Below are 115,343 nucleotides of genomic sequence, written 5' to 3'. Positions count from 1 at the left end.
TGCGTCCATGGATTGATGGCCGTTTCGGTGGTGTCTATATGTGGGATACCGCAATTGCTAAGTACACAGCTAACCTAGCACCTGGTCTTCACATGGATTTAGGCCCATACCCAATGGCTCCAGGAGCTACTGACTCTGGTCTATTAGCTCGTCCATCAATGATGTTCTCGATTGGACGTAACTCTAAGCACCCTGAAGAGGCGGCTAAGCTAGTTACATTCCTCTTGAATGATCCAATTGGTGTTAAAGCTCTTGGTCTAGCTCGTGGTATTCCTATGAGCAAAGAAGGGCTACAAACTTTGCACGAAGCAGGTGAGATAGATCCAGAAAGCTTGAGCTACCAAGGCTACCTACAAGCTCAAGGTCTACCAAAACAAGTTCTTCCAACGACATTCACTGACAACGCTCAGTTGATGGAGCTATTCGGCGAGTCAATGGAGAAACTAGATTATGGTCAAACTGACGTGAAAGGTGCTGCTCAAGATTTCCTACGTCGTGGTAACCGTATTCTAAAACGCATCGCTAATTAATAGTCATGTGTTGTTCTAGTCTCCCTTAGGGGAGGCTATATACCCAAGTGACTTATGTTACTTGGGTATAGTTGTTTATACCAAAAAGAAAAATTTTGCTTCAACTAAGAGTTTTTCTTCTTGTTATCAACGCCTTCTTATTATTGGAGAAAGTATTATGTCTGATTCTCGTGTTTCTCTGCTTCCTATTGTTAAGCGCTTCTACCAGCAATCGTTAGATTTAGGCAAAGCTTCACATAGCCCACTGATGGCTGATGGCATTGATGTGAAAACCTTAAAACCAGTCAAGTGGATCTATCCTGACGGGGTTGAGGTACCAATGAGCAACTTTGCTAGCCAGCAAAATCTCATGCGTGGGTATTTAGCGCTTAGTATGCTAACAGGTAACAATTTGTACCTACATGAAGCTCAGAATATTACGGAATATTTTCTAGAGAACTATGCTGATAAAGCCAGTGGTTTATTACAGTGGGGCGGCCATCGATTTGTAAACCTAGAAACTGGTGATATTGAAGGCCCAGCAAGTAAAGAGTGTGTGCACGAACTTAAGCACCATTTTCCGTTTTATGATTTGTTGTTCCAAATGCAACCAGAGACAACAGAAAACTTCTTAAAAGGTTTTTGGGCTGCACACGTTACAGACTGGGAGAAACTCGATTTGACCCGTCATGGCGAATATGGCAAAGAATTCCCAGCAGACCTATTTAAAATACATCAACCGAAAGAAGTGGTCGATCCTGCGAAGTGGCCTGAACTGCCAGAAACTGTCGGTTTAACCTTCGTTAATGCATCTACTGATTTGATTTATGCAGCTTGTCATTACTATCGTTACACAGGTGATGCAAATGCGCTGAAATGGGCGAAACACTTATATCGTCAGTTTGTGGCTGCGCGTCACCCAGAAACACGTATGCCTGTTTATCAGTTCTCTTCCCCTAAGCAGCGTGAACCTGTTCCGGAAGATGACCGTCTGACTTATTCTTGGTTTGGTGACCGAGCAAAGCGTCAGTTTGGCCCTGAATTTGGCGATATTGCTCGCGAAGCAAATGTACTGTTCCGCGACTGTTGGGCAGTTGTTGTCGACAACCCATTAGCTATGTTGTCTTGTGTACAAAATATTAATGAAGAAGAGTGGCTTAATTGGGTAATTGAAGGGATTGTAGGGTACTTCTCTCATGCCTGGGATGAAGAAAGCAACGAAGTTCTTCCAATGTGGACGGACGGCACGGATTTAACAGGGTACACATTCAAACGTCACGGTTACTATGGTGAAAAAGGTACAACCTTAGCTCGTCGTCCAGCGGATCCCGCATACTTGCTGACTTTAGTTCGTGCTGCTCGTGCTAGTTCAAATGAACAAGTTAACGTGTTGACGGCGAAGATGTTTGAGCGTTTTAACTTAGGTTCGCTTGATGCTGAAACTTTGGTTCCAGTGGCGGTCGCTGAGAAGTCAAACCTAGCATCAACTTACTTGCTATTTGCGCTCCTAGAACTGCATCAACATAGTGAAGACAAACGCTTATTGGTTCTGGCTGATAGTGTTGCTCAAAACTTGCTTAAGAAGCATTACCACGAAAATAGTGGCCTATTTGTTGAAGATCTTACTCAGCAATACGCTCGCTTGGATGACCCAATTGCTTATGCACTATTGGCTTTGGAAGCGGCGTATGCTGGCGTGTATGATGAGATTCCACAGATGATTTCAACAGGTGGATATTTGCACGGTGATCGTAATGTAAACGGTGAAATTAAAGTGGTGTATGACCGCGATGTAATATATGGTCAGCCTCATAATGAAATGGCTATGGTTGCGCGTTAAGTAGGAGTCGCCATGTCAAACTCTTCTTCGGAACCTGGACCCATAAGGAATAAGCCTCGTGGGCCGTTGTTTCCAAAATTATCTTTAAAAGTTCGCTATCGTCATAAAGTTTTATTAAGACGCCATGTTTGGCCATTTACTTGGCCAATCATCTTAGAGCTCTCTTGCGTCGTGCTGATGGGAATCATCAGTACGGTACTTGTTGCTCGCCTTGGTGCAGACAAAACTGCAGCAGTGGGTTTTACGGATGGTATAACGTGGATCATTATTTCAGTAATGACTGCTGTCGCGCTCGGTGGTTCTGTTGTTGTCGCTCAGTCATTTGGGCGAGGGGATAGGACTTCCGCATTGTCTGCTGCAGGGCAGGTGATGGTACTGGGAATGTCCGTAGCCCTTGCATCCATGTTATCAATCTTCCTGTTTTCAGATTCCATGCTCTATATCGTTGCGTATGGTGCAGAAGATGAGGTTATTGCGCTTAGTGACAAGTATTTAAATCTGGTTGCTTTAAGTTATCCAGCCTTGGCGATAACTCTCGTGGGTAGCGGTATATTACGCGCAGTCGGTAACTCTCGATTACCCGCTATGTCGAATATTGCTATGAACGTGTTAAACATACTTTTTAGCTATCCGTTGATATATGGATCACACGGTTTGTTTGGCATCGAATGGCAAGGCTTTGGAATGCTAGGTGCCGCTTTCGGTATTACCCTAGCTCGTTGGGCGGGCGCAGTAATAATCTTAGTCTGCTTAACTCGCAACAGTACGTTTATCGTCACTCTTCGCCAGTATTTTACTGGGTTTGATAAGAAAATCCTTTTCGACATTTTGGGTGTTGGTGTTCCCGCCAGTGTTGAATCCCTCATGTTTAATTTGGGTAAGCTTATAACTCAAATCATGGTTGCAGGCCTTGGCACTGTGGCAATGGCTGGTAATGTTATTACCTTCTCATTGTTGTTACTGCTTAACATTCCGGGTAATGCGTTAGCAATGACATCAACGGTATTGGTAGGGAAAAGGCTGGGACAAAACAAACCTAAAGTTGCCTTTCAGGAAATGCAGCTTATTTTCTGGACGGCGACGATAGTACTATGTCTGTTCTCCGCTGTGTTCGTTCCGTTGTCTCCTTATATGGCAGCTTGGTATACAGATGAAGCCGAAGTTGTTGAAGTAATACTCAATCTGGTATTTATCAACGCGATAATGATGCCCGTTTGGGCTGCTTCTTGGGTATTACCTGCTGCATTTAAAGGTGCAAAAGACGCCAAGTTTACCATGTATATATCTATTGCCAGTATGTGGGGAGGACGTATTGTTCTTGGCTACATTTTTGGAATTTACTTAGAGTTTGGCATTTATGGTATCTGGGCTGGTATGTTTGCCGACTGGTGGATTCGTGGCTCAATCTTCTATTTGAGGATGATGAGGCTCGGATGGCTTAAGAGTTACCTAAAAGTGAAAGCCGCTTCTGCATCAACGAAATAAACCAAAATGGCTCCTGAAAACTAGAAACATCAGGGGCCATTTTGTTGTTAGTAATTTGATGTTTGAATATGGCTAGCACCTTAAAACATGGCCAATCCAGTTGTGAAATAGAGTTGGCCACTGGTGGGCAGGCATATCTTTTACTTTTTCAATTCCGAACCCATGCCCCCCTTCGTTGAACAAATGCATTTCTACAGGGACTTTATGTTCCCTTAAGGCTTGCCAAAGCAGTAGGCTATTTTCTACTGGCACCGAATCATCATCGTTAGCGTGTACAAGAAAACAAGCAGGCATGTCACTATGCACGCATTTTTCAATAGAGTAGCGATTGAGTTCTTCTTCGGTCTTGTGTGCACCCAACAGCTCATAAGCAGAGCCTTTATGTCCGAATTCGTCGTTCATCGTGACAACAGGGTACATCAGTCCGCAAAAGTCTGGCTTAGCGGATAGGGCATCAATTCCATCAACATTTTCTTGTAATTGGGTAGCAAAACGAGTCGCTAATTGACCTGCTAGGTGACCGCCAGCGGAAAAACCAAGAACACCAACAGAGCGAAGCTGCCACTTATCTAAATTTGCACGTACCCAACGGATAGCGCGCTGTGCATCTGCTAAAGAAGTTTCAGAACCTAAGTTATGACCTTCACCCGGCATGCGATAAGTAGATACGAAAACAGTAAAACCCAGCGCAGTTAGAGAGTTACCAACATCTCTGCCTTCGTTATCAATAGAGATTCTCTGATAACTCCCTCCTGGTAGAACAACAATACCGATACCGTTTGATTGCTGAGGCGTATAAACCATTAGCTCTGGGCATGAGACACCCGATATAAGTCGGTTAGAAGTGAGATCGTTTAGGTCACGATGCTGGACTATTGCAGTGACATTCTCACTAATTTGAGTGGACGGCCACAGGGGAAAAACTTCAGAGGTTTCGTTTAGTTGTAACAGAGATTCGAAGTGGGAGTGATATTCCATGTTAGCCTCAGCAAAATTTCAGATAAAAAAAAGCCAGTCTACTAGACTGGCAAGGAGATCCATAGGTCCCTGTATGTCGGGAATATGAAGATAGTTGTTATAAGAAATTGATAAATTAAGCGATGAAGTCTTTACGCATTGGCGTGAAGTTATCGAGTAAAACGCCTTTTTCTAAACATACACAGCCATGCATGACGTTTGGCTCTTTGTACAGTGCGTCACCAGCTTTTACGATTTTCTTCTCATCGCCGATAGTGAATTCGAATTCGCCAGAAAGAACGTAAGTTAACTGCTCGTGTGGGTGGTTGTGTAGAGTACCAACAGCACCTTTTTCGAAGTAAACTTCAACGCTCATGATGTTTTCGCTGTATGCGAGAATTTTGCGAGAAATGCCATTACCTAAATCTTCGAGTTTCACGTCTTTGTTGTATACGAACATAGCTTGCCCTTACTTAAATTGCTTCTGATGGAATCACAGTGTTCTTTTTATCGCCAGCAAAGCGATATTTCGACACACGCTCGCTCGAGTCGAAAGTTGGTCTCTATCTAGGCGAGTCATTTGGTTCACATCACTTAAACCAATAATGCCAAATTGGAATTTAATGCTAGGCCTTTCACTAGCATCAGAATGTCCTATTGGCTGTATAATACAAAAAATACACCCACACATCAATAAAATCAAAACGATATTTCATTAATGTGATATGAACATTGATCCTTTAAAAAATACTAATAAAATTAAGTGGATAGAATTTAACGCAACAGTTTTCTTTGAAAACATATTGTTGTAGGTGATTGTTAAACCAATAGCCAAGGGACACAAAGGTTGAATGAACATTGATACATTTTAGTGGCAAAGTAGAAGTGGGTTACTATACAATCATCACAATAAATAAAACGTTGTTTTAATATTGTGATTTGTGGTTGAGCAAGCTGAAATGCTTCCTGTGATAATTGTGCGGACGCGACAACAGATTTGTTTAGTTCATAGTTAATGGTAAAGATAGGTGAATATGGGTACTTCAATTACTCCGAACATTCAAAGCTTTTTGGTCAAGATAGACCCTTTTGACCGGTTACCATCCTCTGTTGTTGAGACAATCGCAAACTCCATCAAAATTAAGTACTTGGTTGAAGGAGAAGTAATTGGTTTCAGTGCTTTGTGTGAGCAACGTTATCTCTACATTATTAGAACAGGCGCAATCGAACAAAGAACACCACTAGGCGAGCTACGAGCGCGTTTGGGTGAAGAAGACCAGTTTGGTTTCACATTCCTTCAACCACTAGCGCACTCTGAAGACGGCTATCAAGCAGAAGCCATTGAAGATTCATTGCTCTATCTTATTCCGCACAAAGTTCTGAAAGATGTGTGTGAAAGCCACCCTGAATTTGAAGATTATTTTGCAGCTAAAGCTAATATTCGGTTGAGCTCAGCAATTAATCAGGTAGCTCGCAAAGAGGATAAGGGACTATTTTTCAGAACAGTTGGCGAAATTGCCAGTGAAAACATCTCTATCGTTGATGTCGATGATTCAATAAAAGATGTTGCCCGCGAGATGTGTGGTAGGCAGCGTAGCTCATGTGCTGTTGTGATGAAAAACAACGAAATAGCGGGTTTGGTGACTGACCGAGATATGACTCGTTCGGTCGTCGCGGCCGGTATTGATACTGGCATGCCTATATCAATGGTGATGACCCCTAATCCTGTGCTGGTTGAAAGCAGCTCAAAAGTGATTGAAGCCATCTCATTGATGCTGCAATACAACATACGTTGTCTACCAGTAGTGAATGATAGGAAGGTAGTGGGATTACTTACGACAACGCATCTTGTCCATAACCACCGAACGCAATCACTATTTCTGATTCAGAAGATTAAATACACGAGCTCTATTAGCGCCCTAGCGGCTTTGAAAGAAGAACGTGAAACCATTTTCCAAGCATTAGTTGAGAGTGGTGTGAGTGCTGAGATCCAAGGTCGTGTGATGTCGACGATTATGGATGCATTCACTCGTAGAATTATACAATTAAGTGAAGACCTGCTTGGTCCTCCGCCATGTGATTATGCTTGGATAGTGGCGGGCTCACATGCTCGTAATGAAGTACATATGCTTTCAGATCAAGACAGCGCTTTGGTTCTCTCTGACGATGTGAGCGATGAACAAAAAGCGTATTTTATGCATTTAGCGATGAAGGTTTGTAATGGTCTGGCTGCGTGTGGATATCCACTTTGCGATGGTAAATACATGGCAGCAACGCCTAAGTGGTGTCAACCAATCTCGGTTTGGAAAGACTACTACAGCAAGTGGGTTTCAAGTCCAGAATACAGCAAGCTACTGAGCATTAGTGTGTTTCTAGAAGTTCGTTCTATATATGGCAATCGAGATTATGTAGAACAAATTCAACGGCATCTGCACGACTGCATTCAAAAGAGCGGAAGGTTCATTCCAGCTTTAGTGCGTGATGCAATTGAAACTCAGCCACCTTTGAGTATTTTTAATAGTTTAGTTTTGGAAAAAGGTGGTGAAAACACAAACACCCTGAATATTAAAAAATATGCGCTCAACCTGATTATCGATTTAGCTCGAATTTTCAGCTTATCTGCTGGTGGTTCATTGACAGGAACAGAAGAACGTTTTCGCTATGCTGCTGAACATGGAACCTTGTCTGAAGACAGTTGCCAGAACATTATTGGAGCATATAGATTCTTAATACAGGTGCGTTTTCGCCATCAGCTAAATGCAATTTTGTCTAATCGTGTACCCAACAACAATATTTCACCGGATGAGTTTAGCAGTTTTGAAAGAAAGCATTTAAAAGATGCGTTCAAAATTATCAGTGAATTACAGGATGTGGCTAAACTGAAGTTCCTAGTGGGGTAGTAGTATGATTCGTCGTATGTTTAAAGGGACTGAATGTCATTCGGCGGCAGAACAGTTAAGAAAAACAATAGAGTTTAATGATAAATGGCCGACGGCTGTAAAAGAGTATCTCTCACAGCCTTTAACGGATTTAAACACACCATTAGACAAGCTAGAGTATTTGGCGCTCGACTTCGAAACCTCAGGATTAAATGCTCACAAGGACAAGGTTCTATCGATTGGTATGGTTGAGTTCAACTTAGAGCAAATTGACCTTTTCAGTTCTGAGGAGTTGCTGATTAATAATGGTGAGTACGTAAACGCCGAATCTGCTGAAATTAATGGACTAACACCAAAAGCTTTGGCTGATGGTGTTTCTATCCAGCAGGGTATTGAGCGATTATTAGAACGGGCCAAAGGTAAAGTCATATTGGCCCACAGTTGCAATATTGAAAGAAGCTTTATTGAAACATTTTTGGGTCATCACTATCAGCTAAATGCGTTCCCTGCGCATTTCATAGATACCATTCATGTCGAAAAGCGTTTCAGCTACGCTGGTAAAACGGGTTCTCATAAAAGCTACCAGCTTAGTGACATGCGCAGCCATTACAAACTCCCAAATTACTTAGAGCACTCTGCGGCGAGCGATGCTTTAGCGTGTGCTGAACTATTCTTAGTACAGATCAAGAAACTCAAGTTGGAACATATTAAGGGAATGAACCTTAAGAAAATTCAGTCTTAGAGACAAAGTGTGAGAGGGCTTAAGCAACCGTTTCGAATCAGAAATGAACGTGTGATATTACCCAACTGTCTTTCTGTTAGGGATAGTGGTATTTAGCTGAATAGTCACGAGACGACGATCAGTATCTTTTAACTATGCTTATGTTGTTAAATATGCGGCTGCTGGTGAGAAAAGCCGAAGCCAGTCAGCATCGATGATCTGCGAACGAGTGCTTACATTTCCCTCAATTCATAAAGTCTGAAGATAGTTTAAGCAGAGATAACCCTTTTATTTTTTTGTGTGCAATGTCACGTTTTAGGTTGGCTTGTGTTATCTACATCACGCTTTACTGTTTTTTGAAGCGAACAAATAAACCGATAAGTTTAAAAGTGTTGTGAAATTATATTTAAATTAAATATTAGAAACTATTTGAATGGTCTATTTTGTGAAAGGATAATTATGAAACTTAAGAATGTGATTTTATCGGTCTCTATATTAATGGCTCTTGGAGTTAATGCCGCAGAGTTAAATATTAAAGTATCTCCTATAAGTTATGATTTGACTGCATTAGAAAAAAATAAAAATCATCTTGTGGATGTGAATTCTTCATATAAAAATTTGATATCTAAAGCAGATAAAGCGCTATCTAATACTATTGATCCGGTTGTAAATAAAACATTATTACCCGCAAGTGGTGATAAGCATGATTATTACAGTTTTGGTCCTTACTGGTGGCCGAATCCAGACACAAAAGATGGATTGCCGTATATAAGAAAAGACGGTCAATATAATATGGATACTAAAACGTCAGCAACTGATAAGCAGAGACTTATCTCATTTGCTAACGATGTGAAAATATTAGGTCTAGCGTATTACTTTACGGAAAATGAAGAATATGCAAATAAAGCGGTCGAACAACTGAAGGCTTGGCTTATTGATCCCGATACTCGCATGAATCCGAACATGAATTATGCTCAGGCAATCCCTGGCATTGTTGATGGTCGTGGCATCGGAATCATTGATAGCCGATTACTCATTGGTGTTGTTGACAGTGTTGAACTCATTAAACCGAGCTTATCGGAGCAAGATTACGCGCAAATCGTCTCTTGGTTTAAACAATTTAATGATTGGTTAATTAGCAGTAACAACGGGTTTGAGGAAGATAACTGGCATAACAACCACGGCACATGGTTTGATGCTCAAGTGGTTGCTTTTTCTATTTTCACTAAGCAACCAGATCTCGCGAAAAAGAGATTAAGAGTGACACAGATGCGCCGGATCGGTGGACATTTCAATACCGAAGGGCAACAACATGCTGAGCTTGAACGTACACAACCTTGGCATTACTCCAACTTCAATCTAGAAGCATATAATTTGCTGGGACATTATGGTGAACTAGTTGGTGTTGATGTTTGGAATTACGAAGTAGACAAACATAGTTTAAATAATGGATATAAATATATCGCCAAATATGTTGTTACCCCTACTGAATGGCCGTATAAAGAATTGAAAGGAATGAAAAAAGATATTGCTTACGAAAATATGTTATATGCAGAAAGAGCTTATGACGATGAGATCTTCGATAAAGCACTGTCTGAATTAAAGCAATCTAAAGAGAATGAAGAAAAAATAATTAATTTGCTATTTTAATTGGCTGCCCAGTGTTTATCATTCGGTTTTATATTGTACAAAGTGTTGCTAATGTCACATAAATAAACGACCTGTGTGATGATGGTCACATTGAATGAAAACTTGCCAATTATATCTTTAAATAAAATTAGAAAATTAACGGGTGAAAGAGTTCTATTTTATTTAATTACAGAAAAATTTATAAGCACATTTTTATTTCTAAGAATAAAACAAATTTTAATGGGAGTACAAAATGAATATAGACATACTTGTAGTATTCGTCTACTTCGTTTTTATGGTAGCAATAGGCGTTATATTTAAAAGATTTGCTGGACGTTCAACGAGCGACTATTTTCGGGGCGGCGGTAAAATGTTGTGGTGGATGGTTGGCTCTACAGCGTTTATGACACAGTTCAGTGCGTGGACTTTTACGGGAGCCGCTGGTAAGGCATTTACTGATGGCTTCCCAATCATGGTTGTTTTTATGGCTAACGCGTTTGGCTTTTTACTGTCATGGTTGTTTTTCTCGTACCGTTTTCGCCAGATGCGTACGATTACTCCAATTGAGGGGGTTCGCCGCCGCTTTGGTGCCACCAATGAACAAGTATTTACTTGGGCAACAATGCCAACGAGCATTGTCTACACGGGTATCTGGTTAAACGGTCTGGCATTGTTTGTAAGTGCCGTTTTTAAAGTCGATATTGGTACAACAATTGTAATTACAGGTGCCGCTGTTCTCTTTATTTCATTGATTGGCGGTGCGTGGGGCGTGGTAGCTTCGGACTTCGTGCAAATGGTGGTTATTATGTCTGTAACTGTCGTATGTGCTGTCGCTGCAATTGTAAAAGTGGGTGGTCCGAGTAACTTGATAGAACAGTTCCCTGTTGATTCTATTATGGGACCAAACATGAACTACCCATTGCTGTTTATCAGTTGGTTTATATTCATGTTTGTCAAGCAGTTACAGAATATCAATAACATGAATGACTCATATCGCTTCTTAACTGCTAAAGACTCAGAGAATGCGCGTAAAGCAGCGTTGTTAGCTTTTGTTCTTATGCTAATAGGACCTGCTATTTGGTTCATGCCTCCATGGGCTACAGCTATTCTATATCCTGACGCGGCAATGGCTCACTCTGCTGAATTAGGTAAAAAAGCAGCAGATGCAGTTTATTTGGTGTTTGTTGAAAGAGTAATGCCAGCAGGTATGGTAGGCCTTTTAATGTCTGCTGTGTTTGCGGCGACAATGTCTTCTATGGATTCAGGCTTAAATAGAAATGCAGGTGTATTTGTACGCAACTTCTATTCTATTTTTGTAGACAAAAAAGCTTCCGACCAAAAACTATTGAAAGTTAGCCAAGTAGTAACGTTAGTATTTGGTGTGTTAATCATTATGGTTGCACTGTTTATTAACTCACTACGCGGTTTAAGTTTGTTTGATGCAATGATGTACGTGAGTACTCTTCTTCAAATGCCAATTTTGGTACCGTTGTTCTTTGGTGTTTTTATCCGTAAGACACCTGACTGGGCAGCGTGGGCGACGCTAGTTGTCGGCATGGTTGTTTCTTATGTTGTAAGCTTTGTTATTACTCCAGAAGTAATTGCAAACTGGCTTGGCTTAGAAAATGGCTTTACGGGGCGTGAAGCTGCTGACATGAGAGTAATGGCTGGCATCATCGGGCATTTATTCATTACTGGTGGTTTCTTCTGCTTAACAACGAAATTCTACAAAGAGCCTGCGAAGGAAAGAGCTGAAGAAATCAAAGCATTCTGGAATGACGTTGAGACTCCTGTCATTGAAGAAGCTGGTCAGGATGAGATGGATCGTCAACAACGTCATATGCTAGGTAAATTGATTTTAATCTTCGGTGCTGCGGTATCCGCAATGGTCTTAATTCCGAATCCGTTCTGGGGACGTATGGCATTTGTCTTCTGTGGTTTGGTCATTGTAACTGTTGGTGGCTTATTGCTTAAGAGTGCAAGGCCTACTGAAGAGATAGCACAATCGCGTCAAGTTAATAGTTAATCGTAATAAATGCAGAGCCTATTCAATTAGGCTCTGCTTAAGAATAGGTGAATTATGAACAAATCATATATTCATGATGATTTTCTATTAACTAACCCGTTAGCAGAAAAACTCTATCATCACGTCGCCAAATCTATTCCAATCGTTGATTTTCATAATCATCTAGACGCGCAGTTATTGTATGAAGACTGCAAAGTTAACAATCTTTATGAGTGTTGGTTGAAACATGACCATTATTACTGGCGTGCGATGAGGTCAAATGGAATAGAAGAAAGCTTTATTACTGGTAGTGCAAGTGACTATGAGAAGTTTATTAAGTGGTGCGAAACCATGCCCTACTTAGTCGGCAATCCATTACATCATTGGTCTCACTTAGAATTAAGTCGATTTTTTAATATTGATGAAATCGTAAGTGAAAAGACAGCACAAGACATTTGGTTTAAAAGTATTCAATACATTCAAGAAAATGACTTGCCGTATAGGAAAATCATAGAGCAACTCGACGTTAAAGTACTGTGCACAACAAATTCTCCATTTGAAGACCTAAAGTATCACGCACTTTTGGCAACGGAATACGATTCAGAAAAAATCAACGCGAAGGTTTTACCTACGTTTCGAGCTGATGAACTATTTGATTTTAATGACATTCAATCGTTTTGTCTGATGTTGTTGAATCTCAGCAAATTACAAAACAACTTAATCACAACATTGACTGAGTATATCGCTCTTGTTAAAGAACGAATGGTGTACTTCGATTCTCACGGTTGTCGTTTAGCTGATTTAGGACTAACAGAGGTTGACTTCGAGTTGCCGTTAAAACACGAAGCTGAAAATATTTTTTTGCAAGTGCTCACCGGTCATGAATTGAATAGTCAGCAAGTACGAAAATTAAAATGCTACTTTTTTGTTGAGTTTGGCAAGTTATGCCATCAACTGGATTGGACTCTTCAACTCCACATTGGTGTCACACCAAACATTAATGCTCGTAGAAAGATGGAAGTTGGGGCGGGTACGGGGTTCAGCGCAATGTCAGACCTTCCAAAAATAAAAAACTTAGGTCTGCTGCTTAATGAGTTAGACGTTAGTCATCAACTACCCAAAATGGTGCTGTTTAATCTTAACCCTAGTGAAAACTCTGCGCTAATCGCGTTGTGCGGTGCCTTTCAGGACAGTGATTCGGCTGGTGGAAAAGTCCAGTTTGGACCTGCTTGGTGGTTTAACGATCACAAACAAGGGATCGAACAGCAACTAACAACATTAAAAAATTTGGGGCTACTAGGGCGTTTTATTGGCATGACAACGGATTCAAGAAACATATTGTCTTTAAGCCGCCACGAATATTTTCGACGCATTTTTTGTAATCAGCTAAGCACTTGGGTTTTGCAAGGTGATATCCCCGACGATTGGGAGCTTCTTCAGTTTACCGTGCAAAACGTTTGTTATCGTAATGCTCAGCAGTTTTTTGAATTTTAGATTAGTAAGTTATTAATTATGTTGCAGTTTACATCCCAAGAAATAACACGAATTCGTGAGAAAGTTACCAATGAGCTGATTGAAAAGCTGATTGCAGATAATTTCGATGTTTTAAATAGTGAAACCCTCGTTCCGCCTGATGCTCGTGCGACTTGGAATCTGTATTACTTCTGCCCGGAACATGGCGTGCGGCTGAACTGGGATAGAAAAAGCCCAACGACACACGCTTGCCCGATTGATAATCAACAGTTTTGTGGTGAACCGTATGACGGAGCTTGGTGGCGATGGTTAAATACGCTGAACTCAAAAGCCTGTTATGAACTTGGGTTACTGTGGCAATTGACACAGGACCCTAAGTATTTAAGTAAAGTTAAAGATATTTTACTCCAATATGCTCAGTACTATCCTGACTATGAAGTTCATGGCGGTATTCCTTACAATGGACCAGGAAAAGCGAATGCTCAGACGCTTTGTGAAGCAAACTGTCATCTGGATTTCGCTCGCGGGTATGACTTTATCTCTGACGAGTTAAGTGATGCTGACAAACATTTCATAGAAGAACGTCTTCTTCGTGAGGGGGCTGTGTTCTTGATAGAGCACCGAACAGACCAGCTTCATAACCATGAAATGAAAATCAATGCGACCATCGGAATTATTGGGTTGTTACTCCAAGAGAAAGCGTATTTGGAATTTGCGTTGAACTCTAAGTACGGGTTGCACTACCAGCTAAACAAAGGTTGTTTAGGAGAAGGAATGTGGTTTGAAGGCTCCATTCATTATCATTACTATGCCTTACAAGCGTTATTGGCTTATGAGAAAGTCGCATGGAATACGGAGTATTCGGTTTCTAACAATCCGAACTTAAAAAGAATGCTTAAATTTCCGTTAAAACTCCTGATGACAGAAAAATATTTTCCTCGCCTGAATGATTGTATCGCCGGTCAGGAAGAATTATCCCATGTTCATATCTTCGAGTTTGCCAATAAGCTTTTTCCAAATGAGGTGTTTAATAAGGCGTTAAATACAATTTATCAGACAATGAGCCGTAATAACCTTGAAGCTCTGCTTTATGGTGACGACGCTTATGCTGCAACCGAGATGCTTTCATGCAGCTCGATACATGCGCCAGATGCTGGCTATACATTGGGATATGAGTCAGAGTCTAAGAACAGTTACTTATTGAAACACTCCCCATACGGTGGAGAGCATGACCATTATGATCGGTTGGGATTAATCATTGTTAGAAACGGGCAAGAGATACTTCCAGATCTTGGGACCACCGGATACGGTGCCTGCCTGCATAAACAGTATTACAAAACCAGCTCGACACATAATACATTGGTAGTGAATCAGTCGAATCAACCTCCGATTAACCCAATTGTGCATATGTATCTGGAACAGGATGGCTACCAGTTCGTAGATACTGAGGTTAACTGGGGAACTAAACTGGCAGAGGTGGATAGTCATACCATTGATGAGTGGGATACTGAAGCTTACACGAACGTAAGGTTTAGACGTTGTATTTTATGGCTTGGTGATGCACTTATTGAGTTAATTACGGTTCACAATCCTGACTCGCAACGGCTTGATTTAACTTATCATGCCCGCGGGCAACATCTGTTGAATCCTAGCTGGACGGCTGTTGAAAACACCTTGGATGGTCCTTTATCTATCATGAAAAACTGCCACGAGAGAAAGAGCATTTATGAACAATCTCTGGTTTACCGCATTGATGGGCAAAGTGATTATAAACAAACCGTAGTAACGGATAGTTGTTGCGATTTTCTGGTCGGTAATGCTCCGGATAACCCAGCTACCTCTGACCTCGCTTATCTGCTAGTCACGAGTCGATCGCCGGTATTAAATACGTTGGTTTTACATGATCTATCAGAGAGTGGGCACTATCAGATAAATGACACTCAATGGCAGGATAACAGTGTCACTTTTATGGTAACCAACAATGAAGAACAAGTGTTTTTTCAATATGATTTTTCTTCATGCTTGCTGATTAGAAACGTATTACATAGTTAAGTGGTTTGGCTTAGAGGTATTTATGCTGCAATTTGACGAGAAAGAAATAAATGAGATTCGCCAACGGACCACGTTGGCAATCATTAATAAGCTCGTTAAAGATAACGAAGTAATACTGACCAGTGACACTTTAGTGCCGCCGGATGCCCGTGCTACTTGGAACTTATATTATTATTGCCCAGAACATGGTGTCAGGCTCATTTGGGACAGACATAATGATAAAGATCATCGTTGTCCCGTTGATGGCAAGGTATTTCGGGGTGAACCCTATGACGGTGCTTGGTGGCGTTGGTTGAATGATCTCAATTCAAAAGCCTGTTATGAGCTTGGCCTATTGTGGCAATTGACTCAAGAGCCTAAGTACCTCAATAAAGTTAAAGATATTTTATTAAAATATGCCATTAACTACCCCCATTATGAAGTGCATGGAGATATTCCATACAACGGTCCGGGTAAAGCGAATGCTCAAACATTGTGTGAAGCAAATTGTCACTTAAATTTCGCACGAGGCTATGATTTTATTCGGGATGATATTCAATCATTTGAGCGTGAAAAAATTGAAGAAAGCCTACTACGTGAAGGTGCAGAGTTCCTTATCGCTCATCGCTCTCCTCAACTTCATAACCATGAAATTCGGATCAATGCAGCAGTCGGTGTCATCGGTCTTTTACTCGGTGATGAACGTTATATCAACTTTGCCCTGATTTCAGACTACGGACTTCACTATCAATTGAATTATGGTGCTATTGGGGAAGGGATGTGGTTTGAAGGATCAATTCACTACCATTACTATGCGCTCCAATCGTTGTTGATTTACGAGAAAATTGCCTATAAAACGCCTTATTCGGTAGGCGCGAACCCAAATCTTCTTAAGATGATTAAGCTACCGTTGGATTTGATCATGAGTAATGGTCGATTCCCGCGATTGAATGACTGTATCGCAGGTCAAGAGCAAGTGATTCAATCAGAGGTGTTTGAGTTTGGATATAGAGAATATCCATTTACGATTTTGCACCAAGCTTTGCAGTACATTTATTCCTTCGAAGATCGCCATAATCTGGAAGCGCTTTTATACGGTGTTGATATTCTTAAACCAGTGGATTCACTGAAATGTCAGTCCTCTCATAAACCGTATTCTGGATATACCAGCGAGTTCAATGAAGAACGTAATCACTTTATGTTGGTAAAACATGCTCCTTTTGGCGGTGAACACGATCATTACGATCGCTTGAATTTGGTGCTATGCAGAAATGGCAAAGAAATTATTCCGGATCTCGGAACGACCGGATATGGAGCTGAGTTGCATTACAATTACTACAAGAATAGTGCTACCCACAATACATTGACGGTTGATGAGTGTAACCAGTCTCCCAATACACCAGAAGTTCTGTATTACGATAAGAATGACAGCTATACCCTTTTAGATGTGATTGCCGATTGGAATTCTCCTCCTCCGGAAGTAGATAGCCATGTAATTAACCAATGGAGTAACGAAGCTTATAAAGGGATTGTGTACCGTAGGACATTTATATGGTTTGGTGATTGCGTATTAGATCTGACCAAAGTGCATAACCCTGAAAAGAGAAGGCTGGATATGACTTATATTGTTAGAGGAAGTCATTGCCATGATGAGTCGTTTATTCCCATCATTAATCCTTTTTCGAAAGTATTGGCTCGCTTAGAAAATTGTTCTCAGAACAGCTTTGATGAACAAGCGTTACGCTACCATATCGAAGGAGAAAGAGAGTTTAACCAACAAATATTCGTAAACCAAAAGTCGCTAATGTATCTATGTAGCGGCCTCGATAATCCAGCAACAAGCAAAGTCGCTTACACTGTGGTCCGTAGTCAATCAGAAAGGTTTAGCTCGGTCGTGCTACATGATCTGGATGGGGGAGCGATGGTGAAAAGTGTTAGCTGGATTAATGACGCTCTAGTTGAAATCGAGCTTTGCCGAAATGGTGTGAATAGCCGATACCAATATAACTACAGCACATCGAAACTCGCGTTTGTATAATCTTTAACTCATTTTCTCTTCTCTATTTATTGAGTGATTACAGACTTTATTTATCTCGGCTATTTGATTAGTTAGGGAGGCTTTGTCTTCAAAATCACTCAACGAAGGATGTTTTAGGAGAAAACAAAAAGTTGGAAAGTCTAATGGATAATTTAATTCAGCAAGATTTGGTTTCTTCTGTTCAGAAAGTATTTACTATTCTACAAGCATTAGGAGAGCGAAATGAGAGTGGATTATCAGAACTATCTAAACGTCTTAAAATGTCAAAAGCGTCAACTTATCGATTTTTGCAGACTATGAAATCTATAGGCTTCGTTGATCAAAAAGGAGACGCTGATAAATATGTATTAACCCTAAAGTTATTTGAGTTAGGCTCAAAAGCGCGAGAATATACGAATTTGTTCGACGTTGTAAAAGATGATATGCAAGAGCTAGCTGAAGCAACGAAGGAGGCAGTACATCTAGGAGTGCTCTATGAGCATTCTGCTCTATATCTACACAAAGTGGATTCATCTTACCATCTGGAAATGCATTCTAGAGCAGGTAAGCGTATTCCACTATATTGTTCGGCAATGGGAAAGGCTCTGCTGAGCAATATGTCTACAAATGAGGTTATCTCTCAGTTAGCGTCGGTAGAGTATATTAGGCATACTCAAAATACTCATGAAAATATTGAACTGTTATTGAAAGATCTCAGGCAGGTAAAAAAACAGCGATATGCTGAAGATAATGAAGAATTAGAGCCAGGGCTTATATGTATTGCCGTTCCCGTTTGTAATTCAATGGGCGCTGTTATTGCAGCACTTTCTATATCGCTTCCTGTTTTTCGGTTTAATGAAGAAAATAAATCAAAGTATATAAATTGGCTGCAAGCTACAGCCTCAAATATTTCAAATCGCCTATGATATAAAACTGTCTGCCATCTCTTATTTACCATGTGATCTTGTAATAAGTTAACTCGTTACTCGATTAGTTCGTGAGGTGAGGGGGAATACAAGTTCATATTTTGGCAAGAAAGTTTCCTACACAAGTTTTACGCTCAAATATACGGCATAACAAAAATATTAATTTATGGTTGTATCAACAAAACCGAGTTATTGAGAGCCGCTTTTTGCGGCTCTTTTTTATCCAGCGTTATATCTGTACATGGTCGGCTCAAGATCTTCAGCTTTAGGTTTCCAGTTTGCAATTAGCCTAATTTTTCCACCGTCAGTTATATATTTTCCAGCACTCATAACCGACACTTCGATACCACTAACAATGAATAAATCCGTCTCACAGTTTTCAGAAAGTGCGTCTCGTACTTCATTTCTTGTGACGTTAACAAACTGACCTGTAGACATTGTCCCTTTTACTTCAACTCGGCGAAAAGACTCGTTTTGAAAACACTCTAAATCGTAGGGACAGTTGGATGATGTATCCTTTACGTCATATCCCAATTGTTGGTAATACTCAATTGCCACTTTCATAGCATGCAGCTCGATAGCTTTCTTCTTCTTTGAATCAGTCATTCTGCCTTGAGCAGAGTTTTTGACTTTCATTAAAGCTTTGGGCAAATCGCTAAGCAGTGACTCTTTGGTATCTGTACTCCATGCGTAAATTTTCCCCAGTAAAGCATTTGGTTTATTTTGATAGTTCTCTACTTCAAATAGCACTTCTACAGGGTTAGTTTTGTCGTGTTCCAGATACTTTAGTTTTCCCGCAAAGATAAAGGGTTGAGTGACGCCTTTTATCTTGTCATGGATACGTACAAACAAAATAGCTGGATATCCGTTGATAATATTTTGAATAGCGGGGGATTTCGGCGTGTTTGAGTTTTGTGATTCCCAAAAAAACTGTTTGCCATCAAGTAGAAATGTATCGTTGTATCTGTGCGCTTTCTCTTTGTTTGATTTATCCAATGTGACGAATAGAACGATAGAATTATTGAAGCGAGTAATGCCTGTAATGTCGCGAGCTTGTTGGGGAACTGTGACTTCTCCTATCTTCATCACGCTCATACGATCATACTTTTCTCCCACAACAAATTTGTCATAAAGAAAATCTTCATTTTCTCGTGCCATAGGCCCTCACTAAATGCATGCGAACAATATACTGTAAAGATATACGGTATACCGTTTATTTCGCTCGCACAACGTTTGAACCCTGCAAAAAATGGGATCATAATGACAAATGTTTAAAGTCTTTAGTTGAGTAGGTAGTAGTTATGAAAACAAGGTCATATGGGAATAACTCTCCGGTAAAAGTGGCCTGTGGCGTTATATTTAATGATGATGGATATGTATTCGTATGCCGACGTAAGCAAGAAAAATCACTAGGAGGACATTGGGAATTTCCTGGTGGAAAAGTAGAAGAAGGCGAGTCGTTACAGGAATGTTTAAAGCGAGAATTGCTCGAAGAGTTAGACATGGAAGTTGACGTAAAGCATCACTTAAAAACTGTATTGCACGACTACGGCACGTTTCAAATAGAGTTAGTTGCTTTTTCTTGCGATTTTCGACGAAGTAGCTTCGTAATGACCGACCACGATAAGTTTGAATGGGTGAATGTTTCCGCCCTTTTGGTGAAAAATTTGGCTCCCGCTGATGTGCCTATTGCAGAATGTTTAGCGTCAATTTTTGATAAGTAGGTTCTAGTCTAATTGAGTTATTTTGATTGGAGTATATTGCTTTGTCAGACAGATATACTCCAAAACCTCACCTTATATACCTAATTACCCCCAAACTTCCTCTGCAATTTCAACAACGTGTTTGAGTTTGTTCCATTGCTCTTGTTCTGTGAGGATATTGCCTTCTTCCGTCGATGCGAAGCCGCATTGTGGGCTCAAACGTAATTGTTCAAGGGGGATGTGTTTTGTGGCTTCTTGAATACGTGATTTTATGTATTCTTTCGGTTCAAGCTCTGGGGATTTAGAGGTAATTAAACCTAGAACAATAAACAGGTCACTTCTGGTGACGTATTTGAGAGGGTCGAAACCACCAGAACGCTCGTCGTCATACTCTAGGAACAAACCATCAACTTTAAGTCGTCCAAAAATAGTTTCGGCTGCTGCTTCATAACCACCTGAACCAAAGTAGGTTGATCGAAAGTTTCCGCGACAAATGTGCATGGTGATAAGCATATCTTCTGGTTTGTTTTTAATGGATTCATTCAACAAGTATTCAAAAATAGCGAGTAGCTTTTCCGTGCTGTAACCAAGCTCTTTAAGGCCACTAACCCCTTCCTCTGAAAAGAAGGTCGCCCATGAGGTGTCATCAAGTTGCAAGTAACGACATCCTTTGTCGTAAAAGGCTTTGATGGCGTCTTGATAAGTCTGAACTAAGTCGCTGATGAATTTCCCTTCATTATCCTGATAGCATTCAGCCACATTTTTTCCGCGAAGGAAGAGCATGTTTGGGCTTGGAATGGTCTGTTTGGCAACATGCTGCGTTGGGTCGAGCAAAGAGCTGAGAAATTCGAAATCGCGAAGAAAAGGGTGGTTAGGGTTGAAGCTGATTTTATCTGTGATTCTGATGCTGTGAGTTTTCGGTTTTGTGCCTTTAAAGTTAAGTGGAACTTCAGGAGTGTAGCCGTCAACGCCGTTCAAACCTTCAAGAAAATCAAAGTGCCACCAAGCTCGTGAGTATTCACCGTCTGTAATTACGGTAAGTCCAGCCAGTTTCTGCTGCTCTACATGCAGACGCGTTTCCTGTCGTTGGATTTGAATAAGCTGCTCTGTTGTAATCTCGTTGTTCTGCTTTTGTAAGCGAGCGGCTTTGAGTTTTTCACTGCGTAATAAACTGCCAACTTGATCAGCGTAAAACGGAGTGATTAAGGATTGATATGACCTGACATGTGAATACCTCGAAATGCTGGGAGACCTGAATACGTCTAGACGTCCAAATAATTACTTATAAATGTGTATGTACTCAATGGCATTTTGGTCATGTTGCATATGAATTAATTTCACTTTGGCCTTTTAAACCCGTAGCTGTGTTTTAACGTTAAATCGTTACATATCCAAAACACATTTCGATTTGAAGATGCTAGTATGGCTCTCATTGAGCAGTATTGAGAAGGTGTCAGGAAGACGTATGGCTAAAGCAGGTATATCGCTAAAAGGGACGAAAGTAAGCACGTTAAAGAAAAGTCGCTCAACGGTAGAACCCGGAGTTCGTAGACGAAAGAAGTTTGACGATAAAAGGCAGTTTATTCTTGAAACGGCGATGGCTGTGTTTTCACAATATGGCTTTCACGGAACAACGATTGAACAGATCGCCAACAGTGCTGATATCTCTAAAACCAATCTGTTTTACTACTTCAAAAGCAAGGAAGAGCTTTACTTAACCATCTTGGAAAACATCCTTAACGACTGGCTTGCACCGATTGCTGGCTTTGATGAAGTGGATGATCCGAAAACCGCAATAGAAAACTATATCCGCCTTAAGTTGGAACTCTCTAGAGACCAGCCACAAGCTTCGCGTCTGTTCTGCTTGGAGATCATTCAAGGCGCTCCGATTCTTAAAAGCTACTTAAATGGTGATTTGAAGAACATCATTGAAGAGAAATCTAAAGTCATTGAACGTTGGATAAGCCAAGGAAAAATTAAGCCTGTCGATCCAACACAATTGATTTTTACTATTTGGTCGACCACGCAACACTACGCGGATTTTAGTGTTCAGGTAAAGGCGATTACAGGTAAAGATCTGACTAATAAGAAATTTTTTGAAGATACCTGTCAGTCTATCCAAAACATTATCTTTAATGGCATTGCTTAACGCTTAAGTAAGCGCTTTTTATACCTACTTTTTCAGCTTTGAGAGGTCACCAAAAGGGTGACCTTCTTCTTTCCTTGTTCCTTTCCTTTTATCTGTCATTTCACCCGTCATCTGTGCTTATAAATCTACTCATTTAGCTGCTTGTTCTTGTTTGCTTTTGTACGCGCGTTGAGTGTTTTTTGTGCACTTGATTAGTGCTTTTGCACCATTCCAGATGTTTCAAAACAGACCAGATGGTCTGGTTTTTGAGTATAAAGTACGTTAACTAATTGTTAATTAAAGTAAATGAATTGTTGGCACAAACTTTGATTTAGATCAATACGAGGAAGTAAATATATGCATGGTTAATTACAAGGAGTTTTATATGCAGATTGGTGTTTTCATTCCTATTGGAAATAACGGCTGGTTGATCTCGGAAAATGCACCTCAATACATGCCGACTTTTGATCTGAACAAAGAGATTGTGTTGAGAGCAGAACATTACGGATTAGATTTTGCTCTATCGATGATCAAGCTACGCGGTTTTGGTGGAAAAACAGAGTTCTGGGAACACAACCTAGAGTCATTCAGTTTAATGGCGGGCCTTGCTGCGGTAACGTCTAAAATTCAATTGTTCGCGACTTCAGCAACTTTAACCTTGCCGCCAGCGATTGTTGCTCGTATGGCTTCCACCATTGACTCTATTTCTCATGGTCGCTTTGGCGTTAACTTGGTGACAGGTTGGCAAAAGCCGGAATACACCCAAATGGGGCTGTGGCCGGGCGATGAGTTCTTCTCTTCTCGATATGATTACCTTTCTGAATATGCACAAGTTCTACGCGATTTATGGGATACCGGATCTTCGGATTTCAAAGGTGACTATTTCACTATGGAAGATTGTCGCGTAAGCCCTAAACCTCAGGAAAAAATGAAAATCATCTGCGCCGGTTCTAGTGATGCTGGCATGGCATTCTCAGCAAAATACGCTGACCACAACTTCATTTTTGGTAAAGGTGTCAACACGCCTAAAGCGTTCGCTCCGCAAGCGAGTCGTTTGATTGAGGCGACGGAAAAGACCGGCCGTGACGTTAGCTCATTTGTTCTGTTTATGATCATTGCTGACGAAACAGATGAAGCGGCTCGTGCGAAATGGGAACACTACAAAGCAGGGAAAGATGACGCAGCGTTGGAGTGGCTGGGCGTTCAAGCTGCGCAGGATACCAAATCTGGTAGCGATACTAACGTGCGCCAAATGTCGGATCCGACTTCTGCGGTCAATATCAACATGGGGACTTTAGTTGGGTCTTACGAAACTGTTGCCCGTTTGCTGGACGAAGTGGATGAAGTAGAAGGCACAGGTGGCGTATTGCTGACTTTCGATGAGTTTGTCGAAGGCGTCACAGCGTTTGGTGAACGTATTCAACCGTTAATGAAAACTCGTCAACACGTCACAGTTCAGGGAGCGTACGCAGCATGATTACTGGCTACTCACTGAATACAGGTGAATCTCCACAAGTTGTATTAAAAGCTGAACCAGAAAATCTGGCGATTAAAGCCAGTGAAACGGCTTTGATTGTGGTGGATATGCAGAACGCATATGCCAGCAAAGAAGGGTATTTGGATTTGGCGGGCTTTGATGTTTCAGGTACTGGACCTGTGATTGAAAACATCAACAAAACTATCGAAATCTCGCGCAAAGCGGGTATTCAAGTGGTTTTTCTGCAAAACGGTTGGGACAACAAGTATGTCGAAGCCGGTGGCGAAGGTTCGCCAAACTGGCATAAGTCCAACGCTCTGAAAACGATGCGTAAACAACCAGAGCTATCTGGTCGATTTCTTTCAAAAGGTGGTTGGGATTACGAGTTAGTTGAAGAGATAAAACCTCAACAGGGAGACTGGATTATTCCGAAAACCCGTTATAGCGGCTTCTTTAACACCAACCTAGACACCATGTTGCGCTCGCGTGGGATACGAAATCTTGTTTTCACTGGTATCGCAACGAATGTCTGTGTGGAATCGACATTAAGAGACGGTTTCCATCTCGAATACTTTGGTGTCGTGCTTTCTGATGCCACACATCAGGCGGGACCGCGCTCAGCGCACGATGCAGCGTTACTCAACATCCGAACTTTCTTCGGATGGGTAACAACGCTGGAAGATTATTCAAACGCTTTGGCTAAATAAGGAGATTACTATGCCTAAACAAACCGTACTTCCTGCTGGAACAGGAAAACCGCTTGCCCCTTATGTGCCAGGTTCTATGGCAGATGGAGTGTTGTATGTTTCAGGAACACTGCCTTTTGACAGTGAAAATAACGTGGTTTTTCCGGGAGATGCAGCAGCGCAAGCTCGTCACGTGCTCAGCACCATTCGCAGTGTTGTTGAAGAAGCTGGCGGCACAATGGATGACGTGACTTTCAACATGATCATGATTAAAAACTGGGCGGACTACGCTGCGATTAACGCTGTGTATGCGGATTTCTTTCCGGGTGAAAAACCGGCTCGCTACTGCATTCAATGTGGCTTAGTGAAAGAAGAAGCGTTGATCGAAATTGCGTCTATTGCACACGTTGGTAAAGCCTGAGTTGATTTGACTCAACGCTTTAAAAGGTAGAGCAGCACATGTATTACGAAATTCATGACGATGGTCAGGGAAATAAAGAGACGGTAATTCTCTCCTCTGGTTTGGGTGGTTCGCACAGCTATTGGCATCATCAGTTGCCACTGTTGAAAAGTCGCTTTCGAGTGATTGTGTATGACCACTTGGGGACAGGGCAAAGCCAAGGCGATATTCCGCAAGGTTACAGCATCGCGGACATGGCTAAGGAAGTCGTCACCTTGCTGGATCAAACAGATAGCGAACGTGTTCATTTCATCGGTCATGCGTTAGGTGGGCTTATTGGCTTACAACTTGCGGCTGATTTCCCAAAAAGAGTGTCGAGCTTATTGCTCATTAACGCTTGGGAAAAAACTGATGATCATACCAAGTTGTGTTTTGACATTAGAAAATCTCTGCTGCGAAATTCTGGTATAGAGATGTTTTTCAAGGCGCAGCCACTGTTTTTGTATCCTGCGGAATGGATGAAGAATAATGCTGCTTTGTTGAAGGAAGAAGCGGATAAGGTTCTTTCTTCGCCTTTCAATCAAGACAACTTACTGAGAAGAATCGCGGCGGTGGAAAGTTTCGATATCTCTGAAAATATTGATTTGATTCGTTGTGTTACAGGTGTTATCGCAAGCTGTGATGATTTACTGGTGCCATATTCCTGCTCAGAAACGTTACATAAAAAACTCAGCCACTCTTCGTTTTATTTATTAGAGAAAGGGGGACACGCCTGCAATGTTTCAGACTCTGTGACGTTTAATAAAACGATGCTTGATTTTTATAACGAGATTTAAGGAGAAATCCGAATGAACGAGACGATGGATTCGTCAGCGTTAAAGCAACTGTTTACAAAAGCGAGAACGCACAACGGTTGGTTGGATAAGAAAGTCAGCCAAGCGCAGATTGAACAGTTGTATCAACTGACCAGTTTAGGGCCGACGTCGGCAAACTGCTCTCCTGCGCGCTTTGTTTTTATTACCTCTGAAGAAGGAAAGCAGCGTTTAGCTCCGACACTGTCGAGCGGTAATTTAGAAAAGACCATGACCGCACCCGTGACGGTATTAGTGGCTTATGACCGCAAGTTTTACGACGCCTTACCAACACTTTTCCCTCATGGTGATGCGAAAAGCTGGTTTACCTCAAGCGAGGCGCTTGCGTCTGAAACTGCGATGAGAAACAGCTCTATGCAGGCGGCTTATATGATTATGGCGGCGAGGGCTATGGGGCTCGATACGGGGCCACTTTCGGGGTTTGATGCAGCAGCGGTCGATGAAGCGTTTTTTTCAGGTACAAGCTGGAGCGTCAACTTAATCATCAATATTGGCTATGGAGACGCTTCTAAGTTGTATGGTCGTCTACCTCGCTTAGCGTTAGAAGAGGCGTGTTTGTATGTCTAATTTGGCTATCAATATTCCATTTGCGTTAGCAAACGAAAATGAACTCAGCTTTACCCCGTTTGCTGACACTGACGACAAAGGTGTAAAGCTTTACCGCAATGGCATGTCTGGGCTTGGTGCATCAGTGAATGTTATTACCACTATGGTAGATGGCAAACCTGCGGGCTTTACTGCAACCGCAGTCACCAGTGTGACTGATGCTCCGCCAACGCTATTGGTGTGCTTAAACCGCTCGTCTTCAGTGTTCTCCATGTTTGATAAAGCAGAGTATCTGTGCGTAAACACACTGGCAGCAGGCCAAGAAACGGTATCGGGTGTGTTCGCCAGCAAACTCAATCAAGCAGAACGTTTTGATTCGGTGGAATGGCAACAGTTTGTCACACGATCGCCAGCGTTAAATGCGGCATCAACCGTATTTGACTGCCGCATTTCATCACGCACATCGGTAGGTACTCATGATGTCTTTTTCTGTGAAGTGCTCGGAGTTGGTCAAACGGAACAAGCTTCGAATCTTGTTTATTTCAATCGTAAGTATCACAGCCTTGTTTAACAGGGTTACTTAAATAAACGACTTAGGGAAGGAGCTCCGCAATGACGATGTCTATGGATACGTATTACCTATACGGATTTTGTTTTAACGATATGAACATTCAGTAACAGTGATTTTTATCTTCACGTTTCGTGTTTTCCAGAATTAAACGAGTGGTTTAGTGGTTCATTTGATTTATTTGGATAGGTAGCAACATAAAGCAGAAGGGAAATAACTAGGGTCAACAAGCCTTAACTCAATTAGGAAGAGAGGGGATTCAAATGAAAACGGAAATGAAGCAAGTGGGGGATTTCTACGAACTAGAAGTCGGTGAAGACCTCATCTCTAGCAAAAATTTCAACAGTGATTTGGCACCAACCAAAGTCAAAGAGCGTACGTGGAACAAGTTCAACATCGCGGCTTTGTGGGTCGGCATTTCGATTTGTGTGCCGACGTATACTTTGGGCGGCATATTAACCAACTACTTTGGTTTGTCTGTGGTTGAGGCACTACTCACTATTCTTATTGCGAACATTATTGTATTGGTGCCTCTAACGCTGAACGCCTTCGCTGGGACGAAATATGGCTTGCCGTTCCCTGTCGTACTTCGTTCGTCGTTCGGCATTATGGGATCCAACGTTCCCTGCGTGATTCGCGGCTTTGTCGCTTGCGGCTGGTTTGGTATTCAAACCATGTTTGGTGGTTTAGCTATTCATTTGTTCTTATCTGAAGTCTCATCAGGATGGGCATCATTAGGTGGCGTAGGTGAAGTGATAGGCTTCTTTATTTTCTGGGCGCTGAATATTGGCGTTGTACTTAAAGGTGCAAACTCGATCAAGTGGCTGGAAACATTGTCAGCACCGCTATTGCTGATTGTGTCACTTGGTCTGCTATTTTGGGCAAGTGATAAAGTCTCTTACACAGAATTGCTTTCGACACCAGCAAACCGTCCTGAAGGCGAAGGTTTCGCGAAGTACTTTATGTCTGGTTTAACAGCTATGGTGGGCTTCTGGGCAACGTTATCTTTGAACATTCCAGATTTCAGCCGTTACGCAAAATCGCAGAAAGATCAGGTAGTAGGGCAAATCATGGGGCTTCCGCTCACCATGTTCTTGTTTGCTTCACTTGGTGTGGTAATGACGGCCGCTTCTGAAACTATGTTTGGTCAAACCATCTCAGACCCAATTACGCTGATTGGTCAGATCGACAGCCCATTTCTAGTGGCAGTAGCTATGGTGATGATTGTGATTGCTACGCTATCAACCAATACCGCTGCAAACATTGTTTCTCCGACTAACGACTTCCAAAACATTTCACCGCAACATATCGACCATACCAGAGGCGTACTGCTTACAGGGGCAATCGGTATTTTGTTGATGGGGTGGGAGCTATTGAAAAAAGTTGGCTGGGTCGAATCTGATCTGAGCGTAGAAGCCTATATTTCTAACTGGTTATTAGGCTACTCAAGCCTGCTTGGCCCAATTGCTGGCATCATGATTGTGGATTATTTCCTAATCAAGAAACAGAAGTTAGATATATTGGCGTTGTACAAGGAAGATGCCTATCCGGCGTTCAACTGGGCTGGCTTCATTGCGCTACTCATCCCTGTTAGTTTCACTATGATGGCGATTTTCTTCAATGTGATGACTTGGTTCTATGACTATGGGTGGTTTACAGGTGCTTTCAGTGGTGCCATTTTGTACTACGTTATTTGTAAGTTCACGCCTCAGTTGGTGATAAAAACTGAGCTGGAGAAAGCGTAAACCATTGTTCGAAGGGTATGGGGCATTCCTTATACCCTTAATTCACTCAAGATTTAAGGGATAAAATTGATATGGGTAAAGTGGTATTTATTACTGGAGCAACGTCGGGTTTTGGACGAGCAGCCGCGCGGAAATTTGCCTCTGAGGGCTGGGCGTTAGTCATTACTGGCAGACGTGAAGAGCGTTTGAAAGAGTTGGCGGCAGAGTTGTCTGAAATCGTCCCAGTACGCTACCAAACACTCGATGTGCGCAGTAAAGAAGAAGTCGACGCTCTGGTTAAGTCGCTACCCGAATCTTTCAAACAAGTTACCTGCTTGGTGAATAATGCGGGGCTTGCTTTATCTCCGAATCCTGCTCAAACCGTCGATATTCAAGATTGGCACACCATGATTGATACCAATATCACTGGGCTAGTTAATGTCACCCATGCGCTACTTCCAACATTGATTGAAGTGGGCAAAGGCGCGTCTATTATCAACGTTGGTTCGATTGCAGGTCAGTGGCCCTATCCGGGCAGTCATGTTTACGGCGCAACCAAGGCGTTTGTGAAACAGTTCAGCTATAACTTGCGTTGTGACCTTTTAGGCACAGGTGTGCGAGTTACAGATCTCGCTCCGGGAATTGCGGAAACGGAGTTCACTTTGGTCAGAACCAAAGGGGATCAAGCGGCATCGGATGCGCTTTATGCAGGCACTCAAGCTTTAACGGCGGAAGATATTGCAGACACCATGTTTTACTTAGCGACACTTCCTGCACATATGTGCGTCAACCGCCTCGAAGTGATGCCAACGGCGCAGGCGTGGAACCCTTTCGCTATTCATCGAGAAAGCTGATTTATCATCGACAGACTCAAATAAGCGAATTTTTAAAAGGAATTAAAAATGGAACTGAGTGCAATTGAAGAGATTATCGAAGATATCCGTTTAGGAAAAATGGTGATCTTAATGGACGATGAAAACAGGGAAAATGAAGGCGATATTATTGTCGCGGCTGACAAAATAACGCCTGAAATCGTTAACTTTATGGTCACTGAAGCTCGTGGTCTGTTATGTCTGACGATGACTGAACAGATGGCACAGCAGCTAGAGTTGCCTTTGATGGTCAAAAACAATACCGAGCAGTTTGGCACCAACTTTACGGTTTCAATTGAAGCAGCCAAAGGTGTGACAACAGGAATCTCAGTGCATGACAGAGCCGTCACGATTAAGACCGCAGTCTCTGCAAATGCCACACCCAAAGATGTGGTTTCTCCCGGCCATGTCTTTCCTGTTGTCGCGCGCGAAGGCGGAGTATTAGTTCGTCCCGGTCATACTGAAGCTGGATGTGATTTAGCCGCTCTCGCGGGGCTAACTCCTTCTTGTGCGATCATTGAAGTCTTGAATGCGGACGGAACTATGGCTCGCCGACCAGACTTAGAAGTATTCGCCAAAAAGCACAAGATCAAATTGGGTACTATTGCCGACTTAATCGCTTATCGACTAAAACAAGAAACACAGCAGGAGCTTGTTGCTTAGCGTTGTCTATTTGGAAGGATTAGGAACCACGGTGTTGTGATTCCTAAATAAAATGATGCTTAGCCCAGAGTGGTATCTAATACCATCATCAGAGCAAAACCTAACATTAAACCAATGGTCGCTAAGGTTTGATGGCCGTTGCGGTGTGTGTCGGGAATTACTTCATGTGACACTACGAACAACATTGCACCGCCAGCCAAGCCGAGCCCGATAGGGTAAGCAATCATTAATCCGCCAGCTAAACTCACTCCGAGCAAAGCGCCAATCGGTTCCAGTAAGCCAGTCAGTGCGGCGACTAAAACCGATAATCTTGCATTGAATCCTGCGGCTCTCAGAGTCACGGCCACGGCTAAACCTTCGGGAATGTCTTGCAGAGCAATTGCTGTGGTCAGCGGAACACCAACTGAAAGGTCTCCCTGCGCATACCCGACGCCGATCGCCATCCCTTCAGGAAAATTATGTAACGCTATGGCAAATACAAACAGCCAAGCACGGCTGCATCTGTCGTGCCCCGGACCACAAGGCCCTGTTTCCAAATGTTCATGGGGTGTGAAAGCATCCAGTCCGAGCATTAGTGCTACACCGATAGCCATGCCGAGGATAACGATCATGCCTCCAAGAAATCCGTTATCAAAAAACGCTGTGCCTGCTTCTATACCGGGCAATAAAAGTGAGAAAGCAGAAGCGGCGAGCATCATGCCTGCGGCAAAGCCAAGCATGCAGTCAGATAGCTTTTGCGGAATATCTCGAATGAAGAGGGCAGGTAAGGTACCCGATGCCGTGGCGAGAAAAGCGATACCACCCCCAACCAGTGCATATTGCGCGTTTAGTTGTCTTTCGCCAGTTAAGGCGTGGAAAAGGAAAAAGGCGATTAAAAGCAAAGAGACAATCAATCCACCCGCCATAATTGGGTGCTGGTTTGAGTGTCCTCTTAACACTTCAACCCATGACTGTTCTTGAGTGTGGTTCATAGAGTCAATCCTAGAGATTATTTATAGAAATATATGGTTGTTTCCTGCTCACATGTGCCTTTACCCAATGTCGTAAATATACCGAGTGGCAAATTTCGACTTTATCCTGCTCTTTTAACTGGGATATAGTGGTAACCCATACGGTTTACGTTGCTTCCATAAATCGAGTAGTCTGGGTTTATCTTCTTATTATTTAACGCTTAATTAGGGCTAATAATGACACAGTTTGTTTATTTGTCTAACGCATTATCAGGGACAATTTCTCGCTATAAACTCCATCAGGGCGAGCTTACATTGCTAGGAGAAACAGAAGTAGGTTACATGGTAATGCCAATGGCAGTAAGCCCTTGCCAGAATTACCTTTATGCGGCCATTCATAGCGAGCCGTTTCACTTAAAACAGTTGAGAATTGATCCGCAGACGGGCGATTTGACTCTTGAAGGTGAAACGCCAGTTAATGAGGGGCTTGTCAGTTTAACTACCGACAAAGACAACCAATGGTTGTTAGCATCATCGTTTGGTCAACATAATGTTGTCATTAAACCTATGACTGAAACTGGGCACTTTACCGATAAAACGGTAAAGATTCAGCACAGCAGTGCTTGTCATACTTGTCTCTTTAGTCCTGATGATAAATGGATGGTGGCTACAGAATTCGGAGTAGACAAAATACTGGTTTACCCGCGACCAAACTCAGAGGGAATGGTTGATAAGCCTGTAGCGAGTTATCAGTTTGCCAAGGACGCTGGTCCAAGACACATTGCGTTTTCGCCATGTGGAGCTTTCCTCTATGTAGTGACGGAAATGGACGCGACAGTGGTGACGTTAACGTTTGATTCTGAAACAGGCCAATTGGCATTCGTTGCAGAATCACCAGCGATACCAAGAGAAGCGTTAGGGTTGGAACGAGGCCTTCCGCCAGCACAAAAAGTAGCCAATGATGTACCAAGAGTTTGGGCGGCAGATATTCATAACACACGCAATGGTCGGTTCATTTATGTGTCAGAGCGGACACTAAGTGTGATTACATGTCTTGAAGTAGATAAAGACACGCATATTCCTTACTACCGACATCACCATCAGGTTGAGAAGCAACCGCGCAGTTTTATCATCTCGCCAGATGATCAATACATTTTAGCCAGTGGCGAATTGGCAGATGAACTGGGCGCTTACTCAATAGATGCAAATACAGGGCAATTATCCAAAGTATCTGCAGCTCCATGTGGTGAAGGTGCTGGCTGGGTTTCGATAACGGATTACCGCTTGTCTTAGCTCACACTTTGAGGCACTCTGCTGTTTCAGTTTGGTTAAAATTTGTTTATGCATATGTACTGAAATCGCCTATGTGAAGTGCCGATAGAATGTATCAAGGATGCGTAGAGTAGCGTTGTAAGGATATAGGATGTCGGTACGTGATAGGTTTTTAGCTCTTGCCATTGTTTTGGTGTGGGGTGTTAACTTTGTGGTTATCAAAGTTGGCTTGCAAGGAATGCCGCCTCTTCTGCTCGCAGGGTTACGTTTTGCGTTTGTCGCTTTGCCTGCCATTTTCTTTATTAAGCGCCCTCAAGTGCCTTTGAAATGGCTGGTGGCTTATGGCTTAACCATCAATTTTCTACAGTTCTCGTTACTTTTCTGGGCTTTAAAAGTGGGTATGGCGGCCGGTTTAGCCTCTCTGCTTTTGCAGGCGCAAGCGTTTATTACTCTGGGCTTTGGCGTTTTGCTGTTGAAAGAGAAAGTACGCATTCACAATATGATTGCGGTGTCTGTTGCTGGGGCGGGGATATACCTTCTGGCGGCAGCTCAGGGGCATGATTCAACGTCATTAACCTTATTCACCTTGGTTTTAATTATCGGTGCGGCGGCTTTTTGGGCTCTGGGTAATATCGTGAATAAAGTCATCATGCAACGTTATCCGGTTCCGACCATGTCGCTCATCGTATGGAGCGCGCTGGTTCCAATGGTTTCATTCTTCATTTCCTCGTATGTGATTGAAGGGCCTGAGCTTATTGTTGAATCATTGGTCAATATTGAATGGCATAACGTTTTTTCCATTGTTTACTTGTCTCTACTAGCGACAATTCTGGGATACGGCGGCTGGAGCTACTTACTTAGTCGTTATGAAACCTCCATGGTTGCTCCGCTATCGTTGTTAGTGCCAGTGTTTGGTTTGCTAAGCGCATGGATACTGCTTGGCGAAAGTCTAAGCCTTTATCAAATCATCGGCGTGGTAGTGATCGCAATGGGCCTAGTAATCAACGTATTTGGCAAGAACTGGTTTGGTGTGAGAAGGGTAGCTAAAGCGCCAGCGCTTGATAAATAAGAGCAGGCAAACAGTACCCAAAAGCAAGAGTCGTTCAACGGCTCTTTGTATTTAATAGTAAATGTCAGATTCAATCAGGTCTTCAGGATGTTTGCCTCCCACTTTGTCAGCGAGCATCTGTGCTGCTAGCGGAACCATTTCAATACAAATAATATTCTCTATCGTGAAAGTTGCCCTATGGTACTTGGCTATAACCACGTACTGAAGCTGGTGCGTCTTATTTCTTCAGTTGTAAATAGAACTATAAATACTAGCAATTATCATTTGCATGATGTTAACATCTGACCCTAAAAATTGAACCGAATCCTGCACAATAACTGGCGCAGAAGCCAAATATAGCAAGGTTTGGACAATAAGTGATCTCTATAAATTTAGTGAGTTAAGATGCTATCGGATGTAGTACAGCAGGCCGTAGAGGCGCAGCGAAAAAGCGAAAAGCGTCGCGGAATGATATTAACCAGTTTTGGCGCATTACTCGCCGCTTCTTTTATTCTCGATATTATGACCGGCCCTTCAATGATTGATGCCAGCTCGGTTATTTATGCGCTGCTTGAGTGGGTAGGATTACCATTTCAAGTGGATGCTTCCACGCAAGTCATTGTTAGTAATCTACGTTTACCTATTGCACTGATGGCCATCTTTGTTGGCGGATCGCTAGGGATGGGCGGTGCGGAAATGCAAACCTTGCTGAACAACTCCATGGCAAGTCCATACACTTTAGGTATGGCTGCGGCTGCAGGTTTTGGTGCGGCATTAATGCTTTACACGGGCTCTCTGGGTATCGATAGCAACTTAGCTGTACCTATTGGTGCATTTGTCTTCTGTATGATTTCGGCGTGTTTTCTTTTTGCGCTGGCGTCAGTTCGCCATATTGGTTCAGGGCAGTTGATCCTAGCTGGTATCGCGCTGCTGTTCCTGTTCCAATCTTTGTTATCTCTTGTGCAGTTTATTTCGTCACCTGAATTGAGCCAACAGATCTTGTTCTGGCTATTTGGTAGTCTTTCAAAAGCGACGTGGACAAATTTAGCGATTACCGCAGCAGTAGTGATGGCGAGCTTGTTCTTGCTATTGCAAGACTCATGGAAATTGACCGCATTGAAACTCGGCGAAGAGCGTGCGAAAAGCCTTGGTGTGAACATCGTAAAACTGCGTTTAAAAACCTTGCTGATTGTCGCGGTGATGACAGCAACAGTGACCAGTTTCGTTGGTATCATTGGCTTCATCGGCATTGTTTCACCTAATATCGCTAAAATTCTGGTTGGTGAAGATCAGCGTTTCTTCCTTCCACTTTCATTCCTAATCGGTGCATTTTTGTTGTCGACTGCTTCTGTTCTATCAAAAGTGATCGTACCGGGGGCATTGTTCCCAATCGGCATCGTAACTGCCATCATTGGTGTGCCTTTCTTCTTCTGGCTCATCATCGCGAAGAGAAGATAATATGTTTGAAGTAACCCCTTTGTTGGAAGTAACGAAACTTAACGTACGGTTAGGTGAGTTAGTTTTAGCAAAAGATATCAGTTTTAAGCTTCAACCGGGGCAGGTCAACGTTATTCTAGGCCCGAACGGAACTGGTAAAAGTACACTACTGAAAACCTTATTTGGTGATATCAAAACCGAAAGTGGCGAGATTCAGTACGGCAAAGATGTTCTTTCTAAAAAGTCTCTTGGTGCTTGGCGTACTAAGTTTGGTTATATGCCGCAAGATATTCACCTTGATGTGAATATGACTGTCATCGAAGTCGTTCTGCTGGGCAGACTTGATGCTCTTAGTATGCGTATTGAAACCAAAATGTTGGAAGAGGCGTTAGGCATTTTGCAGAGCATTGGTTTACAACACCTTGCTAATAGAGATGTGAGAACATTGAGTGGTGGACAGTGTCAGATGATATTGTTTGCGCAAGCATTGATGCGTAGCCCTGAAATTCTAATGCTCGATGAGCCTGTCAGCGCATTGGATTTACACTATCAACATGTCTTGCTCAACCATCTGGTCACACAAACCAAACAGCAAAACTACACCACATTAATGGTGTTGCATGACCTTAACTTGGCAGCTCAATACGCCGATAATCTTCTGATATTAAAGCAGGGTGAGTTAAGAGCGTTTGGTAGCCCGCAAGAGCTGTTAACTAGCGAGCTGATCCATGAGCTTTATCATGTGGAAGCTGACGTTCTTACCGATGAAAATGGAACGCCATTTGTTCGCACTCGCAGACCCAGCGCGGCGTAACGTTGTTCATTGCATATGAAATTTATAGGTCAGAGTAAAAAGCTCTGGCCTGTTTGTATCAACATTCTATCGCCAATCATCTATTCTCTCATAGTTAAATTTGATATCTAAAACAGTAAAATTAATTATAAATGGAATCGAAATCATTTTAATCGACGTTGAAGTATTAAACTAAAATATTATTATATCTTTTAGTTGATTTTTAATTTCATTATCTACCTCTAGTTCTTTAGTTTAATTTCCATTGAATTTTAAAAAATCAATCGATCCAAACACACTTCTTGATTTATTTAATGTCAATATTGTATCTATATAACTCTGTGATAGTAACCAATTGATATAGGTATAGTTTTTGTTTTTTATCCCTTGTCATATATTGCAAATAATTGAAGTGCTTCTGAAATAAATTTTTATTAACTACTATATGGCTAATTTTGAATGTATTTATATCGCACATATTATTTAAGTTAGTGTCGTATATATGCAATTTGAAATGACTAATACCGAAATTAATTCGAAGTTTACTCATCGAGAGCCTAGCGGAAAATCAAAGCAAGAGTTGCAGCAAGAGCTGGGCGCATTTAGTGAACTATTGTCTTCAATAGCGAAGAGAAGAAATATGAATTTAGCTTCGTTTATACATTGGATTAAACCAGCGATATTGCATGACCAATACAAATTTATTGAAAGCAAAGGTGAGATAGAGCCTATCGGTTACATTATTTGGGGGTGGGTTAATCACGAAACACTCGAAAAATATATGTTTGAAGATAGATTTGTAATTCAACCAATGAATTGGAATGAAGGCAATAACTTAATCATAGTCGACTACTGTTTAAAAGATGGGGTTGATATTAGATCGTTTACTAAACAGATGTATAGAGATGCATACAGAACATTGGGAATAACAAGTCGTAAAGTCAATGTTTGTATAAGAGATGGCTCTGGGACTGTCTTAAAAAATAATTGGAGTAGAGTTTATGCTAGATAAAACTCCAGAACAAATTTTAGATAATACCTATTTACCATATTTGGCATTTGAAAAATTTAAAACATATAAGCTAAGAAATGCAGAAGTTGCATGGGTTAATGAAAAGCTAATTAAATCATATGGTGTTGAAGGATCCTTAGATGAACTTAAGCAGCATATGTTAAATGAGTACGCATTTGTTTCATCAGGCTATACAACAGACCGAAAGTTAAATGCGAAACGTAAGAAATACTTCTTTGCAGATCGTTATGGTTCAAGGCATGAAGTTTGTCACGGCGGGAGTGGGCGTTGTGGCTTTGATGGGAAATTTCAGGTCAAAGGAATTGGTATTACCCCTCTACTTGCACAAAATATGAGTCAATCTCATAAACATGGGAAAATGTTTATAGATGAAGCGATATTGGAAGCGATTTGGGGTGAAGTTTGCCACAAACATCTGCCATTAGGTGGAGTCAGAACGTTAGCAATAATTAAAACGAATGTTGAAGAGCCGTTTGTCTATTTGGGTGGTAGTCCTTTAACGCCTTGTGCGCTAGCGGTACGGGAGTTTGCCGTTAGACCTGCTCATTTTGAACGATGTACGTTTTTTTGGCCTTCAAGAAAGCATTTACATTTAAGAGATAATGATGCGGATAGAGTGACAGAATGTACAAATTATTTTGTTAATGCTGTCGCTCTAAAACAGAGTGAGTTGGAAGGCAATAGTGTTTTGTATGTTGCACTAAAGAAACTGGTATCAGTTATTGCTTTGCAAATGGCTTGTTCAAGAATTAAAGGAATTCCTCATGGTTCGTTGACCAGTTCAAATATTAGTATTGATGGGAGGTTCTTAGATTTTGGCACAATCACTGCTGTACCTGACTTTGGTAATTACAGGCTGGCACAAGGTGTTGGTGCTGTTTGGGATGATCATCAGTTAGTAAAGGAATGGTTAAGAAACTTAGCTTCTACACTAAGTCATTATTCTTCATATGGTGAAAAGCTATCGACTAAAGACATTGATAATCTACTTGAATATTTTTATATAGAACTTGATAGGCAGGAAAATATATCACTTCTTAATGAGCTTAGGGTTAATAGAATTGACAACAAAACTTTGGTAGTTGCGGGGAAAATAAAAAATAAATTATTACGAAAACCTAGAGAGTCAATTCATGAATTTAAAAACATTGACTTCATAACTGAAGTTGTCCATTTGGCTAAGTTCGAAGGATTAGAAATCGGTAATGTGAATTTTTTACTGAGAAATAGAAAATATTCATCGTTTGATATCTTGAGTAAAGAGCGAGGGTTAAAAGGTGATTATTCAAATGATTCTATATCTTCGTTGATCAATAGTTATGTATGAGGGGCCTCAATGATTAAACTAATAGAACTTATTTTAATTGTATCAGCCACAATTTCCTTAATAACAACGATAGTATTACTTATTGTATATAAACTGAAGAAAGACAATGAATATTCAGGTCAATTACCTAAGGTTACAGTATTCGTTCCATTTTATAATGAAAACACACACGTGTTGCGGCGAGTCATAAGCTGCATTGAAAGCCAAGATTATCCAAACGAAATACAGGTTTTATTAATAGATGACGGTTCGACTAACTCAACGTTAGAAGACATTGAAGGTTGGATAAGTGTACCGCATAAGTATCAATACGAAATCGTAAAACGAACAATTAATCAGGGTAGGAAAGGTTATGCATTAGATCATGCATTACAACTTGGGATCGCCACTGGTGAAGTCTACATCGTAGTGGACAGTGATACCTTTATACAGCCAAACGGAATAATAGAACTCGTCCAAAAATTGTGGTCGCATGACAAATACGCGGCAGTATGTGGCTACATTACGCCTTCTAATTATAAAAGTAGTTTTGTTGGGCTATTGCAGCATTACGAGCACATTAGTTTTTATGGGGCTATACGCACAGCACAAGACAAATTAGGTTTTGTTCCCGTAATGGCTGGCGCTTTCGTTGCTCATCGAGCATCAGTTGTGAAAGAGTTAGGAGGTTGGAGTGAATGGTTAGTTGAAGATATTGCATGGTGCTGGAAAGCTATCTCTAATCAATACAAAACAGGTTACGCACCTAAGGCAAAAGCTAAAACGCAATGTCCGTTAGATACGAAAAGTCTATTTAAACAAAGAAGAAGGTGGGCCAGGGGGCGTGTCGAGGCTTATAAAATCGCATGGAAAACACATTGGTTTGCTGGCTTATGCTCAACACCGTGGTTTTTTGTTACGGCTACTCAATATATATTTCCATCAACGTTTATTCTGTTAACAGTGTTAGCTGTATTTAATATATGGATCCCAATTGTATTAGCATCACTCAATTTCGTTATTTATTTTTATTTAGTATTGTCATATATCAATGATTACGACTTAAAGAATGATATTTCTTTAACTCAAATGTTTAAAGCCCCGGTTTTCAAAATACTACTTGAATGTATCACCTGGCTTCCGAACCTATTTGGTTATATTGATGAATTGTCAGGAAAAAAGAAAATATGGTTGACCCGTTAGAGTTTGGGTTAATTACGTATGAGCGCAGTACTTTTTTACTGCATTAATAAAAGGAAATTGTTATGTATAACTTAACTTAAGATGAAGTTTTATTGGTTGATGGCGGTGGTGATGGTGGTAGAGGTAGTCGCAGTAGTAAAGGCAGCACCGGTTGTTATATTTCTAGTGTTGCTGCAGTTTATTCATCATTCTTAGGTCTTGTTGCTGCTGGACTTGGTTGGGCTAACGCTGCTCATCAGTGTGGTGTAATTGGTAATAGTAATAATTCTAATAATGGAGCGAATAGTAGCAGTAATTGCCATAGTAATAACAGTTGCAATACCAATGGTAATAGCTGCAATACTAATTAAATTTTTAGCCTCTCTAGAATAGATTTTTTTGGAGAGGTGATAAATTTTTTGAGGTGGGACATTATTTTGGATAGGTTTGAAGAACATTTTGAAGATGTAAAAGTTATTAGTAAATCTCGTGTCAAAGTATATTCTAAGTCAATTTATGGCTCTGTTGTTATAACTGATATTGGTGGGGTTTGGTGTGTGGAAAGGAAGAGTTATATAGATTTATCTTTATTTTTATGATGATTTACTTTTCGTTTTTTATAGGCGATACAACATTTTTTTGCGCTATTTATCTTCTGTGTATTTGGCGTTTCTGTTGTTAAAAGTTATAATTTTTGAAATAAGATCAACTTATGTATTTTATATATTAAGAAACACATCCCATTAATTCGTTGTATGTGGTTATATTTGTTAATGGTTTTATGTGCTTTAATTTAAATTAAAGAATGATGTTTTTTATTTCATTGTTATTCGCTACTGTCATTTCTCTATCCTGATTAATTATCAGGAAAAGGAAAGTATGGTTGATCCTTTAGAATTTTGGTTAATTACTTATGAGCGCAGTACTCTTTTACTGCATTAATAAAAGGAAATTGTTATGTATAACTTAACTGAAGATGAAGTTTTATTGGTTGATGGCGGTGGTGATGGTGGTAGAGGTAGATCTTCGGGACGCTCTTCTAATGGATATCCGGTTTCAAGAATTGCAATGATAGACCAAGCTAGAAGGTCGACACTTGAACAAAAACAAAATTTACTAGGGATCAGCGGTAGTGTAATTGGAGTTGTAGGTACCTGTAATCCAGCTAGCTTTTCTACGGGATTTGGAGCGGCTGCATGTGTATCTTCGGCAATCGGATTAGCTCAGGGGTTTGCAGGTATGGCTGGTGGTAGAGGTCTATAGAGAGGATGGTAGTCCGCGTTAGTGCGGACTATTAACTAATAGTTGAGGAAATGAAATGATAAATATTGAAGATATTTTTAAAAAAGACGGGGTTTTATATAGGAATGGAAAATATTTCATTTTTCATAAGACTATGTGGGGACGAGTGATGGTAGAGAAATATTCTTCTGGTTATAAATGCAAGCCGGAACTATATCCTCACTATATTTCTATTTTTCTTTCTTCGTTGTTTATTTTCATAAAACCAGCCGGTACATTCATTTTTTACTTATCTACTTTCATGTTGATTTTTGGTCTAGTTGCAGTTGTTAAAACGCTAAAAAGAAAAAAATACGTAGAATCTGTCATTAATGAAAATATGTGATGTCAGGTGAAAGTAATGTTATACATGAATGAGAAGTTGATGGTTACTTGGTATAGGTGTTCAAACCGATGAGTTATCTACTACTCTGTGTTAAGGGTAATTGTAGTCATTTAGCCTCTATTGTTTAGATAGTACTGCCGTTAATTATAAGTTTTCACTTGTGTTGGTCTATTAAATTGATTTGGCGTTTAGCCTCAGGTAACTGAGGCTAAAAAGGAGGCTCTATGATAATTGCTTTTTTTTCTTCCCTTATAGGGACATTTCTTCTCTATTATGTATTAGGTGTATCTTTTCCATCAGGAGTAAGAGGATTTCTTTCAATAGTAATTTTTTTAATTATAGGGGTAAATGTTTTCTTTAAATTTATTGTAAATGTTACAAAAGGTAGTGAGTAACATTCAATCCGCATGTTTAGTTATATTAAAGTTGGTTCTGGTTGTTTTTTTGTTAATGGTTTAATTTTTTATTATATGGAAATCTGATGTTTTAATTTTATTTGCCAAAGAGCGCCATACTCTTTTACTGTATTAATAAAAGGAAGTTGTTATGTATAACTTAACTGAAAATGAAGTTTTATTGGTTGATGGCGGTGGTGATGGTGGACGCGGTGGATCTTCAAGCCAGCGTTCTAGTGGATATCCTGCATCAAAAGGCACTTATAATCGTCCTGGTTATGGACCCCTGAGCCCTAACTGTGTAGGTAATACTCTTGCCGGTGCTATTGGTGGTTATATGACTGGAGGACCTTTAGGTGGGTTTGTTGGAGGCACTGTGGGGTCATATTCTGGTGGTTGTTTTAACGGTAGAGGTGGTTATTAATTTCGCTTGAGAGGTGTTAATTTTTAACACCTCATTTTCAATAGGAGGAAATATGAGTAATAATTTTGATGTTAAATATAAAAATGCAAAAAATGAACTCAAATCTAAAGGAATTAAAGTTGTTGTTTATGTGGAGCTATTAAATAAGTTTGGTTTAAAGATCAAACCTTTCCATTATGATGGTTTTATGTGTAATGTGGTAAAGATATATCCAGCATGGTTGTTTATTTTTTATGTTTTTTCTCTCATTAATTCTAATAATTATTATTTGTATGAGTTATTTTTCTATCCTCTTGTATGTTCAATTATATTGTCTTTTTTCTACTTTTATCAGAGGGTGTCAAAAAATATAAAAAAATGGGAAGATTTATAGCTATCGATTTCTTAACATTTAGATGTATATCGTATTTGTATCAATTAATTGGTTTGGTTTTTAAGGTTAATACTTAGTGAGTTAAATGATAAAAAAAAATCTATATCGTACTGGTTACTTTGAATCTCAAAAAATGGATGGCGAGGGGCGAATTTTACTTAAAGCCTCATTTAATCAAAATGTTTACTTGTGCCTTTCTGTCATTCTTCTGTTGTTAGTTATTATTTTTGTTAGTTTTTCAGAGTATACCCGAAGGGAAACATTGGTTGGAATTGTCAGTCCTCTAGGTGGAACAGTTAAAGTCCAAGCGAACGATACCGGTTATGTGGAAAAGCTATTTGTTAAAGAAGGGGACAAAATAGAAGCATTGACCCCTCTTTATGAAATAAAAACCGAGCGTTTTGATGAATCCGGAACGGGTGTAAAGCAGAGGATATTGGTATCGATTGAATCTCAATATCAGCTTTTGCTGGAAAGGCGACAACAAGAATCAGATAAAGCAGACTTAGAGCGAAAAGCTTTAATAGAAGATATTGCCAGATTGGATTCTGAAATTCGTATATTAAAAAATGTATTGAAGTTCTCTAACCAAGAATTGCTGTTGACTAGGCAACTCGTCGATAAGCAGAAATCGCTATTAAACAATAATTATTTGTCAGAGCTTGAATATCAGAAGCAGCAGTTGGAGTTACTTTCTAAACAAACTCAATCTGAGAACAATCATTTAAATTTAAAAAGGCTATTAAGAGAAAAGGAAAATCAAGCGACTCGGCTCGTCAATTTAGATATCGATTTAGCGATAGTTTTGAAAGAGTTAGATAGACAACTTGAGGAAAAAATCCAAAGTAAAGCTGAGTTTTTGTACCAGAGTGACAGCCTGGTTGTCTCTCCTATTAACGGTATCGTTGCATCGATCTTGGTAGATGAAGGCCACGCGGTAACGAATGCGCAACCACTACTCATCATCGTGCCAGAGAGCGAACAAGCGTTTGTTGAACTGTACGCTCCTAGCCGTAGCATCGGTTTTATCGAAGTCGGTCAAACTGTAAGGCTGAGGTTTGATGCATTCCCTTATGAAAAGTTTGGCGTTCAGACAGGGGTGGTTAGCAGCGTCTCAAAATCAGCGGTTGCCCCTGAAATGATTGCGAACAGTAATCTAATTAAAAAGAAAAAGTTAGAAGGGATATATCAAGTAAAAGTGGAGCTTACGAAGCCTACGATAACGGTTTATGGGCATGAAGAACATTTGGTAACAGGCATGACAGTTGTGGCTGATGTTGAGTTAGATACTCGTCAAGTTTATGAGTGGATATTGGAGCCTCTATATACAATAAAAGGGAAGATCTAAAACGTGGAAATGAAGAGTCAGTTAGATTGGGGGTGGGGTAAGAAGCTCGCTTTAGTGCGTCAGACAGAAAATGCTGAGTGTGGTGTGGCTTGTTTGGCAATGATTGCTAATTGGCATGGTCACAAAATTAGTTTAAGACACTTAAGAGCAAAGTTTGGAATTACGCAGCATGGCATGTCTTTCTCAAGACTTATTGAATGTTCAGAGCTATTAAATTTGTCAGGTAGACCTGTAAGGCTTGAGCTTGAGGAGTTAGATCAGTTGAGAACTCCCTGTATCCTTCATTGGAACCTAAATCACTTTGTTGTTCTCAAAGCGGTTAAACGAAACAAAGTTGTTATTCATGATCCTGCAAATGGAGTCGTCACTTTGAGTTTGTCTGAGGTGAACAAGCATTTTACAGGAATAGCACTTGAGTTGTCTCCCACACATGATTTTATAAAACGCGACGAGAAAGAGCAGACGAAACTCTCAGAGTTGATTGGTAAGACGATTGGTTTAAAAACGTCTTTAATTAGAATTTTTACATTCGCATTGGTGCTGGAAGCACTAGCCTTGCTACTGCCAATGTTGAATCAGATAGTAATTGACGAAGTTTTAGTTGGTTATGATGACAATTTATTAGTGTTGATTATCTTCGCTATTTTGCTTATTACGGCGGCACAAACATTGATCAGCTTAGCCAAAGAGTGGGCGACGATCACTTTGTCGGTTAATTTTAATATGCAATGGACTGCCAATATTTTCCATCATTTATTCCGTTTACCTATCGAGTGGTTCGAGAAAAGAGATATCGGGAGTATCAGTGCTAAGTTTGAAGCGATTAACGTTATCCAGCAAACATTAACAACAAGTGCAATACAAGCCCTAATCGACTTGGTTTTGGTCATTGGCACGTTATCCGTAATGCTACTGTATAGCCCGGTCCTTTCAGCAGTTGCTGTCGTTGCTGCTGTGTTATATGTGGTATTGCGCTTTTTATGGTTTGGAGCGTTTAAACGTGCTGAGGAAAACACTTGGGAAGCGAATACGCAGGAAGAGAGCTATTTCTTGGAAACCGTGAGAGGAGTGTTGAGTTTACGTGTAAATGGGGCTCTTCCATGGCGTGAATCTGCGTGGAGCAATTTAAATATCAACAGGCGAAACGCTGAGCTCAATGAGCTTAAGCTAGGTATGATATACAACACAATAAACGTCATGATTATCAGTTTAGTTTCTGCCGCAGTACTTTGGTTTGGCGCCAATTCCGTGTTAAGTGGACAGTTTACTATTGGTATGTTGATCGCCTTTCTATCTTATCAAGCACGATTTTCCAGCAGTATTAGCTCATTAATCGATAAGTATTTTGAATACAAAATGCTGGCTGTCTATAACGAAAGGCTCGCAGATATCGTGCTGACAGATAAAGAACAGAGTGACGACTTCAGTTTGCAATCTAACAGTAATGTCATAAAAGTTGAAAGTGACATATTAATCGATTTTTCTAATATTACGTTTTCATACGGTCCGTCTGAACCTCTTTTATTAAGTAACGCCTCGTTTCAACTAATGAAAGAAGAAATTGTCGCGTTAGTTGGTCCATCTGGATGTGGAAAGTCAACGATTTCAAAGCTTCTTTTAGGTATTTATAAACCTACGTCAGGTTGTATTCGATTTTTTGGTGACTCGAATCTTTCTATCAAAGATCGTAGGTTACGTATTGGTTCTGTATTGCAAGAAGATCAATTATTTAGTGGTTCAGTTTTTGAGAATATAACGTTATTTACTAACGACATAGACGAAGACTGGGTTGTTGAATGTGCGCAAAAAGTAGGTGTGCATAATGACATTGAGCAGTTGAATATGGGTTATCACACACTCGTTGGTGAGATGGGGGCAAGTTTATCTGGTGGACAAAAACAGCGTATTTTAATCGCTCGAGCTTTGTATAAAAAGCCTCAATTACTGATTTTAGATGAAGCAACGAGCAGTTTAGATATCCAAACAGAATCGTTTGTATGTAATAGCTTCAAAGCTATTGGACTCCCAATTTTAATGATTGCCCATCGCCCGGAAACGATAGCTTCTGCAGATAGAGTATTAATGCTATGTGGGGGCTGTATCACTGAAGTAACAAGTTTTAATCACTCAGCGTTGTAGCTTCAAATCTCTGTTAAGTCTTATTTCGTTTTTAAGAGAATGGTTATAAATTTAAATTTCTCAATGAGTACAAATGTGCCCTTTAAAATAAAACTTCTTTTCATTGTTATATTGCCACCCAAGATACCATTTCCTCAGGTAATGAGAACATTACTATAACTAATCAGACACTTATTTATGATGGAATGATAACTGGTGAAGCGGTTTTACGAGCAATACGGATTGCAAGGAATAATGAAAAACCAATTACAAAATTAATAATAACTAGTCCTGGTGGTGATATAGCAGCTGGAATAGAATTTGGTTATTTCATCAGAGAGCATAATGTGGATGTGGATGTCAGGAAGCTATGTTTTTCAGCTTGCGCCAATTACATTTTACCAGCAGCTAAAAAGTTGTGATTAAGAGAGACTCATTAGTTGGTTGGCATGGTGGGGCTATGCAATAAGATGATCTATGGCGACCTAGTGTACCAAATGAACAGAGAAGAGACAGATCTTTAAATAAAGTACGAATTAGAGAGCAAGCTTTCTACAATTCAATTGGTGTCGATAAACAAATAGCAACTTATGGCCAAACAGCGACCGAAAATTGTTCAAAGCAGCGGTACTCAGAAGGATGGTTTTATTCGAACGACGATATGAATCGTATGGGAATTAAAGATACCATTATTGAAGGTGGAGAGCTGGTGACAAAAATTGAATATGAAGGAGAAGAGATTATTGCTTGCCAGATGCCCCCCTTATTTAACTAACGTTACTAATTAACAGTAAAAGCCAGTACGTGAGGTACTGGCTTTTTAATCTCTGCCTTCTATTACAGCTCAGTAACAAACGTACCTTCAGGTATTACTGGTAGGTAGTTTTTGTAGAAGTCTAGGTATGCTTGATTTGGGTTCAAGTCTGCAAATACTTCTGGGTACATTGCTTTTGCGTAGAACTGAATCATTGCACCATCAAGAATGGTACGACATGCACCGTGGTAAGCTGCGTACATACGGTTGTTTTTAACTGCTGAAATTGAAGACCAGCCCGTACGCTTTTTGAATCCTTCTAAACGTTCTTTCGCTACCGACTCTTCTACACCTTGGCCCATTACCATTGCATCGCTGCCGCCATTTTCATAGCCAGTCATAACGATCACATCTGGGTTTGCTGCAATGATTTGCTCAGGGTTTAGTTTGCCCCACCATTCAACATAAGGTGCAGAAATGTTGTCGCCACCGGCTACAGTAGAGATAGCACCCCACATGTTTTTACCGAAGGTGTAGCCGATTTCGTTTACGCCTGAAGCGCCGAATTCAGTGTAAACTTTTGGCTTTGGAAGGTTCGCTTTTTCTAAACGCGCAGTGATCATTTCGATGTTCTGCTTGTACTCTTTAGCGATTTTCGCTGCACGTTCTTCTTGACCTGTGATCACACCGATTAGCTCGGTACTTTTAATGTGACGTTCTAAAGTTTGAGCGTTGTAATCCACCACTACAATGGGAATACCCGCGCCTTCAAGGCGTTGGATATCACTACCCAAGGCTTTATATTGCCAGTCAGCCAGCATGATGAGATCCGGATTAAGGCTGATGACTTTTTCTACAGAGAAAGTGTTGGTATCAACGCGGCCAATAGCGGCAATCTCGTCTAGAGAAGGGCGATGCTTAACGTTCATTTCCCAGTTTGCTGAGCGCGCTTGCCAAATGTATTTAGACATACCTACAACGTTGTCATACGCAGCTTCCGTACCAATTGCCATGTAATCTTCTGGATAGAAGCCGACGACAACGCGTTTTGCAGGCGCATCGAAAGTAACTTCACGATCAAGCACGTCCGTAATAGTTGTCGTTTGTGCAAAGCTGTAAGAAGCAAACAGCAAAGTAGAAAGGCTAATCAGTTTCTGAATCATTTATTGGAACCTACTTTTGTCCTTGTTGAAAAGATAGTGATGAAACGAATTCGCATACACTGCGAAGGGCATGATTATATTGTCAAAGAAAATGCATATGCAAACTATTATCATTTAATTTTAGAAAAAGAGTTGTCGCAATAATTGACTCATTGCGTATGCAAGTTTAAAAATCAGTTGATTACGTTCAATGTTGTGTTTCTCATACGCATACCTGAATGTTTAGTTATTCAACTAGAAAAGGCTATATAGCTATGTTCATCTTCGCATCTGGTGTTAGAACAGCTATGTTTTAGAAGTGATGTTTTTAAAGGTGACTTGGCGGCAGAAAGGACGACTAGGGACGTGGTTATGAAGAAAAGAATAACGCTGCTGTTGATGTCGGTACTACTCCTTGCAGGGTGCAGTACCAAGTTTGTTTACCATAATATGGACTGGTTTATTCTTGAGTACCTAGATGATTATGTGACTTTGACAGATCAGCAGGAAAGTTTGGTGAAAACGCAAATTGATGCGCTCAGCCAATGGCATCAAACTGAAGAGCTAAGCAACTATATTGTGCAGTTTGATCAACTGCTTGAACTCAATCCTAAAACTCTCACACTTGATCAGCTTCAACAGCACAGAGATTGGATTTATGAGCATTACCAGAGTTTAGTGACGCAAATCTTTCCGAGTATTTTTCCAATAACCACCGCTTTGTCAGACAAACAGGTGGATGAATTTATGCGTGGTTTAGAAAAACGGCATCAAAAATACGCCGATAAGTATGCGGATTTGAACGAAAGTGAAACCAGAGCCAAGTATGAAGAACGAATTATTGATCGTATGGAACAATGGTTAGGTTCTCTAACTGCAGACCAAGAACAATTGGCAGGACAATGGGCGAACGCTTTACAAATAACAACCTACGACTGGATAGCGTTTCAAAAAGTACAACGAAACGAGATCCAAGCACTGTTGAATCAACGCCATAACCAAGCTGAATTCAATCAGCGATTGCAAAAACTTCTCTTTTCACAAGAGGAGTCCTATAGCTCTGTGTTCAAGGCAAAGCTTAATTACAACGAGCAGACATCAAACGAATACATACTCAGTATTGTCCATCTCTCTACTCCCAAACAGATTGAACACTTCAAAGAGACTGTCTATGAATGGCGAAGTTTAGCCAGCGACCTCCATGCGGCCAAACGTTAAGCCTTCAGCTGGTTTACTGATGGGTGGCATCAAAAAAGTGATATTCACCAAGCTAATGAGTTGAGAACATTATTAATTAATATTCTCAATTGGTGTTACAATCGGCGGGCAAATGTAACAACAAGTAAATTTTGTCTAGCGCATATAAATCCTAATCCATTGATTATTTAAAACAATGCTAGTCATTTTGTAGTAGGGATACAGATATACATGAAAAACTTTTCTTTTAAGAACAAAATTATAGCGCTGATTGCTAGCATTATTACTGTGACCATTTTTGTGTCATATATGAGTGTGAACCACTTTATCAGTGGTTATATCTATGAGTCAGACACGGCAAGAATCAAACACAATATTGATTTGGTTACTGCGCAGCTAGAGCGAGCACTGCAAGAAAAGTTAACACTGACGAAAAGTCTCAATTTCAGCATGATGGATATCGCAGACACCAAAGAGTCGACAGGCTTTGCGAGCATTGTGTTAGTAACGAATGGCTATGCTTTCGATGATACTGCTAACTCGCTTGATGATGAGCAGACGGAAACATACCTGAAGTTGGCTGAACAGTTAACGGAAGAACCGACTATGAGCAGTGTGGAAATGGTGGATGGAAAGCCAACGGTTCGTATCTCACTCAAAAAATACGATGGTTCGGCAAACTTCTTTACTCTCGACATTAGCAACCTGAAAGACATTATCGAAGCCTATTCATTGCCGGGCAGCTATATGGAACTTATATCGGCAAACCAAATTACCATTTTCTCCGATAAATCCAGTGACAACGTTATTCCAGTTTCAAAACAGTTCACAATTGATGGTCAAAATTGGTCGTTGAATGGCTATATCGATCTAGATAATATCCAGACCAATACAGACAGTCTCAACTGGGACATTACTCTAGCGTTGTTGATCTCGGCTGCAATTATTATCTGTCTGAGCGTGCCAATGCTGAATTTTGCCTTCAAACCTCTACTGCGTTTAAAAGAACTGGTTGCGGATCTTTCGCAGGGTAATGGTGATTTAACTCAACGCTTAAGTGTTACATCGAAAGATGAAATCGGCGAGATATCAACGTCTATTAACCGCTTTATAGAACAGCTTCAGGGGATGTTTATTGAAGTCTCCAGCTCATCATCCAAAATCGATACTGCGGTGAGCCATCTTAGCAATCAGTCTCAATCAAATATGCAGATGTTAAATGCACATACCATTGAGACAGAGCAGGTGATCACTGCGATAGACGAAATGAGCGCAACCGCCAATTCAATTGCACAGAGTGCCGCAGACGCAGCCAAGCTTACTGAGTTGACCAACGCTTACGCAGACGAGTCTAAACAAACCGTAAACCAAGCAGTGCAAAGCGTGACAGCATTGGAAGCGGATGTGGCAGAAATGGCGAATACCATCAGCGCGATGAATCAGGACACCAAACAAATTGGCTCGGTACTGCAGGTGATTGGTGATATCGCTGAACAGACTAACCTGCTGGCATTGAATGCTGCGATTGAAGCTGCGCGTGCAGGTGAACAAGGTCGCGGTTTTGCAGTGGTAGCTGACGAAGTTCGAGCATTGGCAGCTCGTACTCAACAAAGTACAGCGCAAATCAACGAGATGCTTTCTAAGCTCAATAACACCTCTGAAAATGTTGTGAGCAAGATGGAAACCACGCGCAGGAGCTGTGAAGCGACATCGCAAAGCACTCATAAGGTGATGGAGTCATTAAATACAGTTACCACATCGGTAGTAGAAATTAACGACTTGAACACGCTAATGGCAACGTCTGCTGAGCAGCAAAGTCATGTGACTGAAGAAGTCAGTCGCAATATGGCAACGATTCAGGAGTTAATCGGCGAGCTTAATAATAGCGCTTCACAAACAAACACGATTAGTCAGGAACTGAGAGGCACATCGACGGATCTGTCTGACGTCGTTACTCAGTTCAAAGTTAACTAAAAATAGCCTTTCACAAGATGACTGAAAAAGGAGCACTAAATGGTGCTCCTTTTTTTGTGGAAACCGTAACGTTGAAAAATGCCTTCATTAAAATGAAACGACGTATCAGATAAATTGGCCTTAAAATTTAAAAAAATATGGCAGAGTTCTCATTTACCGAACGATATTGTCTCAATTTTGAACTAAGACTCATTGTTTCATATTAAGTTTGGATAGAATGAGCCGACACTAATAAATGAGGCTTAGTTAGTTGTAGGAAAACTCGCACTTTCAGCTGTTGTGACGAAGAGTAGAAAGTCAGTTTGATAGTGAGTTTATATCAAGCGTAGTCAACAAGCAGTTAACTGATCACCCCGCATAATAATAATTACTCTATTCACCATCAGCTCACTGTTTTATCGGGATCAGTAGGCTAAGAACTTTGTGAAGGACGCGAAGACTTATGAAGAGTTTTTCCTTTAAGAACAAGATTATATCGCTAATTGTTGCCATCATTGCAATCACCATTTTTGTATCATATCTCAGTGTTAACCACTTTATCAGCACATACATCTATCAGTCAGATACTGCCAGAATTGAGCATAATATAGAGCTGGTAAATAAAACGCTGCAGGGTGAGTTACAGGGCAAATTGAATCTCGCTAAAAGCCTTAAATTCAATATGATGGATATCGGGACGACCAAAGAGTCTGCAGGTTTTTCTCATATTGTTCGTTTAGCGAGTAGCTATGCCTTTGATGATACTGGCAGAGTGCTAGAGCAGGATGAAACACAAAAATACATCACTCTGTCAGAAAGTCTTACCGCTGAACCAACAGTAAGTGAGGTTATTGTTGTCGATGGTCAACCAACTCTAAATATTTCAATCAAACATCTTGATGGGTCATCGAACTTCTTCACTCTTAACTTAAGTGGTTTGAAACCGATTCTTGAAGCTTATTCTCTTTCTGGCAGCTATATGGAATTGATCTCGGAGAACAACATTACGATTTTCTCTGATAAGACAGGTGAAAACTTGATTCCTGTTGAGCGTAAGTTTGATATTGGCGGCCAGTTATGGAAACTGAATGGCTATATCGATCTCGATAATATTCAAGCTAATACCGACGCCCTGAATTGGAAGATCACTATGGCACTATTAATTTGTGCAGTGATCATTATCGGTTTAAGTGTTGCAATGCTGCACTTTGCGTTTAAACCTTTGCTTCGTCTAAAAGAACTGGTAGCAGATCTCTCTCAAGGAAACGGTGATCTAACCCAACGCCTAAGTGTAACTTCGCAAGATGAAATCGGTCAGATTTCAACATCGATTAACCGTTTCATCGAACAGCTTCAGGGTATGTTTATCGAAGTTTCAAACTCATCAGAGAAAATTGATTCAGCGGTTAACCATTTAAGCAGCCAGTCTGAATCAAACATGCAGATGCTAAACGCGCATACTATTGAAACAGAGCAAGTTATTACTGCGATCGATGAAATGAGCGCAACGGCTGGCTCTATCGCGCAAAGTGCGGCAGACGCAGCCAAGCTGACTGAACTAACGAACACTTACGCAGATGAATCTAAACAAACAGTAAATCAAGCTGTTCGCAGTGTTACGGCGCTGGAATCGGATGTAGCTGAAATGTCGAATACCATCAGTGCTATGAACCAAGACACCAAACAAATAGGTACTGTACTTCAAGTGATCGGCGACATTGCTGAACAAACTAACCTGTTGGCATTGAATGCTGCAATTGAAGCTGCGCGTGCAGGTGAGCAAGGTCGTGGTTTTGCAGTAGTAGCAGATGAAGTTCGAGCGCTAGCAGCTCGCACGCAGCAGAGTACTGGGCAGATCAATGATATGCTGTCTAAGCTCAACAGAACTTCTGAAAATGTCGTGAGCAAGATGGAAACCACACGTAAGAGCTGTGAAGCGACATCGCAAAGTACACATAAAGTGATGGAGTCACTCAACACGGTAACGACTTCAGTCGTTGAAATTAATGATCTAAACACCCTGATGGCAACGTCTGCTGAGCAGCAAAGCCATGTGACTGAAGAAGTCAGCCGCAATATGGCAGCGATTCAGGCATTGATTGGTCAGCTTAATGATAGTGCTGCGGAAACTAACAACATCAGCTGTGAGCTAGGTGGTACATCTAGCGATCTTTCGCAGGTGGTTGGGCAGTTTAAAGTTCATTAATCATTTGTTTCAAATGTCATGAAGAGCACCGTTTGGTGCTCTTTTTTTATTCGCTCTTCAATGCCATGTTCAGGGTAGGTTAGATGATTGTCAGTGTTGCCGGCATCGTATTGAGTGAGTTGTTAACACACGTTTAAATTGGCGACGAATCAGCTCAAAAGGAACCAATATGAAACGATATGGGATAATTTCACCATTACTTCTGCTAAGTGCAGCAATGACAACTCACGCTCAGGCATCGGATTCACAAGTAGACATAGAATTAGGCTGCGTATCTGTTGCAAACAGAGATGTCTCAATAAAAACGGGCGACTGTAATACTAGAAGAGTCGAGACGGTCGAAAGAGTGAAAGTAGTAAAAGTGGTGGAAGAGCGCCATTACCATGATCATCCAGTGCATGGAAAACACCCGGGCAAGAAGAAAGGTCACAACAAAGAAACGTATATATTAGTACCGGCAGCAAAGCACAAACACTAAAGTTCTGGCCAATAAAACAAAAGGGATGCATCAAGCATCCCTTTTCAGTTTGGTCACTTATAACAATTAAACGTCGTAAGTAGTAGACGCAGTGTTGCCGCCTGTACCAGTCCAGTTAGTGTGGAAGAATTCACCACGTGCACGGTCAGTACGCTCGTAAGTGTGAGCACCAAAGTAGTCACGTTGAGCTTGTAGCAGGTTCGCTGGTAGACGAGCCGTAGTGTAACCGTCTAGGAACGTTAGAGCTGAAGTCATACATGGCATTGGGATACCTGCTTCTAGAGATTTAGAAGCTACTTTACGCCATGCCACTAGGCTGCTTTGTAGAATGTTCTTGAAGTACTCGTCAGAGCCTAGGAACGCAAGTTCTGGGTTCTTCTCGAATGCATCACGGATATTGCCTAGGAATGCAGAGCGGATGATACAACCACCACGCCACATTAGCGCTACGTTACCGTAGTTTAGGTCCCAGCCGTTCTCGTTTGATGCTTCGCGCATTAGCATGAAGCCTTGAGCGTAAGAGATGATCTTAGAAGCAAGCAGAGCTTGACGTAGTGCATCAACCCACTCTTGTTTGTCGCCTTCAACTGGAGTAATCACTTTACCGAACAGTTTTTCAGCTTCAACACGTTGGTCTTTCAGTGCAGATAGACAACGAGAGAATACAGACTCAGAGATTAGAGTTAGAGGAATGCCTAGGTCTAGCGCGTTGATACCTGTCCATTTACCTGTACCTTTTTGGCCAGCAGTATCAAGGATTTTCTCAACAAGTGGCTCACCGTCTTCATCTTTGTAGCCAAGGATGTCAGCTGTGATTTCAACTAGGTAGCTGTTTAGCTCAGTCTTATCCCAATCAGCAAATACAGCTTGCATCTCGTCTGCAGACATACGTAGACCATCTTTCATGAACTGGTAAGCTTCAGTGATTAGCTGCATGTCGCCGTATTCGATACCGTTGTGTACCATCTTAACGAAGTGACCAGCACCGTCGTTACCAACCCAGTCACAACATGGCTCGCCAGCATCAGTTTTTGCAGAGATACCTTGGAAGATTGGCTTAACCGCTTCCCAAGCTTCTGGTGCGCCGCCAGGCATGATTGAAGGTCCGAAACGAGCACCTTCTTCACCGCCAGAAACACCAGTCCCAATGAAGTGGATACCTTTTTCACGTAGCGCAGCAACGCGACGGTTAGTATCTGGGTAGTTAGTGTTACCGCCATCAATAATGATGTCGCCTTTGTCTAGAAGTGGTACTAGTTGATCGATGAATGCGTCAACTACTGAACCCGCGCGAACCATAAGCATCACTTTGCGAGGAGTTTCTAGTTTCTCTACTAGCTCTTCTAGAGTGTACGCACCAATGATGTTAGTGCCTTTCGCTGGACCTTCTAGGAACTCGTCAACTTTTGACGCAGTACGGTTGTGAGCAACCACTTTGAAGCCGTGGTCGTTCATGTTTAGGATCAGGTTTTGACCCATAACCGCCAGGCCGATTACACCGATATCACCTTTCATTTGTTTCTCTCCTTCACGCAATCTTTGCTGCTGCGTCTAAATCTAAATACCACTCTGTTTCGCCAGTCTTTGACTGAATTTTTGCTGCTGGATAAGGAAGTTCAGCGGCTGGAGTAGTGTGAATTTCATTAACGATCTCGGTTTTACCTGCACCAAGAACGAGGTAACTAATACGTTTTGCTGCTTCCAAAACTTTCGCTGTTTTCGATACGCGAAGTTGACCAGATTCTGGATGCGTTGCCACTACAGACAGATTTTCATCTGCGTAGTTAGTAACGTTAGGGAACAGTGATGCTGTATGACCATCAGCGCCAACACCAAGCAGGATCCAATCGAAAACAGGAGTGCCATTTTCGCACGGGATAACGTCAGCCATTTCTTTTGCGAAACGCTCAGCTTCTGCTTGTGGCTCATCTTCACCACGAATACGGTGGATGTTTTCTGCTGGAAGGTTTACTTGGCTAAATAGCAGTGCGTTTGCTTCGCCGTAGTTGCTTTCTGCATCATCAGGCGCAACACAACGTTCATCACCCCACCAGAAATGTAGGTTTTGCCATTGAATAGCGTTTGCATAAGGTGCACTCGCCAGTAACTTAAACAGCATTTTTGGTGTGCTACCGCCAGACAGTGAAATATGCACAGGCGTGCCTTGTTCACTGTAGCGTTGCATTTCATTCGCTAGTGATTCAACAACCTGCTCAGCTGTTTGAAAAATCTTTGAATTGATCATAGTTCACAGTAATCCGTGTCTGTAAGGTTTTTGCATGGGAAGCGCCATGCTCTTCCATCATTAATAAGAAGGTCGTCTGATTCTTTTGGACCCCAAGTACCACAGGCGTATCCGTATAGGGATTGCGGGTCTTGTTTGAAGTCCAGAATAGGTTGAACGAATTTCCAACAAGCTTCTACCGCATCAGTACGAGCAAACAGCGTTGCGTCACCATTTAATGCGTCTAGCAGTAAGCGCTCGTAAGCAGTCAGCATCTTCGTTTCTTCTAGCGATGCGTAGTGGAAGTTCATAGAAACTTCTTTTGCTTTGAAGCCTGCGCCCGGCTCTTTAAGACCGAAGCTCATTAGGATGCCTTCGTCTGGTTGAATGCGGATGATCAGCTTGTTCTCAGGCGCATTTTTACCAAATACAGGGTGAGGAGTGCGTTTGAAGTGGATAACCACTTCAGTTACACGTGTCGGTAAACGTTTACCACTGCGCACGTAGAAAGGAATGCCATTCCAACGCCAGTTGTTGATAAACATCTTCAATGCTACGTATGTTTCTGTACGAGAGTCTTCCGCTACACCTGGTTCATCACGGTAGCTCGGTAAGAACTTACCGCGCACTTCTGATTCGGTATATTGACCAAGTACAAGGTTGTTGCGTAGGTCATCTTCAGACAAAGGCTGAAGGCTTTGCAGAACCTTGTTCACTTCATTACGGATAGAATCCGCGTTGATAGCCGCTGGTGGTTCCATACCGATCATCGCTAACACTTGTAGCAAGTGGTTTTGGAACATGTCACGCACTGCACCAGAGCCGTCGTAGTAACCACCGCGCTCTTCTACACCTAGGAATTCAGCACCAGTGATTTCAACGTAATCAATGAAGTTACGGTTCCAAAGTGGCTCAAACATACCGTTTGCAAAGCGGAACACAAGTAGGTTTTGAACGGTTTCTTTACCTAGGTAGTGGTCAATACGGTAGATTTGGTGTTCTTTGAAATGGTGGTGAATTTCGATATCCAGTTCTTGTGCTGATTTTAAGTCGTAGCCGAATGGTTTTTCGATAATCAGACGTTTCCAACCATCTTTTTCATCGTTTAAGCCGTGAGCAGCAAGGCAAGAAGGGATCACGCCATAAAGGCTAGGAGGGGTAGCAAGGTAGAACAGGGTGTTACGTTGTTCAAATGCGTATTGGTCTGAAAGAGAGTTTAAGCGGTCTTTCAGTTTTACATAATCTTCGACATCCGACGTATTGATGGCTTGATAGTGAATGTATTCACAAAAAGCATCAAGAATCTCAGGTTCGGTTTTCTCTAATTCTTGAAGCGAGCGTTTCAATTTTTCTCGGTAAGAGTCGTCACTGTATTCAGTACGACTTACGCCTAAGATTGCAAAGGATTTTGGCAGTTGGTTGCTTGCGTATAGGTGGTATAAAGCAGGAATCAACTTGCGGTAGGTTAAATCGCCCGAAGCACCAAATATCACGATGCTGCTGTTTTCAGGTATTAACATCTTCTTTCCCTTAGAAACTAGGTGTGCCCAAAAACCAATGGAGTTGTTTGGGTATATTTAGCAATGGCTTACCCTAGCAGCGCAATGCACAAATAAGTAATTGGTTTTGTCTATTTCTGTAATTAGAAAAACCGAAACGCCCTTTGTACTCAATGTCATTATTTTACATTGGACATCGGGACATGGCTGATTTGGTATCAAAATGTGACTTCAAACCAACACGAGGTCGGTATTGTCTACGACAATTTGACACACATCAACTATTGATCGCGCAATCGATTAACTTTTGTTCGATTTGTAACCATAAATTCATTCTTCACTGATCATAGAGCCTAAATTTGTGACTCTATTAACCGGTTTAGAATTGCTGTTTCATATACGCTTTCACTGTTTTGATGTGTTCTTCTTTATCGATGTCACTGTGCTGGAATTTTTCCAAGAACATGTCGGCGTATTTCTGGTACACATCCTGTTCTAGAAAGAGCAGATAAAGTTTCGGGTCGATGTGTCCCGAGGTTGCCATTTTGGTCATGATTGAGATCGATTCATCAATGGTTTTGGCCTGTTTGTAAGGTCTGTCATTGGAGGTTAAGGCTTCAAACACGTCCGCGATAGCCATAACTCTTGCCTGAACAGAAAGTTCTTCTTCGTGTAAGCCTCTCGGGTAACCTTTACCGTCCATACGTTCATGGTGACCACCTGCAATGTCAGGAACATTCTTAAGATGTTCAGGGTAGGGTAAACGCTGCAGCATAGTGATGGTTTGCACTATATGGTCATTAATCATAAAGCGCTCTTCGCTATTCAATGTGCCACCACGAATTGAGAGGTTGTATAACTCGCCACGGTTGTATTGGTATTCGCCCGGCTGAAGAACAAAAGGTTCTTGCCATGTGTTTTTCGGATTGTTGTTCGCTTCCCATTTTACTTGGTGAACTTGTTTGTCCGCGATGAGGTTTTCCATCACTGGCAATGGTTGTTTTTCTCCCGCTCGTTGTGCCTCAATCCATGAAATACCCAATTGATCGTCAAGGGTTCGCTTCCACTGTTTTTGCGCAATGGTCTCTAATCGGGCAACGTCTTCATCAGACATGTATTCACCGCCGATGTTGCATTTAGCAACGAAAGCAAAGTCTTCATCCAATGAGTGCTGAGTCTGAGTCAAGGTCGTTTTAAGCTGGCTTTCATCGCCCCCCAAAGCAACGCCTTGCCAGTAATCCGCTTCGGCCTGTGTTTTCAGTAATTCAAAACGCATACGAACTTCATGTATTCGGTCATAAATGGTTTCGAGTTTCGTCGCTTTGTCCACTACGTATTCAGGAGTGGTCACTTTGCCGCAGTCGTGTAGCCAAGCCGCTAAATTGAGTTCTTCCCACTGCGGCTTAGTCATTGAGAAATTGCGGTAGTAGTGAGTATCTTTGTCTGCGACTTCTGCCAGCATCTTGGTCAGTGCTGGTACACGTTGGCAGTGACCTCCCGTGTACGGGGATTTGGTATCGATGGCGGATGCGATAAGGGTAACGAAGGCATTCAACATGTCTTTTTGTTGTTGAATCTTGTCGATGTTGTCTTTGGCAATTTCGGCAAAGCTTAAAAGCTCTCGCAAGAAGGCATGCTTGTCATATTGCTCTGAAGTAATGGCGCGCTCGTACCCCAGATTTAATACGCCAACTAGCTGTTTTTGACGGTTAAGCAGCGGAAAGAAATAGATATCCGAGTTGTACAGACAGTCCTGATGCTTCTTCAAAATATTGTCGCTTCGGGTTAAATGAACTGTTTCTCCTTTATTGAGTTCTGCCATTAACCACGGCGTTCCTGTAATCAACGAGTTTAGGTCGATTTTAAATGGAATGATGGCGTGGTCTGCGACGTTGGTGAACGTCTCTTTTTCAGGAGAGTAGGTGTAAAGTTGAATCGTCTCGGCGCGTGTGACCAGATAACTCTGATGGGTGATGGTTTTTGCCAACACACTAAATTCCTGATTCGACGCGGTATCACGAAGAAGCCTTAGCAAGTCGTGTAGCGTGTGTTCCATCAGCTCTATTGATTTCGTGAGGTTCGCCACCTCCCTAATCACACTTTTTGGATAACGAGTTTTCTTGAATTCGAAGCGGGTAATGTTGTCTGTCAGCTCCATTAAGTTCACTAATGGTTTCGCGAGGCGAGCAGAGATAATCCATACCGCGGTAAAGCAAATCGCCATCAGTGCAAAGGCGGCTTGCAGTTGTTTGTTTCGCATTGAAAGCAAGCTGGCGATCAAGTCGTCCTGCGGAGTGGCATCGGCTAAAAGCAAATGAATGCTTGGGCTTAAAGCAACAGGGGTCAGAGTGACAGACCAAGATTCATCGTCACGCTCAACGGTTTCATACAAGGTTGAACTGCTGATTCGGTTGGCGACAGGGGTAAAGATGCTGTTGTTTAATTTCTGCTGAGTCGTTTGTTCATCATCAGACAGACTTAATGACGTATTGTGCTGAGCTAATACTCGGAACTGGTGATCAAACAGTGCCAGCTTAGCATTTTGCGAGTAGCCGATTTGAGAAAGCTCTTGTGAAAGCGAATCCAGCGTAAAGTCGGCACCTACGACCTTTTGACCATCTGCGGATCTGCGTGACAGTGTGACGCCTGGAGTTTGAAACAGATAGAACACATAAGGTTCCGTTAAACGAATCACATCATCTTCTTCCGCAGAGGTGTACCAAGGTCGCGTCCGTGGGTCGAACTGGTTGCCTTGATGATTAACATATCCTACTCGAAGGAGGTTTTGGTCGAAGAAAATGTATTCGTTGGTACCATCCATCTTGGTGTAGTTAATGAATAGGCGGGCGGTATCCGGCGCATTAACGCGTTCTCTGGATTGGCTGTCAAACAAGGGGCGAACTATGGTGAAATCGCCATCTTCATTGCCGAAATACAACGCCACTAAGCTGGCCTGACGTTCAAACAATAAGCGCATTGATGAAAGCCAACGAGCTCGTTCTGAGGGTGGCTCGTTATCATCGATGAAACTGCTGTAAGCCATGAAATCTAAGGTGGACAAAATAGGCGCGATGCTTTTTTGAAAAGTCGATTCTAGTTTGCGACTGTTTTCTTGGCTCAACTCTTGAGCGCTGCCACTGAGTAGCTGTTTTGCATGGTGAGAGCTAATGCTAATCAGTACCGCTCCTACAATAGCCGTTAATATGAAAAAAAGAGTACTAATGTGAATACTGAGTGAGTAGCGGCGCTTCATGCAGAATCCCTTCAACAAATGGTTGTATAAGTATTGTCGAACTTAGAAAAGTTGCAAAAAATATCCGTAAAAATAGTTATTGAAAATTTCACAAAATCATTAACTTATTAAGCTTTCTATTTGTAATCTCCCACCCGAAGCACAAAGCAAAATGACCGTCAATCTGACTTGTAATCAGGTGTGGGCTGATATTCATCTAGTTTTACTTATGCTGTACGGTTGTAGTTCAGAGTGGGACTGATACACTGCGTATATCGTGATGTAAGGAAAGAAAAATGAAACTCGAAGTAGATACCCATACCCACACTTACGCTAGCGGTCACGCATACAGTACCCTGATTGAAAATGCCAAACTGGCAAAGCAGAATAATCTCGCAATGTTTTGTATGACTGACCACGCTGAAACTATGCCTGGAGCGCCTCATTACTGGTTCTTTGCCAACCAGCGTGTTGTTCCGCGTTTCTTGGAAGGGGTGGCGATTATTCGCGGTATTGAATCCAACATTATGAACGTTGAAGGTGAAGTGGATATCCATCCTACCTTGGATGAAAAACTGGATTGGGTGATTGCGAGTTTTCATGAAGCGGTTTTTAGACCTTCTAGTAAAGAAGATCATACTCAGGCACTGCTCAATGTTATCAGAGGCGGACGTGTTGACGCTTTAGGTCACTTAGGTAATCCAAATTATGATTTTGATTTTGAAGCTGTGATTGCTTGTGCGGTTGAGCACAACGTGGCAATTGAAATCAATAACAGCACTTTGAAAGGTCACAGCCGAGTAGGCAGCGTCGACCGCTGCTATCAAATTGCGGAAGTTGCAAAGCGATTAGGCGCTTGGATAACAACTGGCAGTGATGCCCACTTTTGCCAAGATGTCGGTGTGCTGACGAAGGCAGAACAACTTCTTAACAATGTTGGTATTGATTCCAAGCAAGTAATTACTCATAGTGCACAGCAGTTCCTAAACTTTTTGGCACTTCGAGGAAGAGAGCCAATAGAAGAGTTTGCGGACTGGTATAAATAACAATAACGATTCTGGCTTACTGTAAAAAGTAAGGCGAACACGGAAGAGAAAGTAAATGAAAAAACTATTAACCATTGGCCTAGGGTTGTTGCTCTCAACTCAACTGTTTGCTGCTGACTTTGATCTCAAAGCGACAATGAAGCAAATGAAACAAACATTCAAACAAGCTGCGCAGGCTCAGACTATTGAAGAGATGCAGCAACCAATCATCGATTTAAATCAACTGGTTGAGCAAGCGAAGCAGGGCGATTACCCACCGGAGAAAAAAGACATCTATCTTGAAGGCTTCAACAAGTTGACGGTTGCTCTAGAGAAGATTGAAACTGAACTTCAAGCGGGTCAGTTCGAAGCAGCAAAAGAGTCATTGAAACAAATCGATGGTCTTCGTGAGGAGTACCATGACAAACGTAACCCAAGTATTTGGCAGCGTTTGTTTGGCTAATAGCCACAAATTAGTATGCTCAACAGCATTAAATGAGAATATCGAAGGTAGCCAAATGGCTACCTTTTTTGTGTTCAAGAAGCCGTGAGAAAGAAGTGTATGGCAGCTGTTTTACAAGAAGCTGTGTTGTAAATGATATGTATTATCGATGTTATTTCTGACTGTGGCTGGTATAGTACGCGCCCATAAAAGAATCATTCTAATAATCAATAAAAGTCACTCTTCAGGCACTCTATCTGGGTGCGTTACACAAAAAGGAAAGCTCATGTTGAGAAACTCAACACCTCCTCAGCCCAAAGCGACTTCTCGGGCAAAATCACTCTATTTTATGACTTGGCGCTGGCATTTTTATGCGGGTCTTTTTGTTATCCCATTTATTCTGATTTTGTCTCTGACAGGCCTAGTGATGTTGTTCGATGATGAAATTGAACAAGCCCGCTATCACGATTTATTAGTCGTAACCCCACAACATCATGAATTAGCGGTATCGGCACAAGTTGCGGCGGTGCAGCTGCGTTACCCAGATTATGTTGTTACTCAGTTTATTCCCTCGCAGGCTGATGATCTGGCGAATAAGGTTTCGGTACGCACGCCGGATGGGGTCAATCTTTTCGCAATGGTAGACCCATATTCTGGACAAGTTCTCGGTACTATTGATAGAGGCGAAAGCTGGTATTCGCTGGCCAATGAAATTCATGCCACCTTATTGATGGGTGACCTAGGGGACTATTTAATTGAAGTCGCAGCCAGTTTGGGTTTGCTTCTGCTAGTAACAGGTTTGTACTTGTGGTGGCCACGTGACAACGCATCTAAAGCCGGATTTCTCAAGCTGAGAATGACTCAAGGCACGAGAGTGTTTATGCGTGACTTGCACGCAAACCTTGGCGGAGTACTGTCTGTTGTGCTGCTGTTTTTCCTCATATCGGGACTTTCTTGGACAGGTATCTGGGGGAAAACATTAGTTCAGGCGTGGAATACTTTCCCGACTTACTACACGTGGGGTGAAAAACCACAGTCGACATTGACTCACGCCAGTCTTAATCATGGCGCTGAAGAAGAGATGCCATGGAACCTAGAGCAAGCACCAATGCCAGAATCTGCGGTCGCGCACGATCACTCTGCAATGAACATGGAGATGCCTGAAATGGCTCACGGTTCTATCAACGTGGATAAGATTGTCGCTAAAGCAGAACAGCTCGGTTTCACTCAATACCGTGTTTATTTTCCTAATGGAGAGAAAGGGGTGTACACGGTTGCTGCTAATACTATGGCTGGCGATATCACAGACCCGCGAAACGATCGCACTTCTCACTTTGATCAATACACGGGCAACTTGCTGGTGGATGTCACTTGGGCTGATTACACTCTTTACGCCAAAGCGATGGCCGCTGGCGTGTCATTGCACCAAGGCGATTTAAGTAGCTTAAATAAAGGGTTAAACGTGTTCTTTTGTCTGGCGCTTATCGTTATTGCCCTGACAGCTATTGTGATGTGGTGGATTCGTCGGCCGTCAGGTAGTGCAGCTTTAGGCGTGCCGCCTCGGTTTGCTACTTCAGGTATTTGGAAGACAGGTTTGGTGACGCTGATTTTACTGGCCGTCCTTTTCCCATTAGGTGGTATCACTATCGTCATCACATTGATGTTGGACTGGCTGTTGTTCAGCAGGGTGGAAAAGCTGCGTTTGGCTTTGCGTTAAAGTGAACTAGCTTGCACTCAAGTTAAAAGACTCAGCGGAAAATGGATGAAAAAAGGTCAGAGTGTTCTGACCTTTTTCACATCTTACTGCTTGTTTAACTACAGCATTACAAGACTTGCGGTGCCTAAGAAAGCAAAGAAGCCAACCACGTCAGTGACTGTGGTTAATATCACTGAGCCTGCCAGTGCAGGATCTAGTTCAAACTTGTCGAGAATAATCGGAATAAGTACGCCGAAGAAGGCCGCCGTGACTATGTTCACCACAATCGCCAGAGCAATCGTGCCGCCAATCAAAGGTGACTGGAACCATAACGCCGCAATTGCACCGATTATTAGCGCCCAGAGTAAGCCGTTGATTGAGCCGATTCCTACTTCATTTTTCAGTAAGGCGAGACGGTTACCAACGGTGATCTGATTGAGCGCCATAGCACGAACCATCAGAGTGAGTGTCTGGCTTCCTGCAATACCACCCATAGACGCGACAATCGGCATCAGTACGGCCAGTGCTACTACTTCAGAGATAACATCTTCAAACAAACCAATGGTGATTGAAGCTAATATTGCCGTTACTAAGTTAATGCCTAACCAAACGCCGCGTCGTTTCGAGCTTCGCAGAATAGGCGCAAAAAGGTCATCTCCTTCGTCCATACCCGTACCCGCCATCAAGCGGGCTTCGTAAATCTCGCGCTGAGTGCCGAGTGCAAACTGCCAGTCGATGATACCCACTAAAGTACCGTCATCATTAACCACTGGCACAAGAGATTGTGTTGCGTGCTCTAGAGCTTCAACACCTTCGGCAAGCGTTAAATGCGCGTTGATCACTGAGGTATCTTCTAGCACGAGAGTCTTTATTCTTTCTGCGCTGTCAGCAAGTAGGATGTCGGTATAGGTGACGATACCAATGAACTTCTTATTTTTGTTGATCAGAAAAATATACTGCGGCGACTCATAGTGGTACTTATCTAACAGCATTTTTGCGCGGGCAACAGTAATGCTAAAGGGCAGGGTGTAGACTTTTCTGTCCGCCCAGTGACCAATCTCATCATCACCAAACTCGTTTGCTTGGTCATAGAGTTCAAGTTCGTCGCGGCTGATTAAACGCAGGGCTTCGGTAACAATATCGTCAGGAAGTGAGTCTTCCCATTCGATTAGAGATAAGTTATCCAGCTTTGCTAGTGTTAGTTTTAGCTCTGTCTCAGAAAGGCTTTTAATAACGGAAACACGTACATCCGCACGCATTTCTGTCAGTACATCAATGTGCATTTCCAGTGGCAGACTACGCCACATTCGAACACGCTGCTCTACGGGGAATGCTTCGAGAATAAGCGCGATGGAGCCTGAATCCAGAACGTTTTCGACCAGTTCATTTAGAAGGCTAATTTGCTGCTGGTCATCATCTGCTTTCGCCAGCATTTCAATGTGTTGTGCTAAGTCTTGATATTCGCTCAACGTGTAACTCCGATTAGCCAAGGTTGTAAATAGTATTATTGATGCCGGGGTATTGTTGGCAACGTATTATTAGAACGGGCATGTGTATTATAGATATGTATGAATATCCCGCCTTGCTCCTAGCGTGGTTAACTTACCATAATTCTTTTTAAAAGCATGGCTATTTTCGAAAGGCGTTGGGTATATATGCTTATGTAAGTGATTAAAAAATGGGCTTAAAGGTGAATGTGTTACAAAAGTCTAGCAAGCAACGGCTATTTTTAACGACCTTACGAGAAGTGAATGCTTTCCGGATCGATGGCAAGTATCAGATCTTCCGGTGAAATATCCGGAGTGTTCATCATGCGAGAAACACGTTGGAGAGACGATAGAATCTGCGTTTGCTCCCATTGATCTAAGGCTTGAAATTGCTCAATGAAGTTATCTTGCAGTAGTTGCGGTGCTTGTTCTAACACTTGTTCACCTGCGGTGGTAATGACCGCATGTACTTTACGTTTGTCTTTTGTGTCGCGCTCTCTCTTGATAAAACCTCGTTTTTCCAGTCGATCAAGAATGCTGGTCGCCGTTGCTTGGCTCATGTTGCTGTTATTCGAGAGCTGACGGAGCGTCATTTTTGGCGATGATTGAATAGTCCGCATCAACAGTAATTGGGGACTGGTTAAGCCAAAATTCTTATTCAATTGCTTTGAATGCAGATCTATTGCACGAACAATTTGCCGTATTGATATCAATACTTCATCGTGGGTACTCAAGTAAACCTCCTAAGCTATGTTTTAGAAAAGGGGTTACTGAATGGCAGTAACCCCGTAGACGAATAGAATCAGATAACTCTATTTTCTCAGAGCTTCATCTTCATAGAACTTCATTACATAGCGGCTTTTTTAGCTGTCTCAATCCATGAGTCGAATGTTTTCTGGTTCGCTTTGATCCAACCATTCGCGTGTGCTTCGATGTCTTTTGCCGAGTTATGACCTTGGCTCATCATCATGTTTTCAGCACTAACGTCGTTGATGTTCAGCTTCATGATTTCAAATAGTTTCGCTGCTGCTGGGTTTTCTTCAGCAAATTTCTTGTTCGCGACGATCTTCATTGAGTTCATTTCGAAGCCATAGTTCTTACCATTTGGTAAGGCGGTATCAACGTTTGCTCGATTACCCGGAAGTGAAGAGAAAGGTACTTCCAACCACACGACATCTTTACCCGGAACCAATACGCCACTTACCCAGTATGGCGTCCATGTGTAATACAAAATCGAATCGCCTTTTTTGTAGCGCGAGATGGTATCAGCAATGATTGCGGCGTAGTTACCTTGGTTATGTGTGATGGTGTCTCTTAGACCGAAAGCATCAAGTTGATGTTCAATAACACTTTCACAGCCCCAGCCTGGGTTACAGCCTGTTAGGTCCGCTTTTCCATCATCATTGGCATCAAACAGCTTGGCGATTTTTGGGTCTTTCAGTTGTTCAATATTGGTGATGTTGTGTTTTTCAGCGGTTTTCTTATCAATCAGATAACCTTGAGCAGCACCTGAGATATATTCACCTTTACGATAGAACTTGTCGTAACCGCCGGAAGCTTTAAATTTGTCATCATGTAGTGGTGCCCAGTTAACGGCTAAGTAAGTTGCGTCACCTTCCGCAATAGAGGTGTAACCAACGTTGTAGTCCACTTCTTTGGTCGGTTTAACTTCGTATCCGAGCGCTTCCATGGCTTTGTTAACGATAAGGGTTTGGAACGTTTCTTCCGCTACTGTCGACTGTACTGGTTGGACTGAAATTCCTTCACCAGGTAAAGACGCAGCGTATGCGGATGCGCTCATAATTGAACTCATAGCAATACTGCTGGTTAACAAAGTCTTCCATGTTAATTTCATTTCTGTTCTCCTAGTTTTTTGTTTCCTTCGGTATGTGTGAGTTTCCGTTTGATGCGGTATACAAAAGACGCAGGGCCTTTTTGATACCAGCGAGTTTTTGTATCGTGGCTCTCGTTACCCACTTTTTGCGTGATTCGATCGAGCAAAATGGCGAGTATCACAATTCCTAAGCCACCTACCGCAGCCAGTCCCATATCTAATCGACCGATACCGCGTAGCACCATTTGTCCTAACCCTCCGACAGCGATCATCGAGGCAATTACCACCATAGAAAGCGACAACATCAGTGTTTGGTTGATACCGGCCATAATGGTTGGCATCGCTAACGGCAATTGAATGCGATAAAGCATCTGCTTGGGATTTGCCCCAAACGCGTGTCCTGCTTCAATCAGTTCTTCTGGCACTTGCTGAATACCCAATATGGTTAAACGCACAATAGGGGGCAGGGCGAAGATAATCGTCACGACGACACCCGGTACGTTACCGATACCAAATAGCATCACAATCGGTACTAAATAAACGAATGCTGGTGTGGTTTGCATCGCGTCTAAAATGGGGCGTACGACTTTGGCGGCTGTATTACTTCTGGCAAGCCATATACCCATTGGCAATCCAATCAGCAGACAGAAAAAGACGGACGTCATTACCAACGCCAATGTCACCATAGCTTCATCCCATGCACCGATAAAACCGATCACTAATAGAGAGAAGAAGGAGCTAATGCCTAAACGAGGCCCAGCAAACTGCCATGCCAATAGAAATAGTATGAGCAGCATGATAGGAGCTGGAGTAGAAACCAACGCACCTTCGAATGAACTCAAAATAAAGTCTATGGGTACTCTGACTGCTTGGAACAACGGGCGTCCATGTGTCACAAGCCAGTTAAGTGCCGTTTCAACCCAGTTATCAAATGGGATAATGGCGTCCTTGAATGGATGCATCCAGTCAAATGACTCTGGTTGCGCCTGTGCGGCATTAAGCCAATCACTACCCGAAGTGGTTGCATTGGTAGCTGTTGACCAAGGATCACTGTTCGCTGCATCGGTTGCTGACTGTGTAGCGGCTCCCCACGGGTCGGCTGTTTCCGGAGCGCTAGAAACATTTTCTGTAGCCATGTTTATTCCCTGTCTAAAGTTTGAAGTAAGCGAGATTTGGTAATAACACCAAAATACTGTCCTTGGTCGTCGACGACAGGTACCGCATAAGGTACTTCTGCTACTTGACTGATGAGATCGCCAACGGAAACGTCAGGATGAATCGTGATGGTGTCAGAAAGCAGGGCACTGCTTAGCGAACGTTTTTCTTTCTTCGCTTCATTCAAACTGTGAATCGAAACAATACCGCTAAACTTGTTGGTTCGGTCAACGACGATGCCAAAGTCACGGTCGTGATCCATGAGCAGTTGCAGTGCGGCTGCGGGGCCATCGTTATCGTGTTTTTTAAACACAGCAGCTGGCTTTTTGCGTGCGATGTCTTTCGCACTGAATACCGATGCCACATTCACACCGCGGAAAAACGAACTGACATAATCATTGGCAGGGTTATGCAGAATTTCGTCGGGCGTTCCTACCTGAACCACCACGCCGTCTTGCATAATGGCGATACGGTCGCCGATACGCATTGCTTCGTCTAAATCATGGGAGATAAAAACGATGGTTCGCTTGTCGTCGTTTTGCAGACGAATCAGCTCATCCTGCATTTCAGCTCGAATCAGTGGGTCAAGCGCAGAAAAGGCTTCATCCATCAAGAGTATGTCTGGGTCATTGGTCAGTGCACGGGCAAGACCAACACGCTGCTTCATACCACCTGACAATTCATCAGGAAAAGATTCGCAGTAGGCATCTAGCCCAACACGTTCTAACGCTTTTCTAGCGCTCTTGTGTCTTGTCGCTTCATCAATGCCTGCAAGTTCAAGCCCAAATGCTGCGTTTTCTAACACAGTCATATGAGGCATCAATGCGAAGTTTTGGAAAACCATAGAGATGTTTTGACGACGAACCAATCTCAGTTCTTGCTCTGAAATATGGGCAATGTCTTTGCCTTTGATCAGAACGTTGCCCTTGGTTGGCTCTATTAAGCGGTTAAGTAATCGAACTAATGTTGATTTTCCTGAGCCTGACAAACCCATTATGACGAAGATTTCGCCTTCGTTAACCGTGAGAGAGACATCTTTGACCCCCACGGTGAGTCCCGTCTGTTCGAAAATCTCATCTTTACTTAACCCTTTTTCTATCAGGGAGAAAGCATCACTCGGTGTTTCGCCAAATACTTTATAGAGGTTTCTTACCTCCAGCATGGTAGACATGTTTTTCATCCTTGTTGCTGTACGGTTTTGACGTGAAATATCAAAATTAATAATTAGTACACTAACTATTAATTTTGATGAATACAAGGAGTTGTTTGAGAGATTTGTTGGCTTATTATTGGTAACGTGCTGAAATTTAATATATAATCCCGACTATAATTTTTTGAAATTAATTTGAGTAGAAATGTTTTGTGTGGGAACTAAATGTTGATTTGTTGTCCTGTCAGGAAGGTCAGATAAAAAGGAGTTTTGTCTATAATTAAGACAGATTTTTTCATCTAAAAAGATAGAAATCGAAGACTTTTGAAACAACATTTTTGCGTTTTTTTTACTAACATTTATCAGGTGTCTAGAAACAATAAAAGTTTGTCTTAACGACAAATTATTATGATTAGACACACCCCCTATTTTGTCCGATAAAGCGCGTGACATTTAGGGTGTCAGGTGTGGCTCTCGAAGCCACTTCATTCTCTCTTAGTGTGTGAGATTAAATGTGGAACAATCATCTAAATTAGATCGCGTACGTGCTGATTATAACGTTCATTATTGGAGCCAAGGTTTCTTCGGAATAGATAACCAAGGTGAAGTCTATGTGTCACCAAGGAAAGATGGCCAATATCAAACGCAATTGAGTTCAATTGTGAGTCAGCTAGAAACACGCGGTTTGAATTTACCGGTGCTTGTTCGTTTTCCTCAAATCCTGCATCAACGTGTTCACAACATTTGTGACGCATTCAATCAGGCAATTGATGAATACGATTACCCAAACAAATACCTGCTGGTTTACCCAATCAAGGTTAACCAACAGCGTGAAGTTGTTGATGAAATCTTAGCGAGCCAAGCTCAGCTAGAGACAAAACAACTGGGTTTGGAAGCGGGCAGTAAGCCAGAATTATTAGCAGTTCTTGCAATGGCGCAACAAGCAAGTTCTGTAATCGTGTGTAACGGTTATAAAGACCGTGAATATATGCGTCTTGCGCTGATCGGCGAAAAGCTTGGTCATAAAGTATTTATCGTACTAGAGAAGCTTTCTGAGCTTGATTTGGTATTAAAAGAAGCAAAAAGCTTAGGCGTTAAACCTCGCTTAGGTATCCGCATTCGTCTTGCATCACAAGGTGCGGGTAAATGGCAATCAAGCGGTGGTGAAAAATCGAAGTTCGGTTTGGCTGCGGCTCAAGTGTTGTCTGTTATTGAACGTTTGAAAGCAGAAGATCAGCTTGACGCACTACAACTTGTGCATTTCCACTTAGGTTCGCAAATGGCGAACATTCGCGACGTGCGTAATGGTGTAAACGAGTCAGCTCGTTTCTACTGTGAACTTCGCGAACTGGGTGCAGACATTCAGTACTTTGACGTGGGTGGAGGTTTGGCTGTCGACTACGATGGTACACGTAGCCAGTCTTCAAACTCAATGAACTACGGTCTGGTTGAATATGCTCGTAACATCGTCAGCACGGTTGGCGACGTATGTAACTTATACAATCAACCAAAGCCGACCATTATTTCGGAATCTGGTCGCTCAGTGACGGCGCATCACGCAGTGCTGATCACTAACGTAATTGGTACGGAAGGTTACACGCCTGAAGCGATTGTTGAGCCAGAAGCGGATGCACCTACGCTGCTACAAAACATGTGGCGCAGTTGGGAAACGTTGAACGATGATACTGATGCTCGCGCATTGATTGAAATTTACAACGATACGCAAAGTGATTTGAATGAAGCGCACATGTTGTTCTCAACTGGCGTAATTAACTTGCAACATCGTGCATGGGTAGAGCAGTTATCGCTACGCATCTATCATGAACTACGCATGAAAATGAGTGCGAAAAACCGTTTCCACCGTCCGATTTTGGATCAGTTACAAGACCGTTTGGCAGACAAGTTCTTTGTGAACTTCTCACTGTTCCAATCGTTACCAGATGCATGGGGTATCGATCAGGTGTTCCCGGTTCTTCCTCTGTCTAACTTGCAGAATGTAGAAGATCGCCGCGCAGTGATGTTGGATATTACTTGTGACTCAGACGGTGCGGTTGAGCAATACGTTGAAGGTCAAGGCATTGAAACAACGCTGCCTGTACCTGCATGGTCAAAAGATACCTCTTACCTAATGGGCTTTTTCCTAGTAGGTGCATACCAAGAGATCCTTGGTGATATGCATAACCTGTTTGGTGATACTCACAGTGCTGTAGTGAACATTACAGACGAAGGCGAATCTGAAATCACTTTCATCAATGAAGGTGACACGGTTGAAGATATGATGCGTTACGTACATATCGACGTAGACGCAATTAGAGCTAACTACCGTCAGTTGGTTTCTCAGCGTGTGGCTGAAAACGAACAGCAAGACGTGTTAGCAGAATTAGAGCATGGTTTAAATGGTTATACCTACTTGGAGGATTTTTAAATGAATGATTTGTTTACTAAAACGGATTATTCATTGTATTCAAATGCAATGACGTTCCTTCGCCAGCCGTACCAGAGAGATCCGCTAGAGTCGGATGCTGATGTTGTGGTGTTAGGCGTGCCTTTGGATATGGCGACTTCAGGTCGACCAGGTGCTCGTATGGGACCAGACGCGATTCGTCGCGCCTCAGTTAACCTAGCGTGGGAAGGCAAAAAATTCCCATGGGATTTCAACCTGTTCAAACGCATCAAGTTAGTAGATGCGGGTGATTTGGTGTTTGACTGCGGTGACGCAGAAGATTTCACTTACCGCCTAGAAGCGGCAACCAGTGAGATTTTAAAAAGTGGTAAGACAGTATTGGCATTGGGCGGTGACCACTTCATCACTCTGCCAATCCTTCGTGCCTACGCGAAACACTACGGTGAAATGGCGCTGATTCATTTTGACGCGCACACTGATACATATGCAAACGGCAGCGCGTATGACCACGGCACTATGTTCTATCATGCGCCGAAAGAGGGTCTGATCTCTCCTCGTCATTCTGTGCAAGTGGGTATTCGTACTGAGTACAAACAGGAAGGTCACGGTTTTAACGTTATCAACGCGATGCAAGCGAACGATATGTCTGCGGACGAAATCGTTGAGCAAATTCGTGAAATCGTTGGTGATAAGCCAGTGTACTTAACGTTTGATATTGACTGTTTAGATCCAGCATTTGCACCGGGTACTGGTACACCGGTATGTGGTGGTTTAACTTCAGACAAAATTCTGAAGATTATCCGCGCACTGAAAGGCATTAACCTTATCGGTATGGACGTGGTAGAAGTATCACCGCCGTACGACCAAAGTGATCTGACTTCACTTGCTGGTGCGACGATTGCTCTAGAGCTGCTTTACGTTTGGGCTTCAAATCCAGAGCGTGAATAAGACTTTTACTGCAGGCTAAATAATAAATTGAAAGCCGAGAAGAGAGATCTTCTCGGCTTTTTTATGCGCGTAGCTTACGGGGTTGTTATTCAACAGGCAGATAGAGGCTTTGCTTTGGCGTATCTAACACTACGTTAGTCATTACACGGCGAATCTGCGGGAACTGTTCCATGATGTGTTCAACAAATTCATCGTAACGTTTGGCATTTTTAGCCGCCATCACCACCATTAAATCGACATTGCCAGTGACGTAAAACACCTGTTGAATCGAAGGTTGAGTCTCTGCCCAGCGTTTGAATTTATTCAGGACGGTGTAGTTGTCTCTATCGATTTCGATTCCGGCAATAAAGGTCATTGGGTGAGTGGAAAGCTCGGGTTTGATCACCGCTACTTCCGCCAGAATTGCCCCTTCATCCCTCAAACGTTTTATGCGTCTTTGCACGGCAGAAGCGGACAGGCCTACCTGTTCAGCAATGCTTTCACTCGCCATACGGCAGTTGCTTTGCATCAGTTCCAGTATTTTCTTATCGAAATTATCCAGAGTGGTTTCACTCATGGCTTTCCTCTTGCGGTTATTCCGCATTATTGGGTTCTAAATGCGGTAAATCTTCCATGTGGTGCCAAGAATAGCGGATTTTGTTTACCAATTGGAATCCACAATTACTCCATTCGTACGGTTTAGAAAGAAAAAACGGCTATCAACCTCAACGTGTTCTTAGCTCGTGACTTTAGCTAGTTTAATGATCATGACTGGCTTAATGGATATGGCTGGATTAAAAATGCTTAATGATGATTTTGACACAGGGTTAAACCCTGAAACCTTCGCTCCTGAAACACTTGCAGTGCATGCGGCTATTCGACCAGACCCTCATACTAACGCAATTGCTCCGAACATTGTGATGTCGGTAAATCACAGCTTTCTGCCAAATGAAGGCGCATTTTCAGCACAAGGCATGGAAGACCTCTCAGACTCACCGTTTCTCTATGCTGGTTGGACAAACCCGACAGTGCGCTTACTCGAACAGCGCTTGGCTACTTTGGAACAGGCTGAAGATGGGCTCGCGACTGCCAGCGGAATGGCCGCGGTCACTGCGGTATTTATGTCTTTACTCAAAGCAGGAGATCATCTGGTCATCAGCGATGTCTGCTATGCCGCTGTGTATGAGTTTGCTACCCAAGTATTGCCCCAGTATGGAATCGAAGTCACGGCAGTGGATACTTCTTGCATTAAAAGTGTGCAAAATGCACTGCGCCCTAGCACTAAGTTGGTGCATATAGAGACACCATGTAACCCGTTATTAAGACTGACCAATATTCAAGAAGTCTCTCTGCTGCTTAAAAAAAGAGGAATCTTACTCAGTGCCGATTCGACTTTTTCAACCCCCGTTATTACCCGACCAATTGCACTGGGGGCGGATTTGGTGATTCATTCTTTAACCAAGTTTATTAACGGGCATGGAGATGTGCTTGGCGGGTGTGTACTTGGCTCAAAAGCCTTGATTAGCAAGCTTAGAAGCGTTGCTGGCGTCTATTTTGGTGCATCTTTAAGTGCGCAGAGCGCATGGCTAATTATGCGGGGTATGGAGACGATGTATCCACGTATGAAAACCCTTTGTGAATCAGCGCAAACCATTGCAGAGTGGTTAGAAAACCGCCCCAAGGTGCTAAGGGTTTTATATCCCGGCTTGGCATCTCATCAACAATTTTCTCTGGCTAAGCAGCAAATGGCATTTTTTGGCGGCATTATTGCATTCCAAGTAGAGGATATCGAACTGATTGAGCAACGGTTTGCACATGAATCGAGGATGTTTTATTACGCTTATTCCATAGGACATCAACGCAGTTTAGCAGTGGTGTTAAAAACCGATGATTTGGACAAGTCGACGTATCGATTTAGTCCTGAGCAAAAGGCGAAATTTTCTCGGGAAGCAGGTAAAGGGGTGGTCAGACTTTCCATTGGTCTTGAGTCACCAACTGATTTGATTCGGGACTTGAGTCATCTTCTTAGATGAAAGCTGAATTTTTATGGCATTTTGTTGGTTTTAAATTCGGATAGTTATTGAAATGTTACTAGATTGTGTTGCATTATCTTGTGGTTTTTGAAGTCAGTACGCGTCAGCGTGATATTCAATACAACATCGTATTTGTCATTGGACGAACAGAAAAAAACAAAATTTTTTATAAGGGATATTATGAAAAAATTTATTAAATCTTCAGCTGCTGGACTTGTTTTTGCTTGCTCTCTGCTTGGTGCTAACCAAGCAATGGCAAAGTCTGACCTAGAAGGTGTTCTTAGCTCAGGTGAATTAAAAGTTTGTTTCGACGCGGGCTACATGCCATTCGAAATGAAAACCAAAGATGGCCGTTTCATTGGTTTTGATATCGACTTGGGTAAGCACATGGCTCGCTCTATGGGTGTTAAGTTCACACCTGTAAACACCGCTTGGGATGGTATTATCCCTGCGCTTCAAACCAACAAATGTGACATCATCATGGGTGGTATGACTATCACTCCTGAGCGTAACTTGAAAGTTAACTTTGCTGACCCGTACATTGTTATCGGTCAATCAATAATCTTCTCTCCAGCGCTTGAAGGTAAAATCAAAAGCTACACTGATTTGAATGATCCTAAATACACCATTTCGACAAAACTTGGCACTACAGGTGTTGAAGCTGCGAAGAAACACCTTTTCAATGCAAAAGTTGACCTTTACGACACAGAAGTAGATGCCGTACTGCAAGTTGTTAACGGTAAAGCTGACGCTTTCGTATATGACTTCCCATACAACGCGATCTACGCTGCTCAAAACAAAGGCAAAGTTGCGCACTTAGCTGAACCGTTCACTTACGAACCTCTGGGTTGGGCGATTCGTCAAGATGACCCGAACTTCCTTAATTTCTTGAATAACTACTTACGTCAAATCAAAGGCGACGGTACTTATGATCGTATGTACGACAAGTGGTTTAAATCTGACGACTGGTTGAAAGACGTTCAATAATTAACGCCTTAAGCTGTAGTCAACTGGGCAGCGTAACGTTGCCCAGTTCATTAAAAAGAATAAAGAGAATCTGAGTGATGCAGTCAAAATCCTCAAAGTGGATAGGACACGGAATTTACGTCCTAATTATGGCCATGCTTATTGGTGCGGTCTATTTCTCTGGGAAGAGTATTAACTATAACTGGCATTGGGATCGTCTCTGGCCGTATGTCGTTAACACTGAGATGCAACAACTTCGTGCAAACGGAGATGGCACAGCAGTCGTTAAAGCGGGTCAGTTAACGATTGAATTCGACGATGCTAGCCAACCACAGATCATTGATCATTACACAACACTTTTGGTTGGAAACGGTGATTTGGTTTTCCAAGGCGATGCCGTTGCACAACTGAACGAATGGAAGTTTGGCCCGATTGCTCATGGTCTATGGGTGACGGTTGAAATTTCCTTTATCTCCCTCATTTTTGCGGTTTTGCTTGGCCTTGTGTTTGGCCTAATGAGGGTGTCCAAAAATCAGGCGGCGAGAAATTTATCTCTAACCTATGTTGAACTGATACGTGGTACGCCACTTCTGGTTCAAATCTTCATCGTTTATTTCTTTATCGGAACCGTACTCGATTTCGATCGTTTTACTGCCGGTGTTGTCGCGTTATCAGTATTTACAGGTGCTTATGTTGCCGAAATCGTACGCGCAGGTATTCAGGCTATTCCGACAGGGCAAATGGAAGCAGCGCGTTCATTGGGTATGACTTATCCAAAAGCGATGCGCTACATCATTCTTCCACAAGCCTTAAAACGCACGTTACCACCTCTGGCTGGTCAGTTTATTAACCTAATCAAAGACTCATCGCTGGTTTCTGTAATCTCAATTACTGACTTAACTAAAGCGGGTCGTGAAGTGGTCAGTGGCAGCTTTGCACCTTTTGAAGTGTGGTTTACCGTCGCAGCACTTTACTTACTAGTAACCGGGACTCTGTCTTGGGCAATTCAACGTTTAGAGAAGAGGTTATCAGCCAGTGACTAGTGAATACAACGGCGAAGACATGGTTTACGCCAGCAATGTCGACAAGTTCTATCCTAATGGTTGCCACGCTTTAAAATCGGTATCAACCACGGTAAAACGTGGTGAAGTTGTGGTTATCATTGGACCTTCAGGCTCAGGTAAATCGACGTTTTTACGTACTCTGAACCAGTTAGAAGAGATCAGCTCAGGAACCATCATCGTTGATGGTTTCGATATGTACGCGAAAAGCACTGACATTAACGTATTGCGTCAGAACGTGGGAATGGTGTTCCAAAGTTTCAACTTATTCCCGCATATGACTGCGTTGGAAAACGTTATGATTGCACCCTTGAAAGTCGCTAAGCGCCCTAAGCATGAGGTGGAAGGTGCCGCGAAAGTGTTGATAAAACGTGTCGGTCTTGAAGATCGCATGAACAACTACCCAACGCACTTATCCGGTGGTCAGCAGCAACGTGTAGCGATTGCCCGCGCTTTAGCAATGAACCCAGACTTGATGTTGTTTGATGAACCAACATCGGCCCTTGACCCTGAGATGGTAGGGGAAGTTCTGGACGTTATTAAAGGTCTGGCAAAAGAAGGGATGACCATGGTTATCGTGACTCACGAAATGGGCTTTGCCCGTGAAGTCGCAGACCGTGTGTTGTTTATGGAAGACGGTAAGTTGTTGGTTGATGATAGCCCGCAAGCTGTGTTTGATAATCCAAGCCATCCTCGTTTGCAACAGTTCTTGGCGAAAGTGCTATAACAGTCTGGACTAAGACTACGCAAAAACCGAGCTTTAAAGCTCGGTTTTTCTTATTTGCAGGTTACATAGCCCAAAGTATCAGCGCGAGTATTTGTGGCGAGAGTATTCGTAGACACATTACCAGCGGATACACAGTGGCATAAGCTAATGCTGATGCACCACTTGATTCATGTAAGGCATTGGCAAATGCGAGTGCTGGTGGATCAGTCATTGAACCAGCCAACATGCCACAAATAGTTAGATAGTTAATGTGGCCGAGCACTCTTGCCAATATGCCAACCGTAATCAGCGGAATGGCTGTTATAGCGACACCATATCCCATCCAACTGAGTCCATCGCCTTGCACCAGTGTTTCAATAAAGTTACCACCAGATTTAAGACCTACCACAGCCAAAAACAGTACGATACCAATTTCCCGTAGCGCCAAGTTGGCGCTGGGTGGCATGAACCAGTACATTTTGCCGATACTGCCTATTCTGGCAAGAATGAGTGCAACGATCAGCGGACCGCCAGCCAATCCGAGTTTGATTGCTGCCGGAAAACCCGGTAGGTAGAAAGGAATTGAACCAAGCAACACACCAAGACCAATGCCGACAAACACAGGCAGCATTTGTACCTGTTGCAATTTTTGGTGAGCATTACCGACCATGCCGCTAACCGCTTCAATGGCTTCCTGACGTCCGACTAAGTTTAAGATGTCACCAAACTGAAGGGTGGAATTGCTGGTGGGTATCAACTCAACACCTGCACGGTTAAGGCGTGAGACAACAACGTCATATTTCTCTTTTAGATCTAAGTCTCGGAGCTTTTTACCCAGAACCACTTCGTTGGTAACAACCAAACGTTGTACGCGCAGTTCTGTGCCTCTGGTTGAGAGCGATACGTCAACCTCTTCGCCAATCACTAGACGCGCTTTTTCCAGAGCGTTCTTGTCGCCGACAAGGTGGAGTAGGTCATTGACCTCTACGCGAGAGTCCGGTTTTGGTACCAATAACTGTTCATTGCGTTTTAGGCGCGAACACACAATGTTACCGTCACTAAGCGCTGGAATATCTTTCAGAAACAATCCGTTTAAGTTGGGGTTTTTAACCGATATGTTCATGGTGTGTAAGCTTGATTTCTTATGACCATTTTTTACTTCGAACTCATCGGCTTCTTGATTCACATTGACGCGGAAGATAAGCCTAATCAACCACATAGTGAGCAATATCCCACAGATACCAAACGGGTAGGCGATGGCATAGCCCATACCTGTCATATCAAGCAGGTTTTCGTGGCCGCCGAGCTCGGTCAGGATTTGTTGACCCGCACCAAGAGATGGCGTGTTGGTTACCGCACCGGAAAAGACACCCAGAATAACAGGAAGAGGGACATCAAACAGGTAGTAGAGAGCAACAGTAACCAAACATCCTAACAACACAATCAATGCGGCAAAGGCGTTGAGTTTTAAACCTGAACTTCTTAGTGACGAAAAGAAACCGGGGCCAACCTGAATACCAATGGTATAAACGAATAAGATTAATCCAAACTCTTGGATAAAGTGTAAAGTGTGGTAGTTGAGCTCAACGCCCCATGCTCCAGTAAAGTGACCAACGAAAATGCCGCCAAACAGCACTCCGCCAATCCCTAAACCAACGCCATAGAGTCGCCAGTTCCCTATCCACAGACCTAACACCGCTACCAGAGCAAGGATACTGATAGAGAGTGCAATATCACTCATAGTAAGTCTCCTGAACAATTACAAAAACGGTTGACGGGCAATCGTTGTTGAACAGCAGGCAGGGGTAGGCGTAAGAACTAAAACGTGGTTATGTCTACGGCTGGAGGGTTCAGATATAGGCGTTGAATGTGCGAGGTATCTTGAGCAGTTCAACGTCACTTTATTGCCCTAACTATGCTATTAGTAATACTGCAATAGATTTAGATTGTTAACTCTAGTTATACAAAAGTGTGCTGTTTAGCAGGAAATAGATTTAACCAATAAATATATGTTAAATAAGGGTAAAAAGCGTTTCCTAAATGCAAGTAAAGTAAACGTTGAGAGCTTAAATGTAACATAATGTTTCACTGCATATTCCAATTAGATGAGTTTGGGATATGCAGAAAAAGCAGTTTTAGGCTTCGATCATTTGATCACTGGCATGCTGTAACAGATGGCAAATTAATTCTGTGGTTGTCGCTGGCTCACCAGCTTGTCGACAGTAGTCTATTACTGGGCCGCAGATCTCTTGGATCTCCATTGGGCGCCCTTTTTCTCTGTCGACCAACATGGATGTTTTGATTGCATCAAACTCACAGATAAGATTAAACATCTCTGCCACATCATCTTCAGTCATATTCACATTCGAACACCTTGCCGCTCTTGCTGTTTCTTGCATGATCTTATAAACGGTTTGTTTCAATACTGGGTCTTTTGTGACGGTTTGAGTATCTTTCATCGTTAAAGCGGTAATTGGGTTTATAGCGTTGTTTATGAGCAGTTTACGCCACAACGCATAACTGACATCTTCATAGTGCTGATTTGGAATGTCAGCAGAGTCGAAAACTGAGCCAAGCTCGCAAAGGAAATCTTTCAGCTGTGGATTGGCAGATTCTGAAGGCCACGCACCGAAATCGATTTGTGCCTTGCCTGTCGCTTCTATCTTGCCGGGTTCTAAAACATGGGCCCCGATTCGTATCGCTAAACCGCCGATGGTGCGTTTTAATCCAACCGCATTAGCGATAATGCCTTCATTCATCACGCCGTTTTGAATCGAAACTACAGGAGTATCGCAGGCATCAAGCCACGGCTTCATTTGATCCATAATTGAGCTGGTTGTACTGCCTTTTGATGCAAGAATTAGCAAATCAAAATCATTGCCGTTGTAATCATTACAAAGCCCTTGAATATCGGTAGCCGAAACGGGGGCTGAAAAGAAAAAATCTGGATGTGTTATCTCAAGACCTTCTTTCTGTAACGCTTTTAAATGTTCACCTCTGGCAACAAAAACAACATCGTGTCCTGCATTAACGAGCTTTGCCGCATAGTAGCAACCAATACCACCCGCACCGATCATTGCGAATTTCAAGAGACTCCTCCTTAAGTACATATCCATAAGCAGAACCAGATTAAACGCTTCAGAAAGTAATCACCAGAGTTAAGTGAACAGCGCTACTCAGTGAGAGCTACAGCAAAATAAAAAAAGCCACATCAACCTTGATGTGGCTTTCGCAAAATGCGGAATTAATAAGAAAAGTCAGTAGATAAAGTTCTCGTAATTAGAACGAGTATTTAGCTACGAATTTAACTGCGTTGCCGTCTTCTTTAACACCATCTTTTTCGATCTCGCCGTTTTGAAGAACGAAGTCAGTCTTGAACTCTTCAGTTACATCGTAGCCTAGGCCAAGGTATGCTGTTTGGGCTTCAAATGCTTTACCTTGGTAATCGCCTTCAGCGTACTGTACTGAACCGTAGATGCGGATAGTATCGATAGTGTACGTAGCTGCAATAGAGTATGTTTCACCATCGTTTGGCAAATCAAGAGTTAGTTCTACGCTGTCATTTGCTTTCAAACTTTTCGCATTTTCGAAAGAAATGTAAGTAGCTGCAAGTGTTAGATCACCAAATTTTACGTCGCCTGCAACGCCAAGAGTGTCTGCTTGGTCGCCATCAGATCCATATGCTAATGCAGCGCTAAAAGAATCAGCTTTATAGTTTGCAGATAGCGCGTAGTTTGAGTCGTTACTCGCGTCACTATCTGTTTCATAGTTAGCTGAAAGTTCCAACTTGTCGATTGACTTCTTGTAACGGATGCCTTGACCGTCAACACCACCTTGGTTTACATAGAATAAGTTTGAACCTTCACCAGATTTTGCTTTTTCTACCGCACCAAAAGAGTTGCCAGTATCGCCTAGAGATAGGTTACCGAAACCTGTGTGATCAAATTCTAGAAGAATATCTTCAAATTTAGCTGTTCTGTCACCGGCACTGTCACCAGTATTGATAGCAAATGAACCTACAACTTTAGTTTCTTCATTAAGGAAGTGTGATGCTTTCGCTTTTAGGTGCGCATCAGTAAAAACGTGAGTTTCTTTTTCTGCTTGGTCAGCCTTTACGTAAAGACCCGTAGCTTTAGCCCAACCTGAAAGTTCAACAGTATTTGTATCAGTAGCGTAGATTTCGCCTGCCGCTACAGAACCTGCTGCTAAAAGAGATACCACTGCTGCTAATGGTTTGATGTTCATATTTTACTCCATATTTTTATATTGATTACTCAAGAACGTAATCGAGTGTATTAATTTGCTTAACAACCTAATTTATTTGCTGGTGAGCAATATATTTTTATTAATCAAATCGACAGGGGAATCTTATACAAAACTATTTTTAAATATATTGAAAATTTATTTTCGAAATATTTTTTACGATCTACTTCATAATCATTGTGATATTTATACTTGTTGTTAAGTAACAAGTTTCAATGCAATTAATAAATTTGTTTATTCGATATTATTTAACGTATTCATTAATTTAATTTACATGGATTGTTATTTTGAGATATGCCTCGCGATAACTCTTGGGTTCTTCTTTACATTTGAGATGATTAGTTTATATGGCGGCTATGCACTGATATTCCTTACGTTGTTTTGTAATTGAGAAGGGCGGTTACATAGGTTTTGTACAGAGGGTGATGTTCCTTAAGTCTGAGTTTGGCCAAATAAGTAGATAGGGTTATATATTTTTATTGGGTTAAATTTTATCTTGATCGCAAATTATAATACTTGTGATCTTTTATTTGAAACACCTTTTCAAATTGAATTGAACAAGGTGATTTGTTGACTATAATAGCTTTGATTAAATAAGTTGATTTTTGGGTTTTATTCTGCTTTTTGGCTGTTTTTGTGTGGTGATTCGCATTTTAAAAATAGTTGAATTTAAATGTAAGAGATATTATGGGCGATTTTTTTTTAACAGTTTTAGTTCGATGTTTCCCTTTTATTGCTTGGTTGCCACAAGTAAAAATAGACGTTGTAAAAGCGGATATATTAGCGGGATTAACGGGCGCTGTGATCGTTATGCCTCAAGGTGTTGCGTATGCAATGATTGCCGGCCTTCCTCCAGAATATGGTTTATACACCGCAATCATTCCCGCCATACTGGCGGCTCTATTTGGTTCCTCAAACCATTTGATTTCAGGGCCAACCGCCGCTTTGTCCGTCATTGTCTTCAGTACTATCAGCCAGTTTGCTGATACAGGGACGCCATTCTATATCCAGTTATGCCTTACTCTGACCTTCTGTGCTGGCATAGTACAGCTTTTGATGGGCGTGATGAGAATAGGAGCCGTAGTCAATTTTGTTTCTCATTCGGTTGTGATCGGGTTTACAGCCGGAGCCGCGGTTGTGATTACCGTTAGCCAATTGAGACATGTACTCGGTTTAGACTACTCTTCGGCAAACACTGCGATTGAAAACCTGTGGTTGGTAATACTGCACCTTAACCAAGTTCAGGTTTTCTCATTACTTATCGCTCTCGTCACCATCGTAAGCTGTATTGCAGCAAAGAGATTGTTGCCGGCCATTCCAAATATGTTAGCCGCTATGGTGACGTCTGTTCTTTTAGCTTTTTTGCTTAATCAAATTGGCATCCACATTGATTATGTAGACCAGATTCAAAGTTCAACGCTCCAGTTTTCAGCGCCAGAACTCGATTTAGCAATTATCGGAGAACTGTCCGGTGGGATTATAGCGGTTGCATTATTAGGTCTGGTTGAAGCCATCTCAATTGGTCGTGCAGTGGCGTTGAAATCAAAACAACGTATAGACAGCAATCAAGAGTTCATCGGTCAGGGTATTTCAAACCTCGTGGGGGCATTCTTTTCTTGCTATATGTCTTCAGGTTCTTTTACCCGCAGTGGTGTGAATTTTAGTAGCGGAGCCAGAACTCCCTTAGCAGCAGTGTTTGCGGGGTTAATTCTGCTATTGCTGATGCCAGTTATGGCTGAGTATGTCAGCTATATTCCCCTTGCTGGTATGGGAGGCATCTTATTAGTTGTTGCCTATAACCTCGTTGATATTCCCTACATACGTTCGATCATTCAACAAGATAAGAAAGAGTCCGCAGTTCTAATGACTACTTTTGTTGCTGCAATCGTCTTGCACCTTGAGCTGTCTATTTACGTGGGCATCATGATGTCGATGTTTTTTTATCTGAGAAGAACCTCTCGCCCAGTGGTCGACAAGGTAACCCCAACTGAGCTGGATATTGGTGAAGTAAGTTTTTCGGACACGCAGATCGTCAGAATCAATGGTTCTATCTACTTCGGCTGTGTAGAACACCTGCAGAGAGAGTTGGATTCGATCAAGTCGCAGCGACTCATCATTTTAGGAAAAGGGATCAACTTTATTGACCACCTTGGTGTGCAAATGCTGGCTGAACTCTCCACTCAAGGAAATCGAGAAATCTATTTCTGCCACTTTAAAGCGAACGCTAAACAAGCATTGCTCCATGGTTCTTCCGTTTTCAAAGAAACCCATTTCTCTGAACGCCTAACGCCGCTTTTGACGAGATGACGTGCAGAAGTGCATTGATAGTCTGCATTAGAGAAGTGGGAAGGTGCGAATTTTACATTGTATAGAAGGATATTGAGTCACTATGAAAGCAACCCAGTTTGATGAAATTGAACATCCCCACCGCCGTTACAACCCTTTGTTAGGGGAATGGGTGTTGGTTTCTCCACATCGAGCGAAGCGACCTTGGAGTGGGCAACAAGAAACGCTGGCAACAGAGGTTTCAACCCGTTATGACAAGTCATGCTTTTTATGTGCAGGTAATGAGCGAATTAGTGGAGATGTGAATCCAAACTATACGGGTACGTTTGTATTTAAAAACGATTTTGCTGCGTTAACAGATGACACGCCGGAAAAGGATTCGACGGATGATCCGTTATTTAAGCTTCAAAGTGCCAAAGGAGAAAGCCGAGTGATCTGTTTTTCTCCAGATCACAGTCGCACATTGGCAGAGCTTTCACACGCTGAAATCGAGCAAGTAATTGCAACCTGGATTAAAGAAACGAACAGCTTAAGTAAGCGTTATCCTTGGGTTCAGATTTTTGAGAACAAAGGTGAAACCATGGGGTGTTCGCAGCCTCATCCACACGGACAGATTTGGGCAAACAGCTTTATTCCGACCATGGTGAGTAAAAAAGACCATCACCAAAGAGAGTATTTTGAAAAACATGGTTCACCGTTACTGCATGACTATGTTCAGCGTGAACTGTTGCGCAGAGAACGGGTTGTCGTGGAGACAGAACACTGGGCCGTGGTGGTGCCTTATTGGGCAGGCTGGCCTTTCGAAACCCTTGTTCTGCCAAAAGCGAAAGTAAGTCGCATCACTGATCTCTCTGAAGAGCAACAAGCCGATTTGTCCATCGCTCTGAAAGAGATCACTACCCGTTATGACAATTTGTTCCAGTGTTCTTTCCCATACTGCATGGGTTGGCATGGTGCGCCTTTCTCCTTGGGAGACAATAGTGACCATTGGCAAGTTCATGCTTCATTTTTACCTCCTCTTTTACGTAGCGCGACGGTAAGAAAATTCATGGTGGGTTATGAGATGTTTGCTGAGTCTCAGAGAGATTTAACGCCAGAGCAAGCAGCAGCAAAGCTCCGCGCGGTAAGTAATGTTCATTACCGAGAAAAATAAATTTAAGTTCTTAATTTTAATCTATAAAGAGTATTCACTATGACCGAGAAAGTATTTCTACGTCCATTGCCATCAGCGTTGGACGAGCAAAGTGTCGTTAATCATTTACCAACTGTTGTGGAATCGATTCGTCGTAATATCGCTAAAATTGGCGAGCGTAACCCTAAGATAGGTACGGCAACTCATCAGTGGGACTACTGCGACCAATTCGATTGGGTTTCGTCATTCTGGACTGGCGAACTATGGCTGAGCTACCAAATGACAGGACAAGAGGTATTCAAGAACAGTGCAAAACTGCGTAAGAGCTACTTTGCCAATATGCTGCTGGATCCATTTTGGCTCGATCATGATTTAGGCTTCCAATATAGTCTTAGCTGTGTCGCAGATTACAAACTTACTGAAGATGAAGAATCAAAAATGATGGCTTTGAGAGCCGCTGATCATTTGATTCATCGCTTCAGAAAAATTGGTGGTTATATCGTGGCATGGAATGATACCCATCCACTCGGCCCTGAAGTGACGCTGGGTAAGTCAATCATCGACTCTCTACAAAATACAGCATTGCTATTCTGGGCTTCTGAAATTACAGGATCACCTGTTTATGCAAATGCGGCAAAGCGTCACAGCGAGACGCTAGCGAAACATATTGTCCGAGATGATTTCTCTACCTATCACTCTTTCAACTTCGATCCCATTACTCAGCAACCATTGAAAGGTGAAACGTTCCAAGGCTATGCGGATGACTCTTGCTGGGCGCGTGGTCAGTCTTGGGCTATTCATGGTTTTGCTCAGACATACTTGTACACAAAAGATGAGCAATTCTTAACGCTGGCAAAGAAACTGGCTAAGTACGCAACTGATCATATTACTGATGATGGCGTTCCTGTTTGGGATTACCAGCTTCCAAGTGATGAAATTCAATACAAAGACAGCTCTGCTGGAGCCATTACTGCGGCCGGTTTACTGCTTATCGCTCAATGTATTGAAGACGAACAAGAAGCAAAAATGTACCGAGAGTGGGGGTTGTACCTACTTCAAGGCCTGATGAAGCAGTGCGACCTAACTCATGATGAAAGAGCCGTTGGTCTACTGGCTCATGGGGCATCTTTTGTCAAAGTGGGCCTATGCGACAACATGCTTCCTTATGGTGACTACTACTACTTAGAAGCGTTAATGCGTGCGAACGGATATCAGAACTTCTTCTGGTAAGCCCTCTGATTGCCTTTACCTTTATCTTTTGATTTACGCGGGCAAGTCTGCCCGCTGATTTAACGTTTTGGAGTTTGAACATGAAACAGATTTCTTCAACTAAAGGGCACATGACATTGCCTGTTGAGGTTGGACAAGAAGAAGTGGTATTGGATTTATACCAACGCTGGCAAGCGGACGCTTTGCGAGACAGTGATGGCACTACTATGCCGGAATCATTAGCAAAGCAAGACAGCGATATTTATTCTGTCGTGTGTTTGGTGCGTGCTGACCAACAGTTTGCTAATCAACACCCTGAATATTTACACCGCAAATATCTGATGTCATTTCCTGTCACAGCTATGGCTGAGACGCTTGTTATCCAGCCTCTTGATGGCTATAGCAAAGACAAGTATGAGCTTGATGACGACAGCGATCCAAAATGCTGGTGGGAAGTAAGAAACCGCACGACTAATGCGGTTATTGATGTGTCGCTGTGGGAGTTTGACTCTGCTACTCAACAAGTTTTGATTAAGCAGACACAGCCATACCATGAATACACGGTAACCTTTATGGCTCGTCAGGTGTGGGACAGCGTATCTATGTACAATGCGCTAACCAATGATTGGAAAGGGCCGCGCATCAAGAGCTTAGATCCTTATCATCCAGAATGTCGCGCACATTTAATCAAGCACTTTGCTCAGTGGTTGAATGAGCATCCGAACACCACAGTCGTGCGATTTACGACTTTCGCATTCTTGTTCGTAATTGACACTGGTGAGCAAAATCAGGATATCTATCGTGACTGGACTGGCTACGGAGAAACCGTCAGCCCTCGAGCGTTAGAGGACTTTGAAAAGCGTTTTGGTTACGCTTTAACGCCAGAAGATTTCGTGGATGCGGGTTATTACAACGGCACATACAAAGCACCATCAAAGCGTTACCAAGATTGGATGACTTTCGTTCAGGAGTTTGTGGTTGATTTCGCCGCTGAGTTAGTCGTAATGGCGCATAAAGCTGGAAAGAAAACTGCCATGTTCCAGGGCGACCACTGGATTGGTACAGAACCGTTTTTAGAAAGTTACCAAAACATTGGTCTTGATATCAACATCGGTGCGGTGGAAGACGGGGTTGCACTTCGTCGCTTAACGGACTCGATGGGTGAACAAACCCGCGAAGCGCGTTTTTATCCTTACTTCTTCCCAGATGTTTTCCGTGAAGGTAATGATCCTGTCGTTGAGTCGATGTCTAACTGGGTGAAAATTCGCCGAGCGATGTTGCAGAAGCCTTTGGACAGAATTGGTTACGGTGGCTACTTGTCCTTAGCTAATAAATTCCCGCATTTTATTGACCATGTAACTGAGATATCACGTGAGTTTGGCGATTATCTACAACACACTCAAGGCACAGAATCTCAGAAGTTGACGGGCAAAATTGCTGTATTAAGTGCTTGGGGTAAGGCTCGCAGTTGGCTGCAAAACCAAGCGAGAGATCAACGTTTTTATGTTCCGCCACGCCCAGATGTGATGGAATTTGTGGGTAATAACTTGCTGGAGTGTTTGGCGGGGCTGCCGTTTGACGTTGAGTTCATCAGTTTCGACCACATTATCCAAAACGGTATTAGTGAAGATATCAAAGTGATCATTAATACGGGTGATGCCAACTCTGCATGGAGCGGTGGTGAATGCTGGGACAACAGTGAAGTGCTGGTGGCACTGCGCAAGTTTGTCGGCCAAGGTGGTGGTCTGCTTGGGGTATGTGATCCTTCAGCGTTTCAGAAAAATGGACGCTATTTCCAACTCGGTGATGTATTTGGCTTAGAGAAAGAAACGGCACTGACTATGGGCCGCGTGGCGATGCCGCTGTCTATCGCGAAAGAACATTACCTAAGCCAATTCGTCACTGAAGGACTAGACTTTGGCAACCCTAGTTACGTATATCCGCAGGCGACAGATATTGCAGTGTTGGCAGCACAAGGTCAGCACCTTGCTTTAACGGCACGCAATTATGGTCAAGGGCGCTCGGTATACATGGGTAATTTGCCATTCAATATGAAAAATGCCCGTTTATTACAGCAAGTATTGATATGGCTAAGCCACAATGAGACACAGCAGCATGCGTGGTTGTCAGACTATCCAAATGTTGATGTCGCTTATTATCCGCAAACTGGCATGGTCGCTGCCATTAACTACGTAAGTGAGCCTCAGCAAGTGACGGTGTCTAACGCTCAAGGCGAGTTCGTGAATATCAGTTTGGAAGGCTATGAATGGAAGTGGATCTCCATCTAACTTTTCGCTAATCAGGGATAAAACAAAAGGTGCATGGGAATGCACCTTTTTTACGTTTATGAGTATCGATAGATAGGTTAATCGCTGACCGTGATTAACCTAGCACGTTAACGAGTCTTTTGGTTCTTGATTGAATCATCCAGAAGCTTTTGCATTTGCTCTACCTTTTCCGGCATTGCATCCGTAAGGTTGTTTAACTGGCCGATGTCGTCAAACAGATCATACAACTGAGCCGATGACATATTGCCTTTTTCATTACCAGTATATTGACAGATGAAGTCGTCATCATGAGGTGGAATGTAGGCGTAACGTTGATCGCGGAATACTTTTTTATACTGCATTCCTTCCAGTACCATACTCTCACGTCCATACGGGTCACGGCCGATTAACGCTTCGAGTTGTTGCTCACTATCTGGTGCTTCGTCTTCCGTCAGCTCGTAGCCAATGACTTTCGCCAGGCTATGGTAAAGATCGACTTGGTTGATTAATGCATGACTGTGCTTTTCGCTGATTGTATCAGGCCAGCGAACGATGAATGGCACGCGAGTACCGCCTTCGAACAAACTGTATTTTCCACCACGTAAAGGCCCAGCCATTTTATGCTGACCATTGAGCTCAATTGCTTGGTCTTTATAGCCATCATTGAGAACTGGCCCATTATCACTGGAGAAAATGACGATGGTATTTTGCTTTAGCCCAAGTTCATCAATTTTGTTAAGAAGCTGACCAATGCACCAGTCCATTTCTACGATGACATCGCCACGCACGCCGTGTGGGGTAGCGCCTCTGAACTTGGAATTTGGAATACGCGGTACGTGAGGTTGATGCATCGCGTAGTATAGGAAAAACGGCGTGTTTTGGTTTTGTTCTATGAACTCAATCGCTTTCTCGGCGAAACGCTCGCCCATGGTTTCGTCATTCCAAATCGCAGATTGTCCACCGCGCATATGACCAATACGGCTCACTCCATTAATGATGGTGCCGTCATGTCCATGGTCATACATCACGTCGAGCAACTCTGGATGGCTACGCCCATTTGGCACATCAGAAAATGCTTTGTCCCAGTCGTAGGTCACTTCAATCGGGTCGTTTGGGTCTAGGTTTTCTACATTGCGATTGTCGATATACACACAAGGTACACGGTCATTGGTGGCGGCCATAATAAAAGATTGGTTAAAGCCGACATCATTCGGTGTGCCTGAAATTGACTTATTGAAGTCGAGCTTGCCATCTCCCAAACCTAAATGCCATTTGCCCACAATACCTGTATTGTAACCTTGGGTTTTGAACATCTTAGGTAGCGTTGGCTGCTCTTTGCTGATGATTTGAGCAGCATCACCGGGTAACACTGCTGCGTTAGGATTTCGCCAAGGATAGCTGCCAGTCAGCAAGCTATAGCGAGAAGGAGTACAGGTTGCTGCAGTGGCATAACCCTGATGAAATTTAATGCCTTCGTCTGCCAGTTTATCGAGATTTGGCGTGGGAATATCATTGGCGCCATAGCAACTCAAGTCGCCAAAACCTAAGTCGTCGGCATAGAGAATGATGACATTAGGAGGAGTATTGTTCATTAACAGTCCTTAGAATGAGGATAAGGTAATATATCGTTTAGAATTCTCAGCTCTGCCCAAGGGTCTTGGATACGAGCCAGTTCTGCAGCAAGTTGTGAAAGTAGTTCTTGAGTGAGAGAAGCGGATGCTTGCCAAGCGATGTTGGCTAACTGGTAAGGGTCTCTCTTATTATCGAATAGTAAAATGCTATCGAGCTTAAGCTTGCGGTCAATTTCCAAGGCAAAGGTATAACGGTCAGTCCTAATTCCTCTGCTTTGTGGGAAGTAGCTAACTACTTTGCCATTCTCGTCTTTTTCGCCATCTAAATTGCGAATATAAAGGGCACAATTCGAATGAATGTCGTTCTTGTTGTCGACAATCGACGACGCTTTACTTTGGCCTGTTATATTAGTTGGTAAGCTCTCTTTTAGACCTAGCATGTCTAAAATCGTTGGCATGATGTCTGCGCTGTTTAAAAAGGTTTCAGACACTTTAGGCAGGTTTTGATCAACGTCTTTGACTAAGAATGGTACGAGGAACGCTTCTTCAAAAATAACGTTTTTCGCATCTGTTAGGCCTTGGCTGCACAAGGTTTCACCATGATCGCTGGTGAACACCACAATAGTGTTATCCCATTCGCCAATCTCTTTTAGAGTTTCAACAATTCGTCCAAACTGCTGGTCAACGCCGCTGACATTGGCAAAGTAATATCTCGCGCTTGCGGCTTTCTCTAAATCCAGTTTGGCGTTGTCACGCACCAGAAGTTGTTCATCGATGAATGCTTCATAAAGCTGTAAGTCTTGCTCACGACAGTCTTCTAAACTTTGATAAGGGCTATGAGGAGGATTCATAGAAACGAAAAGAGCAAATGGACTGCTTGGGTCTCTTTCCGCATTCTCATTTTTTAAATAAGCGATAGCTTTGTCTGCTTCGTGTTCAGCAGACCAAGTGCGAGGTTCGTGTCTCACGCCATCAGTATCGTAGTAGTGGGGGTTACGATGCTCGTCAAAGGTACCGTATCCATACCAGTAATGAATACCATGCCTGCGCTGTGGTTCCGTATAAGAATCCCAGGCAGGGACTGACGAATCGACATACTCTCCGGGCTTATCAGGCGCATTAGGGGTTGGTAAATCAAGGTGCCATTTTCCAATATAGCCAACGTGGTAGCCAGATTGAGCCAAAATGTCGGTAAAGCAAGTTGCACTAGCAGGGAGGTCAGATATTACTCGCTCAGAATTACAGTTAAGAGGAACGCCACTTTTATTTGGATACTGGCCGGTAAATAAACTTCCGCGATGAGGGCTGCATACTGGACAATTACTTACAGCGTTCGGTAATAAATAGGCTTGTTGAGAAAAATTATCGAGGTTAGGCGTATATACTGGATCAGCTTTTCCAGAACAATGTTCTTTAAATAGTAATTCATTCCACAAACTCATCGACATTTGTCGGAATTGATCTGGGAATATATAGAGTAAATTTGGTTTAATCATATAGACAACTTATGTATGAAAAATAACAGGATTTTATAACTATTTAGTTGAGTGTTTTTATGGCATTTTTTTACCTTACTCGCAAACGATAAATTAATAATTTGTTCGATATATTCTTATCTACCTCGTGGGTTTAATGCTTTAGTATTTTCTTTTTCGAAACTCAATGAAGCAACTCATATGCACATATTTACATCGAAACCAACCGCTTTAAATCCATTTCATGTACTTATTAAGCCCATTGGCCCCTTGTGTAACCTAGATTGTGACTACTGCTTCTATCTCGATAAGACAGAATATTTTCCAAATCAAAATCGTTTTGATATGAGTGACGAACTTCTAGAAGCTCATATTAAGGGATACATCGAAAGTCAGCCCCGCGGCACGGTGGAAGTGACCTTTGGCTGGCAAGGGGGAGAGCCGACTCTACGCGGTATCGACTTTTACAAGCGAGCCATCGCCTATCAGCAAAAGCACAAACGAGAGGGCATGAATGTGTTGAACACATTTCAGACCAACGGAGTGCTTATTAATGATGAATGGGCGCAGTTTTTGAAACTGAATCGTTTTCTGGTGGGTATTAGTCTTGATGGCGACGAAGAGTTGCATGATCGCTACCGCAAACATCGAAACGGCAAAGGATCTTATCAGCAGGTAGTAAGAGGGCTACATTGTCTTCAAAAGTATGATGTGGAATACAACGTGTTAACCGTGATTCAAGCAAATAACGGCAATCACGGTAAAAGGGTTTATCAACATCTCACATCACTTGGCGTTCAATTCATTCAATTTATTCCGGTCGTTGAAGCTGAAAAAGACAAAGGTGTCACAGATCGAACAGTAGGAGCAAAGCAATTTGGCCGCTTCATGATTGAAGTATTTAACACTTGGCGTGAAAACGATATTGGTCGTGTGTTTGTAAGCCACTTCGACAATGCATTGGGCATGAGCTTGGGTATGCCTTCATCGAGCTGTGTTCATTCGCCAAGCTGTGGCAATAACTTAGTCATTGAACACAACGGTGATGTGTACAGTTGTGACCATTTTGTTTATCCGCAATTTAAGCTGGGCAACATAAAACGCAGTGACTATCCAGATCTGATTGAAACACCAATCCAGCAGAATTTTTCTCGTGGGAAACCATCGTCAAGCGCGCTGAACTGTGGTCAGTGTTCACAACGTTATTTGTGTCATGGCGCTTGTCCTGCTCAGAGGATCAATCAAAAGGGAAAGATCTCGTTCACTGAGAAACACTATCTGTGTGAAGGATATTTTATGTTTTTCTCCTTTATTGAACCGTATTTAAAAGCGATGGGTGAATGTTTAAGACAACAATTACCGGTTATATATTACTCACATTTCATCAAAGGATCGGAATAAATAATATGAAAGTGAGCAAATATCTTCTTCTATAAGTGCGATGAGCTTAATAATTTTAGGGGTTCCATTTTGCTCTATTTATTTTCTGTTAATTTCTTTTTAATAATATCTGTAAAATTGTGAATCACTCTTTCGTTAAAAAATGCGATGCAATCGAAAAATAATAGAGGTGAATGGATGGAGTTATGACTCAGATATCGAAAATATAAAAAGTCGTTTTAATAATAATAATCCGTGGTATTAAATTATTTACAACTAAGTGGATTGTTTAACTGAGTGATTATTTATAATGTCTGTGTGCTGGAAAGATTTAACCGAGAAAGACAATTTATTTGCGACTCGTCAGAGCGTTGCAGAATTAGCCAAGAATGTGTTGCATCAGCACGTAATGATTATTTCTGACCAAGTTAAATTAGATGTTCAAGCAAATAGTGCCGCCCATTACACGCGTCAAACGGCAGATATTGAATATGTATGTCGTTTATTATGGCTAGCGGTTCCGGCGAAGCATGTTCATCCTGAAATCAATCATTTGTTGAGTCAGAGAATCATCGATGGAACTACGCCTGATTCTCGTGATTTTTGGCAACCAGCAAAGGACTATGATCAACGAGTCGTAGAAATGTCCGCTATCGCAATGGCGCTGGTGGAAGCGCCTGAAATCTACTGGCAACCTTTAACGGAAGAGCAACAAGCGAATTTATCTGAATGGTTGCTATCGTCTACCTACATCGCACTGCCACCCAACAATTGGTATTGGTTCCGCGTGCTTGTTTTGGAATCTCTGTCTTCGCTTGGTATTGCTGTTGATGCGTTGAATTTAGAGTTCGATCTACAAGCCATCGATGATATGCAGCTTGAGCAAGGCTGGTATGAAGATGGTGCCACTGGTGTTATGGATTACTACAATCCTATGGCATTTCAGCTTTACGCCTTGATGTATTGTCGCTGGAATCCAGAATCACCACGTAAAGAACGACTGCTTAGTAACGCGTTAGAGTTCGCGAAAACTTATAGTGACTGGTTTGATGTTGAAGGACGCCAGCTCGCCTATGGTCGCTCATTAAATTACCGTTTCGCAGCATTAGCTTTTTGGGCCGAACTTGCCAGAGTCAATCCAAACCATCCTGATATTGGCTTGTGGCGAACACTTTGGACGCAAGGGATGAACTGGTGGGCGAATCAGCCTATTTCCGACAGTAACGGTGTACTGCTACCGGGATTCGCTTACCCAAACTTGCTTATGAGTGAATTCTATACCAGCTCAGTGTCACCACTATTAGCTTTCAAAGCTTTTAATGCGTTAGCGATGGAAGAGACGCATCCTTTCTGGCAGGCAGAATTAGCATCACTGACGCCTAGCACAAAACCACAGTGGGTAAACGACAGACATCTTCTGTGGCGTAAGGGTGGCAGTTACTTATTGACCAATGCTTCTGGCAGCAACGAGCTGCGTGAATGTGTCGATAAATACTATAAGTTTGCTTACAGCTCTGCCCATGGGTTCTGCATCGACAGTGTCCGTTGGATAAACCAAGGCTGGGCGGGCGATAACATTCTAGCTTTCCAGCATCCTGATACGCTGCAGTGGTACAGCAGACCGAGACATATTGAAGCTTATCGAGAGGGAGAGGCGTTAGTCTCTGTTTGGTCACCATTCATTGGTTGCAAAGTGACGACCTATCAAACTCTTCAAGCCGATCGAGAAGTTCGTGTTCATCGAATTACGAGTGACAGAGACCTGTCATTTCTTATGACCGGATATTGTGTGGACGAGTGGCGAGGCTGGTTTAGTCACGCTGCTGCAGCCCCTTCGAGAATTGAATCCAAAAATTTATTCAGTGAATTGCGGTTGGTTAGAGGTCAGGGACAAGCCTGTTGCTACCCGTGCGCCCCAAACACCAACGTGGTGTATCCGCATTCCAGTGTTCCCGCTATTTCGGGCGTCATCAATGTTGGTGACACAGACTTAGAAGTCCATGTTCTAGCAGGAAATATGTGAGCGTTGCAGCTGCAATTCCAAGACATCCTTAAAACAAAAACCTTGAAACAATAGATCATCTTATGGAGTTAAATATGAAGAAACACAATAAGATACCTCATCTGGGTAAAGCAGCTTTAGCGGTTACTGCCGCGTTGTCTTTCTCTAGTTGGGCAGGTACTTATAATGAAGCACCTCAACTGAATGAGTTAGTGAAGTCCGGTAAGTTACCTAAAGTTGAAGAACGTTTACCAGAAAACCCACTGGTTGTTGAGCCGAATGAGTCTATCGGTCAATACGGTGGTACCCTGAACCTAGTTGGTAAAGCAATGGATAACGGTCACCGCATCCGCACTATCGCTTATGACAATTTATTTAATTTTGATACAACATACTCAAAAGTCATTCCAAACTTAGCGGTTGGTTTTACTTCAAATAGCGAAAATACCGAATTCACCATTCAGTTGCGTAAGGGGGTGAAATGGTCTGATGGCACTCCGTTCACTGCGGATGATATTGCTTTCTATATAAATGAAATCATTGGTGACCCAGAGCATTCCGGTAACCGACCGTTAGCACTGCCTGCTCACGATTCTGCAAAAGCAGAAGTGATTGACGCGCATACCGTGAAAATCACTTTGGCAAAACCAAACGGCATGTTTATTCGCACATTAGCGACGGTAGATAGTGAAAGTTTTACCGCTTTCCCTAAACACTACTGTTCTCAATTTATGCCTAAGTTTAATGACAAAGCCGTAGAAAACGCGAAAGCAAAAGGATTTGATTCTTGGCGTCAATACGCTTCAACACGTTGTGAAGCGCATTATTTCCTTGAGCATCATGCGAATGTCGACCGTCCCGTTCTGACTGCTTGGAAAGTGACTACACCTCCGGGACCAAACGCGACATATGCCGTTTATGAACGCAACCCTTATTACTGGCAGGTTGATACTAAAGGTAACCAGCTACCATACTTAGATTCAGTTCGCTGGCGTTACAGTGAAGATCAGGAAGAGATGGTACTGCGTGCTGCCAACGGCGAAACGGATTTCCAACATCGTGACATCGGTCAGACATCATACCGTTCTTTGTTAATTGAAAATGAAGAGAAAGGTAATTACACCTACAAGTTCCGTCCTAGCACTTTAAGCACTGAACTTGCGTTGCCTTTGAACCAAACGTCTAAAGACCCTCTAAAACGTGCACTGTTTGCGAATAAGGATTTCCGTATCGCTCTTTCACATGCGATCGATCGTTCTGAAATCAGTGAAACGGTTTATTCAGGTGTTGTAGGTCCACATCAGGCTGCTCCGACGAATATTTCGCCATTCTATGACAAAGACGCTGTAGATCAGTACACCCAATATGATGTCAAGAAAGCCAACCAGATCCTTGATGATTTAGGCCTGACTAAGCGTGATGCAGAAGGCTATCGCTTACTTAAGAATGGCGAGCGTCTGCGTATTGAAGCTTTGTCTGAAACTCGCAGAAAAGGTGTATTCGCTGATGCACTAGAACTGATTAAAAACCAGTGGAAAGATGTCGGTATCTTCCTAGATATTCGCATCATTGAATCTAATCACCTGATCAACCTGCGTCTGACCAATGATTTCGACATGATTCCAAACCTTGGCGAAGGCGGTGTTGGTGTGATTGACGAAGCGCGTTACTACTTCCCATTCAGTCCTGAATCTACATGGGGTATGGGTTACTACCTATGGGCAAATGAGCCAACCAATGAGTTTGCCGTTGAGCCACCAGCTTATGTAAAACGTCAGCTTGAGTTGTGGAAAAAAGTAACAGAGACCTCTTCTCAGGAAGAACAACAGAAATACATGAAAGAAATCATGCAAATCGCGAAAGAGAACTTTTACGTGATTGGTACTGTTGAAGCTATGCCTGCTGGTGTCGTGGTTAGTAATAAACTGCACAACGTTCCAGAAAACATGCCTCAGTCTTGGAACTTCCCAACTCCTGGACCAATGCGCATGAGCCAATTATGGAAAAGCCAATAATCCATAACGTTTGAAAGTCCTTGCCCCACGGGATAGTGGGGCAATCTTTAGCACGAATAACAACAAATATACCTATAAAAGTTGCAGCTTGAGAAATGGTCAATTTCTTCGAGCTCACATTCATCACTCGTCAGTGGTAAACAATTTGGTGTCACTATTTAAGGAACAGTAATGAACAGTTTTTTTCTGTTTGCAGGTAAGCGGCTGGTGTCGATATTCGTCACTCTTTTGGCCGTATCAATTGTCGTTTTTGCCGTCATAGATCTGCCTCCCGGCGATTTTGCTACGGCCAAGATCGCTGAACTTCAAGCGATGGGACAAACTGTGGATCCACAGATGATTCATACCATGCGCGAAATGTATGGTCTGGATAAATCTCTGGGTGAACGTTATATCAATTGGATTGCAGGGTTATTAGCTGGCGATTTAGGCATATCGTTAACCACTAACCAGTCTGTATGGGAAACGATAGAGCCGCGTATATGGCCTACGGTTTCTCTCGCTGCAGCCGTATTCATTTTCCAGTTTTTAATCGCTATTCCGATTGGCATGTATTCGGCGTTACGTCAGTACTCTTGGGGCGACTATGTCGCTACTATTTTTGGTTTCATCGGTATGGCGACACCTAACTTTGTGATTGCAATCGTCGCGCTGCTGATTGGCTACTACAGCTTCGATACTGTGGTTTCCGGATTATATTCCGATGCATATCTTGACCAGCCAATGTCTTGGGCAAAGTTCATGGATGCTGCTTCAAGAAGCTGGATCTATATCCTCGTTGTCGGTACCGCTGGTATGGCTGGCATTATTCGTATCATGCGCGCGAACTTACTTGATGAACTGAAAAAGCCTTATGTAAAAACAGCGCGAGCGAAAGGCCAAACGGAAGCAAAACTCATTTTGAAATACCCTGTTCGTATTGCAGTTCTTCCGATTGTGTCAACTATCGGCTGGATGCTTCCTGCATTGCTCGGCGCAGACATCATTGTTAGTCAGGTAATGAACATCCCAACACTTGGTCCATTAATGCTTGCCTCATTACGCTCTCAAGATATGTATGTTGCGGGTGATGTTCTATTGATCATGTCCATTCTTACCATCATTGGAACCTTGATTTCTGATTTTTTACTGTACTGGATTGACCCTCGAGTACGTGTTGGCGTTGCGAAGGAGTTTTAATTATGACTACGTCTGCTATTCGTAATCTTGGGCATCTGTTTAAGCGCCGCAAGAAAACTATTGATTTAAGCACTGCAACCCAGTGGCAGCTTATTGGCATGAAAATGCGTCAGCACAAGCTGGCATGGATCAGCATGAAGTTTCTGATCATCGTTTACGTTATTGCCGCGTTTGCAGAGTTCTTTGCACCTTTTGACCCAAGTGATAACTGGAGACGCTATACCTATGCTCCGCCACAGTCTGTAAGTTTGTTTGAAAGTACGGATGATGGATGGCGCTGGGCTCCTCATTTGGAGTTTTACAAGAGCGAAACAGATAAGCGCACCTTAAAGAGGCATTATCAGTTGGACCCAGATACTAAAGTGTATTTTTCGTTCTTTGGCAAAACTGAGTCATATGAGCTGATGGGCTTTATCCCGATGAGTTACAAGTTCATCGTCCCACACGATACCAAGAAACCGTTCTTCATCTTGGGTTCTGACCGTATGGGACGTGATATGTTGTCACGCCTTATTTATGGTGCGCGTATTTCGTTATCTGTGGGTCTGATGGGGGTATTCACTACATTTGTTCTGGGTATTTTGATCGGTGGTGTGTCGGGCTATTTCGGCGGCACGGTAGATAACATCATTCAACGTACGATTGAGTTCATCAAATCGATACCAACACTGCCATTGTGGATGGCGCTATCGGCATCACTTCCCGCGGAATGGAGCTCGCTAACCAAATATTTCTTAATCACCATCATTTTGGGGTTAGTTTCTTGGCCGGATATGGCGCGAGTGGTGCGCAGCCGTTTCATGTCATTACGAGGTGAAGAATATGTAGCTGCGGCTTGGTTGGACGGCAATAGCCCGTTTGAGATTATCCGTCGTTACATGGCTCCAAACTTCATGAGTCACATTATCGCTGTGGTAACACTTGCGATTCCTATGATGATTCTCGGTGAGACTGCACTGAGCTTCCTTGGCTTAGGTCTACAAGCGCCGATGGTGAGTTGGGGTGTTCTACTTCAAGAAGCACAAAACATTCGAGCTTTAGCTGAAGCTACTTGGCTACTCATTCCTGCGGTAGCGGTAATTATTGTTATTCTGGCGATGAACTTCGTTGGTGATGGTCTGCGTGATGCCTGTGACCCATACCATGATCAAGGAGCAAAATAATGAGCGATAAAATTCTACAAGTTAAAAACCTGAATGTGAGTTTTCCGACCAGTATGGAGCACTTCCATGCAGTTAAAAATGTGTCATTCGATTTGTATCGTGGTGAAACATTGTCTGTTATCGGCGAGTCAGGCTCGGGTAAGTCGGTAACCTCGTCTGCAATTATGCAGTTGTTGGATAAACCAGGTCGAATTGATTCCGGTGAGATTCTTTACACCACAGAAACCGGTGATGTCATCGACATTGCACAAATCGATCCGCGCAGCAAGAGTATGCGTTCGTTGCGCTGCTTCAACTTTTCTCTGGTTTCACAGGAGCCGATGGCGGCTCTGAGCCCAGTGCATACTGTCGGCGATCAAATCAAAGAAGTTCTGTGTCTGGTTGAACCAAGTATCACGAAACAACAAGCGCACATGAGAACGATTGAGTTGCTTGAGCAAGTTCAGATGCCAGAGCCATCTAGCTTAATCAATAAATACTCATTCGAATTATCGGGTGGGCAGAGACAACGTGTTGTAATTGCAATGGCCATTGCGTCTCGTCCTGACGTTCTAATCGCCGATGAACCGACAACGGCTCTCGACGTTACTACTCAGGCAGAGATTTTAGTTCTGTTTAAGAAACTTCAAGATGAAATAGGCATGGCAATCTTGTTCATCACTCACGATCTTGGTGTTGTTGCTCAGATTTCAGACCGAGTTGTGGTGATGGAAAAAGGCGAAGTGGTGGAGTGTGGAGATATTCGACAAGTCTTTGAACGTCCCGAGCACCCATACACCCAAAAGTTGATGGATGCGACGCGATCCCTAGAAAAACCTTCGAAGGTGAAAGTGCCGTATCGTTTGCAAGAAGGGAGTGATGTTCGACCTATTCTGGATTTGAATGGCGTAACAAAAGTATTCCACAAGCCTGCAAAAATGTTCCAAAAGAAGAGCACAATGACAGCGGTTGATGATGCTCATCTTAAATTGTACCCAGGCGAATCGTTGGGCATTGTCGGCGAGTCTGGCTCGGGTAAGAGTACTTTAGGACGAGCGATCCTTGGCATGTCGCCAGCGACATCCGGCACGATTCAATACGTTGATGAAAAAGGCAATGTTGATATTGAACTATCCGATTATAAACGTGTGGCGCGTGACCCGCTGTTTGCAGATCTTCGATTGATATTCCAAGACCCTTGGTCGTCGTTAAATCCACGTATGACGGTATTCGATATCATCGAAGAGCCGTTAATTAAACTGCGTACTGAAATGAACAAAGCGGAACGTGAAGAGCGTGTACGTAACATCATGAAATGGGTTGGGCTGCCACCTCAGTTCTCAAGCCGTTATCCGCACGCATTCTCGGGCGGCCAGAGGCAGCGTATTGTCATCGCTCGCGCTTTGGTCACTATTCCGAAAGTGGTCATTGCAGATGAAGCAACGGCAGCACTGGATGTATCACTGCGTTCACAGGTTCTGGATTTGCTTATCGAGTTCCAGAACGTATATGGAACAGCATTCATCCTCATTACCCACGACATTGCTACGGTGAAGTACTTTTGTGACAGAGTGTTAGTACTGCAACACGGCAAGATAGTGGAACAGGGCGCTGTGGAACAGGTGATTTACCATCCAAAACAGGCTTACACACAACAGCTAATTGCAGCAGTCCCCATTGCCGAACTAGCGCCTGAAATATCTGTTTAATTTTATCATTCAAAGCCTTCTCATTAGGGATATTGAGAAGGCTTCTTTCGTTGGAGATCTAGCATGAATATTTGGAACAAAATGTCTATTGTTGGTAGGTTCTATTTTGTAACTAGCCTTTTGCTGGTGGTTATTACTGCGATAGGGGGCATCGGCTATTGGCAAAGTCAGAAGATTACGGATCAGTTGGATTACATCGGCAAATTCTCGATGGATGAGCTGTCTCGTTTGTCCGTCGTTGAGACTGAATTGGTCGAGTTGGAAAGTGACATCGCACATTTTGACTCTGAGAGATGGAAAGAGATCAGTGAACACGTTCTGGTTCACGTCGATTTTTCAAAACAAGAAATTACCCAAATTGACACTATACACGAAGGTTTAAGTTTGCAGTGGGTGGTGCCTGAAACCTTTGAACAAGATTTTCAACGTCTGATGACACTGATGGAGACTCACGGAGAATTAACATCAGAACAGCAAAATCTTAGTCAAAACTACCGTTTACTCTCGTCACAAGTGAAACGCTTTATTTATACCTTGATCGCTACTGAAAAAGATATGAACAGCACAATGATAGTGGAGAACTTAAGTAGCCGCTTGGATTCTCTGATGTTCGATACAGACAATGCATTGGATTCAAACAATCTAGAAGAGGTTGAAACTTTTTTCGCCAAGAACAAAGGTGTGGCTAGACAAATTATGGCTATGGTTGCGGAGCTTGCCGAACGCAGTAGTAGCGTGTCTAAAAGAAATCTTAAGCTAATTGAATCACTGCTAGCGCATAGCACAGAGCATGATGGCGTGGTTTTCAATCATTTACAGATGATCAAGTTGTCCGCTGAAGAGAAAAGTATTACTCAAAACCTCTCTTTTCATGTGCGAGAACAAATCAATGCTTTAGAGGCGTTTAGAGATGTTGTAATCGTTCAAGCCCAAAACAAGGTATTGGAAGTAAAAGAACAACAAAGTCGCTATATATTGCAGTTGGTTGCCTTCATCGTTGCCGTGGGGTTACTGTCATTGGGGCTTGTCATCGCGACTTCTCGAAACATTCAATCAGGATTAAAGGCATTAAGAGCGGTTTTAAATTCGATGGCCAACCGCGATCTCACTTTACAAGCTACGTATAGCAAAAGTAGAGAAATGGCATGGTTAGCTAAGCATGTAGAGTCGGTTCGTGAACTGCAATGTGGATTATTAGGGCAACTACAACAATCCTCTCATACCCTAAATGAAGTCGTCGAACATAACAGCGTTCATGCTCGCCAAACGGAACAAGCGCTCAAAAAACAAGTAGAGCTGACCGATGAAGTTGCGTCATTAACAGAAGAGATGGAGGGCGTTATCAAGCATGTGGCTCAGCAGGCCAAAGCGACCAGTGACAGAATGGCACTAGCGGTTGATGAATCTCAAAAAGGTTATGAACACATTAAGCTTAATGACCAGTGCATTGCATCGACTTCAATGTTGCTCGATCAAGCGGTAGAAACAATTGACCATTTAGTAAAGGATGCCAAGCAAATAGAATCTGCTCTTGCGATGATTGAAGAAATTGCCGATCAAACAAATCTACTCGCATTGAATGCAGCGATAGAGGCAGCTAGGGCTGGGCAACATGGTCGTGGCTTTGCCGTTGTCGCTGATGAAGTTCGCCAATTAGCGACGAATACCACTCAATCAACCAACGGTATTTTGGGCAACATCCAATCGCTGCAACAAAGTGTTTCTCAATCGGTGCAACTTATTCAACAATGTAAAAGTAGCATGTTAGAAGCCACTCACAGCTCTCAAATCTCTTATGATGCGGTGAAGGAAGTAAAACTGTGCATCGATACTGCTGCCGAGATGTCCCATGCGATATCTGTTGCAACGTCACAACAACTAACAACTAGTCATGACATGGTTGAAAAGTTGGCAGCGATTAAAATCAGTGCTCAAAGCAATACCAAGAGCGTTGAAGCGCTTTCAAATAGCGTCAGTGAGATCAAACAAGTCTCTTCTAAACAACGAGCCTTAGTCAGTGACTATGTGATCTGAGCTTAAAGTGGATAATGTTGATGAAATTGTATGTAATTTCTTGACTATCAGCCATTTTTTGTTGAAAAGGCTATGAAAATCACTAAAACTGTCCAGTTAGGTGATTAATTGTGAAAAAAGATAACTGAACCCTATTTTTTTTGAGCACATTATTTTAAATTAACGGGTGGACGTTTAATTGTTTGGAAACGTGTTTCAGTTTTTTTGAAAGCTGCTCTAGGCGGCATTCTATCTGAATCGAACTCATGCCAACTGCTTATTGGGCGATAAAGAGTATGTCGATAAAAATGAATATAAATAATAGGTAAGACAAGATGACAGCTGACAAGCAACCCGAATCTGTTTCATCCGTAATGAAGACATTTGGTATTTTGCAGGCACTTGCGACGCAGAAAGATATTGGCATCAGCGAGTTAGCTCAAAGATTAATGATGTCTAAAAGTACGGTATATCGTTTTCTGCAAACGATGAAATCTCTTGGTTATGTTTCTCAAGAAGGTGAAACAGAGAACTATTCGTTAACTCTTAAGCTGTTTGAACTTGGTTCTGCTGCACTTGAGTATGTGGATTTGGTGGAGATAGCGAACATGGAAATGCGTCGTATCTCTGACCTGACTATGGAAGCCCTTCATTTGGGTGCTCTGGATGGTGATAGCATTATTTATGTGCATAAGTTGGATTCTAAATACAACTTGCGTATGCAGTCTCGTATTGGACGCCGCAATCCGCTTTATTCCACGGCAATTGGTAAAGTATTGCTATCTCCTCGACCTGAACAGGAAGTTCGCGACATTCTTTCTGAGGTTGAGTTTGTTCAAACAACAGAGCGCACGCACAAAGACGTGGATTCTTTACTCGTTGAGCTGGCGCTGGTAAAAGAGCAAGGTTTTGCAGAAGATGTCGAAGAACAAGAAATCGGCTTACGCTGTATTGCCGTACCTGTATACGACCGCTTCCATCAAGTGATCGCGGGTTTGAGTATTTCTCTTCCAACCATACGTTTTACCGAAGAGAAGAAAGTGGAATATGTTACTGAGCTGCATGCTGCTGCTCGACGTATTTCTAAGAAGCTAGGCTGTGATGATTATCCTTATGCAGACTAATTAACAACCTTTAATAAATAGAAGCCGCGTATAGCCTTAGCTATACGCGGTTTTTTTACTTTGGGCTGCATAAATATTAAACAGATTCTTTCCTTCAGATATTACAACAGCAAAATGAACGGAAATTGCCAAAGTCTTGGGCAGAATCTCACTCTGGACTGACATTTTTCTTATGATGATTTGGCATTGTACTTATATGTTTGAGTGATGTTTTAAGAGATATGACATGGAATTTTGCCAAGAAGATAGAAGAGCCTTATATGATGTATGGATGTCGCAAAAAGCGAAAATGCATCTTACCCAAATGGAAATAACCAAACGCCTTGGCGTAAGCCAAGTTGAGTTTTCAAATCTTCTACGTGGTACCGAGCCTTTATCTATGTCATTCGTGACAAAGTTCTGTAAACACTTACACGTTGAACCGGAAAACGTATTACCAACGTTGAGACAGAAGAGTGGAAGAGGGGAGTCTGTCGTTTATTTGCAGAACCGAGTCAGTGTGGATGGTGAGATTCAGAAAGTGCACGTGGAAGGCAATCAAGTCATTATTGAATATGTACATGTCGCGAAGTAAGGAAGAGATTTTACAAGATCTAAGGTTGTAGATTCGTAAAAAAGCCAGTCGAAAAGACTGGCAAGGAGATCGATGTTTCCCTATTTCGAGGGCGTTGTCATATCGTTGTTTTAATAAACTTTTGATCAGGAGATAAAGTCTTTACGCATCGGCGTAAAGTTATCCAGCAAGACGCCTTTTTCTAAACAAACACAGCCGTGCATTACGTTTGGTTCTTTGTAGAGCGCGTCTCCTGCTTTTACGATTTTCTTTTCATCACCGATAGTAAATTCGAATTCGCCGGAAAGAACATAAGTCAGTTGTTCGTGCGGATGGTTGTGTAGATAACCGACCGCACCTTTTTCAAAATAGACTTCTACGCTCATGATGTTCTCGCTGTATGCAAGAATTTTGCGAGATATACCATTGCCAAGATCTTCCAATTTCACGTCTTTGTTGTATACGAACATAGCTTGTCCTTTCTTATATAACTTCTGATGGAATTGCTGCTTTCTTTTCGTCTCTAACTAAGCGATACATGGTCAGCAAGTTAACGCAAATCAAGGTCGCTTCAAGCATGGTTCCACCAATCGAACCGACGATTATATTGTTGATTAACCAGCAGACTCCTCCAACTAAGAAGGCAATGCGCATCGCTATCCCTCTAAGCATAAATACAGCGAATGTTCCGATAACGGTTCCAACAATCGGCCACATGTCCCACCAGTGGTTTGAGATACTTAACCCTAAACTTAGCCCCAAAACTATAAAGACAGCGGCAACATATCTAGAGGAAGTATAAATCGATGTCCCGGTCCTTGCGGCAGATAAGGCAGCACTTAAAGCAGAAGTCATTGAACCGAGTAACAAGTAATGCAACAGATGGTTCATATTGAAAATCAACATAATGATTTTCAATTTACGGTCATCTTTTTGATAAAACGTTGATATACCCAAAGCAAAACTGACTAACCCTAAAGCCTGAGCAAAAGAAAAATCCATCAAACTCTCACACTCGAAAAGTAATAGACAACTGAGCAAATCATAAAAATTACTCAGAACCCTTTTCAAATGGACTGCGCTTGATGCTTACCTTTTGACATGCTCAGCGAGCCATTTTGCTATCCACTCTTCCAACTGATGCTTATCAAATGCAATTTTAATAAGTACTTAGAAACGCTAAGTAAACTACTATTCATCAGTATCTGAGTGTTTTATCGTTGGTACGATATACAAAAATCACATTAATTACAATTAATATTAAAACGCCTTTTCAATAATGTATGAGTGATTAACTTTTTTAAATCAGCGCTTAGATATAAAGCTACCTATCTTCTTGGATAACAGACTATGTTCTGAAATACAGCCTTATCTGTAACCGCTTGATAGCCATGGGGTTGATCTGCCATGAAACGAATGCTCTCTCCTTGACCAATAAGGTGCCATTGCCCCTCAAAGTAGAGAGTTAGTTCACCACTTAGAACGTGGACATGCTCTATTACCCCTACATCATGGGCTGCCGACATCTGTTGATGCTGATCGATTAAGGTTATTTCGAACATTTCAAATCCAGCGTCTTCCTTAAAGGGGAACAACGTATTTACTTTCATTTTTGGATCGTCAGGAAAGGTCAGTTCACTGCTTCGTAGCTCTGGTTCATCCGCAAAGAAAGCTGAAAATGAGGTTTCTAATCCACTGGCAATCTTCCAAAGTGTTGAAATGGTTGGGCTTGATTCGCCTCTTTCTATCTGCCCAAGCATAGCTTTTGAAACGCCAGTTAGCTTTGATGCTGCATCTAAACTCAACCCTTTGTTTGTTCTTAGAGCACGTAAGTAGTTGGCTATTTGAGTTTTGAAAATGGTGTCATCCACAAATAAAATCCTTGTTGTGCGTTATAACGCACGATGATATTCTCAGCTACGTACGTTATAACGCACGACCAAAAGGATTTCTAGGAAAAGGGTATGAAATGCAAAAAGGAATGTTTAATTTAAGTCACGTTTCGGCAGGCTTTACCGCAGTATTAGTGGGTTACACCAGTTCAGTGGTGATAATTATTCAAGCTGCAACGGCCGCAGGTGCTACTTCTTCTCAAATAGAGAGTTGGTTGCTGGCTCTTGGACTTGCAATGGGCTTCACTTCGATTGCCTTTTCCTGGTATTTCAAGAAGCCAATTTTAACGGCTTGGTCAACGCCGGGAGCGGCTATGCTGGTAGCTGCAGTAGGACAATATGAAGTGTCAGTGGTGCTAGGCGCATTTGTCATATCTGGCTTATTGATTGTATTAACGGGGCTGATATCTCCACTGAGTAAAGCTCTGGCTAATATCCCTCCGCAGTTGGCGACTGCGATGTTGGGAGCTATCTTGCTTTCGTTCTGTGTGAAAACCTTTAGCCCAGTGATGACAGACCCTATTATCTTCTTCTGTATGTTTGCCGCGTTTTTAGCAGGAAAGCGATTTCTGCCTCAGTACACTATGGCGATATTGCTACTTGTTGGTATTGTTTATTCGGTGATTAGTGGTGCATTCGATAATCAAAATATTGATCTGACGTTTGCAAGACCGGAGTGGATCACGCCGAGTTTTAGTATTGCAGCGATGATCAACCTGAGTTTTCCGCTTTATATCATTACTATGCTTTCTCAAAACTTACCCGGTATTGCCATGATGAGATCGCACTCTTATGAAGTTCCAGTCAAGCCGTTGCTTCTTGGTAGTGGTTTAGCCAATATTCTGTTTGCACCTATAGGCGGCTTTAGCGTGAATTTAGCCGCGATATCCGCGGCGATTTGTATGAACAAAGAAGTCGATGAAGATCCCGCTCAAAGATATCGTGCTGTGATTTGGGCAGGCATCTTTTATTTGATAGCCGGTGTTTGGGCGACCACGGTGGTGGCAACGTTCCTAGCTCTGCCTAAAGAAGTGACGCAGATTCTTGCAGGTCTCGCCTTGCTAGGTACCTTACTGATGTGTTTTCAGACGGCTTTTAAAGAAGAAAATATTCGTGAATCCGCGCTATACACATTTCTGATCACCTTGTCTGGAGTGACATTCCTTGGGGTTGGTTCTGTGGTGTGGGGCTTAGTTGTAGGGCTGTTGCATCTACACTTTATAGCCAAGAAAGTGTAGATGATTGCTGCAAAGGTTTTTGCTTGCGAGAGCTTATAGTGATTTAGAACTATTCAAAAACTGTCCTCAAATGATCTATCGAGTTTTGCAGTAACGGGTGTGTGATTGTTCTAGAGTTCTACATTCTTAATATTGCTATTAATTGAATTAATACTAGAAATTTCTAGACGGTACATTAATGAGTTAGCTAGGATTACTACACGAAAAAGAATGTGTGTCTGGTTACATATTTAATAGAACTGACTTAACTTATTGAACCAGCATATAGGTGGAGAACCGCAGTGAGTGTGAAGTTAAATCCCAAGTCTATATTTTTGACGTTTCTATTTATAATCGTCCTTCTTGTTATTGCCAACTTGGTTGGTGTTTATGCTCGGTTCTATCTGCATTTCCCTCATATTAAGAGCTTTATTCGTCTTGTCGATGTTGATACAGAAATGAACATTCCAACCTTGTATTCTTCATTTGCGATGTTTGTTGCAAGTAGTCTACTTGCGTTGGTTGGCTATATGCATCGGGTGAGAAAGGAATCTAGTTTTCCTTGGTTTGGCTTAGCGTTTATCTTTATCTTTTTATCAATAGATGAGTCATCAGAGTTTCATGAAATGCTCGTTGGCCCAGTGAGAGAGACTTTGCATACGTCGGGCGTGTTCTATTTCGCTTGGGTGATCCCATATGGCATCCTGGCGATTGTATTAGGTATCGCTTATTTTAGATTTCTACTGAATCTGCCAAGAAACATGTTAGGTTTATATGTGCTCTCTGGTGTTGTTTTCCTATCAGGGTCGTTAGGGCTCGAACTGCTGGGTGGTGTGATCGCGCAGAAATCGGGAACAGATTCATTCATCTATGCCATGAGTTACACCTGTGAAGAAACTCTGGAAATGTTGGGTATTGCTCTTCTCATCTATACAACGAGCCGCTATATCGTTCAGGTATTTCCGGGCACCAAACTGGAATTTGTAGAGTCAAAATAATCTAGTATTCATTCGCTTTAAGGCCTCTGGTTTTGGGAGAAATCATAGGCCTTTTTAAACTCTGCTTCCATTCTTTATTTTTAACGCTATTAACTTCATCCAGAGCCCTACATTTAGCGCTAACTATTCTATTATTAAAGGGTCTTTAGTCATGAGTAGGGACCTAACTATGAACAAACTAAGTGTCGGATTACTAGTGTGTGCGAGCGTATTGTCTGTTAACAGTTTGGCGAGTGAAGAGACAGATACTCGACCAATGCGAATGATGCCATCATTTGAGAGCGTAGACACCGATGGTGACGGTGTGATCAGTATGTCTGAACTGGATACATATCGTTCAAGCATGCCCATGCAAATGAATCAAGGGAACAACTCGACTGCGAATGCAAAACAAATGAATAAGAGAGACTCAGTCAGTGCATTTGCTTCATTCGATAAGAACAAAGATGGCGTAATTACCCAAGAAGAATTTGCGGCCCATAGTCGTTATTCAAACCCTGGTAACGGGACGGGCGAAATGAAGATGTATAAAGAGGAAAAAACTAACCGCAATAAATCCAAAAATGAAAACGGTGGTGGTAACAACAACAGCAACGGAAAAGGCAATAAAACGAATTAGGTAGTAAACAGCCCCCCTGAACTTGATGGTTCAGGGGGTTTATATGTTAGGCGAAAAATTATGCGAGGGCTTTTTCAATCGCCTTAGATAGAATTTCGTGGTCTGGAGTCATATCTGGAGCAAAATGACCAATAACTTCGCCATCTTTGCTTACAAGAAACTTTTCAAAGTTCCATAGAATATCGCCTTCTTTCGCTTCAATACCGTAGCCTTTAAGCTTTTCTACAAAACCGCTTTCTGGCGCAGTAGTACGCTCTGGTTGAGCAGAAAACAGATGTTGGTAAAGAGGATGACGACCTTCACCGTTAACTTCGACTTTGCTAAATAAAGGAAAAGTCACGCCAAAACGCATGCTGCAAAATGACTGAATATCTGCCTCTTGACCTGGTTCTTGTGCGCCAAACTGATTACATGGGAAGCCAAGAACTTCCAATCCATTTTCTTTTTCAGCTTGGTAAAGCTTTTCTAGACCTTCATATTGAGGTGTGAGGCCACATTCAGAAGCAGTGTTAACGATCAGCAGTGCTTTACCTTTAAAGTCAGCCAGTTTTTGTTGTTTACCTTCAATTGTCACTAAATCAATATCATAAATTGAGCTCATTATTCTGTCCTTGTATTCCGGTTGAAGTGCTTTTAGTTTCTTATTTTCTCAATGAAGTTTTAGCGGCAATAGCTGAGACTTCAAGTCTGATTAACGTTTACAACATCAAGGTATCGCACAATTATATTGTGAGCAATGATAAGTTGTTGAACGAGTTAAACACGAACCGATTTATAGAGTATTCAAGTAATGTTGTTAGAGAGACATAAGAATAGAGAGCATTCTATCCGATTAACGAAGAGGCGTTTGAATTATCTACTTCAACGCTTCTTCAAGTGTTTGCATTTTATCCCTTTTTTCGTTGTACCAGACTTTGTCAACTTTTTCCCAAGGTATTGGTTCTATAGTTAGACCTTCCTGTTTAGCCGCGTGATAAGCACTTGACGTTTCTTTCGTCCAATTTGGACTTCTTAACTCGGAGCGAGCGGGGGCAAACACTCCAACATACGTATAAATATTGCACCCCTCCAGCCAAAGTTTTGCTCGTCCATCGGGCAATAATCCGAACTTAAAAGTAGTCTGATAGCAGTTTTGTCCTTCGAATCGCCAACTTGGATGTGGATAAGGCTTTTTCATGGCGGCTTTTATTTGTGGTGTAACTTTGACCACGGTTGCGTAATGTCTATTAGTGAAACTTGAGTTCCAATATAGATAGAGTTCATCTGGCAGAGTTTTGTAACCGAAGCCAATTTGGTTAGGAGTAAAGTCTGAATGTCCAAGTGCAATTCCATATCCGTCATAGTCTTGCCGTTGCAGATCTTCCCGAATGTAATTGATGTTTCGTCTGCTATCACTGAGCATCTGACCATATGGAAGCATTAAACTGGTCCAGTCTTTTTTCTCATTTATGCCGTAAGCTTGTGTTACACCGGAAACATAGACCCATGGAATAACGACGCCAATTCTCCATGGATGGAATCGTGCGTCTTGAGGGAAGTCGTCAGTGGCTGAACATGCTGAAACATTTGAAGCAATTAATATTAGAGATATACATTTTAAGCTAACGTTCACAATCATATTCCTCACGCATATAACTGTTACCAACTAAGTTGGGCTTGAATGGCTTGATAACGCCGCTACTAATACTTTCATCTGATGAATGGTGTACAAGGTTTAACGAACGAAATGTTTTTGTTAGGTCAGTCTGAGAGAATTCATTGCGCAATTTCTCAATCTGTCCTTTTTTTGCTAACTCCAAGATCTTTTGGCAGTAAGTATTAAAAGTGAAGCTCTGACTTGACTCGTGTTTAGACGACATTTTTTCTGAAATAGGATAGTAGAGATGTCGACCAAGTAAGCTTTCAGTACAATTCCAAACATCAGTAGTTTCATCTCTGTCATTCATAGGTACTCCTGCGTGTTCAGCAAGTCCGAACATCACTCTTAAGTACAAACGAGATAAATCGCCTTCTGTACAGTTGCGATACAGTAACCTCGCTTCTGCATACTTATTGTCTTTGGCTGCAAAACGAATTTTATGTTTAGGTATAAGATAGCTGTCTTTACTCCAGCCATGTGACTGGTCGAATTGCTTTGATTTTTCTAGCCGGGATAGCATTGAATTAACTATGCGTGTTTCCTCAAAGCGGGGAATATTGTCTTTTGAGATCGACTTAATTAATTGGTTTTCGAGTAACGGAAGTAAGTAGCTTTTATCACTAAACGCTTGTCTAGAATGGTAACCTCCCCCTATATCTGAATGTGCGCCCGGTACCACTAATTCATCAAAGTGCGGTGCTTTATTTAATAAGTTAACACTGAAGTTGTGGCGGTATTCAGTATGGCTACTAGCTACCAGATGAACGGCTTTCGCTACGCGGTCGGGATTTAACCATAGTTTGATAGGGCCGTTATCATTATCATGTGCCGAAAAGTCCAGCTCCCAAAAGTTTGCCACAGCCGCGACGGTATCAAACAATCCCGCAAAGGCAATGCAGCAATGTTCGTTACTATTCCAGTCGAAATTATGAGTCATATCGAGCTTGTATGATTTACATGTTGCGGAAAACGATTTCTGGAATAAGCCCTCAGTAGAATCTAGAACGTCGTTTATAAAGTGTCTTGCCGCCGCAGCGCCTCGACTGAATCCGAAAACATCGAACTCAACTTTATGAAACCCATCTAGCGCGTACTTTCTTTCTACATTTAGAATGATTTGTTCCATTTGACTACAGATTTGTTCTATACCAGTTTTAACTTTCTCCAAGACTCCGTATTTACCTATACCCATGCCTTGACCGCGTGCTTGATCTTCATCAGCAGGAGCTATCTCTGTACTGTTTCCTGTGCCAATACCTGTTATGTATTGAGCATGATAGTAAGCATCTTTGTTATTACTGAATTCATTATTTCTGTATAAATCAAATAGCTTTTGAATATTGGTGAGTTCGTTTTTTGCGCTAGCACATTCAAGTTTTTCTATTTCTGGAGGGTATTCAAAACATTTATCTATTAGCTCTACGGCCGATAGTTGTTCCTTAAATATCCCCTTGTCACGTAGTATGGCGTGTGAAGCCTCATACGATGCTTTCCAAAGATTCACATGTTTATCGAGTTGCTTTTTGCCCCATTTGGCACTGTAGGTGTTGTTTGCTGTGCCATCAAAAAACACTCCCAGACGTAAAGTGATATATCGACACCCTTGAATGGCTATATAGTGACTCTTGCCTGTGACAATATTTGGTGTTTCACATGCATTTGCGAGGTGACGTTTAGGGATTTCTTGATTTGGTTCTAGTTGAATGAAGTCTCCCAAAGTTAAGTTTTGACTCTTCCAAGCACTTTGGTTGTAACCATGTGGATGTAAACTTAGCCAATCCTTTATACCTTTGTTTTTCTCTTCTGCTGGTAAACGGCTTTGAGTCGCTTCTAGCCACAAATCGTTTTCTAGTGTTATGGACACACGACCTGAAGCTAATGATTTTAAAAAGATTGGCTGTTCTCCAACAGTGATTGGATAAGTAGCACCACAAGCACCTGTGAGGATGCCTTTTATGTTTGGGAAGGGCTTATTGTGTTCATCACGAATCACAATTTCTATCCAGTCTTTATATTGTTCGCAACTGAGGCAACAACTGTTAACGCCCAGTGTACTCATGTTCTAACCTCACTAAATTTTACTAATGCGGTAGTCTCAATGCTGGATAAGTGGAATTTTTGGGTTATGTCTGCGATAGAAGCGTTGCTTGTCTCAAGCAGTCGCGAAAGAGCATAGAGTTCAGCGTCATCACTAGACCACTGCTGATTTGATGCATAGATAAGTGCGTCTTTAATGATGATATTGGAAGTAACGTTAGCCTCAATGACTTCGGGTATGACATTCCAAAAACGTCTATCTAAAATCTGGCAATGAATATCTAGGTCATAGGAATTCACTAAATGCTCAGGTTGAATAACCCACCAAGGTTCTTCATGTTGTTTATGGCAATCATGTAGCGGATTGTTCAACGTGATGGTGGTTTCGAGATGGCAATACCGTAACGTTTTAATGTTTCCCATAAAAAGGTATTTTTCTGACTCTTGCATCAGATTTAACATGGGCGCAATGACCATAGGGTCATAAAATCTAAAAAGAACCTCTTCACCGTCTAAGCCCGCAAGCAGCAGGCTGCGCAGATGGTTCAACACTTCATTTGTAGGGTAATCAGATTTCAGCAGTAATCCTTGTTGAATAAGTTTTTCATCTAGAACTGTTAACGATTCAGCAGGTACAAGCCAAGGTGACAGCGACATCAAGTCTTTGAATGTATTGAGGCAGAACAGGGGAATGGCCTCATCTATAGGCATGTTTTCATTGAGTGCTTTTTTAAATAGATCAGCGGTAACCAACCAGTAGACGTGATTTGCATGATTTAATATCCACTCTTTCATCAGTTATTCTCTTTTACTAGCGGGCATGTTTTAACTGCCGGTACGTGATTATTTTCCGCGTTCATAAGTTGCTGATACGAGACTTGGCTGGAGCCTTGTGTTGGAGGCTGTCGGTTTTCAACACCATTCGGAAGTATGGGATGCTGACCTTGATATCCGCTTCCTTTACCTGCACGACCGCCGGAATTCAGGTTGATGGCTGAGCCTACGATACTGACACCAGAAGCGTCTATTTTGACGAAACTACCAGCGGCTTTAAATGTGATTTCTGCTCCTGCTTCAATGACTATTTTGCTGCCACTTTGTAAGTGAATTTCACTTCCTGCGATAGTGGCATACAGGCTACCCACTTTATGGTGATGGTTACCGTATATTATTTGGGTGAAGTCTTTCCCGACCTTTAAGCGTCTTTCTCCGTTTACAGTGGTGTGCTGGTTGTTTTTGATATAGCTAAATTGGTCGTTATCTACCGTTAAGTGCTTGTCGTGTTTTATGTGGGTTGAATGATCATTGAGAACATCGGCTTCATAATCTTTTTGAGCATGAAGATAGATTTTTTCCTGGTTGGCTTGGTCTTCAAAACTGAGCTCGTTGAATCCTGTCCCTTTATGGGTTTCAGTGCGGATAACGGTTTTGGTTTTGTTCTCCGGCAGCAAGTAGGGTGGGGTGTTTGTTGCGTGATAGGTACGCCCTGTCACGATAGGTTGGTCAGGGTCGCCATTTAAGAAAGAGACAATCACTTCATGGCCTATGCGTGGAACCGCTATGACACCGTATTGGCTTCCAGCCCAGCTTTGCGATACTCGAACCCAACAAGAACTGTGTTCGTCTCCTTTGGAGTATCTGTCCCATGGGAAGTGAAGTTTTACACGTCCGTGTTCATCACAGAAAATCTCTTCGCCTTCAGGCCCGACGACGGTGGCAATACAGGGGCCGTCCACTTGAGGTTTCGCCATTGGCGTAGCTTGCCAGTGTATGTGTGCAGGAATCAGTTTGAGTTGGTTTGAGTATGTGGTCGCGCCATGTCCACCAGCTTCTTCTAGTGCTTGTGGCTGGGTTGCGGAATGTTGAGCATAAACCACCAGCCAATCTCGATTATTGGTGTCATCCAGATGCTCTTCTAAATCAAATTTATATCCCGCTTGAAGGGCTGGCTCGTTGCTTTTCGCAATTGCTGTCTTCGCTTCTCTGCGCAAAAAGCTTAATCGAGCTTGGCTGTAAGCTTTGCCGTTTTCGTTGTCTTTGAATCGTCCCGGAAAATCAAAGTGTTCGTATCTTTGTCGGTCATCCATTTCAGTGCCAGCGCTAGTTTGGCTGAACAGATAATCGGGCTTTTTGAAGCTATAGTCAGAAAGCTGAACCTCAGAAACATCGGATTGAGTGCTCTTGATGAGAGAAAAAACGTAGGTGGAATCCGCCGTCCCACCAGCGGCAGCATTGTAAGGAATTGGCGTATTGAGCTTTGGTTGAGTATTGCTGTCATCGTTAAAAAATAACGTGTGTTTACCATCTTTATGGGCGAAGTGGTAAACGATGCCTTCTTCTGCTGCGAGTCTTTGCACGAAAGCCAAGTCATTTTCACGGTATTGAACACAAAACTCACGCTTCTTTTTGGGTTGTTTCAAGGTAAAGACAACATCACTGATGCCCATTTCATTCAATAACAGGGTGATGATTTCAGGAACGGTTTTTAACTGAAAAATCCTGCAATTCTGGCGCAGCGACAAACGCTCTAATGAGGGAACTAGCGTGACGGAATAGTAAGAGTGCGAGTGCCCAGTGTCACCTTGGCTGAAACTTCGAACGATGCCGTTGACCTGCTGAACCTCCTCTCCGTT

General features: G+C 42.3%; 93 protein-coding genes and 1 pseudogene (1 of these 94 running past the window's edge). 65 read left to right on the top strand and 29 right to left on the bottom strand.

Going from position 1 to position 115,343, the window contains the following annotated elements:
* The 3 genes from HKI82_RS17130 to HKI82_RS17120 all read left to right on the top strand — a co-directional run.
* On the top strand, positions 1-530 hold the 3' portion of the coding sequence (locus tag HKI82_RS17130; RefSeq protein WP_171138686.1) for an ABC transporter substrate-binding protein. Its footprint begins 754 nt before the window's first position; 530 of the gene's 1,284 nt are visible here — the last part of the coding sequence; the start codon falls outside the window, past its left edge; the stop codon is at positions 528-530.
* Between the two features lie 157 nt (positions 531-687).
* On the top strand, positions 688-2,349 hold the full coding sequence (locus HKI82_RS17125) for a pectate lyase (RefSeq protein ID WP_171138685.1): 1,662 nt from the start codon (positions 688-690) through the stop codon (positions 2,347-2,349).
* A gap of 12 nt (positions 2,350-2,361) precedes the next feature.
* The gene (locus HKI82_RS17120) at positions 2,362-3,834 is read left to right on the top strand and encodes an EmmdR/YeeO family multidrug/toxin efflux MATE transporter (RefSeq protein ID WP_171138684.1); all 1,473 of its coding nucleotides are present in this window, start codon (positions 2,362-2,364) and stop codon (positions 3,832-3,834) included.
* 72 nt (positions 3,835-3,906) lie between these two features.
* Here the strand turns inward: HKI82_RS17120 and HKI82_RS17115 are convergent, their stop codons facing one another.
* On the bottom strand, positions 3,907-4,812 hold the full coding sequence (locus tag HKI82_RS17115) for an alpha/beta hydrolase (RefSeq protein ID WP_171138683.1): 906 nt from the start codon (positions 4,810-4,812) through the stop codon (positions 3,907-3,909).
* Between the two features lie 115 nt (positions 4,813-4,927).
* The gene (locus HKI82_RS17110; RefSeq protein ID WP_042481078.1) at positions 4,928-5,251 is read right to left on the bottom strand and encodes a cupin domain-containing protein; all 324 of its coding nucleotides are present in this window, start codon (positions 5,249-5,251) and stop codon (positions 4,928-4,930) included.
* A gap of 574 nt (positions 5,252-5,825) precedes the next feature.
* Between HKI82_RS17110 and HKI82_RS17105 the strand changes: the two genes are divergently transcribed.
* The 8 genes from HKI82_RS17105 to kdgR (HKI82_RS17070) all read left to right on the top strand — a co-directional run bounded on the left by HKI82_RS17105 (position 5,826) and on the right by kdgR (HKI82_RS17070) (position 18,472).
* Positions 5,826-7,691: a DUF294 nucleotidyltransferase-like domain-containing protein gene (locus HKI82_RS17105; protein ID WP_171138682.1), complete on the top strand. Its 1,866-nt coding sequence runs from the start codon at positions 5,826-5,828 to the stop codon at positions 7,689-7,691.
* A gap of 4 nt (positions 7,692-7,695) precedes the next feature.
* Entirely contained in the window at positions 7,696-8,412 is a 717-nt protein-coding gene (locus HKI82_RS17100) for an exonuclease domain-containing protein (protein WP_171138681.1), read from the top strand.
* A 438-nt stretch (positions 8,413-8,850) separates the two neighbouring features.
* Positions 8,851-10,041 carry an alginate lyase family protein gene (locus tag HKI82_RS17095; protein WP_206361948.1) on the top strand — a complete coding sequence of 397 codons (1,191 nt, stop codon included), beginning with the start codon at positions 8,851-8,853 and terminating at the stop codon, positions 10,039-10,041.
* A 232-nt stretch (positions 10,042-10,273) separates the two neighbouring features.
* The gene (locus HKI82_RS17090; protein ID WP_102942365.1) at positions 10,274-12,046 is read left to right on the top strand and encodes a sodium:solute symporter family transporter; all 1,773 of its coding nucleotides are present in this window, start codon (positions 10,274-10,276) and stop codon (positions 12,044-12,046) included.
* Between the two features lie 54 nt (positions 12,047-12,100).
* Entirely contained in the window at positions 12,101-13,519 is a 1,419-nt protein-coding gene (gene uxaC, locus HKI82_RS17085; RefSeq protein ID WP_171138680.1) for a glucuronate isomerase, read from the top strand.
* An 18-nt stretch (positions 13,520-13,537) separates the two neighbouring features.
* The gene (locus tag HKI82_RS17080; RefSeq protein WP_171138679.1) at positions 13,538-15,550 is read left to right on the top strand and encodes a heparinase II/III domain-containing protein; all 2,013 of its coding nucleotides are present in this window, start codon (positions 13,538-13,540) and stop codon (positions 15,548-15,550) included.
* 22 nt (positions 15,551-15,572) lie between these two features.
* On the top strand, positions 15,573-17,567 hold the full coding sequence (locus tag HKI82_RS17075; RefSeq protein WP_171138678.1) for a heparinase II/III domain-containing protein: 1,995 nt from the start codon (positions 15,573-15,575) through the stop codon (positions 17,565-17,567).
* Positions 17,568-17,710: 143 nt separating this feature from the next.
* The gene (gene kdgR, locus HKI82_RS17070; protein ID WP_171138677.1) at positions 17,711-18,472 is read left to right on the top strand and encodes a DNA-binding transcriptional regulator KdgR; all 762 of its coding nucleotides are present in this window, start codon (positions 17,711-17,713) and stop codon (positions 18,470-18,472) included.
* A gap of 219 nt (positions 18,473-18,691) precedes the next feature.
* On the opposite strand, the gene HKI82_RS17065 is transcribed toward kdgR (HKI82_RS17070), so the two are convergent.
* On the bottom strand, positions 18,692-19,630 hold the full coding sequence (locus tag HKI82_RS17065) for a DUF3427 domain-containing protein (RefSeq protein WP_171138676.1): 939 nt from the start codon (positions 19,628-19,630) through the stop codon (positions 18,692-18,694).
* Positions 19,631-19,773: 143 nt separating this feature from the next.
* Between HKI82_RS17065 and HKI82_RS17060 the strand changes: the two genes are divergently transcribed.
* The gene (locus HKI82_RS17060) at positions 19,774-20,196 is read left to right on the top strand and encodes a (deoxy)nucleoside triphosphate pyrophosphohydrolase (RefSeq protein ID WP_102942371.1); all 423 of its coding nucleotides are present in this window, start codon (positions 19,774-19,776) and stop codon (positions 20,194-20,196) included.
* 84 nt (positions 20,197-20,280) lie between these two features.
* Here the strand turns inward: HKI82_RS17060 and HKI82_RS17055 are convergent, their stop codons facing one another.
* On the bottom strand, positions 20,281-21,378 hold the full coding sequence (locus HKI82_RS17055; protein ID WP_261881184.1) for a 5-methyltetrahydropteroyltriglutamate--homocysteine S-methyltransferase: 1,098 nt from the start codon (positions 21,376-21,378) through the stop codon (positions 20,281-20,283).
* A 262-nt stretch (positions 21,379-21,640) separates the two neighbouring features.
* Here HKI82_RS17055 and rutR point away from each other — a divergent pair, with 262 nt between their 5' ends.
* The 10 genes and pseudogenes from rutR to ribB all read left to right on the top strand — a co-directional run.
* Entirely contained in the window at positions 21,641-22,324 is a 684-nt protein-coding gene (gene rutR / locus HKI82_RS17050; RefSeq protein WP_171138675.1) for an HTH-type transcriptional regulator RutR, read from the top strand.
* 364 nt (positions 22,325-22,688) lie between these two features.
* The gene (gene rutA / locus HKI82_RS17045) at positions 22,689-23,780 is read left to right on the top strand and encodes a pyrimidine utilization protein A (protein WP_171138674.1); all 1,092 of its coding nucleotides are present in this window, start codon (positions 22,689-22,691) and stop codon (positions 23,778-23,780) included.
* The gene (gene rutB, locus HKI82_RS17040) at positions 23,777-24,487 is read left to right on the top strand and encodes a pyrimidine utilization protein B (protein ID WP_171138673.1); all 711 of its coding nucleotides are present in this window, start codon (positions 23,777-23,779) and stop codon (positions 24,485-24,487) included. Before rutA ends, rutB begins: the two co-directional genes overlap by 4 nt.
* A gap of 10 nt (positions 24,488-24,497) precedes the next feature.
* A complete protein-coding gene (gene rutC, locus HKI82_RS17035) occupies positions 24,498-24,887 on the top strand; it encodes a pyrimidine utilization protein C (protein WP_042481033.1) in 390 nt (129 codons plus the stop codon).
* Between the two features lie 38 nt (positions 24,888-24,925).
* Entirely contained in the window at positions 24,926-25,702 is a 777-nt protein-coding gene (rutD, locus tag HKI82_RS17030; RefSeq protein WP_171138672.1) for a pyrimidine utilization protein D, read from the top strand.
* A 12-nt stretch (positions 25,703-25,714) separates the two neighbouring features.
* The gene (locus tag HKI82_RS17025) at positions 25,715-26,305 is read left to right on the top strand and encodes a malonic semialdehyde reductase (RefSeq protein ID WP_171138671.1); all 591 of its coding nucleotides are present in this window, start codon (positions 25,715-25,717) and stop codon (positions 26,303-26,305) included.
* Positions 26,298-26,855, top strand: a complete 558-nt coding sequence (locus HKI82_RS17020) for a flavin reductase (protein WP_171138670.1) — start codon at positions 26,298-26,300, stop codon at positions 26,853-26,855. Before HKI82_RS17025 ends, HKI82_RS17020 begins: the two co-directional genes overlap by 8 nt.
* Before the next feature lie 260 nt (positions 26,856-27,115).
* Entirely contained in the window at positions 27,116-28,597 is a 1,482-nt protein-coding gene (locus HKI82_RS17015; RefSeq protein WP_171138669.1) for an NCS1 family nucleobase:cation symporter-1, read from the top strand.
* 71 nt (positions 28,598-28,668) lie between these two features.
* Complete coding sequence (locus HKI82_RS17010) at positions 28,669-29,430, top strand: SDR family NAD(P)-dependent oxidoreductase (protein WP_171138668.1); 762 nt, start codon at positions 28,669-28,671, stop codon at positions 29,428-29,430.
* Between the two features lie 48 nt (positions 29,431-29,478).
* A pseudogene (ribB, locus tag HKI82_RS17005) lies at positions 29,479-30,108 on the top strand (3,4-dihydroxy-2-butanone-4-phosphate synthase); the annotation flags it as partial.
* Between the two features lie 62 nt (positions 30,109-30,170).
* Here the strand turns inward: ribB and HKI82_RS17000 are convergent.
* Complete coding sequence (locus HKI82_RS17000) at positions 30,171-31,082, bottom strand: ZIP family metal transporter (protein ID WP_102942381.1); 912 nt, start codon at positions 31,080-31,082, stop codon at positions 30,171-30,173.
* Between the two features lie 216 nt (positions 31,083-31,298).
* On the opposite strand from HKI82_RS17000, the gene HKI82_RS16995 reads away from it, so the two are divergent.
* The 14 genes from HKI82_RS16995 to HKI82_RS16930 all read left to right on the top strand — a co-directional run bounded on the left by HKI82_RS16995 (position 31,299) and on the right by HKI82_RS16930 (position 45,839).
* Positions 31,299-32,354: a lactonase family protein gene (locus HKI82_RS16995; RefSeq protein ID WP_171138666.1), complete on the top strand. Its 1,056-nt coding sequence runs from the start codon at positions 31,299-31,301 to the stop codon at positions 32,352-32,354.
* Positions 32,355-32,484: 130 nt separating this feature from the next.
* Complete coding sequence (locus HKI82_RS16990; RefSeq protein ID WP_171138665.1) at positions 32,485-33,402, top strand: EamA family transporter; 918 nt, start codon at positions 32,485-32,487, stop codon at positions 33,400-33,402.
* Positions 33,403-33,786: 384 nt separating this feature from the next.
* Complete coding sequence (locus HKI82_RS16985) at positions 33,787-34,839, top strand: FecCD family ABC transporter permease (RefSeq protein WP_171138664.1); 1,053 nt, start codon at positions 33,787-33,789, stop codon at positions 34,837-34,839.
* A 1-nt stretch (position 34,840) separates the two neighbouring features.
* Complete coding sequence (locus tag HKI82_RS16980; protein WP_240956747.1) at positions 34,841-35,632, top strand: ABC transporter ATP-binding protein; 792 nt, start codon at positions 34,841-34,843, stop codon at positions 35,630-35,632.
* A gap of 493 nt (positions 35,633-36,125) precedes the next feature.
* The gene (locus HKI82_RS16975) at positions 36,126-36,623 is read left to right on the top strand and encodes a toxin-activating lysine-acyltransferase (RefSeq protein ID WP_171138663.1); all 498 of its coding nucleotides are present in this window, start codon (positions 36,126-36,128) and stop codon (positions 36,621-36,623) included.
* Complete coding sequence (locus HKI82_RS16970; RefSeq protein WP_171138662.1) at positions 36,613-37,971, top strand: protein adenylyltransferase SelO family protein; 1,359 nt, start codon at positions 36,613-36,615, stop codon at positions 37,969-37,971. The genes HKI82_RS16975 and HKI82_RS16970 overlap by 11 nt, the downstream gene beginning before the upstream one ends.
* A gap of 9 nt (positions 37,972-37,980) precedes the next feature.
* On the top strand, positions 37,981-39,153 hold the full coding sequence (locus HKI82_RS16965) for a glycosyltransferase family 2 protein (RefSeq protein ID WP_102942387.1): 1,173 nt from the start codon (positions 37,981-37,983) through the stop codon (positions 39,151-39,153).
* Positions 39,154-40,089: 936 nt separating this feature from the next.
* Entirely contained in the window at positions 40,090-40,395 is a 306-nt protein-coding gene (locus tag HKI82_RS16960) for a hypothetical protein (RefSeq protein WP_171138661.1), read from the top strand.
* A gap of 55 nt (positions 40,396-40,450) precedes the next feature.
* Positions 40,451-40,759, top strand: coding sequence for a hypothetical protein (locus HKI82_RS16955; protein ID WP_102942389.1), 309 nt, complete (start codon positions 40,451-40,453; stop codon positions 40,757-40,759).
* Positions 40,760-41,305: 546 nt separating this feature from the next.
* A complete protein-coding gene (locus HKI82_RS16950) occupies positions 41,306-41,578 on the top strand; it encodes a hypothetical protein (protein WP_102942390.1) in 273 nt (90 codons plus the stop codon).
* Positions 41,579-41,630: 52 nt separating this feature from the next.
* Complete coding sequence (locus HKI82_RS16945) at positions 41,631-41,951, top strand: DUF6404 family protein (RefSeq protein ID WP_102942391.1); 321 nt, start codon at positions 41,631-41,633, stop codon at positions 41,949-41,951.
* 85 nt (positions 41,952-42,036) lie between these two features.
* Positions 42,037-43,299: a beta-barrel domain-containing protein gene (locus HKI82_RS16940; protein WP_171138660.1), complete on the top strand. Its 1,263-nt coding sequence runs from the start codon at positions 42,037-42,039 to the stop codon at positions 43,297-43,299.
* Positions 43,300-43,308: 9 nt separating this feature from the next.
* Positions 43,309-45,438 (top strand): peptidase domain-containing ABC transporter, encoded by a 2,130-nt coding sequence (locus HKI82_RS16935; RefSeq protein ID WP_206361951.1) that lies wholly within the window; start codon positions 43,309-43,311, stop codon positions 45,436-45,438.
* A 185-nt stretch (positions 45,439-45,623) separates the two neighbouring features.
* Complete coding sequence (locus HKI82_RS16930; protein ID WP_102942394.1) at positions 45,624-45,839, top strand: S49 family peptidase domain-containing protein; 216 nt, start codon at positions 45,624-45,626, stop codon at positions 45,837-45,839.
* Positions 45,840-46,254: 415 nt separating this feature from the next.
* Here the strand turns inward: HKI82_RS16930 and HKI82_RS16925 are convergent, their stop codons facing one another.
* A complete protein-coding gene (locus HKI82_RS16925) occupies positions 46,255-47,334 on the bottom strand; it encodes an ABC transporter substrate-binding protein (RefSeq protein ID WP_171138658.1) in 1,080 nt (359 codons plus the stop codon).
* 351 nt (positions 47,335-47,685) lie between these two features.
* Here HKI82_RS16925 and HKI82_RS16920 point away from each other — a divergent pair, with 351 nt between their 5' ends.
* The 4 genes from HKI82_RS16920 to HKI82_RS16905 all read left to right on the top strand — a co-directional run bounded on the left by HKI82_RS16920 (position 47,686) and on the right by HKI82_RS16905 (position 53,147).
* Complete coding sequence (locus tag HKI82_RS16920; RefSeq protein ID WP_171138657.1) at positions 47,686-48,531, top strand: DUF6279 family lipoprotein; 846 nt, start codon at positions 47,686-47,688, stop codon at positions 48,529-48,531.
* Between the two features lie 210 nt (positions 48,532-48,741).
* Positions 48,742-50,484: a methyl-accepting chemotaxis protein gene (locus HKI82_RS16915; RefSeq protein ID WP_171138656.1), complete on the top strand. Its 1,743-nt coding sequence runs from the start codon at positions 48,742-48,744 to the stop codon at positions 50,482-50,484.
* A 442-nt stretch (positions 50,485-50,926) separates the two neighbouring features.
* Positions 50,927-52,669: a methyl-accepting chemotaxis protein gene (locus HKI82_RS16910; RefSeq protein WP_171138655.1), complete on the top strand. Its 1,743-nt coding sequence runs from the start codon at positions 50,927-50,929 to the stop codon at positions 52,667-52,669.
* A gap of 169 nt (positions 52,670-52,838) precedes the next feature.
* Positions 52,839-53,147: a hypothetical protein gene (locus HKI82_RS16905; RefSeq protein WP_171138654.1), complete on the top strand. Its 309-nt coding sequence runs from the start codon at positions 52,839-52,841 to the stop codon at positions 53,145-53,147.
* Positions 53,148-53,213: 66 nt separating this feature from the next.
* Here HKI82_RS16905 and gnd read toward each other — a convergent pair whose 3' ends face one another.
* From gnd to HKI82_RS16885, 4 genes are all read right to left on the bottom strand, one after another.
* Positions 53,214-54,662 carry a decarboxylating NADP(+)-dependent phosphogluconate dehydrogenase gene (gene gnd, locus HKI82_RS16900; RefSeq protein ID WP_171138653.1) on the bottom strand — a complete coding sequence of 483 codons (1,449 nt, stop codon included), beginning with the start codon at positions 54,660-54,662 and terminating at the stop codon, positions 53,214-53,216.
* Positions 54,663-54,675: 13 nt separating this feature from the next.
* Positions 54,676-55,392, bottom strand: a complete 717-nt coding sequence (gene pgl / locus HKI82_RS16895; protein WP_171138652.1) for a 6-phosphogluconolactonase — start codon at positions 55,390-55,392, stop codon at positions 54,676-54,678.
* The gene (gene zwf, locus HKI82_RS16890; RefSeq protein ID WP_102942402.1) at positions 55,389-56,891 is read right to left on the bottom strand and encodes a glucose-6-phosphate dehydrogenase; all 1,503 of its coding nucleotides are present in this window, start codon (positions 56,889-56,891) and stop codon (positions 55,389-55,391) included. Before zwf ends, pgl begins: the two co-directional genes overlap by 4 nt.
* A 358-nt stretch (positions 56,892-57,249) precedes the next feature.
* Complete coding sequence (locus tag HKI82_RS16885; protein WP_171138651.1) at positions 57,250-60,123, bottom strand: HD domain-containing phosphohydrolase; 2,874 nt, start codon at positions 60,121-60,123, stop codon at positions 57,250-57,252.
* Positions 60,124-60,398: 275 nt separating this feature from the next.
* Between HKI82_RS16885 and HKI82_RS16880 the strand changes: the two genes are divergently transcribed.
* The 3 genes from HKI82_RS16880 (at position 60,399) to HKI82_RS16870 (ending at position 63,286) form a co-directional block, all read left to right on the top strand.
* Positions 60,399-61,148: a phosphatase gene (locus HKI82_RS16880; protein WP_171138650.1), complete on the top strand. Its 750-nt coding sequence runs from the start codon at positions 60,399-60,401 to the stop codon at positions 61,146-61,148.
* Positions 61,149-61,203: 55 nt separating this feature from the next.
* Positions 61,204-61,590: a cytochrome b562 gene (locus tag HKI82_RS16875; protein WP_102942405.1), complete on the top strand. Its 387-nt coding sequence runs from the start codon at positions 61,204-61,206 to the stop codon at positions 61,588-61,590.
* Positions 61,591-61,855: 265 nt separating this feature from the next.
* Positions 61,856-63,286, top strand: coding sequence for a PepSY-associated TM helix domain-containing protein (locus HKI82_RS16870; RefSeq protein ID WP_171138649.1), 1,431 nt, complete (start codon positions 61,856-61,858; stop codon positions 63,284-63,286).
* Between the two features lie 98 nt (positions 63,287-63,384).
* Here the strand turns inward: HKI82_RS16870 and HKI82_RS16865 are convergent, their stop codons facing one another.
* The 5 genes from HKI82_RS16865 to proV all read right to left on the bottom strand — a co-directional run bounded on the left by HKI82_RS16865 (position 63,385) and on the right by proV (position 68,912).
* Positions 63,385-64,734 carry a magnesium transporter gene (locus HKI82_RS16865; RefSeq protein ID WP_171138648.1) on the bottom strand — a complete coding sequence of 450 codons (1,350 nt, stop codon included), beginning with the start codon at positions 64,732-64,734 and terminating at the stop codon, positions 63,385-63,387.
* 269 nt (positions 64,735-65,003) lie between these two features.
* Complete coding sequence (locus HKI82_RS16860) at positions 65,004-65,486, bottom strand: MarR family winged helix-turn-helix transcriptional regulator (RefSeq protein ID WP_102942408.1); 483 nt, start codon at positions 65,484-65,486, stop codon at positions 65,004-65,006.
* A gap of 113 nt (positions 65,487-65,599) precedes the next feature.
* Positions 65,600-66,607 carry a glycine betaine/L-proline ABC transporter substrate-binding protein ProX gene (proX, locus tag HKI82_RS16855; RefSeq protein WP_171138647.1) on the bottom strand — a complete coding sequence of 336 codons (1,008 nt, stop codon included), beginning with the start codon at positions 66,605-66,607 and terminating at the stop codon, positions 65,600-65,602.
* On the bottom strand, positions 66,604-67,722 hold the full coding sequence (gene proW, locus HKI82_RS16850) for a glycine betaine/L-proline ABC transporter permease ProW (protein ID WP_102942410.1): 1,119 nt from the start codon (positions 67,720-67,722) through the stop codon (positions 66,604-66,606). Before proW ends, proX begins: the two co-directional genes overlap by 4 nt.
* Before the next feature lie 2 nt (positions 67,723-67,724).
* Positions 67,725-68,912 (bottom strand): glycine betaine/L-proline ABC transporter ATP-binding protein ProV, encoded by a 1,188-nt coding sequence (gene proV / locus HKI82_RS16845; RefSeq protein WP_171138646.1) that lies wholly within the window; start codon positions 68,910-68,912, stop codon positions 67,725-67,727.
* Between the two features lie 493 nt (positions 68,913-69,405).
* Here proV and speA point away from each other — a divergent pair, with 493 nt between their 5' ends.
* Together speA and speB are read left to right on the top strand one after the other, a co-directional pair.
* Positions 69,406-71,316 carry an arginine decarboxylase gene (gene speA / locus HKI82_RS16840; protein WP_102942412.1) on the top strand — a complete coding sequence of 637 codons (1,911 nt, stop codon included), beginning with the start codon at positions 69,406-69,408 and terminating at the stop codon, positions 71,314-71,316.
* Positions 71,317-72,243, top strand: coding sequence for an agmatinase (gene speB / locus HKI82_RS16835; RefSeq protein WP_102953546.1), 927 nt, complete (start codon positions 71,317-71,319; stop codon positions 72,241-72,243).
* An 85-nt stretch (positions 72,244-72,328) separates the two neighbouring features.
* Here the strand turns inward: speB and HKI82_RS16830 are convergent, their stop codons facing one another.
* Positions 72,329-72,799: an Lrp/AsnC family transcriptional regulator gene (locus tag HKI82_RS16830; RefSeq protein ID WP_171138645.1), complete on the bottom strand. Its 471-nt coding sequence runs from the start codon at positions 72,797-72,799 to the stop codon at positions 72,329-72,331.
* Positions 72,800-72,965: 166 nt separating this feature from the next.
* On the opposite strand from HKI82_RS16830, the gene HKI82_RS16825 reads away from it, so the two are divergent.
* The 4 genes from HKI82_RS16825 to HKI82_RS16810 all read left to right on the top strand — a co-directional run bounded on the left by HKI82_RS16825 (position 72,966) and on the right by HKI82_RS16810 (position 77,009).
* On the top strand, positions 72,966-74,255 hold the full coding sequence (locus HKI82_RS16825; RefSeq protein ID WP_261881172.1) for a trans-sulfuration enzyme family protein: 1,290 nt from the start codon (positions 72,966-72,968) through the stop codon (positions 74,253-74,255).
* A gap of 180 nt (positions 74,256-74,435) precedes the next feature.
* A complete protein-coding gene (locus HKI82_RS16820) occupies positions 74,436-75,242 on the top strand; it encodes a transporter substrate-binding domain-containing protein (protein WP_102942415.1) in 807 nt (268 codons plus the stop codon).
* Between the two features lie 77 nt (positions 75,243-75,319).
* Positions 75,320-76,264, top strand: a complete 945-nt coding sequence (locus HKI82_RS16815) for an amino acid ABC transporter permease (RefSeq protein ID WP_102942416.1) — start codon at positions 75,320-75,322, stop codon at positions 76,262-76,264.
* On the top strand, positions 76,257-77,009 hold the full coding sequence (locus HKI82_RS16810) for an amino acid ABC transporter ATP-binding protein (RefSeq protein ID WP_315972713.1): 753 nt from the start codon (positions 76,257-76,259) through the stop codon (positions 77,007-77,009). The genes HKI82_RS16815 and HKI82_RS16810 overlap by 8 nt, the downstream gene beginning before the upstream one ends.
* A 61-nt stretch (positions 77,010-77,070) precedes the next feature.
* On the opposite strand, the gene HKI82_RS16805 is transcribed toward HKI82_RS16810, so the two are convergent.
* The 3 genes from HKI82_RS16805 to HKI82_RS16795 all read right to left on the bottom strand — a co-directional run bounded on the left by HKI82_RS16805 (position 77,071) and on the right by HKI82_RS16795 (position 81,233).
* A complete protein-coding gene (locus HKI82_RS16805) occupies positions 77,071-78,729 on the bottom strand; it encodes a putative transporter (RefSeq protein ID WP_102942417.1) in 1,659 nt (552 codons plus the stop codon).
* 394 nt (positions 78,730-79,123) lie between these two features.
* The gene (locus tag HKI82_RS16800) at positions 79,124-80,077 is read right to left on the bottom strand and encodes a ketopantoate reductase family protein (RefSeq protein WP_171138644.1); all 954 of its coding nucleotides are present in this window, start codon (positions 80,075-80,077) and stop codon (positions 79,124-79,126) included.
* A gap of 190 nt (positions 80,078-80,267) precedes the next feature.
* Positions 80,268-81,233 (bottom strand): porin, encoded by a 966-nt coding sequence (locus HKI82_RS16795; protein ID WP_102942419.1) that lies wholly within the window; start codon positions 81,231-81,233, stop codon positions 80,268-80,270.
* Positions 81,234-81,938: 705 nt separating this feature from the next.
* Here HKI82_RS16795 and HKI82_RS16790 point away from each other — a divergent pair.
* From HKI82_RS16790 to gnpA, 4 genes are all read left to right on the top strand, one after another.
* On the top strand, positions 81,939-83,558 hold the full coding sequence (locus HKI82_RS16790) for a SulP family inorganic anion transporter (protein ID WP_171138643.1): 1,620 nt from the start codon (positions 81,939-81,941) through the stop codon (positions 83,556-83,558).
* Positions 83,559-83,640: 82 nt separating this feature from the next.
* Positions 83,641-84,690, top strand: coding sequence for a UDP-glucose--hexose-1-phosphate uridylyltransferase (locus HKI82_RS16785; RefSeq protein ID WP_171138642.1), 1,050 nt, complete (start codon positions 83,641-83,643; stop codon positions 84,688-84,690).
* 39 nt (positions 84,691-84,729) lie between these two features.
* The gene (locus HKI82_RS16780; RefSeq protein WP_171138641.1) at positions 84,730-85,899 is read left to right on the top strand and encodes a glycoside hydrolase family 88 protein; all 1,170 of its coding nucleotides are present in this window, start codon (positions 84,730-84,732) and stop codon (positions 85,897-85,899) included.
* 80 nt (positions 85,900-85,979) lie between these two features.
* Positions 85,980-88,166: a 1,3-beta-galactosyl-N-acetylhexosamine phosphorylase gene (gene gnpA / locus HKI82_RS16775; RefSeq protein WP_171138640.1), complete on the top strand. Its 2,187-nt coding sequence runs from the start codon at positions 85,980-85,982 to the stop codon at positions 88,164-88,166.
* 107 nt (positions 88,167-88,273) lie between these two features.
* Here gnpA and HKI82_RS16770 read toward each other — a convergent pair whose 3' ends face one another.
* Together HKI82_RS16770 and HKI82_RS16765 are read right to left on the bottom strand one after the other, a co-directional pair.
* A complete protein-coding gene (locus tag HKI82_RS16770) occupies positions 88,274-89,737 on the bottom strand; it encodes a sulfatase family protein (RefSeq protein WP_171138639.1) in 1,464 nt (487 codons plus the stop codon).
* Entirely contained in the window at positions 89,737-91,212 is a 1,476-nt protein-coding gene (locus tag HKI82_RS16765; RefSeq protein ID WP_102942425.1) for a sulfatase family protein, read from the bottom strand. The genes HKI82_RS16770 and HKI82_RS16765 overlap by 1 nt, the downstream gene beginning before the upstream one ends.
* Positions 91,213-91,392: 180 nt before the next feature.
* Between HKI82_RS16765 and HKI82_RS16760 the strand changes: the two genes are divergently transcribed.
* The 9 genes from HKI82_RS16760 (at position 91,393) to HKI82_RS16720 (ending at position 104,329) form a co-directional block, all read left to right on the top strand.
* Positions 91,393-92,592 carry an anaerobic sulfatase maturase gene (locus HKI82_RS16760; protein WP_102942426.1) on the top strand — a complete coding sequence of 400 codons (1,200 nt, stop codon included), beginning with the start codon at positions 91,393-91,395 and terminating at the stop codon, positions 92,590-92,592.
* 289 nt (positions 92,593-92,881) lie between these two features.
* Positions 92,882-94,594: a DUF2264 domain-containing protein gene (locus tag HKI82_RS16755; protein ID WP_171138638.1), complete on the top strand. Its 1,713-nt coding sequence runs from the start codon at positions 92,882-92,884 to the stop codon at positions 94,592-94,594.
* Between the two features lie 74 nt (positions 94,595-94,668).
* Positions 94,669-96,588 (top strand): ABC transporter substrate-binding protein, encoded by a 1,920-nt coding sequence (locus tag HKI82_RS16750; protein ID WP_171138637.1) that lies wholly within the window; start codon positions 94,669-94,671, stop codon positions 96,586-96,588.
* Positions 96,589-96,759: 171 nt separating this feature from the next.
* Complete coding sequence (locus HKI82_RS16745) at positions 96,760-97,767, top strand: ABC transporter permease (RefSeq protein ID WP_171138636.1); 1,008 nt, start codon at positions 96,760-96,762, stop codon at positions 97,765-97,767.
* Positions 97,768-97,769: 2 nt separating this feature from the next.
* Complete coding sequence (locus HKI82_RS16740; protein WP_171138635.1) at positions 97,770-98,930, top strand: ABC transporter permease; 1,161 nt, start codon at positions 97,770-97,772, stop codon at positions 98,928-98,930.
* Positions 98,930-100,618, top strand: a complete 1,689-nt coding sequence (locus HKI82_RS16735) for a dipeptide ABC transporter ATP-binding protein (protein WP_171138634.1) — start codon at positions 98,930-98,932, stop codon at positions 100,616-100,618. Before HKI82_RS16740 ends, HKI82_RS16735 begins: the two co-directional genes overlap by 1 nt.
* 63 nt (positions 100,619-100,681) lie before the next feature.
* On the top strand, positions 100,682-102,652 hold the full coding sequence (locus HKI82_RS16730) for a methyl-accepting chemotaxis protein (RefSeq protein ID WP_171138633.1): 1,971 nt from the start codon (positions 100,682-100,684) through the stop codon (positions 102,650-102,652).
* A 314-nt stretch (positions 102,653-102,966) separates the two neighbouring features.
* Positions 102,967-103,755 (top strand): DNA-binding transcriptional regulator KdgR, encoded by a 789-nt coding sequence (kdgR, locus tag HKI82_RS16725; protein WP_102942433.1) that lies wholly within the window; start codon positions 102,967-102,969, stop codon positions 103,753-103,755.
* Between the two features lie 226 nt (positions 103,756-103,981).
* Positions 103,982-104,329 (top strand): helix-turn-helix domain-containing protein, encoded by a 348-nt coding sequence (locus HKI82_RS16720; protein ID WP_102942434.1) that lies wholly within the window; start codon positions 103,982-103,984, stop codon positions 104,327-104,329.
* Positions 104,330-104,454: 125 nt separating this feature from the next.
* On the opposite strand, the gene HKI82_RS16715 is transcribed toward HKI82_RS16720, so the two are convergent.
* The 3 genes from HKI82_RS16715 to HKI82_RS16705 form a co-directional block, all read right to left on the bottom strand.
* Positions 104,455-104,778 carry a cupin domain-containing protein gene (locus HKI82_RS16715; RefSeq protein ID WP_171138632.1) on the bottom strand — a complete coding sequence of 108 codons (324 nt, stop codon included), beginning with the start codon at positions 104,776-104,778 and terminating at the stop codon, positions 104,455-104,457.
* 13 nt (positions 104,779-104,791) lie between these two features.
* Complete coding sequence (locus tag HKI82_RS16710; RefSeq protein ID WP_171138631.1) at positions 104,792-105,310, bottom strand: YgjV family protein; 519 nt, start codon at positions 105,308-105,310, stop codon at positions 104,792-104,794.
* Positions 105,311-105,636: 326 nt separating this feature from the next.
* On the bottom strand, positions 105,637-106,179 hold the full coding sequence (locus tag HKI82_RS16705; protein ID WP_171138630.1) for a helix-turn-helix domain-containing protein: 543 nt from the start codon (positions 106,177-106,179) through the stop codon (positions 105,637-105,639).
* A gap of 98 nt (positions 106,180-106,277) precedes the next feature.
* Here HKI82_RS16705 and HKI82_RS16700 point away from each other — a divergent pair, with 98 nt between their 5' ends.
* The 3 genes from HKI82_RS16700 to HKI82_RS16690 all read left to right on the top strand — a co-directional run bounded on the left by HKI82_RS16700 (position 106,278) and on the right by HKI82_RS16690 (position 109,034).
* Complete coding sequence (locus tag HKI82_RS16700; protein WP_171138629.1) at positions 106,278-107,438, top strand: benzoate/H(+) symporter BenE family transporter; 1,161 nt, start codon at positions 106,278-106,280, stop codon at positions 107,436-107,438.
* A 281-nt stretch (positions 107,439-107,719) separates the two neighbouring features.
* The gene (locus tag HKI82_RS16695; RefSeq protein ID WP_171138628.1) at positions 107,720-108,415 is read left to right on the top strand and encodes a hypothetical protein; all 696 of its coding nucleotides are present in this window, start codon (positions 107,720-107,722) and stop codon (positions 108,413-108,415) included.
* Positions 108,416-108,584: 169 nt separating this feature from the next.
* Positions 108,585-109,034, top strand: coding sequence for an EF-hand domain-containing protein (locus HKI82_RS16690; protein WP_171138627.1), 450 nt, complete (start codon positions 108,585-108,587; stop codon positions 109,032-109,034).
* A 58-nt stretch (positions 109,035-109,092) separates the two neighbouring features.
* Here the strand turns inward: HKI82_RS16690 and HKI82_RS16685 are convergent, their stop codons facing one another.
* The 5 genes from HKI82_RS16685 to tssI form a co-directional block, all read right to left on the bottom strand.
* Positions 109,093-109,635, bottom strand: a complete 543-nt coding sequence (locus HKI82_RS16685; RefSeq protein WP_171138626.1) for a glutathione peroxidase — start codon at positions 109,633-109,635, stop codon at positions 109,093-109,095.
* A 255-nt stretch (positions 109,636-109,890) separates the two neighbouring features.
* Positions 109,891-110,646 carry a DUF2931 family protein gene (locus HKI82_RS16680; RefSeq protein ID WP_171138625.1) on the bottom strand — a complete coding sequence of 252 codons (756 nt, stop codon included), beginning with the start codon at positions 110,644-110,646 and terminating at the stop codon, positions 109,891-109,893.
* A complete protein-coding gene (locus tag HKI82_RS16675; RefSeq protein ID WP_171138624.1) occupies positions 110,636-112,732 on the bottom strand; it encodes a phospholipase effector Tle1 domain-containing protein in 2,097 nt (698 codons plus the stop codon). The genes HKI82_RS16680 and HKI82_RS16675 overlap by 11 nt, the downstream gene beginning before the upstream one ends.
* Positions 112,729-113,505, bottom strand: coding sequence for a DUF4123 domain-containing protein (locus HKI82_RS16670; protein ID WP_171138623.1), 777 nt, complete (start codon positions 113,503-113,505; stop codon positions 112,729-112,731). Before HKI82_RS16670 ends, HKI82_RS16675 begins: the two co-directional genes overlap by 4 nt.
* The coding region (gene tssI / locus HKI82_RS16665) for a type VI secretion system tip protein TssI/VgrG (RefSeq protein WP_171138622.1) at positions 113,505-115,343 on the bottom strand (1,839 nt) is incomplete at its 5' end. The genes tssI and HKI82_RS16670, both read right to left, overlap by 1 nt.

The sequence above is a fragment of the Vibrio plantisponsor genome (genome assembly GCF_013041605.1).
Classification (GTDB): domain Bacteria; phylum Pseudomonadota; class Gammaproteobacteria; order Enterobacterales; family Vibrionaceae; genus Vibrio; species Vibrio plantisponsor.
This window is presented reverse-complemented; position numbering and strand designations above follow the sequence as displayed.

Bases quoted from the DNA above. Each gene is read 5' to 3' on its own strand.
- HKI82_RS16980 (WP_240956747.1), top strand. From the start codon at position 34,841: ATGTTTGAAGTAACCCCTTTGTTGGAAGTAACGAAACTTAACGTACGG.
- proV (WP_171138646.1), bottom strand. From the start codon at position 68,912: ATGTCTACCATGCTGGAGGTAAGAAACCTCTATAAAGTATTTGGCGAA.
- speB (WP_102953546.1), top strand. From the start codon at position 71,317: ATGAATGATTTGTTTACTAAAACGGATTATTCATTGTATTCAAATGCA.
- HKI82_RS16780 (WP_171138641.1), top strand. From the start codon at position 84,730: ATGACCGAGAAAGTATTTCTACGTCCATTGCCATCAGCGTTGGACGAG.
- HKI82_RS16965 (WP_102942387.1), top strand. From the start codon at position 37,981: ATGATTAAACTAATAGAACTTATTTTAATTGTATCAGCCACAATTTCC.
- HKI82_RS17080 (WP_171138679.1), top strand. From the start codon at position 13,538: ATGTTGCAGTTTACATCCCAAGAAATAACACGAATTCGTGAGAAAGTT.
- HKI82_RS16760 (WP_102942426.1), top strand. From the start codon at position 91,393: ATGCACATATTTACATCGAAACCAACCGCTTTAAATCCATTTCATGTA.
- rutD (WP_171138672.1), top strand. From the start codon at position 24,926: ATGTATTACGAAATTCATGACGATGGTCAGGGAAATAAAGAGACGGTA.
- zwf (WP_102942402.1), bottom strand. From the start codon at position 56,891: ATGTTAATACCTGAAAACAGCAGCATCGTGATATTTGGTGCTTCGGGC.
- HKI82_RS16935 (WP_206361951.1), top strand. From the start codon at position 43,309: ATGAAGAGTCAGTTAGATTGGGGGTGGGGTAAGAAGCTCGCTTTAGTG.
- HKI82_RS16795 (WP_102942419.1), bottom strand. From the start codon at position 81,233: ATGAACATCAAACCATTAGCAGCAGTGGTATCTCTTTTAGCAGCAGGT.
- HKI82_RS17120 (WP_171138684.1), top strand. From the start codon at position 2,362: ATGTCAAACTCTTCTTCGGAACCTGGACCCATAAGGAATAAGCCTCGT.
- HKI82_RS17060 (WP_102942371.1), top strand. From the start codon at position 19,774: ATGAAAACAAGGTCATATGGGAATAACTCTCCGGTAAAAGTGGCCTGT.
- HKI82_RS16945 (WP_102942391.1), top strand. From the start codon at position 41,631: ATGAGTAATAATTTTGATGTTAAATATAAAAATGCAAAAAATGAACTC.
- HKI82_RS16955 (WP_102942389.1), top strand. From the start codon at position 40,451: ATGATAAATATTGAAGATATTTTTAAAAAAGACGGGGTTTTATATAGG.
- proW (WP_102942410.1), bottom strand. From the start codon at position 67,722: ATGGCTACAGAAAATGTTTCTAGCGCTCCGGAAACAGCCGACCCGTGG.
- HKI82_RS16700 (WP_171138629.1), top strand. From the start codon at position 106,278: ATGCAAAAAGGAATGTTTAATTTAAGTCACGTTTCGGCAGGCTTTACC.
- HKI82_RS16730 (WP_171138633.1), top strand. From the start codon at position 100,682: ATGAATATTTGGAACAAAATGTCTATTGTTGGTAGGTTCTATTTTGTA.
- HKI82_RS16685 (WP_171138626.1), bottom strand. From the start codon at position 109,635: ATGAGCTCAATTTATGATATTGATTTAGTGACAATTGAAGGTAAACAA.
- HKI82_RS16675 (WP_171138624.1), bottom strand. From the start codon at position 112,732: ATGAGTACACTGGGCGTTAACAGTTGTTGCCTCAGTTGCGAACAATAT.
- HKI82_RS16915 (WP_171138656.1), top strand. From the start codon at position 48,742: ATGAAAAACTTTTCTTTTAAGAACAAAATTATAGCGCTGATTGCTAGC.
- HKI82_RS16690 (WP_171138627.1), top strand. From the start codon at position 108,585: ATGAACAAACTAAGTGTCGGATTACTAGTGTGTGCGAGCGTATTGTCT.
- HKI82_RS17065 (WP_171138676.1), bottom strand. From the start codon at position 19,630: ATGGCACGAGAAAATGAAGATTTTCTTTATGACAAATTTGTTGTGGGA.
- HKI82_RS16930 (WP_102942394.1), top strand. From the start codon at position 45,624: ATGATAACTGGTGAAGCGGTTTTACGAGCAATACGGATTGCAAGGAAT.
- HKI82_RS16910 (WP_171138655.1), top strand. From the start codon at position 50,927: ATGAAGAGTTTTTCCTTTAAGAACAAGATTATATCGCTAATTGTTGCC.
- HKI82_RS16880 (WP_171138650.1), top strand. From the start codon at position 60,399: ATGAAACTCGAAGTAGATACCCATACCCACACTTACGCTAGCGGTCAC.
- proX (WP_171138647.1), bottom strand. From the start codon at position 66,607: ATGAAATTAACATGGAAGACTTTGTTAACCAGCAGTATTGCTATGAGT.
- HKI82_RS17090 (WP_102942365.1), top strand. From the start codon at position 10,274: ATGAATATAGACATACTTGTAGTATTCGTCTACTTCGTTTTTATGGTA.
- HKI82_RS16885 (WP_171138651.1), bottom strand. From the start codon at position 60,123: ATGAAGCGCCGCTACTCACTCAGTATTCACATTAGTACTCTTTTTTTC.
- HKI82_RS16805 (WP_102942417.1), bottom strand. From the start codon at position 78,729: ATGAGTGATATTGCACTCTCTATCAGTATCCTTGCTCTGGTAGCGGTG.
- HKI82_RS16905 (WP_171138654.1), top strand. From the start codon at position 52,839: ATGAAACGATATGGGATAATTTCACCATTACTTCTGCTAAGTGCAGCA.
- HKI82_RS16875 (WP_102942405.1), top strand. From the start codon at position 61,204: ATGAAAAAACTATTAACCATTGGCCTAGGGTTGTTGCTCTCAACTCAA.
- HKI82_RS16745 (WP_171138636.1), top strand. From the start codon at position 96,760: ATGAACAGTTTTTTTCTGTTTGCAGGTAAGCGGCTGGTGTCGATATTC.
- HKI82_RS16755 (WP_171138638.1), top strand. From the start codon at position 92,882: ATGTCTGTGTGCTGGAAAGATTTAACCGAGAAAGACAATTTATTTGCG.
- HKI82_RS16985 (WP_171138664.1), top strand. From the start codon at position 33,787: ATGCTATCGGATGTAGTACAGCAGGCCGTAGAGGCGCAGCGAAAAAGC.
- HKI82_RS16990 (WP_171138665.1), top strand. From the start codon at position 32,485: ATGTCGGTACGTGATAGGTTTTTAGCTCTTGCCATTGTTTTGGTGTGG.
- HKI82_RS17020 (WP_171138670.1), top strand. From the start codon at position 26,298: ATGTCTAATTTGGCTATCAATATTCCATTTGCGTTAGCAAACGAAAAT.
- HKI82_RS16715 (WP_171138632.1), bottom strand. From the start codon at position 104,778: ATGTTCGTATACAACAAAGACGTGAAATTGGAAGATCTTGGCAATGGT.
- HKI82_RS17010 (WP_171138668.1), top strand. From the start codon at position 28,669: ATGGGTAAAGTGGTATTTATTACTGGAGCAACGTCGGGTTTTGGACGA.
- HKI82_RS16750 (WP_171138637.1), top strand. From the start codon at position 94,669: ATGAAGAAACACAATAAGATACCTCATCTGGGTAAAGCAGCTTTAGCG.
- HKI82_RS16765 (WP_102942425.1), bottom strand. From the start codon at position 91,212: ATGATTAAACCAAATTTACTCTATATATTCCCAGATCAATTCCGACAA.
- HKI82_RS16970 (WP_171138662.1), top strand. From the start codon at position 36,613: ATGCTAGATAAAACTCCAGAACAAATTTTAGATAATACCTATTTACCA.
- HKI82_RS16735 (WP_171138634.1), top strand. From the start codon at position 98,930: ATGAGCGATAAAATTCTACAAGTTAAAAACCTGAATGTGAGTTTTCCG.
- gnpA (WP_171138640.1), top strand. From the start codon at position 85,980: ATGAAACAGATTTCTTCAACTAAAGGGCACATGACATTGCCTGTTGAG.
- uxaC (WP_171138680.1), top strand. From the start codon at position 12,101: ATGAACAAATCATATATTCATGATGATTTTCTATTAACTAACCCGTTA.
- HKI82_RS16790 (WP_171138643.1), top strand. From the start codon at position 81,939: ATGGGCGATTTTTTTTTAACAGTTTTAGTTCGATGTTTCCCTTTTATT.
- HKI82_RS16925 (WP_171138658.1), bottom strand. From the start codon at position 47,334: ATGATTCAGAAACTGATTAGCCTTTCTACTTTGCTGTTTGCTTCTTAC.
- HKI82_RS16960 (WP_171138661.1), top strand. From the start codon at position 40,090: ATGTATAACTTAACTGAAGATGAAGTTTTATTGGTTGATGGCGGTGGT.
- rutR (WP_171138675.1), top strand. From the start codon at position 21,641: ATGGCTAAAGCAGGTATATCGCTAAAAGGGACGAAAGTAAGCACGTTA.
- kdgR (WP_102942433.1), top strand. From the start codon at position 102,967: ATGACAGCTGACAAGCAACCCGAATCTGTTTCATCCGTAATGAAGACA.
- HKI82_RS16720 (WP_102942434.1), top strand. From the start codon at position 103,982: ATGGAATTTTGCCAAGAAGATAGAAGAGCCTTATATGATGTATGGATG.
- HKI82_RS16995 (WP_171138666.1), top strand. From the start codon at position 31,299: ATGACACAGTTTGTTTATTTGTCTAACGCATTATCAGGGACAATTTCT.
- rutA (WP_171138674.1), top strand. From the start codon at position 22,689: ATGCAGATTGGTGTTTTCATTCCTATTGGAAATAACGGCTGGTTGATC.
- HKI82_RS16870 (WP_171138649.1), top strand. From the start codon at position 61,856: ATGTTGAGAAACTCAACACCTCCTCAGCCCAAAGCGACTTCTCGGGCA.
- HKI82_RS16785 (WP_171138642.1), top strand. From the start codon at position 83,641: ATGAAAGCAACCCAGTTTGATGAAATTGAACATCCCCACCGCCGTTAC.
- HKI82_RS17075 (WP_171138678.1), top strand. From the start codon at position 15,573: ATGCTGCAATTTGACGAGAAAGAAATAAATGAGATTCGCCAACGGACC.
- HKI82_RS16950 (WP_102942390.1), top strand. From the start codon at position 41,306: ATGTATAACTTAACTGAAAATGAAGTTTTATTGGTTGATGGCGGTGGT.
- kdgR (WP_171138677.1), top strand. From the start codon at position 17,711: ATGGATAATTTAATTCAGCAAGATTTGGTTTCTTCTGTTCAGAAAGTA.
- HKI82_RS17105 (WP_171138682.1), top strand. From the start codon at position 5,826: ATGGGTACTTCAATTACTCCGAACATTCAAAGCTTTTTGGTCAAGATA.
- HKI82_RS16740 (WP_171138635.1), top strand. From the start codon at position 97,770: ATGACTACGTCTGCTATTCGTAATCTTGGGCATCTGTTTAAGCGCCGC.
- HKI82_RS17025 (WP_171138671.1), top strand. From the start codon at position 25,715: ATGAACGAGACGATGGATTCGTCAGCGTTAAAGCAACTGTTTACAAAA.
- rutC (WP_042481033.1), top strand. From the start codon at position 24,498: ATGCCTAAACAAACCGTACTTCCTGCTGGAACAGGAAAACCGCTTGCC.
- rutB (WP_171138673.1), top strand. From the start codon at position 23,777: ATGATTACTGGCTACTCACTGAATACAGGTGAATCTCCACAAGTTGTA.
- HKI82_RS17110 (WP_042481078.1), bottom strand. From the start codon at position 5,251: ATGTTCGTATACAACAAAGACGTGAAACTCGAAGATTTAGGTAATGGC.
- HKI82_RS16820 (WP_102942415.1), top strand. From the start codon at position 74,436: ATGAAAAAATTTATTAAATCTTCAGCTGCTGGACTTGTTTTTGCTTGC.
- HKI82_RS16920 (WP_171138657.1), top strand. From the start codon at position 47,686: ATGAAGAAAAGAATAACGCTGCTGTTGATGTCGGTACTACTCCTTGCA.
- HKI82_RS16670 (WP_171138623.1), bottom strand. From the start codon at position 113,505: ATGAAAGAGTGGATATTAAATCATGCAAATCACGTCTACTGGTTGGTT.
- HKI82_RS17095 (WP_206361948.1), top strand. From the start codon at position 8,851: ATGAAACTTAAGAATGTGATTTTATCGGTCTCTATATTAATGGCTCTT.
- HKI82_RS17125 (WP_171138685.1), top strand. From the start codon at position 688: ATGTCTGATTCTCGTGTTTCTCTGCTTCCTATTGTTAAGCGCTTCTAC.
- HKI82_RS16975 (WP_171138663.1), top strand. From the start codon at position 36,126: ATGACTAATACCGAAATTAATTCGAAGTTTACTCATCGAGAGCCTAGC.
- pgl (WP_171138652.1), bottom strand. From the start codon at position 55,392: ATGATCAATTCAAAGATTTTTCAAACAGCTGAGCAGGTTGTTGAATCA.
- HKI82_RS17115 (WP_171138683.1), bottom strand. From the start codon at position 4,812: ATGGAATATCACTCCCACTTCGAATCTCTGTTACAACTAAACGAAACC.
- HKI82_RS16710 (WP_171138631.1), bottom strand. From the start codon at position 105,310: ATGGATTTTTCTTTTGCTCAGGCTTTAGGGTTAGTCAGTTTTGCTTTG.
- gnd (WP_171138653.1), bottom strand. From the start codon at position 54,662: ATGAAAGGTGATATCGGTGTAATCGGCCTGGCGGTTATGGGTCAAAAC.
- HKI82_RS16940 (WP_171138660.1), top strand. From the start codon at position 42,037: ATGATAAAAAAAAATCTATATCGTACTGGTTACTTTGAATCTCAAAAA.
- HKI82_RS17000 (WP_102942381.1), bottom strand. From the start codon at position 31,082: ATGAACCACACTCAAGAACAGTCATGGGTTGAAGTGTTAAGAGGACAC.
- HKI82_RS17015 (WP_171138669.1), top strand. From the start codon at position 27,116: ATGAAAACGGAAATGAAGCAAGTGGGGGATTTCTACGAACTAGAAGTC.
- HKI82_RS16815 (WP_102942416.1), top strand. From the start codon at position 75,320: ATGCAGTCAAAATCCTCAAAGTGGATAGGACACGGAATTTACGTCCTA.
- HKI82_RS16830 (WP_171138645.1), bottom strand. From the start codon at position 72,799: ATGAGTGAAACCACTCTGGATAATTTCGATAAGAAAATACTGGAACTG.
- HKI82_RS17100 (WP_171138681.1), top strand. From the start codon at position 7,696: ATGATTCGTCGTATGTTTAAAGGGACTGAATGTCATTCGGCGGCAGAA.
- HKI82_RS16770 (WP_171138639.1), bottom strand. From the start codon at position 89,737: ATGAACAATACTCCTCCTAATGTCATCATTCTCTATGCCGACGACTTA.